Genomic DNA, 113,675 nt, shown 5'->3' on the forward strand with positions numbered 1-113,675 from the left:
GTGAAGGCGACCTTTCCAAAGAGCCTTTCCAGTTCATTTTTGGCCATGGATAACCGTTGGGGGGCTTCTTCATCGATTCGGACAATGGCTTCATTGAGTTCGTTAGTCTGTTTGTCCAGTTCTGAAAGCGCTCGATCAATATCGTCTTGCGTGTAATCTTTACGGCTTTTTTGCGCAATGACGCCCTGGGCTACTGCCCAGTCCAGTGTAGGAAGCAGTCTCGCCAGGCCGATTTGGCTCAATTGTTCCTGGGTCGCCCCCTCAGATAGCTGGATCGGCAGGTTGACCAGCTGCTCAAAGCGCAGTCTGCCTAACAGCCCAGGGTCGGTCGCATTGACGATGTTCACGCCGTTGACGAAATTTACCCAGACCACGGTACTTCGGTACGCAAGATCCACCGGAATACCCCGGACCCGAAACTCGGCTGGAAACAGGGGCAGAAACAATCGTGCAATAACGATCGCCTCTTTCTCCGACGATGCCTGTTTTGAAGTGAGTAGATGTGCTTCAAACTCGGCGCGAATCGCTTGATAACTCTTTCCCCAATTTGCACGGGCCTGCAAGGCGTATCCGGCAATCTGGTCAGGATTTTCACTGGTCCGTGAAGCCAGCCAAAGCTGCAGTGCGTTGGCAATCAGTTTGGTACGGATGTAGGGCGAGGTCTCTTCACCTATCTCACCCCCGTACCAATCCATCGCCGACAACAAGAGGATTCCCAGCGTCTCGGCTTTAGCGCTTTGCAGAATTTTTTGCAGATAAATCGTCGGCGTTGCCCTGACTTGTTCAACGGTTGCCCCGGCAAGAATGTCGTTGGCGAGGTAGGTCAGCGGTGATGTACTTCCCTCAGGCAGAAACTGGTTTACGGTTTCGATTATTTCCGCCCGGATGATGTCGGCATGCACTGTTTGCGTATCGACCTGTGAGGGATTGGGCGATCGCCGTCGGCTGGCTCGAAATGCCGCACGATCTTCGTCGGTGGGGCGTCGCCTCAGCTCGAGGATGTCGAAATCGTCCTCCAGCTTCAAATGATGACTGGCGATATTTTCTTGAAGGGCAAACTTCGCGGCGGCATGTTCATGCACATTTTGCCGTATCCACGGTGCAAGACCGTAAAACCAGCATATCCTTTCCATGCTGATAGTGCGGTTAGAGTTTATCGCTCCTCCCAGTGATGTGGCTGCCATTTCGATCCGGGGTTTAAGTGCTTGCCATTTTGCGTGTTCCGTCAAAGGCAACGTGACTCGATTCCCATCGATTCCCCAGGTTTGATAGATGTATTTGCCATCTTCCAAGCTGACGTAAAGGTCAAGTAGCTGCAATTCGAGGTTTGTGCACAAATCCATGAAATCTTGATCGCGCAGCAATTGCCACATTGCGCTGAATCCGTCTTCACTTACCCTATGCAGCGGTGAAAAAGGCCGTATCGGTATTGAATTATGCAGATTGATATCGCCCATGGCGGTCAGCATAAGTTCGTAATCTTCCAGCTGGCCTGTATGTAGTTGTGCGGCAGAGGGTATCGAGGGGGGCAACGCGGTCGCCGTTGCGCCTGAAGTAGTTGTTTGCATGAGAGATGTCTCTTGATAGTCGGTTGGTCTGTGCACCGCTTAAGGGCGATGAAGTCGTGGTCCGATTTCAAGCGAAAAAGAGAGGGGAGGAGCGGTATATAGATATAGGACGGAGGGTATTTTTTCGAAGAACTGTTTGTCGCTCTGGTTGCCAGCAGCGAACGGAAAAAGCAGATATTTACAGGGACTTGTTCACAGTAACGGGCTTCTCGCTTGCCGGGATCAAGAACGCACCCTAGTCTAGCTATAGCGATCACGTTGGATGATGATCTGGCAGTGCTATAACAAGGGATCTCATGAATCAAACACGGACTCTCGGAACGCCACGGTTGCTGGGCATCGTCTGGCCATTTATCGCCGTTGTGTTATTTCAGGCCCTGCTGGGCGGCGTTAGCTTGTACGTGCTCTCGGCGGTTCGTGGTTATGTCGCGGGTGAAAGCTTGTGGTCCAAGGGCCAGAAAGACGCCATCTATTACCTCAATCTCTATGCCGACAGTCGCGACGAAACGATTTTCCTCAAATATCAGAATGCAATTGCCGTGCCTCAAGGTGGCCACGAATTGCGCCTGGCGCTGGATCTTCATCCACCGAATATCGAGGCGGCACGACTGGCGATCCTCAAGGGTGGCAACCACCCGGATGACGTCCCCAGTTTGATCTGGCTGTACCTCAATTTCCGCCATTTCAGTTACCTCCAGAAAGCCATTGATCTGTGGACGGTAGGTGACGGGTACCTGGTGCGACTCAATGACGTCGCGCAGGAAATGCATCAGCACATCACCGCCACACAGACTACCGACGCCGACATCAAGCGTTGGAAGGAACAGATATTCGATATCAATGATGAGGTGACGCCGGCCGCGAAGGCCTTCAGCGATGCGCTGGGCGAGGGCTCACGGGTGATTCTGCGCCTGCTGCTGGTGACGAACCTCGCGACCGCGCTTGGCCTGATCGCGCTGGCCTTAATGCGCACCCACAAGCTGCTCAAACAACGCCATGCGTTCGCCGAGGCCCTTCAATTGGAGAAAGACCGGGCCCAGATCACCCTGCAATCGATTGGCGATGGGGTGATTACCACGGATGTCGAAGGGGCGATCGCCTACATGAACCCGGCCGCCGAAGCATTAACCCACTGGAAGGCCGAGCAGGCGACGGGTTTGCCATTGGCGGCGCTGTTCAATTTGCTGGACGAGAACGCTCAGGCCGATGGCTTTACGTTGATCGAGCACATTTTAAGCGGCCAGCTCAGTGGTGGCAGCGAACATTCCAAATTGATCCAGCGCCTGGATGGCAGCACGGTTTCAGTGACCCTGGTCGGTGCGCCGATCCGCAATGCCGGTAAAGTCAGCGGCACCGTGCTGGTGCTGCACGACATGACCCAGGAGCGGCAATACATCGCCAACTTGTCCTGGCAGGCGACTCACGATGCCTTGACCGGCCTCGCCAACCGCCGCGAATTCGAGTATCGCCTGGAACAGGCCCTGCATCAGCTGACGCGTCAGACGGGGCGCCATGCCCTGATGTTCCTCGATCTTGACCAGTTCAAGTTAGTCAACGATACCTGTGGTCACGCAGCAGGAGACGAGTTGCTGCGGCATATTTGCGCACTGTTGCAGTCAGGTCTGCGCGAAGGCGACACCCTGGCCCGGCTGGGCGGTGACGAGTTCGGCATCCTGCTGGAGAACTGTGCACCGGAAGCGGCGGAAAAGATCGCCGAGAACTTGCGCCAGACCGTGCAAAACCTGCATTTCGTCTGGAAGGGCCGGCCGTTTGTGACGACCGTAAGCGTCGGCCTGGTTCATATCAATCAGGCTCCGACGACCCTCGAAACCTCGCTGCGTGCAGCCGATATGGCGTGTTACATGGCTAAGGAAAAGGGCCGCAACCGCGTTCAGGTCTACCATGCCGACGATTCGGAGCTGTCACTGCGCTTCGGCGAGATGGCTTGGGTGCAACGCTTGCACATGGCGTTGGAAGAAGATCGTTTCTGCTTGTACTCGCAGGAAATTGCGCCTCTTGGTCATAGCGGGCAAGGCGGTGGGCATATAGAAATTCTGCTGCGCCTGCATGATGAGGCCGGGCGCATGATTTTGCCGGACAGTTTTATTCCGGCCGCCGAGCGTTACGGCCTGATGACTTCCCTGGATCGTTGGGTCGTGCAGAACGTTTTCAAGATCATCGCCCAATGCATCGCCGAGAAGCGCAAAGGGCCGTTGGCCATGTGTGCGATCAATCTGTCAGGCACGACCATCGGAGATGAGGCATTTCTGACCTTCCTGCGTGAACAGTTCGTTGCTTACGCCATACCGCCTGAAATGATTTGTTTTGAAATCACTGAAACCAGCGCAATTTCCAATCTCGGAAGCGCAATCAGATTTATCAATGAGCTCAAAGGCTTAGGTTGCCACTTTTCGCTGGACGACTTTTGTGCCGGTATGTCCTCATTCGCCTACCTGAAACATTTGCCTGTAGACTTCCTGAAGATTGACGGGAGTTTCGTAAAGGACATGCTGGACGACCCGATTAACCGCGCCATGGTTGAGGTGATCAACCACATCGGTCATGTCATGGGTAAGCGTACGATTGCAGAGTTTGTTGAAACACCGCAGATTGAGCAGGCACTCTTGGAAATCGGGGTGGATTACGCTCAAGGGTATGTCATTGAACGCCCGCATCTGTTTACCTGCGACAGTTTACAAAGTCGTCCTGCCAGGCCTCAGCCTTTGTTGTTCAAGGCACCAGGCACGTTCCGTTGAAATCTCTTGCTGATCCTAACAATCACAATCAAAAGGAGCTCGACAGTGATCGACACATTCAGCCGAACCGGACCCCTCATGGAAGCTGCAAGTTATCCCGCCTGGGCCCAGAAATTGATCCAGGATTGCAGCGAGAGTAAGCGCCGGGTTGTCGAACACGATCTGTATCAGCGCATGCGAGATAACAAACTCAGCGCCAAGACCATGCGTCAGTACCTTATTGGTGGCTGGCCGGTGGTCGAGCAGTTCGCGTTATACATGGCTCAGAACCTGACCAAGACCCGTTTTGCTCGCCATCCAGGCGAAGACATGGCGCGTCGCTGGTTGATGCGTAACATCCGCGTCGAATTGAACCACGCCGATTACTGGCTGCACTGGAGCCGCGCTCACGGTGTCAGCCTGGAAGATCTGCAAGCGCAACAGGTTGCCCCCGAGCTTCACGCGCTGAGCCATTGGTGCTGGCACACCTGTTCGGCGGACTCGCTGATCGTGGCCATTGCCGCCACCAATTACGCCATAGAGGGGGCGACGGGGGAGTGGTCGGCACTCGTCTGTTCCAGCGGCGTCTACGCAGCGGCATTTCTCGAGGAAGATCGCAAACGCGCCATGAAGTGGTTGAAGATGCACGCCCAGTACGACGATGCCCATCCGTGGGAAGCGCTGGAAATCATCTGCACGCTGGCGGGATTGAACCCGAGCCAGTCCCTGCAAACGGAATTGCGCCAGGCCATCTGCAAAAGCTACGACTACATGTACCTGTTCCTGGAACGCTGCATGCAGCTTGAGTATTCGGAAAAGGCTCCGGTGGCGCGTGAGCGCCTGGCGATGGCCGAAAGCTGATCCGTTAATCCGGAAAATGGCGTGTCCATGTAAAAAGCCCGTGTCCCGATCTGTATTGTCAGGGGCGCGGGCTTTTTTGCAGCCGTAAACAATTAAGCTAAGCGGTGATCTTCAATCCAGCCAGCCCGGCAATGACCAGCGCCACACTGGCCAGCCTGAACAGCGCCATGGACTCGCCAAACAGAATGATCCCGGCGATCACCGTTCCGACTGCGCCCACGCCCGTCCAGATCGCATAGGCGGTGCCCAGCGGCAGCTCTTTCATGGCAAGGCCCAGCAGGCCAAGGCTGATGGCCATGGCGGCAACGGTCAATGCCGTCGGGAGAGGGCGGCTGAAACCATCGGTGTATTTCAGGCCGACGGCCCAGCCCACTTCGAACAGGCCGGCGAAAAACAGAATGATCCAGGACATGAGAGACCTCCATCCATTGACGGGGTCGTCCCCAGATTAATGACTCGATTGAGCCGCGAGGTCGTCCTCGCGATGCGCATATAGAGTGCCCATCATTAATCCAGGGATCAAGTTTTCGGATCAGTCGGTGGCTTGTCTGGCCGCCAGTTCCCGATCTTCTTTCTCGCTCATCCGCCGGAAATACGTCGAGAGCAGCGCCCCGGAAATGTTGTGCCAAACACTGAACAGCGCACTCGGCACTGCCGCCAGCGGTGAGAAATGAGCACTGGCCAGCGCGGCGCCCAATCCGGAATTTTGCATGCCGACTTCCAGCGCCAGGGATTTGCGTTGAGCCAGCGGTAACTTGAACAGGCGGCCTGTGAAATAACCCAACAGGTAGCCAAAGCTGTTATGCAGCATCACCACGGCCATGATCAACAGACCGGACTCGGCGATTTTTGCCTGGCTGGCGGCAACGACGGCGGTGACAATGATCACGATGCTGACCACCGATACCAGTGGCAGAACGTCCACCGCGTGGCGAACCCGATCACCGAGCAAACGCTGGGCAACCACGCCGAGCACTATCGGCAGCAGCACCACTTGCAGGATCGACCAGAACAGCTCCATGAAGGAGACCGGTAACCAGGCCGATGCCAGCAACCAGATCAGCGCCGGCGTCAACAATGGCGCGAGGAGGGTGGTGACAGCGGCAATCGCCACCGACAGGGCGAGATCTCCGCGTGCCAGCCAGGTCATTACATTCGACGACGTGCCACTTGGGCAGCAGCCGACCAGGATAACGCCGACGGCGATCTCTGGCGGCAGGTGAAAAGCCTGGCAGAGCAACCACGCCATGCCGGGCATGATCACGAAATGGGCAACCACGCCCAGAGCCACGCGCCAAGGATGGCGAGCGACTTCGGCGAAGTCTTCGAGCTTGAGGGTCAGGCCCATGCCGAACATCACCAGCCCCAACAGCGGCACGATTGCGCCTTTCAGGCCGATGAACCACATCGGCTGGACAAACGCCACGATGGCGAAAATCAGCACCCAGTAAGCGAAGGTGTTTCCGACAAAGCGACTCAATACAGCCAGTGCACGCATGGCCTGATCCTTATTTTTCAGTAGCGCCACGACCCCTTGTAGGAGCGAGCTTGCTCGCGATGGAGTGTCAGTCGACACCCATTGGCCTGACACATCATCGCGAGCAAGCTCGCTCCTACAGTAGAGATCACAATCCTTTAGATCCCTTGCGGAGTCTCTTCGCCGCCCAACGCTTCAACCAGCGCCGGCAGGAAGTCGCCGAAGGTCAGCATCATCAGGGTGAAGCTGGCATCCAGTTGACCGAGTGCTTCTTCGCCGCCGTCCTGTTCCGCCTGGTCTTGCAGCAGATCTTCGAACTTCAGGCGCTTGACCACCATCTTGTCGTCGAGGACGAAAGACAGTTTGTCTTGCCAGGCCAGCGACAGTTGAGTGACCACTTTGCCGGTACTCAGGTGCAGCTGGATTTCGTCGCTGGTCAGGTCCTGACGCTTGCAGCGCACAATGCCGCCATCTTCGTGGGTATCACGCAGCTCGCACTCGTCCAGCACAAAGAAGTCGTCCGCGGCTTTTTGGGTGGTGACCCATTCAGTCATGGTCGCCGTCGGGGACATTTTCACGGTCAGTGGTCGTACCGGCAGCGTGCCGATCACTTCACGCAGGGTCGACAACAAGTCTTCTGCGCGTTTCGGACTGGCCGAGTTGACCAGGATCAGGCCCTGTTTCGGCGCGATGGCAGCGAAGGTCGACGAACGACGGATAAAGGCGCGCGGCAGGAAGGCCTGGATGATTTCATCCTTGATCTGGTCGCGTTCCTTTTTATAGACCTTGCGCATCTGTTCGGCTTCGATCTCTTCGACCTTTTCCTTCACCGCGTCACGCACGACGCTGCCCGGCAAGATGCGTTCTTCTTTGCGGGCGGAGATCAGCAGGAAGTCGCCGCTGACGTGCACCAGCGGTGCATCTTCGCCTTTGCCGAACGGCGCGACGAAACCGTAGGTGGTCAACTCCTGGCTTGCACACGGACGCGCCAGTTTGGTGGCCAGTGCAGTTTCCAACGCCTCGGCATCAAAAGGCAGATCTTGGGTCAGGCGATAGATAAGCAGGTTTTTGAACCACATGAGGCGAGTCTCTCCTTTATACAAAGGGGGGCATTATTCTCTTAGCGGCGCCATAGGCCAACCCTTCTCTAAGCCTTTGGAAGGCCTGAAAAAATTATTTAAAAAAGTGCTTGCCAGAGGTGGGGACGCTCCGTAGAATGCGCGCCACACCGAAAGTGAAGGGTGATTAGCTCAGCTGGGAGAGCGTCTGCCTTACAAGCAGAATGTCGGCGGTTCGATCCCGTCATCACCCACCATTCGCTTTAGTGTTACGCGCAGCGGTAGTTCAGTCGGTTAGAATACCGGCCTGTCACGCCGGGGGTCGCGGGTTCGAGTCCCGTCCGCTGCGCCATATTCGGTAACCTGGAACGCTGAACGCCAGGTCACCACGGAAAAGCCCGCTAACGCGGGTTTTTTTCTGTCCGTAGTTCCTGCAGGGATGTGTTGTTTTACTGGTTTCAGATTTTTTTGATTAATTTATCAATTAAATCAACACGTTATGAAAATCTGTGGCACAATGCGCCCCGCAACGAAGGTAAAGGGTGATTAGCTCAGCTGGGAGAGCGTCTGCCTTACAAGCAGAATGTCGGCGGTTCGATCCCGTCATCACCCACCATTACTTTCAATGTTACGCGCAGCGGTAGTTCAGTCGGTTAGAATACCGGCCTGTCACGCCGGGGGTCGCGGGTTCGAGTCCCGTCCGCTGCGCCATATTCGGTAATCTGGAACGCTGAACGCCAGGTCACCACGGAAAAAGCCCGCTTAATGCGGGCTTTTTGCTGTCTGGGATTTGGCTTTCGCATGCAAAGCGACCTGTTCAGGCGAAATACGCCCCTTGTAGCAGCTGTCGAGGTACGAGGCTGCGTTGGGCTGCGCAGCGGCCCTCGAGGGCGGTCCTGCGGACACGCAACGCAGCCTCGTACCTCGACAGCTGCTACAGGCGGACGCAGGCTTCGCCAGCGGCTACAGAACGTGTGTTTCCTGCTTATTGCTCGGCGTTGCGGCTGTGGCGGTAATCGCTGACCGCTTCGTATACCGCTTTGCGCAGGCGATTGATCCCGCCGATGGGTCGATGAGCCTCCAGGCCGAACCAGGGATTGAACGACTGGTTGTCGCATCGCACGTTCAGTGCCGGCGTATCGAAGTCCTGGGCCGGTACATTGATCCGCGCCACCGTCTCGAACGGCGCGTCGCTTTCTCTCCATTCGATGCTCGTGTCCTCGATCGGCATGTACTTGCCCGGATCCTGCCGTTGGATTTGCAAGACGAAACACGCCGGTATCCGATCTGTCGACAGCTGCTGGTTCAGGGCATTGCGCAGGAAATTCGGCAACTTCTGGTTTTGTGCCGGTAGGGTGTAGGTCGGGCAACTGTCAGGATCCGGCATTACCCGGAACTTGGCATTGGCTTGACCGAACTTGTAGGGCGAAACCGAAAAGTAGGTCGTCCGCGTCGGGCTTTCCGGGGCGGGGGAGAGGGTCGCCAGTGCGATAAGCAGGTGTCGAACCTGCCAGGTCCGCGGGTCCCAACCAGGGAAGAACGCCTTCAGCGTCTCGCCGTCAGCCTGGGCGGAAACGTTCTGACGATACTCCGTGACATCGCTGACGAAAAAATTCGGATGGCTAAACATCACGAAGTCTTGCTCTCCACGGTTTTTTTGATCGTCGAGCAGCTGTTTGCCAGGCACATCGAGTAACTTGATCGCCATTCCCCGAGCATCGCGGATGCTGTCGAACTGCGGGTAAGCATTGCCATTGGACAACCGCATCGTCGCTTGCCAGGTTTTGCCCGGCTCACTGAATACGCCCTGACGCAGTTCATCGGGCAGTTCCGGAAGTACCTGAACGTCGGCCTTCACACACCCATGTGCCTTGGCATGTGCATCGCGCAGGTAGCGCGTGCTTTCACGGTGCTGATCGACGATACGCACGGCGGTCTGAATGACATCCTGAGTCATCGCTGCTTCGCCGTCCGGAATCAGTTCTTCAGCCGACACCGGCCCTCGGTGCTGCCAGGCAAACCAGGCGGACGCCAGTGCCCAGCCGAGCACTCCAAGACTCAATAACAAGAGCAGGGTTTTGCCAAGGAAGGCGCCAAAACGCATCCACACTGAAGTCATGGCAATTGTGCCTCCAGCGGGCCACCCAATACTTTCAGGTATTCCAGAAGCGCCCAACGCTCCTCGGGTTGCAGCCAGCGACCGATCACGCCGTTGCCGAGCTTGCCGGCGCGAAACTCGTGGCCACTGTTGTGATTGCCGGTGATGCGCGTGTCGAATTCGAAACCGTTGGTAAAGGCCTCGGTTCGATAGCCCAAGTGCCTTGGGTCGTACTCGAACGTGCCTTTATAAAACGTGGTCGCGCGCTCATCCTGGGGCGAGAGCAGTTGATAGAGACTCGGCACTGAGCCGTTGTGCAGAAACGGCGGGGTCGCCCACACGCCCGCCAGCGGCCGGGCTTTGTAGGCGCGCAATTCCCGGACCCCGATGGGCAGGCCGAAGCCATCCATGGCCGGTCGCTCGGCGATGGGAATGTTCGCGTCACGGTAAGCGCGGTTCTCGACGAACGCGGTGATGTAAGCCAGCCCTTTGGCCGACGACAGCTTGCTCAAGTCCAGCGGCTCGGTGGGTGTCGGTTGCAACTGCACATCCAGTTGACCCAGTTCTGCCGGATCCCATTGCAAGGCAGTGAGGTCGAAGCGGTGGTCAGCGATATTGTCGGCGGCGCCGGGGTCCGTACCAATGAACGCCACAGGCAGCATTTTCAAAGGTTGCACCCAGCGTCCGTTGTTTTCGATTGATCGAGGGAGATGGCAGCCGGCGCAGTTCTCGGTGAACAGCGCGCGACCTTTGGCGGCCAAGGGTTTGTCCACTGTCCCCAGCAGTTCTTCTGGCCAGGCAGGTGGTTTGAGTCGTTGCAGGGTTTGTTCAATCAGGTGCAGGTCACGCACTCGGACGCTGGATGGGTAACGATTGTCGCCCTTGAGTGGCTGGCCGTCACTGTCGAAGAAATTCAGCGTGGCCCCTACGCCCAGGGCTTCACCGATGTTGCGGGCCATGGGTTGCTGCGCCGAGCCGTTCCATTGCACCCAGTCGAAGGTCCACATGTCCCACAACTGCGGATAATCAACCGGTGCATTGGCCACCCGGTAGTTAGCGGGGGAAATGGCATCGCCGAAACTGGCATTGGCAATACGCCCGAATGCATCGGTACGGCCGGGGCCTTCTTCGGTCGGGTAGAGACCGCGATGGGTGTCGTTCCAGGCCGCCTTCAAGAAAGTATCAAGAGACGCCTTGAAGTCTTTGCGCAGTTGCTGATGGCGGATGTCGTAGTCCTGGCCCAGTACGTTGCGTGCGAAACGTTCGAATTTCCACGGGTTGTAGTAAGTCGACGTCAGGCTGGCCACCAGCGCTTGCCCGAAACTGCCACCTCGCAGTGTAGGAATGCTGGATGGCAAGACATGCTGCGCCGAGCCGCCGTCGATGCGCACAGCCTGGCCGTTGAAACGCAGTTCTCCGGTGTGGCAAGCGGCACAGGTAATGTCCAGAAATACTTCCTGACTGTCCGGGTTCTGATGACGGGTAAACCCTACAGGCAGGTTGCCAGGGTTGTTCGGCGTGGGGCGCTGGCTGGGGTCAATCAGAAAACCGAAGCGGGCGAGGTATTCTGGAGTGGCGAATCGTTGTTGCGAGAAGGGCAGTTCGAGGGCGTTGAACCAGTCGTAATGCAAGCCTTTGACCTGAGTGCCCTGAGGCGTTAAATAGTAAGTCTGGCGGTCGGCAGCGCTCCATTGCTCCAGGTAGTGCACCTGTTGTGCGGGTGTCCAGGTTGGCAGTTTCGGGTTGGCGACGAAGTAAAGAACCACGCAAAGGCTGAGTCCAAGAAGCGCAGCGATCAGAGCTAACAGGCGGAATAAGAGGCGCAAGATAACCATCCTTGTCGAATTATCGCTCTCTTATGCCTCAGCCTCAGAGGTGCGGCAAGTGGCCATTACGCCAGATGCTGTGGGATACGGGATCGGTCTCTGTGAGGGGAAGCTGACAGAAGCTTCATCATCCGAATCCGGAAATGCGTTAAAACCCCTGAACTTATCAGATGTTTCCTGCTCTTATGCCGGTAGCCATTGGTCGTGGCCGCCTGATAAGCTCGCGGCTTTACTCGATTGCCCTTTAGGCGCATGAACAAGGAAATAGCATGAAACAGCATCGGTTGGCGGCGGCGGTAGCCCTGGTTAGCCTGGTACTTGCGGGTTGTGATTCGCAGACCAGCGTAGAGCTGAAAACTCCGGCGCAAAAAGCTTCCTACGGAATTGGCCTGAACATGGGCAAAAGCCTGGCTCAGGAAGGCATGGATGACCTGGATTCCAAGGCCGTAGCCCAAGGCATCGAAGATGCCGTCGGCAAGAAAGAGCAGAAACTGAAGGACGACGAACTGGTCGAAGCCTTCGCAGCACTGCAAAAGCGTGCTGAAGAGCGCATGGCCAAAATGAGCGAAGAGTCGGCAGCCGCCGGCAAGAAATTCCTCGAAGAAAACGCCAAGAAAGCCGGTGTAACCACCACCGCTTCCGGTTTGCAGTACGAAGTGGTCAAGAAGACCGATGGCGCACAGCCTAAGCCGACCGACGTCGTGACTGTTCATTACACCGGCAAACTGACCAACGGCACCGTTTTCGACAGCTCCGTCGAGCGCGGCAGCCCGATCGATCTGCCAGTCAGCGGTGTGATTCCGGGTTGGGTCGAAGGCCTGCAACTGATGCACGTTGGCGAGAAGTACAAACTGTACATTCCTAGCGAACTGGCCTACGGCGCCCAAAGCCCAAGCCCTGCGATTCCAGCCAACTCGGTACTGGTATTCGATCTGGAACTGTTGGGGATTAAAGATCCGACAAAACAAGACGATGCTGCCAAGTAATTTGCATCTGCTCTAAAAACAACGCCTCGCTTTATGCGGGGCGTTGTTGCATCTGGCGTTTGGCAAGAGGTAAACAAAGCGAACGGATGCTGTAGGCTGGAGTCATAGCCATTGAGGACCCTCGTGCTAGCGGCGCCAGAGCGCCAAGTCAATGAAATCTTGGGTTTTTTTTATGTGAGTAAAAAACGCCCGATCTGAGTTAAGCCCTTATGAAACGGGGCTTTCAGCCGTGAAATGCAGCTCTGTTCACAAGGTTATCCACAATTTGTGTGGATAACATTTCAGCGGGAGGAATGATGAAAGCACCGTGGAATTTCGCTCGTTTCCTGCCACTGGCCGGACGCCTGTTGGCTCGTGGACGATTGCCTGCCTTGCTGTTCGCGGTGGCCAGCAAAGGTGCCAGCCAGGGTAACCGATTGGGCAAGCTGAAGGACGACCTGCGCTTGTTGCAGGCGTTATGCCTTGCTTACTGGCGTGGTGAGTATCGGGCCATCAGCCCGAAGGCGCTGATATCAGTGGTCGCAGGCCTGATGTACTTCCTCAGTCCGGTGGATGCGATTCCGGATTTTATTCCGGTTTTCGGCATGCTCGATGACATCGCCGTATTGGCCTGGTTGATGAAAGTCTTCGAGGACGAACTCAACGCGTTCCGCGTCTGGCGCAATCGACAGCTGCCGGAGAAGCTCGCCGTGGTCGAACGCTTGCCCGATACCGTGCAGCAACTTCAGCTACAGGGCCCGAAAAAAACCTGATTCGCTTGAGGGACGTCCATATATTCATACCCCCCGCGACCTTGGCCGCTGTTAGGATTACACTTCTAAGGAAAAGTGCCGACTCGCTAAGTGTCGTTGTCCTACGGGGAAGTCATGGATATTCAGATAATCACACGCGAAGGCGAGCCCGAGTATGCGGTTCTACCATGGGCTCAGTATCAGGCTCTACTGAAAGCAGCAGGCATTAATGAGCAACCGCCGCGGGTCGCCCCAGAGCGACAAGCGGCAGCACCAGACCAGATTCTTCCTGGTCTGGATCAACTACGCAGTTTGCGCGAAGGGAAGGGCATCGCCATCGAGGCGCTGGCCCGCACGGTAGGCATCAGCCCGTCTTATCTGGCCTTGATCGAAAGTGGCGAGCGTCAACCCGACGCTGCGATTCGCCGAAGCCTGGCCTGGGAATTGACGGTGCCAGGGTGGAGGGATGAATCGTGAGCGTACGCATCAGTCGTCATCATTGGGATGGGTTACTGGGAGAACTGGATCAGGCGCGCCGCCAGCGCCATCTTCTGACTTACCGGGCATTGCTGGAGCGTTTGCAGTTGCCCACGCCAGCCATGCAAACCTTGACTGCTGCCCTTGAGCATCTGGCCGCACTGGACGCCAAAGCCGAACAGCCCTTGCGCAGTTCGCTGGTGATCAGCCAAGGCGCCAGCCGCTTGCCACGCACGGGGTTCTTCGAATGCGTCGAGCGCCTGGGGCGTTTCTCCGGGCCGTCCGATGGCGTTGCCGCAGCATCCTGGCATGCCTCGGAAGTGGTTCGGGTGTTCGAATACGAATACCCGGAATCGGCAGAGGCCTGAGTGTTTTTACGACTCAAGGCACAGGCCGGCTACTGGCTGGCCCGCCGGTTGTTTCATTGGTCATGGTTTGTGCGCCAGCCCCGAGGCTGGCACTGGCTCGAAGGCCAATTCGCGCGGATGGCAAACCTGGGCGATGTCGGCGCTCAGAGCTTCTATGGCCACATCCTGGCCTTTCGCGGCGTGGGTCTTGGGGCACGAGAGGAAGGTGTCCGATTGTTGCGCCTGGCGGCGTTGGCGGGCGATGGCAAAGCGGCGTATCAAATGGGCGTGATAAGCCTGGTCGGAACACCGGGCAAAGCGCCGGATCCGGCTGAAGCGGCACGGTTTTGGGAGATGGCGGCCAAGGCTGGACATCCGTTGGCAGAAATCAAACTTAAAGAACTGGCGGCTCGCGATTCGACGCGATAGCCCCATCGTTATCCGATAAACGAACGTGGCGTAAGGGAAACCTTTCGCCACGTTTACCTTTTTGCCTGCATGTCATTCGATGATCGTTATTTAGGGATTTACCCTACAGCCACATCCTACTTTCCTGATTTCTTTCTGGACTGATCCCCCGCAAAGTTTCGCGCGCTCAATTCGCGGGCAAGCCTCGCTCCAGGATTGGGGGCGTCCGCATTTTTGGTGGGCTGCCTCGACCCTGTAGGAGCGAGGCTTGCCCGCGAAGGCGGTCTTACAGGCAGCGAAATTTCTGGGCGAGGTCGTCGGACGTTTCCTTCAAGTTGTAGCGGTTTCCATGAACTGGTGTGAAATGTGTTCCATCGATAGTCTTTGGCGGTCACTGATAATTCAGTGGCGGGGGTGTAGGAACCCTTCAAGACCGATGGGATGTTCATAGCGTCAATGCTTGATTTGCGGCCGTTAACACGTGTCCGTAAGATCATCTGCGGCGGCTATGCGCGGGCACGCTTCGGCGTGGTCGAGTTTTCCCAAAGGTCTCGATATTCCTACCTCGCGTATAGCTGCCACCCTAGCCTGTAGGAAGGCTGATGGCGGCTCCTATTCTTCTTTGGGAGTCTCTAATGAAAACAATTACACCCGATCCACCCTACGAAAAACCAATCCCCCACCCCGAAAACCGCTTCATGGCGTTGACGAGCAACTGCAACGACATGCCCACCCTGTTCGTCGATACCCAAGCACCGCTCGATGTTTTGTATGACGCCGCCAGCTATCGAATTCGCGCTGTAACCCAAGTGCTTGAAAACCTGTCCATGCGGGGTTCGATTGAGTGTGAATCCTTTATTCTCAGCGACTTTGCGTTGCTTTGTGCCATTCCATTGCGTGATGGTTGTGATGTGCTGGATGTGGTTGGGCGACGCTTGAGGGCGCGGGCTTCGGAGTAGCGCCGGGACTTTCACGGATGTCCTTCAGTTAAGCATTTTTGGCTGAGACGCACGTTTTGTAGCAGCTGGCGCAGCCTGCGTCCGGCTGCGCAGCAGTCGTAAAATCAGCGCTCGCGGTGTTTCAGGTGCACCGTGCAGGTAGAGTTTACGACTGCTGCGCAGCCGAACGCAGGCTGCGCCAGCTGCTACCGGGCTGCTTTGAGCGGCAATCACCGGTGCCCGGCCATCAATGCCTCTTCGGAAGCGGGCACCGCCAAACTATCAATTACATGCACGCTAGCCCCCGGAACATTCTTCGCGTGATGCTTGGCCTGCGAGGCCATCTCCGCGAGCTGGCTCGCGTCGAGCTGTCCACAGGCTTGTGGATGCAAATGCACCACGCCAATCGACAGCGACAACAAGGGGAATTCCTGTCGCATTCCCTGGCGATTCGGCGCGATGAAGCAGCCAGCTTCCAGGTGTTCACTGCGATAAAAGCGTCGGCATTGGCTCTGGAAGTCGTCCAGCAACTGGTTCAAGCGTTTGTGCCAGTCTTCCGGGCCGAGCACCAGCAGGAAGTCATCGCCGCCGATATGGCCGACGAAGTCGCGGGACGGATCGACGCGGTCATTCAGACATTGCGCCAGACACAGCAGGACTTCATCCCCACGGCCGTAGCCGTAGATATCGTTGAAGGGTTTGAAACTGTCGATGTCCACGTAGCAGATCATCGATTCCCGTTGCTGTTGCAGCAGTCGTGTCAGGCATTGCTGGATCGGCACGTTACCGGGAAGCAGGGTCAGCGGGTTGGCGTAGCGGGCCTGCTGGATCTTCAATTCGGTAATCAGCTTGAGCACATCGATGACCCGACCCAATCCCAGATAACCGCCGTTGAGGGTGATGATGAAATCTTCCTCGATGCACTGTCGAGCGCGACTGGTGATGAGGCGGCTGACCTGTTGCAGCGATTGACTCAGTTCGACAGCAAGAAAGTCATCGTTCATCAACCGGCTGATGGGTTTGCGGGCGAACAAGTCGGTTGCAAATGGCTTCAGCAGGGCGTCAGAGAGCGAATGCCGATGGACGATGCCGCAAGGATGGCCTTGCTCGTCAAGCACCGCCAGTGAGTTCAGGCTGGCCTGACGGCGGAAGGCTTCCAGCACCGTGGCGGTCGGAGTCTCGCGAGGCATCGCCGGTTGGTCGTTGAGTAAAGCGCTCAGGTCGCTGCCTTCCTCGTTCAGCACCACGGCGGTGCTGTCGTGTTTGGGCATCAGGTTTCGGGCATCCCTTGGCGGATGTTCTTGAGGCCGACACAGCAAATAGCCCTGGACCAGATCGACGCCCATATCGGTCAGCACCGCGAGCTCTTCCGGCAACTCGATGCCCTCGGCGATTACTTGCGCCCGAGAGGCTTTGGCAATTTGCAGGATCGAGCCGACGAACTCACGCTTGAGGGCATCCTGGTGAATACCGTCGATGAAGTGCCGATCGATCTTCACATAATCCGGCCGCAATTCGGACCAGAGTCGCAGGCTCGAATAACCTGCGCCCAGGTCATCCAGTGCAATGGAAAACCCCATCGCTCGATAATGATGCAGTGCATTTTGCAGCAGCTGGAAATCATCGGTCGGGGTCTGTTCGGTGAGTTCAATGACCACCTGGCTAGGCGGTATGCCGAAATCCTGCAGCAGCTGCAGGGTGCGACCGGGTTGGTGACCGGCTTCAAGCAGCGATTCCGGCGAGACGTTCAGAAACAGCTTGCCGGGCAGTTGCTGCTCACTGAAGCGCCGGCAAGCACTCTCGCGACAGGCAATTTCCAGCTCACTGAGACGCCCCGCCTGGCGGGCTACAGCGAACAGCGCGATAGGGGAGTGCAGTGGACTGTTGGAGGGGCCGCGACTGAGGGCTTCGTAACCGACGATGCGTCTTTCAGAGAGGGAAATGATTGGCTGGAACAAGCTGTGCAAACCACTTTGAGCCAATATGGAACTCAAGGCACTCAGCTGTTCTGTCGTGGTCATGGCTTTCTCTGGCGATAAAAAAAGGACTGGGAGCAAAAAGCTCCCAGTCCCTTATTTCACGACAGAATGATGACTGTTTGATGACGCTCCGGGGAGCGTCAGCATTAAATTGCCATCACCTTAGTGCTTGGCTACCGCGGTGTTGAGTTTCAGGTAGTCCAACAGAATCCGGCCCGTTTCGCTCAGGTAGGCGTCGTCTTCTGGTTTGGTCTTGTCCGGCTCGGCCGCGAGGGCGTCTTCGTCTTCTTTCTTCAGCTCTTTGAGCGGTTCTTCACCCTTGGCCTTGCGACGGATGTTCTCCATGACCAACTGCTTGGCTTCGATATCGGCATGCTGCGCACGACGATCCGCTTCGTTGAGGCTGACGGTTTTTTCTTCCATCAGTTTCTGGGCAAGCGCCAGCTTGTCACGGATGAACACGAACTCGGCGTCTTTGGCTGAACGCGCGTCATGCTCTGACTTGAGTTGCGCGATATACGGCTTGAATGGATCGACCGCCGGCTTGATGGCCGCCTTGATCGTGTCCCACGGCATGGCTTCCGGAAGGGCGCTTTCGCCGATTTCCTTGGTGTCGATGATTGACGGGTAGTCGATGTCCGGCAGTACGCCCTGATGCTGGGTGCTCTGGCCGGAAACCCGGTAGAACTTGGCCAGGGTCAGTTTCAGTTCGCCGTGGTTCAGCGGCTGAATGGTCTGTACGGTGCCTTTACCGAAGGTCTGGCCGCCAATGATCAACGCACGATGGTAGTCCTGCATGGCGCCGGCAAAAATCTCCGAAGCCGAGGCGGACAAACGGTTGACCAGCAACGCCATCGGACCTTTATAGAATGCACCCGGGTTTTCATCTTCCAGTACATCGACGCGGCCATCGGCGTTACGCACGAGCACGGTCGGCCCTTTGTCGATGAACAGGCTGGTCAGCTCGGTGGCTTCCTGCAAGGAGCCGCCGCCGTTGTTGCGCAGGTCGATGACCACGCCGTCGACCTTGTCTTTCTGCAACTCTGTCAGCAGTTTCTTGACGTCGCGAGTGGTGCTCTTGTAGTCCGGATCGCCGGCACGGAAGGCCTTGAAGTCCAGGTAGAAGGCCGGGATCTCGATGATGCCGAGTTTGTAGTCCTTGCCGTCCTGTTTCAGGTTGAGGACCGACTTCTTCACCGCCTGATCTTCAAGTTTCACCGCTTCACGGGTGATCGGGACGATCTTGGTGGTCTGATCGTTCGGCGCATTGCTGGCCGGGATCACTTCCAGGCGCACCACGGTGCCTTTCGGACCACGGATCAGCTTGACCACTTCGTCCAGGCGCCAGCCGACCACGTCGACCATCTCTTTGTTGCCCTGGGCAACGCCGATGATCTTGTCGGCCGGTGCGACCTGCTTGGTCTTGTCGGCGGGGCCTGCCGGCACCAGACGCACGACTTTCACCTGGTCGTTATCGCTCTGCAACACGGCGCCGATGCCCTCGAGGGACAGGCTCATGTTGATGTCGAAGTTTTCCGCATTATCCGGAGACAGATAGTTGGTGTGCGGGTCGTAGGACATCGCGAAGGTGTTGATGTACGCCTGGAAGATGTCTTCCGGACGGGTCTGGTCCAGACGCGTCAGCTGATTTTTGTAACGCTTGGTCAGCGTTTCCTGAATCTGCTTGGAATCTTTGCCGGCGATTTTCATCCGCAGGACTTCGTCCTTGACGCGTTTGCGCCACAGGTCGTCCAGTTCGGCGGTGGACTTGAGCCAAGGAGCGTCCTTGCGATCGATCAGCAAGTTTTCCTTGGTGGTGAAGTCCATCTTGTCGACGCCCTTGTTCAGCTCCGCAAGGGCGAAGTCCAGACGCGCTTTGACGCGGTCCAGGTAGCGCTTGTAGATGGTGAACCCGGCGTTCAGGTCGCCGCTTTTGAGGAAGTCGTCGAACTGGGTTTTCCACTTGTCGAATTCGGCGATGTCGCTGGCCATGAAGTAACTGCGCGACGGATCCAGCAGCTTGAGGTAGCTGTCGTAGATGATCACCGAGCGCGCGTCATCAAGTGGCGGCTTGCTGTAGTGATGGCGCTTGAGCAACTCGACGACGTTCAGACTGGCGATCACTTCGTCACGATCAGGCTGAAGCTTGTCCCAGCTATTGGCTGCGAACGTATTGCTCGACATCGGCATCAGGCCGATACCAATGAAAAGGGCGAGTGCAGTGCTTGGGAACAGATGCTTCATGCTGATTCGACGCGGGGACAATTGATAACGCATATTAGGCCGTCTTTGAAGTCGCCGGTACCACAAGGGCCGGTCGCATAATGCAAAAAGCCCGGTGCTATAGCTTCGGGCTCAGTCCAGACTCACTATGGAGGCACTGTGAAAGCATTGCAAGGCGTTGACGGTCAAGTGGAGTGGGTTGAAGAGCCGAGTCCTGCGTGCGATGTAGGGCAAGTTCGTATCCGAGTGGCGGCAGCGGGACTCAATCGTGCCGATTTGTTACAGAGGACAGGACTTTATCCGCCACCGCCGGGGGCCAGTCAGGTGCTGGGTCTTGAGTGTTCCGGGGTGATCAGCGAGGTGGGGCCGGGCTCGTCCTGGCAGCTCGGTGATAGGGTCTGCGCCTTACTGGCCGGGGGCGGGATGGCCGAGGAAGTGGTTGTCGACGGACGGCATGTATTGCCGGTTCCCGACGAAATGTCATTGGCCGAGGCGGCAGCGCTTCCGGAAGTGTACGCAACCGTTTGGCTGAATTTGTTTCAACTGGCTGCGCTCAAACCGGGTGAAAAAGTGCTTCTGCACGCCGGAGCAAGTGGAATCGGTTCAGCTGCCATTCAGCTGTGCAAGGCGTTTGGTAACCCGTGCTGGGTCAGTGTCGGTTCCGCCGAGCGTTTGGCTTACTGCGAAGCGCTGGGAGCACAGGGCGGTGCAGTGCGCACAGGGGATCTGGAAAGCTTGAGCGACCTGGGGCCGTTCGATGTGATTCTGGATCCTGTCGGCGGCAACTATGCCACGCTGAATCTGAAAATGTTGGCCCCAGATGGTCGTTGGGTATTGATCGGCCTGATGGGGGGGCGTGAGGCGAAGCTGGACCTGGCGCAGGTGCTGGCCAAGCGCGTGCAATTGTTGGGTTCGACCCTGCGCAGCCGCGATGACCAGTTCAAGGCGGATTTATTCAGCGATCTCAGTCAGCATGTCTGGCCGCTGTTTGCCGAAGGGCGATTGAGCCCGCAACTGGCCAGGACTTTCCCGATCAAGGACGCGGAAGCGGCGTTCGCTGAATTGGCGAGCAATAAGGTGGCGGGGAAGTTGGTGTTGGTGATCGACGAAAGCCTGACTTGACTTGACCTTGTAGGAGCGAGGCTTGCCCGCGAAGGACGCGACACGGTCTGTCAGATACACCGCGTCGCCTCCTTCGCGGGCAAGCCTCGCTCCTACAAGTTCGTGGTTACTTCCAGGTATGGATTGGCCAGCCGGCCTTTTCAGCGTGCTCAAGCAACATCGCATCCGGATTCACCACGTGTGGGAAATCCACCTTCAGCAACAACGGCAAATCATTACGTGAATCGGAATAAAAACTCGCGCCTTCCAGATTTTCCTCTTCGGCATCCAGCCATTCCAGCAGGCGTGTGATCTTGCCTTCGCGGTAGGTCAGGGTGCCAACGGTCTGGCCGCTATAGACCCCGTGAGTCACTTCCAGCTCGATGCCGAGAATTTCATCAATGCCCAAGCGGTCGGCAATCGGCCGGACCAGGTGTGTGCCTGATGCCGATATCACCAGAATCCGGTCGCCCGCCTTGCGGTGGGCCGCGATGGCTTTGGTAGCATCGCTGAAGATGATCGGCTCGATGAAGTCTTCCACCCACGGCCCAACCAAGTGGTCGACCTCTTCCGGGGTGCGCCCGATCATCGGCTCCAGGCTGAAGGTCATGTAGTCCTCCATGCGCAACTTGCCGTGGCTGTAGGCGTCCATCAGTGCGTTGTTCTGCCGCATGAACGACTCGGGATCGACCCAGCCGAGCCGGCCCATCTGTTCGCTCCAGAGGGTGGCGCAGTCGCCGTGGATCAGGGTTTCGTCCAGATCAAAAATTGCCAGGGCCATCAGTGCAGTTCTCTCTTCAACATCAGCAAGGGCATCAGGCTACCTCACAGAGGGCCGATGGATCGATGGAAAGCGCCAGGCGCCGACCATCGGGATGCAGGTCGGCCGCCGAGCGGTTCAGCACATCCACCACCAACTCCACGCCACGGGTTTCGACCCGGTAGCGAATCACGTTGCCCAGCAGACTGTGACTGCGCACTTGGGCGTCGAGCTCGCCGTTGAGGCTCAGTTCGATGGCTTCCGGGCGAATCGCAATGCGATGGGTGATCGGCCGTTGCAGCAGCCTGGTCGCACTGTCGGCGTCCAGCAGGTTGTAGTTACCGATGAAGCCGGCGGCAAAAACATCCACTGGCGCGGTGTAAAGGGTTTCGGCATCGCCGCTCTGTACGATCTTTCCCTGATTCATCAGGAAAATCCGGTCAGACATGGTCAGTGCTTCTTCCTGATCGTGTGTGACGAAGATGGTGGTCAGGCCCAGTTCACGCTGGATCTGACGGATCTGGTCGCGCAGGTGCTTACGAATCCGCGCATCGAGGGCCGACAGCGGTTCATCCAGCAGTAAAAGCCGTGGCCGGGTCACCAAAGAGCGCGCGAGCGCGACACGCTGGCATTGGCCGCCGGACAGTTGATGCGGATAGCGGCCAGCAAAATCGTTGAGCTCCACCAGTTTCAGTACTTCGGCAACGCGCTTTTGACTGTCGTCGGCGTTGACCTTTTGCATGCGCAAACCGAAGGCGACGTTCTGTTCCACGGTCATGTTCGGGAACAGCGCGTAACTCTGGAAGACCATGCCGATCCCGCGTTTCTGCGGGCTCAGTGGAACGAGGTCGACACCGTCGAGCAGAATATGTCCGCCATCCACCGAGGTCAGGCCGGCGATGCAGCGCAGCAGTGTGGATTTACCGCAACCGGACGGGCCAAGGAGGGTGACGAACTCGCCCTTTTTGATCTCGCAGTTGATATCGCTGAATACGGTAGTGCCCGCGTAGTTTTTCTGTAGGTGTTGGACGCTGACATAGCTCATTCGCTTTTGTCCTTGTTCAAGATATTGGCCGCCCAGGTCAGAACCAGCACGAAGAAGAAGTAGGAAATCACCAGCGCACTGGTGAAGTGGCCGCTGCTGTTGCGCATGTTGTTGAGGTAGACCTGCAGGGTTTCGTAGCGTGTCCCGACAAGGATATTGGCGAATACAAACTCACCGAACAGGAACGAGAACGACAGCAGCAATGCCACCATCAAACCCTTGCGCAGGTTCGGCAGCACCACCAGGAACGCCGCTTGCCAGGTGCTGGCGCCAAGCAGTTGGGCGGCGTCCATCAGGTCGCGCAGATTGATCGCTTGCAGGTTATTAGTGATCGCCCGGTACATGAACGGCAGCGCCACGGTGAAGTAGCAACCGATCAGGATCCACGGCGTACCGACCATCGCGAACGGCCCCGAGCCGTAAAGTTGCAACAGGCCTACCGACGACACCACCGGTGGCACCGCGAAGGGCAGCAGAATCAGGATATTCATCAGCGCGTCGAGTTTCGGGAAGTGGTAATGCACCACAAACAGCAGCGGCAAAATCAGCACCACCGACAAAATTAACGAGCCGACGCAGACCAACAGCGACTGCCCGAACGCGTGGAGAAAACGCGGATCGCTCCACAGCAGGATGTACCACTTCAAGGTAAACCCGCTGGGCAGGATGGTTGCCGACCAGTTGCTGGCGATCGAGTAGATCAATGTCCCGGCCAACGGCAGCAACAGAATGGCAAACAGCAAATACACTACGACCCGGTGGTAGACACCGATGGGGCCCAGTTCAGCGCGCGACATGGTAGCTCCTCTTCAACAGCAGCTGGTGCACGATGGTCACCAGGGTCATCAACGCCACCAGCACCACGGCCAGGGCACTGGCGAGGTTCGGGTCCAGGGAAATGTCTCCGGACACCATGGCGGCGATGCGGATCGGCAGCACGTTGAAGTTCCCGGTGGTCAGCGCATAGACCGTGGCATAGGCGCCGAGGGCGTTGGCCAGCAGGATCACAAAGGTGCCGAGCAACGCCGGCGTCAGTACCGGCAAACCGATGTGCCGCCAGAACTGCCAGCCGTTGGCGCCGAGCAGTTCGGCGGACTCGCGCCAGTCCTCACGCAATGCATCGAAGGCGGGGTAGAGCAGCAGAACGCCAAGGGGAATCTGAAAGTAGGTGTAGAGAATGATCAGCCCGGTTTTCGAGTACAGGTTGAAATCCTGAATGACCCCGGCCTGCTTGAGCATGATGGTGAAGCTGCCGTTGAAGCCCAGCAGAATGATGAACGCGAACGCCAGGGGCACGCCGGCGAAGTTGCTGGTCATGTTGGCGAAGGCGTTGACGAAGTTGCGCAGTTTCGAGTCGACCCGGCGCAGGGAATAGGCGCCGAGTATCGCAATGATGATGCCGAACACGCTGGACCAGAAACTGATCTCGAGGCTGTACTGGATCGCCTGCAAATAGAACTTCGATTTGAATATTTTCGTGAAGTTTTCGATACCCCAGCCAAATTCCTCTGATTGCAGGCTGTTGATCATCACCCAGATCAGAGGGGCGATCTCGAATACGATAAAGAACAGCGCGAAAGGGGCCAGGCACAGCGCTGCCAGCCATTTGCTGCGTGTCATAGCGTTCACTTGAGCAGCTCCCGGCAGACAGGTTTGTCGTGGGCCACGCCCAGCAGTTCGCAGACGGTGCCGCAGATTTCGGTCTGTTTCGGTGCGGCACTGGCGTTGAAACTGAAGGCGTCGCCAAGGACAAACAGCGGTACTTCGCGTTCTTCGGGTAGCAGGCCGTTGTGGGAGCGGTCGTTGTTCATGCCATGGTCGGCAGTCACTAGCACCTGATAGCCGGCGTCGAGCCAGCCTTGCAGGTAGTCGGCGAGGATGATGTCGGCCGAGCGGGCACTGTTACGGTATTGCGGGGTGTCGAGGCCGTGCTTGTGCCCGGCGTCGTCGATGTTCATCGGATGCACCAGCAGGAAGTTCGGCACATGGCGCAGACGCAGGTTTTCGGCGTCGGCGAACAGGTGCGAATCCGGGTAGTGATCGTTCCAGTAAAAATGACCATGCTGGATCGGCAGGTCGGGGTTATCGGTATGACGGTCCCGGGCGGCCACGAAGGGCGAACGGTTATACAGTTCGCTGACCCAGTGATAGGCCGCGGCGGCGGTTTTCAGGCCGGCATCGCTCGCGTAGTGATAAATGCTGCGTTGGTTGGACAGGCGCGAGACATTGTTGTGAACGATGCCGCTGTCGATCGGCGTGACGCCGGTCAGGATGCATTCGTAAAGAGGACGGGACAGGGCTGGCAATTCGCACTCCAGTTTATAGAGCGCCGCGCGTCCTGCGCCGACGTAAGCCTGCAGGTGCCCCATGGCGTGGCGTGCGACTTCGTAATTGAGGCCGTCGAGCACGACAAGGATGACATTGTGCTTCATAGGGGCAAAGACTCCGCAAAACAATTAGTTCAAATGCGCCACCAATACCCTGTGGGAGCGAGCTTGCTCGCGATGAGGGACTTACATTCAACAGTGATGTTGACTGACCGCCCGCTATCGCGAGCAAGCTCGCTCCCACATTGGATCTCCATCAGATATCCAATGTGGGGATCTACAGCTTTTACTTCATCTCGACGATGACTTCTTCGTTCCACTTCTGCGGCAGGGCCTTGGACGTCTTCTCCCACGCATCAGCGTCCTTGATCGGGGTCACGTTTTTGTACTGCTCGTTAGGCAGCAGCTTGGCCTTGACCTCGGCTGGCAGGGTCAGGTGATCGGCACGAATCGGACGAGCGTTGCCGCGCGCCAGGTTGATTTGGCCGGCGTCACTGAAGATGTACTCGCGGCTCAGCTTGGCAGCGTTCGGGTTCTTCGCGTATTTGTTGATGATGGTGGTGTAGCCGGAAATCACCGAGCCATCGGACGGAATCAGCACGGTGTAATCGTCCGGATTCGCCATCTTGGCTTTGTAGCTCAGGCCGTTGAAGTCCCAAACCACACCGACTTCGATTTCACCCTTTTCCATGGTGGCAATTGTCGGGTTGGCCATCGACAAGCGGCCTTGTTTGGCGATTTCGGCGAACATCTTCAGAGCGGGGTCAAGGTTTTTCTCGTTGCCACCGTTGGCCAGCGCTGCGGCCAGAACACCATTGGCGGCCTGAGCGGCGGTGCTGACATCACCAATGGAGACTTTGTACTTGCCGTCTTTGAGGTCGGCCCATTTAGTCGGTGCTGCAGAACCGTGCAGCAACTTTTTGTTGACGATGAATGCGATGGTGCCGGTATAGGCCAGCGCCCAGTTACCGTCCTTGTCCTTGGCCCAATCCGGCACTTGTGCCCAGGTGGTTGGCTTGTAGGGTTGCACTACGCCTTGCTTGACAGCGATAGGGCCGAAGGCTGCACCGACGTCGCCGATGTCAGCGCTGGCGTTGTCTTTTTCAGCGGCAAACTTGGCGATTTCCTGTGCCGAGCTCATGTCGGTGTCAATGTGTTTCAGGCCGTAAGTCTTGGCCAGATCTTCCCAAGTGCCTTTCCAGTTGGCCCAGTCATCGGGCATGCCGACGCTGTTGACTGCGCCTTCCGCTTTCGCAGCGGCTTCCAGGGTTTTCAAATCATCAGCCGCCATGGCGGCGGTGCACATGGCAATGGTCGAGCCTAACAGTGATGCCAGGAAAAGCTGTTTCATCCGAAGCTCCTTTTGGGCGTTTTCAACGCTGCGATTGCGGTTGTGTTGGTCTAGGTCAGCAATACCTGAGCCAATCTAGGCGGCCTGGATGACATTTTGATGTCGACGACCGGTCTGCCTATATTTTTTGCATGGCAATGCTCAGGCTTCTGCGTAAGCGTAGACCATGGCTAAAAGGCTGATATAGAAGGACTTGGCCGTGATATTGCAGGTGCCTGGATCAACCGTTCGGCGGCTTTGTCATCTGCCAGTCATGTGCAATGCCTAGGCTTGCAGGCAGCTATAGGCGCCGCGTTGAACGGCGATTCCGCCCCGAAACAGTTCTGGCCTAGTCCAGATAGGTAACGTTGATGCGCATTGAGACAACCAAAGCAGTGACAGCCATCGGGCAGGTTCTTCAGGAACAGCTCGACCATGGCCTGTTGGAGCCTGGCAGCAAATTACCGGCCGAGCGCAAACTCAGTGAGTTGTTCGGTACCACACGGATCACCGTGCGTGAGGCGTTGTTACAGCTGGAGGCCCAAGGGCAGATTTATCGGGAAGAACGACGTGGCTGGTTCGTGTCGCCCCCACGCCTGGCTTACAACCTGATGCAGCGCAGTCACTTTCACGCGATGGTCAGTGCTCAGGGGCGAGTGCCGTCCACCGAGGTGATTTCGGCGCGTTTGCAACCTGCATCGGCGGCGGTCTGCGCCTGGCTGCAGTTGCCTGCGCTGTCGAGTGTGATTCAGATATGCCGCGCCAGGCGTATTGATGAGCGTCTGGTGTTGTATGTGGAGCACTATTTGAATCCGCAGTTTTTCCCGGGGATTCTGGAGTTTGACTTGAATCAATCGATCACCGAACTGTATGCACGGCACTATGATTTGCACTATGGACGGGTTCGTTTCGAGATTGTGCCGACGGCGTTGTCGGTGGATGCTGCAGCAGCATTGCGGGTGTCGGTGGGGAGTCCCGGGCTGCGCATTGCTCGGGTCAATTACGATCAGCATGAGCGGCTGATCGATTGCGATCTGGAGTTTTGGCGGCATGATGCGATTCATGTCGGAGTCGATGTGGTCTGAACCTGGCCGCCGCAGGTTCAGGGCTTACGTTAGCCGAAGCGGTAAATGTCCATGCCCAAGGCACCCAGGGTGAACCCTTGGTGGACCACGTTGAAGTGCCCTCCGGCACCGCGGGCAAAATACAAAGGCAACAAATGTTCATCGCTTGGATGATTGCGCGCTGCGTTCGGTGCTTGCTGACGATAGTCGTGCAACGCGGTTTCGTCGTTCGCGGCGAGTTTTTCGATCATCCAGTCACGAAACGCCTTGGCCCACGGTTCGACGCTCTCCGGGCCGGCATGCCAATCCAGTTCGCGCAAATTGTGGGTGATGCTACCGGAGCCGATTAATAGCACGCCGTGTTCGCGCAGGCTGGCCAGTGCATGACCGACGCGGGTTTGCAGGGCCGGGCCGCCACGGGTGGGTAGCGAGACTTGCACCACCGGAATATCAGCCAGCGGATACATCAACGACAGCGGTACCCACACACCATGGTCGAACGGACGATCGGCATCGATGCGCGCCGGCAGCCCGTCGATTTTCAACAGTTCGACAACCTCTGCAGCCAATTGTGGATGACCGGGTGCCGGATATTGCACCTCGAACAACGCCTTTGGGAAACCACCGAAGTCATGCCAGGTGTCAGGTTGCGGGTTGCCGCTGACCAGCAACTCATCGCTTTCCCAGTGCGCAGATACAATCACGATGGCTTTGGGCTTCGGCAACTCGGCGGCCAGGCGCGCGAGGGCGGGTCCACTGGCTCCGGGTTCCAGGGCAAGCATGGGAGAACCATGAGATATGTAAAGGCTGGGGAACATGAATAAGCTCCTGAGAGTAAGATGGCACCATCTTTAGCCAGATCATTGATCTAAATCTAATATAAGTTTTAGGGTCTTTTGATCGAATTATCAGGATTAATTATGCAGCCGGAGTTTTGGCACAAGCGATGGGCGTCGAATCAGATCGGCTTTCATCTGCCGGAAGTTAATCCCCATCTGCAACGGTTCTGGCCACAATTGGGCCTGGAAGAGGGCACTCGCGTGCTGGTACCGTTGTGTGGGAAGAGCCTGGATCTATTGTGGCTTGCACGCGTAGGCCATGAAGTGTTGGGTGTCGAGCTGTCGGAAAAGGCCATCGAGGATTTCTTCAACGAGCATCAGCTTGATCCTGACGTCAGCGAGCAAGGGCCATTCAAGGTCTATCGCGCGGGTTCGATCGAGTTGTGGTGCGGTGATTTCTTCGAATTGACCGCCGGCGATGTTGCCGATTGTTCAGCCCTGTACGACCGCGCCGCGCTGATTGCATTGCCGCCGTCGATGCGTGAGCGATATGCCGCGCACCTGAACCGGATTTTGCCGAAAGAGTCGCTGGGGTTGCTGATTACGCTGGATTACGACCAGGCGCAAATGGACGGGCCACCGTTTGCCGTGCTCGATGACGAAGTGCAGCGGTTGTTTGGGGCGTCGTGGACACTGAAGATTCTGGAAGATCAGGACGTTCTGGGCGAGAGTTGGAAGTTCCTGGAGGCGGGCGTCACTCGGCTGGAAGAGCGGGTGTATCGGGTTTCCAGCCGGTAAGGTGTGTTGAGTTTACTGGCCCCATCGCGAGCAAGCTCGCTCCCACAGTTGACCGAGTTAGCCGAATGTATATGGTCCAATGTGGGAGCGAGCTTGCTCGCGATGGGGCCAGAATGAGCACCACTACATTCAAACAGACAAAAAAAGGCCCGCATCGCTGCGGGCCTTTTCTTTTAATGCCGAGCAATCAACCCCGACGGCGCAGTGCGTCGATGCGCTCTTCCAGTGGCGGGTGGCTCATGAACATGCGGGCGAACCCTTGTTTGATGCCACCGTTGATGCCGAAGGCATTCAGGGTGTCGGGCATATGCACCGGCAGACCTTGTTCAGCCCGCAGGCGTTGCAGGGCGCCAATCATCGCGCTGGTACCGGCCAGGCGCGCACCGGCTTCGTCGGCACGGAATTCGCGTTTGCGCGAAAACCACATGACGATGGCGCTGGCCAGAATACCCAGCACCAGTTCGGCGAAGATAGTCGCGACGTAGTAGGCGATACCCTGGCCTTCTTCGTTCTTGAAGATCACCTTGTCGACAAAATTGCCGATGATCCGGGCGAAGAACATCACGAAGGTGTTCACCACGCCCTGGATCAGTGCCAGGGTCACCATGTCGCCATTGGCAACGTGGCCGATTTCGTGGGCCAGAACGGCTTTCACTTCATCGGGCGAAAAGCGCTCGAGCAAACCCTGGCTGACCGCGACCAGTGCATCGTTCTTGTTCCAGCCCGTGGCGAAGGCGTTCGCCTCGTAGGCCGGGAAGATCCCGACTTCGGGCATCTTGATCCCGGCTTCGCGGGACAGTTGCTCGACGGTTTGCAGCAGCCATTGCTCGTGACGCGTGCGCGGCTGGCTGATGATTTGGGTGCTGGTGCTCATCTTCGCCATCCACTTGGAGATGAACAGCGAGAACAGCGAACCGGCAAAACCAAAGACCGCACAGAAAATCAGCAGCTGATTGAGGTTGAGATCAACCCCGTTGGCCGCCATGAACCCGTTGAAGCCGAAAAGGCTCAGGGTGATGCTGGCAATCAGCACGACCGCCAGGTTAGTGGCCAAAAACAGCAGGATGCGCATCATGGTTGTAGAAATCTCCTTGTGCTAAAGATGTTGCGTACTGCGGGGTATATAAGGTGCTGCATCGTGCTATTCAACCGGGTGACTATTTCAAACTGTGTCCTACGGCAACAGTCTAGCTGCTTGCAGGGCATTTCCGACGGCGATGCGGGAAGCGTTTGTCAGCCAAATACCCTTGCAGGCCCCCATCGTTATTAGGCACGAGCACGCAATGTGCAATCAGTCAGCGATTGAAGCGGTAATGTTCGGCAGGGCGTAAAGATATGTTGCTGAATGGGTCACCGTGCGACTGCGCAAGCGTCGCACGGTGACGGGCCACTTACTGGCGATAGGACTTCAGGAAGTTACCGATGCGGCCGATGGCCATGTCCAGATCGTCCACGCGCGGCAGGGTCACGACACGGAAATGGTCCGGCCAAGGCCAATTGAAGGCCGTGCCTTGAACCACCAGCAGCTTTTCCGACAGCAGCAGGTCGAGTACGAACTTCTCGTCGTTGTGGATCGGGCAGACTTTCGGGTCGATCCGCGGGAATGCATACAGCGCGCCCATTGGCTTGACGCAACTCACGCCTGGGATGTCGTTGAGCAGCTCCCACGTGCGATTGCGCTGTTCCAGCAGACGACCCTGCGGCAAAACCAGGTCGTTGATGCTCTGGTAGCCGCCGAGCGCGGTCTGGATGGCGTGCTGGCTCGGCACGTTGGCACACAGGCGCATGTTCGCCAGCATGTCGATACCTTCGATGTAGCTCTGGGCGTGGTGTTTCGGACCTGAAATGGCGATCCAGCCAGAGCGGAAGCCGGCCACGCGATAAGACTTGGACAGGCCGTTGAAGGTCAGGCACAACAGGTCCGGCGCCAGGGAGGCGGTGCAAATGTGCACGGCATCGTCGTACAGAATCTTGTCGTAGATCTCGTCGGAAAAAACCACCAGATTGTGCTGGCGGGCCAGTTCCAGCATCCCCAGCAACACTTCTTTCGAATAGACGGCGCCCGTCGGGTTGTTCGGGTTGATGATCACCAGTGCCTTGGTGTTCGGGGTGATCTTGGCCTTGATATCGGCCAGGTCTGGCCACCAGTTGGCTTGCTCGTCACACAGGTAGTGTACCGGGTTGCCGCCCGACAGACTGACCGCGGCGGTCCATAGCGGGTAGTCGGGCGCCGGCACCAGCACTTCGTCGCCATTGTTGAGCAGGGCCTGCATCGACATCACGATCAGTTCGGAAACGCCGTTACCGAGGTAGATGTCTTCAATGCCGACGCCTTCCACCTGCTTTTGCTGGTAGTACTGCATGACGGCTTTGCGCGCACTGAACAGGCCCTTGGAATCGCTGTAGCCCTGGGCAGTCGGCAGATTGCGGATCACGTCCTGGAGGATTTCGTCCGGCGCTTCGAAACCAAAAGGTGCCGGGTTGCCGATGTTCAGCTTGAGGATGCGATGGCCTTCCTCTTCCAGGCGTTTGGCGTGCTTGAGCACCGGGCCGCGAATGTCATAGCAGACGTTGGCGAGCTTGTTCGATTTGCTGACCTGCATGGCGATGTGTTCCTGAAAATGAACGATCCAGGCGGCGTATGAACTACCGTACTGGGAATCCTGCGTATTCACACAGGCCTGACGCCTCGGTTTGCCGATCCAAAATCCGTTTGAATGCGCGTGGCGCGGCTGCCAGACTGGCGTTTGACGAGGCGCAATCATACGTGCCGTCCGATCCGTGGAAAAGGTACAGATCGGGCTTTTTCAGCTGCTGAGGTGTGACAATGGAAAAGTTGGAGAAAACCCTGGAGGAATGGCGGGCGATGCTCGACCCGGAGCAGTACAACGTTTGCCGCCTCAAGGGCACCGAGCGGCCGTTCTCTGGTAAATACAACGGCACCAGGACTGACGGTGTTTATCACTGCATCTGCTGCAACGAGGCGCTGTTCGACGCCAAGACCAAATTTGACTCCGGCTGCGGGTGGCCGAGTTTCTATGCGCCGATCGGCGACAGCGCCATGGTCGAGATACGAGACGTGAGCCACGGCATGATCCGCACCGAAGTGGTCTGCGCCAAATGCGATGCGCACCTGGGCCACGTGTTTCCGGACGGTCCGCCGCCGACCGGCCTGCGTTATTGCATCAACTCGGTATGCCTGGACCTGGTACCGCGCGAGTAATGCGAGCCCCGTAGGAGCGAAGCTTGCTCGCGAAGGCGTCGGATCAGCCAAAATCAGTGTTGAATGTTAATACGCCTTCGCGAGCAAGCTTCGCTCCTACAGAACAGTTGGCTCCCGACAATTTAAATTGCGCGCAATTCAATTGCTCGCTATGTTTACCTCATCTTCCGTCATTCAGAGTCCGAGCCATGAGCGACAACTTGTTGAGCATCCCTTGCACCACCATCAAGGGTGAGCAAAAGACCCTGGCCGATTACGCCGGCAAAGCCGTGCTGGTGGTCAATACCGCGAGCAAATGCGGCTTCACTCCACAGTACAAAGGCCTCGAAGAACTGTGGCAAACCTATAAGGATCAAGGCCTGGTGGTGCTTGGCTTTCCTTGCAATCAGTTTGGCAAGCAAGAGCCGGGCAACGAAGGGGCCATTTCCGAGTTCTGCGAACTGAACTTCGGCGTCAGTTTCCCGCTGTTCAAAAAGATCGAGGTCAATGGCGCCGGCGCTCATCCGCTGTTTGTGCAGCTGAAGAAGCGTGCACCAGGTGTGCTCGGTTCCCAGGGCATCAAGTGGAATTTCACCAAGTTCCTGATCGGCAAGGACGGCGAGCTGGTCAAGCGTTTCGCTCCGGCGACCAAGCCGCAGGACCTGAGCCGAGAGATTGAAGCCCTGCTCAAATGAACACATTGTCAGTCGATTCTCTGAAGCTCGACAGCCAGCTCTGCTTCAAGCTGTACGCCGCTTCCAGAGCCGTGATCCGCGCCTACAAACCGATGCTCGATCAGCTCGGCCTGACCTACCCGCAATACCTGGCGATGCTGGTGTTGTGGGAATGGCAGGAGGCCGCTCCGGAACAGCCGACGGTCAAGGCGTTGGGCGAACGCCTGGCGCTGGATTCGGGCACGTTGACACCGTTGCTCAAGCGTCTTGAACAACTGCAATTGGTTCAGCGCCAGCGCTCGGCGCGGGATGAACGAGAGGTGCACTTGAGCTTGTCGCCCGCCGGCAAGGCTTTGCGCGATCAGGTCGGGCCGCTCAAGGCTCGTCTGTTATGCGACAGCGGCGTGGATCTGGATCGTCTGAATGACCTGCGCGATGGCCTCGATCACCTGCTGGGGCAAATCAAGGCACTGTCGTAGCGCGAATCCACACATCGAGCAGCGCGGCGAGCTCTTCCCGACGGAAGGGTTTGGCCAGGTAATCGCTCATGCCCGCCGCAAGGCAGCGTTCCCGTTCTTCGGACATGGCGTTGGCGGTCAGCGCGACGATGGGCAACTGCGGCCAGCGCCCGCTACGACGGATTTGCCGACTGGCCTCATAGCCGTCCATTACCGGCATGTTGCAGTCCATCAGCACCAGATCGAATTCTTTTTGTTCAAGCTGATCCAGTGCCTCGCCACCGTGGCCGGCAACGATCACCTCGCAACCGAGTTTTCCGAGCATCCCCTTGGCCACCAATTGATTGACCGGATTGTCTTCCACCAGCAGCACGCGTGCGCGCCGTTGCGGTGAGAGGGTATCGAGGCGGGCATCGTTGAGGGTATTCAGCTCCGATTGGAGCACTCGCCGTAGCGTCTGGTACAGCGCATTGCGCGCCAGCGGCCGTGCTTGTTGTTGCAAGGGTGCGAGGGCACTGGCTTCTTCGCTGGGCAGGAAACTGCCGTAAGCAGTGACCAGCAAAATGGGTGAAGTACAGGTGGGGCGCAGGACAAACAGGCATTCGGGGCAATCAGTGATGACGATATCGGGATTCAGTCCGATCATCGAGTCATCGATCGAGCGCTGTTGATAGTCGAGCCCCCAACCAGGCAATAGGCTGTGCAACAGTTCCGCCAGACCGCTGTTGGCGGCGGTGATCGCGATCACCTTGCCCTGCAAAGATCCCGGGGGGAAAGCCTGGGTGTGACAAGGCAACGGCAGTTCGGCACAGAACTGGCTGCCGAAGCCCGCTTCCGAGCTGATGGTCAGTCGTCCTTGCATGGCTTCGCAGAGGTTATACGTCAGCGCCAGGCCCAACCCGGTGCCGCCGAACTGTCGAGTGATGCCGGCACCGGCCTGGGTAAAGGGCTGGAAAATTTTCACCTGCGCGTCCGGGGCAATTCCGATGCCGGTGTCGCAGACTTCGATTCTGACGCCGTCCCCGAATGTTGACAGACGCACATCGACCCGACCGAAACGGGTGAATTTGAGGGCGTTGGACAACAGGTTGCTGACGATCTGCCGGACCCGGGTTGGATCCCCGAGCACCAGTGCGGGGAAGTACGGGTCGATCAGGCAGGTCAGTTCGACGCTTGGCGCGGCGTTCTGCGACAGCAGATTGGCGGTGTCCTCGATCAGCGATCCGAGGTCGAATGGAATGTGTTCGAGCTCGAGCTGGCCGGCATCGAACTTTGACAGGTCGAGAATATCGTTGAGCAGCTCCACCAGGACTTTGCCAGAGTCGTGGGCGATGGACAGTTGTTGCTGTTGTTCGGCCGTGAGCGGGCCGTCCAGGGAGAGCGCGATCATACCCAACAGACCGTTGAGCGGCGTACGGATTTCGTGGCTCATATTGGCCAGGAACGTAGAGCGTGCTTCAGCCATGTCCAGGGCGGTGCTGCGGGCAACTTCCAGCTCCTGATTGGATTGGCTGAGCCTGGAATTGATGGCCTTGAGTTCTGTTGTGCGGGCCGAGACGATGTGTTCCAGTTGCCCGAGGTAGTCGGTCAGGCGGTTTTCAGCGTTACGGCGTTGCTGTATTTCGGTGGCGGTGTTTTCGAATTGCTGATTCGCAACCTTGACCAGAACACCGATTTCATCATTTCCATGGCCCGTCGGGCACTCCAGTGACGAGGGTTCCACGCTGCGCGGATCGCGGCCACTGAGTTCGCGGATGACCCGTACCAACGGTTTGGTCAGCATGAAGTAGAACAAGGTCAGCAAGATGCCGGTCAGCAGCAGACTGCGGGCGAAGCCGTTGATCAGCGTTACTTCGGCTCGACGCAGAAACCGGTTACCGAATGAGTAGGTGTCGACGTCCAGACGTAGAGTGCCGAGGGATTCGGCTGGCAAGTGGTCGAGGTAAAGACGGTCTTCGAACGGCCGGTTCGCACCGAACAGGAAGTCACTGATCGCCCGATACCGGCTTTGCGAGCCGGGGCGTTGTACGTTGGCTAATACGTTACCGTTGTTATCGGTCAATTGCGCGCCGATGACCACCGGCGAACGCAGCAGGCCGAGGGTCAACTCCTGAGCGAGTTCGGCGTCAATGTTGTAGGCGATGCGAGAGGCGGGGTTATGGCTGATTTCCAGTAAAGACCGGATTTCACGGTTGATAGAGGCGTCTTCACTGGCATAATCGATACCTATTTGCAGCAGACTGAGCAGCGTGCCCAGCATAAAACCGACCAGCACGGTAAGCCTGGCTTGCTTATATGACAGCCGGTTGGTGAACTTGATATCCATGGGGGATTGAACCACTTCCGTTTCCCTTCGCTGCTCAAGCATAGTCGATCATGCATGGATACCGAGGCTCCCGCGAGCCCTTGTGCTCTGGATGAACCGGTCACCGAACGCTGTGTTTTGTCGCTGTAACGCCATGATTACTGTGAATGAGCCCGAGGAGAAGACGTGGATTCCCGATTAAATGCTTTTCTTGAACGCGCCGATGCTGTTTTGGCCCGTATCGAGCCGCTGTTGCCCGCACCTCGGCAAGCCATCGATTGGAGCCACTGCCTGGCCGCGCGCTGGCAGCGCGAGGGACGCAGCGGTTTTCTGTTGCCGCTGCAAGTCAGCCTCGATATGCGCTTGTCCGACCTGATTGGCGTTGACCGGCAACTGGAACAATTGGGACGTAATACCCAGCAATTCATCGATGGTATGCCGGCCAACCACGCGCTGCTCTGGGGCTCGCGAGGCACCGGTAAATCGTCGCTGGTTCGCGCGTTGCTGGCCGAGCACGCCAAGGCCGGTTTGCGATTGATCGAGATCGAACGCGATCACCTGGCAGACTTGCCGCGCGTCGTCGAACACATTGCAAAATTACCCCAGCGTTTCGTGCTGTTCTGCGATGACCTGTCGTTCGAGTCGGGGGAGGGTGACTATCGCGTGCTCAAGAGTGTGCTCGACGGCTCTCTCGAACAGGCGCCAGACAACGTTTTGTTGTACGCCACTTCCAACCGCCGCCACCTGGTGCCGGAAAAGGAAAGCGATAACGAAAACTGGAAAAGAGTCGACGGCGAACTCCATCCCAGCGAGGCAGTGGAAGACAAAATCGCGTTATCGGACCGTTTCGGCCTGTGGCTGTCGTTCTATCCATTTACCCAGGAACACTACCTCAACGTCGTCGAACACTGGATTGGTCAACTGGCTGGCAAGGCCGGCCTGGCCTGGCAGCGTGACGAAGCACTGGACATCCTCGCCGTACGCTGGGCCACGGGCCGTGGCAATCGCAACGGGCGCTGCGCCTATCAATTTGCCCGCTATTGGGTCGGGCTCAAGCTGTTGGAGCACAAGGCATGATCGATTTACAGAAGAGTGGTCAGGGCCTCGAAGGCTACGGTATGTTGCAGGCGCAACTGGAGTCGTTGCTGGCGGATGAACGCGACTTCATCGCCAACGCCGCCCAGTTTTCGGCATTCCTGTACAACCAGCTCGATGATCTGAACTGGGCCGGTTTCTACCTCAATCGCAACGAAGAACTGGTGCTGGGCCCATTTCAAGGGCAGATCGCCTGCGTGCGAATTCCATTCGGTCGGGGCGTGTGTGGGGCTGCTGCGGCGACCTTGCAGACTCAGTTGGTCGAAGACGTGCACGCATTTCCCGGGCATATCGCTTGCGACAGCGCCTCGAACAGCGAACTGGTCGTGCCACTGGTCAAGGAGGGGCGACTGATCGGCGTGCTGGACCTGGACAGCCCGAAACTGGCGCGTTTTACCGCGCGCGATCAGGTCGGCATCGAGCAGCTGGCGGCCATATTCCTGCGTCTTACCGACTGCTGATCACGCGCTCAAGCCTGCCTTGGCCAGCAGGCTTGACGGATCTACTGCATCGATTTGTTGTGGGTCCAGAAACTGATCGGCGTACTGCAAATAGATTTGCGCATCGATGAAAAGCCCAAATAACTCCGGGTCGATGTGGGCGTCACGGCACATGGTGGCCATGATGCCCAGTGCTTCGCTCAGGGGCTTGGCTTTCTTGTAGGGGCGATCCGCGGCGGTCAGCGCTTCGAAAATATCGGCGATCGCCATCATCCGTGCCGGCAGGCTCATTTCTTCGCGCTTCAACTGTTTGGGATAACCGGTACCGTCCATTTTTTCGTGGTGGCCGCCGGCGATCTCGGCAACGTTGTTGAGGTGAGCGGGGAAGGGTAGATGGCTGAGCATCAGGATCGTCTGCACCATGTGGTGATTGATGATGTAACGCTCTTCGCGGGTCAGAGTGCCGCGGCCAATGCTCAAGTTATAGAGCTCGCCCCGGTTGTATTTGTAGCGCGGTACATCGAGCTTGAAACCCCAGGGGTTATCTTGCGGAATCAGTTCGTTCTCGGCGCGTTCGAACAGATGCTCGGGTTTGTCCGCCAGCAGCGGTTCGCTGACCGGTAACGTCGGCGCGGGTGTTCGGGCCTGTCGTCGGTTTTCTTCCCAGGAAACGCCTAATCGATCATCCAGCGTTCGGGTCCAGGTGCGTTGGGCCAGGTTGCGCAGGCGTTGCAGGTCCGTCTCGGCCATGGTCTCGCCCCCCAGATTGCAGCGGGCAACGAAGGCGAAGTCATCGTCGAGCCCCGCCAGACCGGCGTTGCGCAGCTCGGCCAGGTGCTGCTCGTCACCGCCCAGGGCAATGGCTTGCCAATAGTTGATCCAGACATCGCGTTTGAGCACTTCGAAACGGGTGCGGATTTCGTGGATACGGTCGTTCAGGGTTTCCAGCTTTGTGGCTTTATCGACAACATATTCCGGGGTGGTGACCTTGCCGCAATCGTGCAGCCAAGCGGCGATGTGCAGCGCCTCCCATTCATCTTCGGTGGGTTGATAGCCGCTGAAAGCCGGGGCCTGACTGGCGGCGGCGGCCTGGGCAAGCATCAACGTCAATGCGGGCACCCGTTGGCAGTGACCGCCGGTGTAAGGGCTTTTGGCGTCAATTGCGCCGGCCAGCAGTTGAATGAAGGCGTCCAGCAGTTGTTTTTGTTTGGCTTGCAGTCGCTGGCTTTCAATACTCACGGCGGCTGCACCGGAGACGGCCTGTAGAAACGCGATGCGGTCGGGGCAAAGTTTTTCCAGATCACTTGGGAGGCCGCTGTCGGCCAATAACAGGACCAGCAGGCCCACGGTTTCGTTGTGTCGGTTGTGCAGCCGAATACCGATCAGATGCACGCGGGGGCTTTCCATCGCGAGCAACACTTTGCGCAAATCCGCTGCCTGCTCGAAGCCGATACTGGTGACAACATTGTCGGCATTCGACAGCTGCTGCAGCCATGCCGGGCTCTGTGGACTCTGGAGTTCGTGTCCTTGAACATCGAATGCCGGCAATGCCCGGGACGTGCCATTGATGACCAGACCATGCGGCTCCATCCGATCGCTATCATTGTCGCGCAGGTAGATCAGACCGGCCTCGGCCTCGCCAATTTTCACGGTTTCAAACAACACCCGTTCCAGCAAAGGGACGAAACGGGTTTCGGCACTCAGGCTGTCGGTGATCTGGAAAAAGCTCGCCAGGGTGTCTTTCATACGTGCCATCGACACGCCCAGTTGGTCGACTTCCAGCACCGGGGAACGACGTGCGGCCGGAAAACTGAAATCGAAACTGCGAATCGCATCGGCTTCCTGAACCAGTGCACGCAGGGGTTTGACCAGAATTCTTGAAGTGAGCCAGCCCAACGGCAGGCACAGCAATAGGGTGGCCAAGGTAATCAGTGCGCCTTGCCAGCGCATGCGGTAGGCATCGACGAGCAATTCATCTTCCGGCACCAGCAGCGCCAGCTGCAGCCCCTTGGGACCGCCTTCCTGTAGATGGCTGCGGGCAACGATCCATTGACGCCCGGAGACTTCCAGTCGATTGCCTTCGGGCGGATGGTCAAGCAGCGCACCGATACTGGGGCTCAGATCAGCCGCGTTGATCAGGCGGGTAGTTCGGTCATCGATGATCAGCTTGCGACTATCGGGATAAGCAATGGCATCGTTTTTTGCATCGTACAGCACGATTTCGGTACTGGGGGTTACGACATGTCTGGCCAGGGTCGCGGAAAGCTCTGCCAGGGTCATGTCTGCCCCGATGACCGCTTGTACTCCACTGCGTCTGGCCAACGTGGTGCCGATCTGGTGAGTCGAGAAAAAAATGTAGGGTTCGGTGGTGATCTGATCCCTGACGCTGCTGGCGCTGGAGTACCAGGGGCGGGCTCGTGGATCGTAGGTTTCTTCGGGGTTGTCCTGTCGACTGATGAGGGCCAGGCCCTCATCGAAGAATAACGCTTGGGAATGGACCTGATTGCGACTGTCCTTCTCGATGCTCCACACCTGATAAGCCGCCGTTTGCGGAGCGTTGAGGAGGGATTTCAGGTCAGCGGTTCGCAAGGGGCGAACCATGAAAAAATCACCGTTGTCGTAACCCAGATACAGCGATGCCAGGTTGGGATTGTCCTTCAGCGATTGGCTGAAGGGTTTGAGCAGCGCCAGGCGTTGCTCCAGGTCGGGTGCCTGCGCCGCCGGCATGTCCGCCAACAGGCTCAACAGATGTCGAATCGGCTCATAAGTGGCGTTCAAGTCCTGTCGAACGTCCTGCTCGATGCGCTCGAAGAGCTTTTCACTGCTGGAAAGAATGATCTGTGTGGTATGCCGATAGTTGAAAATGCCCAGGACCATGCCAGTCAGCAACAACAGGCAGGTGAACATCACGCTGATGTGGACGTGCAGGGGAAACCGCCGCTGATCCGGGTGCAGTGGGCTGGGCATTGCCGTCTCTCCATGATGATTAACACACTGCTCAGCGACCAAGCATAGTTAAGGCTCGGTCATTCTGCGTTTGTCGTTTTGTCCAATTTGCTGCTGCAACGCTTGCTCGAGTTCCAGCATGGCGTGCTCCATGGCCTTGCTACGTTCAGTCACCTCATCGTGATGGACCGCTTCCTGGCAAGCCTTCTCCAACGCTTCGCAGCTGTCGATCAACCGGGAAGCCTGGACGATTCGGGCGGCACCCTTGATTTTGTGGGCGACGTCGAGAAATGACTGCAGACCCTCTGAGGGCGACAGCGCCATCAGCTCCTCTCGGTCCAGACGGTTGCTTTTCAGCAGTTCGGCCAATAAACGCTGGTCCAACGCCCGATTGCCCCCGGTCAAAACCTGTAGCCCTGCCAGACTGAACGCCGGATCGCGGACGGTCGGCTGGATCCCTTCAACCCATTGACCCAAGGCGGTCAGGGTCAGGGGCTTGAACAGGCAGTCGTCCATGCCTGCGTCTTTGCAGCGTTGTATTTCTTCCGGTTGGGCATTGGCCGTAAAACCCAGAATGGTGCAGCGCGGCCGGTGCGATAGTTGTTCATGTTGGCGAATGGCGCAGGCCAGTTCGTAGCCATTCATGAACGGCATGTTGCAATCGGCAATGACCAGGTCGTATGGCTCGACTTTCCAGGCTGCCAATCCTGCCGCTCCGTCCGGTGCAACGCTGAATCGGTGGCCCAGATACTCTAGCTGCTGGCACATGAGCAGGCGATTGGCCGGGTGATCGTCGACCACCAGAATATTCAACGGCGCTGTCGAGCGGCGTATTTGCGCTTCAGCGGGTTCCGGCAGCTGCTCGCGTGGCAATGTTGCCAAGTGCAGCGAAACCTGGACTTGGGTACCGATGCCCGGCTGGCTGCTCAATTGCAGGCTGCCGCCCATCGCCTCGCACAGGCTACGGCTGATCACCAGACCGAGCCCTGCGCCTCCCCGGACTGATTGCCCGGAGTTTTCGGCTTGTACGAAAGGCTCGAATAACTGCTGCCGGTCCTGCTCGCTGATGCCGATGCCACTGTCCTGAACCTGCACCAGCATCAGCACTTGCTCGGAGGAGACTGTCGGGTGCAGGTTGACGACAATCCTGACCTGACCTCGCTCAGTAAACTTGATGGCGTTGCTGACCAGATTGGACAGCACCTGCTTGAAGCGCATCGGGTCCAACAGGACATCGAACAATGGGGTGGCAGGATGGAACTCCACCAGCAGCGAGAGATTTTTCTGGTGAGCCAGTCCATCGAAGATCCGTACGACCGACGCGACGATATCAACCGGATTGACCCGTTCCGGGCTCAGACTCAGGCGCCCGGATTCGATCCGTGCGATGTCGAGTATGTCGCCGATCAGCTCCAGCAGGTCTTTCGCCGAGTTGTAGGCCACCTCGATGGCCGGGCGATCAGGGTGGTCGTGATTGATTCGCTTGAGCGTCAGTTCGAGCATGCCGATGACCGCATTCATAGGGGTGCGGATCTCATGACTCATGGTGGCCAAAAAAGTGCTTTTGGCTCGATTGGCCTCATCAGCGCGTTCTTTCGCGGCTCGTAGGTCATCGAACAGTTGCCGACGTTCGCTGATGTCGATCCAGCCGCCGATGATGCCTTGCACTTCTCCACTCGAATCACGGTAGGGCAGAATCCAGTGATAAATCGTCAGTCTGCGGCCGCCGATGTGCATTGCACGGTCAAGAATCAGCGGTATGCCCTCGGCCACGACACGTTGGTAGTCAGCCTGATATTCCTGGGCTTCGAACGCATTGCTCATGTTGCCCTGCATGACACTTTTGCCGATAACGTCTTCACGTTTCGCGCAGAAAACTTCGAGGTAACTGTCATTGCAGCTTTGCAACAAACCCTGACGATCGCGAACGTAGATCGGATGAGGCGTTCCGTTGACCAGTGATCGCATGAATTCCAGTTGATCATTCAACGCACGTTCTGCCGCCTGGCGCTGTTTGATCTGGCGACGCATGTAAGCGTTCCAGGCAACGGAAATCAACAGCAGCACGCCAGCACCCACTACGATCTGATAGAACAGTCGGTGGTAATTGCGCCAGGTACTTTGCGAGGACGCCGAATAGCCACGCCAACGGCTGTTGATGATGCCCAGTTCCTCCGGCGCGATGCTCAACAGTGCCTTGTCGAGGATGGAGTTCAGCTCCTTGGAATTCAGGCCTGTCGCCAGGGAGAACGCGGCCTGTCGGGTGCCAATGGTGGTGCTGATCTGAAGGGTGTGTTCGAAGAGCCGCGATGAAATGAAGTAGTTGGCAATCACCAATGAGTTGACCGAACCTTCTGCCTTGCCCTCCGCGAGCAACTCGACGGCGCTGAAGGTGTCCGGGGTTTCGATCAGCTTGATCCGCGGGTACTCGCGGCGCAGGTAATCCACCAGTGGATTGCCTTGGGCGATGGTCAGGCGTTTGTCCTGGAGTTGATCAAGGTTGGTCGGGCTGTCGGCGGCTTTTCGAGTCAGCAGGACAAAGGAGTTTTGCAGGTAGGGGCGGGTGAAATTTAACTTCGATTCACGTTGGGCGCTGGGGAGCAGGGCACCAATCAAGTCGGCTTGATTGCCCATGATCTGCTGGATCATCTCGCCATCGCTTCGGCTGCGATGGATGTCGAAGCGCAAACCGGTGCGCAATCTGATCAGTTCAAGCAGATCGGCGGTCACGCCACGAAAGTTGCCATCGCTGTCAAAAAACGTCAGCGGCGCATAGGCCTCATTGACCACCACGCGAACCACAGGGTGTTGTGCCAGCCAGCGTTCCTCGCTGTAACTGAGCTCCAGTTTTTGATCGGTGAGAAGAATGTCACTGCCAGCACTCCAGCGTTTGGCGATATTTTCTCGCTCGCTGATTGGAGTGAGCATGAGCATCGCATTGATGATCCCGAGCAATTCGGGGTTGTTCCTATGCACGGCGAAGCTGAAACCGTGGGCTTCGTGTTTGCCGAAGTTGGCCATGCGAATGTTATTCAGGTACCCCTTGTTGATCATGTAGTGGGTTGAAATGGTGTCGCCGAGGAACACGTCAGCCTGGTCAAAGGCCACCGCGTTGATCGCATTCTGGTAGGACGGATAGGACGTGATGATCGCCTTCGGATAGAGCGCCCGGACCTCCTCCAGTGGCAAGTAGTGATACACCATGCTCAGCCGCAGTCCAGCCAGGCCATCGGTCAGTGATCGGGCTTCGCCTTCGCGTGTTACCAGTACCGGCTGATCTACGGCGTAAGGTGTGGACAGCGCAATGTCCGCATTGTGAGCCTCGAATCCATTGGCGGTGCCAAGCAGGTCGACCTCGCCGTTTTCGAGTGCCTCGATCGCGGCTCCTCGGGATGCGAATCGCTGAACCCTGATTGGCAAACCGGTGGTTTTGCCGAGGATGCCCGCGTAATCGGCAGTGAAACCTTCATACTCATGACCGCTGATTGTCAGGTCGAAGGGCGGGTAATCCGGTGCCGACGTGCCAAGAATCAGCTCATGTTTGTTCTTGATCCATTGTTGCTGGGCATTATTCAGTTGGACTTCCAGGTGTCCGGTCGCTGAGCGACTGAGCAGGGCGTAGTTCTCGCTGGCAATCGGCGCAGCCGACACCGAGGTGCTCAGGCACCAACCGGTGGCAATAAGTATCAGATAATCCTTTATACGACTGGGCATCCTTTCTCTCACACTAACGCGTTACGTTTTGCCATCTCTATGAGTTCAACCAGGGATTTGGCTTTTAGTTTTTGCATCAGGCGTTTTTTATAAGTGCTGACAGTTTTGTTGCTCAGAAACATACCTTTGGCAATTTCCTTGTTGGTGCGGCCTTGGGCAAAAAGTTGTAATACCATCAGTTCTCGATCGTTGACCGATTTGAATAGCTCCAGGTCGGCATAACGCGCGTCATCACTGCGAACAGGATTCAAGGCTTGACTCGGAAAATAGTTGTAACCTGACAATACCGCTTTAATAGCACTCACCAGTTCACTCAGGTCTTCCTGTTTACATACATACCCTGAAGCGCCGGATTGCATACAGCGAATGCCAAAGAGTGTCGGACATTGTGCTGTCAGTACCAGTGTTTTCAAGGGCGTACTCATGGCGTTGAAACGGGCGAGAACTTCCAGGCCATCCAGTTTAGGAATGCTGATGTCGAGTATGACCAGGTCGGGCATGCATTCGCGAACCATCTGCATGGCGTCGACCCCATTATCAGTTTCGCCAACGACTTTGTAGCCCTCGTGTTCCAACAACATACGGACAGCAAGACGGATCACTGGGTGGTCGTCGACAATAAAAACGGAGTTCATAATCAAATCCCATACGAGCTCAAATAAAGCGCGCACCTTAGCTCAGATAGTTCAGGAGACGCATGAAGTGACGGACCTGTAGCAGCAATATAGGAAGATTCCTACATGCGAAGAAGAATAGGACTACGTACCAACTAGGTTTTTATGAGGGTGAGTGAAAGTTATTGGTGTTTGATTCGGTTGTTGAGGGTTTTAACTTGCAAGTTGAAAATTGTTTTGTTTGGTGTTTTTGCGAGTATTTTTATAGTGTGCTCAAGGTCAACAGATTTCTAAATTCCGATTGTTTCAATGGCTTTATTAAATACCCTAATAAGGGCAGTCCGTGTTCGCTGGCCAGTTTTTTAAGTGTGTCCAGTTCAGCAGAGGTAAGACTACTTAAGAGAATGGCTTGCCTGATCATTCCCTGGTGGCTGGCGAGTTGAACCAGGTCAAGTCCGGGAAGGTCAGGCAAGCATTGATCGCACAAAAGAATATCGAACGGTTTTACCGCCTTGAACATTTGTTGCAGGGCGCCTTCAGCACTGTCGGTGGTAGTCAGTTGGGTGAAGCCGTAACTTTCAAGCAGGTATTGAGTCGCCCTGAGCTGAAAAGGATGATCTTCCACCAACAGGATGCGCAGATCGTCTTTGAACATAGGATTATTCACGCTTCATCTGTCGATCAGAGGGAGATGACATTATTTCGTGAGACCACCGAGCAATCGGTCAGTTTACTCAGCACGAGGTGTAGGGCGATTCAGCGAGGTTTGAATGTAGTTGACTTCTTGGTGGGTGATTGGCCATTCCGTGTGTCGTAATGGCCAATCAGCCAGTTCTAATCAGTAACTTGAGCGACCGGTCATTTCCTGCGCCATTTGGCTCGCATAGCTGTCGGTCATGCCAGCGATGAAGTCAATCATCCGCAGAAACGAGCTGTGTAGAGGGCCGTGAGGATCGGGCGCATTGTTTCCCAAGAGGTCAAGAATACGTCGACTCTTGAAAGAGGGAGTTCGACCGTTGTGCTGTTCCAGTGCCGCGCTGCAGAAGGCGTTTAACAGGATTTCCAGTGTGGTGTAGGCACCGATTTCGTGCAGCGTCTTACGTTTGTCCTGGAAGATTTTTTTGCGCGCCATGTCCTTTGCATTCAATACGCATCGCTTGGCGGGGCCGTGCATATGCTCCACCAGATCGCCGGGCAGCGTACCGGCCAGTAGCGCGTCCTGCTGCTCGACAAAGGCGCGGGCGGCTGCATTGGTCAGGTGTTCGATGGCTTTGCCCCGCAGAATCGCCAGTTTGCGCCGACGCGAATCCTCAGGACCGAGCAGACGATAAGTCTGCGGAAGGTCGTCGCCCACAAGATCCAGCAACAGCGACTCGACTTCGGCGTACTCCAGCAACTCCATTTCCAGACCGTCTTCCAGGTCAATGAGCGCATAGCAGATATCGTCAGCCGCCTCCATCAGGTACACCAGCGGATGGCGTGCCCATCGCTGATCTTCAAGTTGCGGCAGGCCGAGTTTCAGGGCGATCTGTTCCAGCAGCGGCAGTTCGCTCTGATAACAACCGAATTTATGCTTCTTATAGCCCAGCGAATCGGCGTGTTTTGCCGTCCATGGGTATTTCAGGTAAGTCCCCAGCGTGGCATAGGTCAGCCGGGTGCCGCCGTCGAACTGGTGATATTCCAGCTGGGTGAGCACGCGGAAGCCTTGGGCATTGCCTTCGAAGTTCAGGAAGTCATTACGTTCGGTTTCGCTCATTGCATCCAGCCAGCCACGTCCGGCGGCTTGTTGGAACCAGTGACGAATCGCATCTTCGCCGGAATGGCCGAACGGCGGATTGCCGATGTCATGGGCCAGACATGCCGATTGCACCACCATTCCCAGATCGCTGGGGTCGCACCAGTCGGGCAGGGCGCTACGGATGGTTTCGCCGACCCGCATGCCGAGCGAACGGCCGACGCAACTGACTTCCAGCGAGTGGGTCAGGCGCGTGTGGATATGATCATTACTGGTGACCGGATGGACTTGGGTCTTGCGCCCGAGACGACGAAACGCTCCCGAGAAAATAATGCGGTCGTGATCTTTGTGGAAAGGGCTGCGGCCGAGTTCTTCCGGGCTGTGCAACGTCTTTCCGAGGCGTTCGCGGGTAAGCAGGGTTTGCCAATCCAAGGCTGATTCTCTCCGTCAGGTGACTGATGAGGCGCTAGCTTCCGGGTTCGCGTCGGGACCTGCAAGTGGTACTAAAGCCCGGCAGCGTCAATGTCGATGAGCAGCAGTCGCTCGCCATTGTCGAAAAATTGCCCGGCGGTCAGGCAATACTGGTTGCTGGTGGCATCGCGGTAGGTGTTGGAGAGCGTCAATCGACGCTCGTCCCAGCCCTCGGCCAACAGGTGATAGAAGTAGGGGCGCCATGACCAGTTGTGACCCAGGTAGCGGTTGTCGGCTTCCCAGCCGGTGTTGCGCCATTCAAGGTTAGGTGTCAGTTGCGTGCCGTGACGGTCGCACTGATAGAAGCGTAACAACCAAGGATAGGCATCCAGATGTGGCAAGGCGCTGAGCGGTGCGCGGGCCTGGGCCCAGGCTTGCAGGATCGACATCAGCGCACTGAGTTGCTGGCGCATGACCATCAGGCGGCCTCGTTCCGCCAGTTTATGTTCTACATAGCGCTGGCGCAGTTGCGCAAAGCGCTCGACAAACGCCTCGGTATCAAAGAAGTCCGCTTGTGCCCGGGCAAATAGGAAGCCCTGCACGTAGCGCGAGCCGCACTCCAGGGCAAAATTCAGCTGAGCGTCGGTCTCCACCCCTTCGGCAATGATCCAGCAACCGGTTTTTTCCGCCATTTGTGCCAGGGCCTTGACCACATCGCTGCTCGGCCCACCCAGCGCAGCGGCCTGAAACAGCCGCATGTCGAGCTTGAGAATGTCCGGTTGCAGGGCGAGTACACGGTCGAGCTGAGAGTAGCCGGCCCCGAAGTCATCGATGGCAATCCGCGCGCCGGCTTGCCGGTAACGCGTCACCACCTGGGCCAGGCGCTGGATATCGCCATCCAGTTCGGTGATTTCGAAGACGATTCGCTGCGGGTCGACCCCATGCCTGGCCAGTTGTTTGAGGCTCGGCAAGGCTTGGTCCGGGCGTAAGCGGCTGATCCAGCGTGGGGACATGTTCAGGCTTAGAAACCAGTCTGATGGCGCTTCATGCAGACGGCTCAGGGCGTCATCGCGGATTTGGCGATCCAGACGGCGCAGCGCAATCGCGGGTGTTCGCGGGTCGGCGAACAGCGGCCCCACCGAGGTCAGTGAACCGTCGGCCTGACGCAGTCGACCCAAAGCCTCGACGCCAGCGATACGGCCTGTGGCGGTATCGATGAATGGTTGAAAGCAGGCGAGCGGTTGCCCGTCGATCACGAGGCCTCCTTAGTAAGGTCTTGTTTTTGGATAAACCTGGCCATCGAGTAGGCACGCAGGAATGAACCTCTCGATAAAGAGGTTCATTCGGTGGTATTGCAAGAATGCAGCCAGACAGTGGCTCAGTGGTTGCGCGAAGAGCCTTGCAAGACCAGCTTGATCAGCGGCCCCAGCGTTGTGCCCAGGCGAACCAGTCGAGTCAGACCGCTGAGACTACCGTTCTTGGCGCCCTTGCCAGTCAGAAAGCCCAGCAAGGTGACGGCTGCCACGCCCCAAAGCGGAGCGTGCTTGATACCGAGCCCCTCCCGAAGGTTTTGCGTCATCCCGCGCACGTGCTGCAAAGGTTGCAGCAGTTGCGTGGTTTCGTGGCGGATTTCCTGGCGATGCATTTCCATGCGCAGGCGGATCAACGCTTTGCGCATTTCCGCGCGAGAGCTGTTGCGAGGCAGTTCGGGAATGTTCATGGCAGCAGGCGCTCCCTGTCATTGGCCAGTTCTTCCAGGGTGCCATGGAAGGGTGAAGACTCATCGAAAATCGCCGCTCTCAACCGCATCGCACAAAAGAGCGCGGCCAGTGCGTAGAACACACAAAGCCCGATGATGGCCGTCAGGCGATAGGTGTCCCAGAACACGATCAACACCAGTGTCGACAAGCCCACCAGCAACAGCAAGGCAAACACCAGCGCAAGGCCTGCAAACAGCAACAGGCTTACGGTGCGTGCTTTTTGTTCCTGCAATTCGATGCCGAAGAGTTCGACATGGCTGTGCAACAGTCCAAGAAACGCGGCGCCCAGGCGCCGCGATGAGGAGCTTGGGCCCGTCGCGGACGAGCCGGATTCGCCGATCCCCATAATCAGCGCCGGGTTGCCAGCAGACCAATGAGGAAGCCCACGCCGGCCGCGATTCCTACCGATTGCCATGGGTTGGCCTGAACATAGTCTTCCGTGGCAGTAACGGCTGCCTTGCTGCGATCGCGCAGGGAGTCTTCGGTCAGTTTCAAGGTTTCACGCGCACGCAGCAGACTGTCGTGAATTTGCTCGCGCAACTCGTCCGCCTGATCACCCGCCAACGCTGCGGTGTGTTCCAGCAACCGTTCAGTGTCGTTGACCAGGGTCTGAAAATCGTTCATCAGGATTTCTTGAGCAGTCTTTGCCTTGATGCTGGCCATTGGTGATCTCCGTAAGTGGCTTCTGTTGCGTTCGAGTATGAGCCTTGCGCGAAGGTTCAGTACAAATCACTGGTACAACTTTTGCTATGTCGTGGTGCGTCAGCTCGCGCTGTTGCGCTGTTGCTGGGCATGATTCAAGCAAAACCTTATCTCAAATAACGAAAATGCGCGCAAAGGTTCCAACCTTGTGCGCCAAAGCAGCTCATCGGGCTCAAGGTACTGATCCTGATAGGTTGCAATTTGGTGCATGAATTGTCTGCGCGAACTGCTTTGGTGCTTTTTTAGCCTTCAGGTCTGCCAACCCCATGGAAAATCTGCAAAGCGCTGTCGACAATCTGGTCCACAGCTCCAACACGTTGTTCATTCTGATCGGCGCGGTCATGGTACTGGCCATGCACGCCGGGTTTGCCTTTCTCGAAGTCGGCACGGTCCGACAAAAGAACCAGGTCAACGCCTTGTCGAAGATCCTCAGCGACTTCGCCATTTCGACCCTGGCCTACTTCTTTATAGGCTATTGGATTTCCTATGGGGTTACCTTTCTGCAGCCGGCAGCTGTAATCAATGCCGATCATGGCTACGGGTTGGTGAAGTTTTTCTTCCTGCTGACCTTCGCCGCGGCGATTCCGGCGATTATTTCCGGCGGTATCGCCGAACGCGCCCGGTTCGTTCCCCAGTTGTGCGCGACAGCCCTGATCGTGGCGTTCATCTATCCCTTCTTCGAAGGCATGATCTGGAACGGCAACTTTGGCGTGCAAGCCTGGTTGCTGGATCGCTTCGGCGCCAGCTTTCATGATTTCGCAGGTTCGGTAGTGGTCCACGCCATGGGTGGCTGGCTCGCACTGGCAGCGGTGTTGTTGCTCGGGCCTCGGCAAGGTCGCTATCGAGAAGGACGACTGGTGGCGTTCGCGCCGTCGAGCATTCCGTTTCTGGCATTGGGGTCGTGGATCCTGATCGTTGGCTGGTTCGGCTTCAACGTGATGAGCGCGCAGACATTGCAGGGAGTCAGCGGCCTGGTGGCGGTCAATTCGCTGATGGCCATGGTCGGCGGCACCATGGCGGCGTTGATCGTCGGACGCAATGACCCGGGCTTTCTGCATAACGGCCCGCTGGCCGGGCTGGTGGCGATCTGCGCCGGTTCCGATCTGATGCATCCGGTGGGTGCCCTGGTGACCGGTGCGATCGCCGGCGCGCTGTTTGTATGGTGCTTTACGGCTGCCCAAGGCAAATGGCATATCGATGATGTGCTGGGTGTCTGGCCATTACATGGTCTGTGCGGCGTGTGGGGCGGGGTCGCCTGCGGAATTTTTGGCCAAAGCGCATTGGGTGGTCTGGGCGGTGTGAGCCTGATCAGCCAGTTGATTGGCACTGCGCTCGGCGTGGTCGTGGCATTGGCCGGCGGGTTTGCAGTGTATGGCGTGATCAAGGCGTTCCATGGTTTGCGCCTGAGTCAGGAAGAAGAGTATTACGGTGCGGACCTGTCGGTGCACAAGATCGGTGCGGTGAGCCAGGACTAGTCGTGCAAGCGGCATTCAGGACCCATGGTTGGCGTCAGGGTATTAGCGAAATACCGGGAAATCGGCCAGGGTTCAGGTGCAGGGGATTGGCTCGACGGCTTTTGATCGCGCGCCTAGAATGAACCTCTCCTTTGCCTGGTCTGGTGCTCATGCCTCCTGAATGTCAGCTGTTCGGCACCCTTGGTTGCCATCTCTGTGAACTCGCCGAAGCAGAACTGATGCCTATGGTTGAGCACGGTTTATTGGTGGAACTGGTCGACATCGCGGAAAACGAAGTGTGGTTCGAAGACTACGGTCTGCGTATTCCCGTACTTCGGCGCGTAGATACCGGTGCTGAGCTCGATTGGCCGTTCAATCCCGAGCAGGTCGTGGCGTTCTTGCGCTGACCCGATGCTACTGGCGACGCTCCCACCTGTCGCAGTCCTTGATTCATCCATTGGCGGAAAACAGGTTATTCGGTTACTGTATGGGTATACAGCTATTCCGATTGCCTGCCATGCTTTGTCCTTTTCGGATTGGGGCAGGCGATCCCAGAAGTCAGAGGGACGAACCTTGGTCAATGTCGAACAATTGAAGAACAGCGTGAACCGTATGTCGGCGGACGTGGTCCGCGAGGCTGTCGTCGAATTGCGTCTGGATGGCCTGGTGACGGAAGGAAAAACTCCGTTCAACAAACTGCATTTCAATACCTGTTTTGCTGAAATCGAAGCCTTGTTTCAGCGTGCGGGCTATCACCGACAGCTGGATGTCGTGGGTTATCAAGGGTTGTTGTATGCGCTTTATGATCCGGGCCGCTGGGAGGCTGTTGACGTGCTGCGCTGGCTCAAGGAGTTTACCGACGCAGCAGCGCAGACGCAGTCGATACGGGCTTGAAGATTCTCTTCTAGGTTCGTTCCGGCCGCTGTTGGATAATGCCGCCCTGTATTGAGGGTTAGAGCTTTCGTATGTCCAGTTCATCTTTTTCTGCTGCACACAACCAGGCCAGCACGCTCTACTTGCCGCCTGGCCAGTGGCAGACCGTGCTCGATTGCCTATGCGAACACTTCAGCGCAATCGGCCGTGAACAATGGCTGGACAGAATTGCACGGGGTCGTGTTCTCGACGGTCAAGGCACTCCAATCGCCCGCGACCTGCCTTATAAGGAAGGCCTGCGGATTCACTATTTTCGGGAAGTGCCAGACGAAAAGCCGATTCCGGTCGTCGAGTCGATTCTGTACGCGGACGAACATTTAGTCGTAGCGGACAAACCGCATTTTCTACCCGTGACTCCAGCGGGTGAATACGTAGAGCAGACCCTGTTACGGCGGTTGATCCGTCGGCTGGATAACCCGCATCTGGTGCCTTTGCACCGCATTGACCGTCATACGGCAGGACTGGTGCTGTTCTCCGCCAACCCTCAGAGTCGTTCGGCATATCAGTCATTGTTTCCTACACGGCAGATTGAAAAGCGCTACGAGGCAATAGCCCCAGCGTTGCCTGAGCTGACCTTTCCATTGGTCCACAAAAGTCGGCTCATCGATGGCGAGCCTTTCTTCCGGATGCAGGAAGGCCCGGGTGTCAGCAATACCGAAACGGCTGTCGAGGTCAGGGAAAAGAATGGAGATCTCTGGCGTTATGCGCTTTACCCGGTGACGGGCAAGAAACATCAGTTGCGGGTGCACATGACCGCGCTGGGCGCGAGCATCTGCAATGACCCGTTCTATCCGCAGGTGCTCAAGAATGTTGAAGATGACTACACCAATCCCTTGAAGCTGCTCGCTCAGGGACTACGGTTTGTGGACCCGGTCACTGGTCAGGAAAGAGCATTCGAAAGCGCCATCACCCTGCAGTGGTGACGGCCGTTTTTCAGCCATGAAAAAACCCGCCAAAAGCGGGTTTTTCTATATCCGGTTGTTGCCGCAAAAATTACAACTCTTTAACGGTACGTACCTGATCCTTGTTGATGCGGGTGCGTTTGCCATCCAGTTGTTCGAATTCGTAGAAACCCGAATCCTTATCGTACTTGGGCGCGTCGACAGCCTGGATTTCTCGACCATCATTCAAGGTAATCACTGTAGGCGATGCGCAACCGGCGAGGGTGGCGAGGCCCAACGCGAGCATGAAAGTGCCGAGGGTCCGATGTGTCATGAGTGTGTCTCCGAATATGAATTCTTGTGGTTGCTGAGCTTGAGACGTGTGCAGCGCGTGCAAGTTCCTTCTTGTGTCAGTCTGACACAGTGCTGTGAGTACTTAATAGTTCTGGCGTATTGAGGTTGGCCAGGCGAGGGTCGTCGTCAGGACATTGCAAAGCAGTAGCACCCAATTTACGCATGAGGCGACCCGGGCTACGCTCACCGTTGTCCCAGGCTCGTTCGAAATCTGCCAGGAGTGCCACGGGGATCATACACAGCAGGGGTTCCCAATGTTCGCCATGGCGCAGCATCAACGGTTTATCCGGATGCTGGTTGGCAGTTTCGCGCATGCTATGCAGAAGAGCGGCATCGATACGCGGGACGTCACACGGCAAAACCAGCAAATGGGTATGGCGAGCAGCCCTCAAACCCGCACGAATACCGGCCAAGGGGCCCGGGAAGTCGCCTTCGTCGTCGTGCACCAACTGATCGGCATAAGGCGCGTACTTTTCCAGGTTTCTATTGCAGGAGATGATCAGGTTATCGCTCAGCAACCGGGTTTTGCGATGCAGGTGCGCAATCAGCGGCTCGCCGTGCCATTCCAGCAACCCTTTGTCCTGACCGCCCATGCGTTGGCCTCGGCCACCTGCCAGGAGCAGAATGGAGCAGGGCGGTAAATTCATATTCGAGGTCATGCCAGGTCTCCATGGGGGCGGCGAAAAAATGGGGCGCTGTGATATAACACCGGGCTGTTTCTCCTACAACTGGACGAGCCTATGAAAGCCAAGGCTGATGTACCTTTCGCCCCGCTGAACATTGCGGTGTTGACTGTCAGCGATACCCGTACCCTGGAAACCGACACGTCAGGCCAGGTCTTTGTCGACCGCTTGAGCGCCGCCGGTCATAACCTGGCTGCCCGGATATTGCTCAAAGATGACCTCTACAAAATTCGTGCGCAAGTTGCAAACTGGATTGCCGACGATGTCGTGCAGGTGGTGCTGATTACAGGAGGCACCGGGTTCACCGGACGCGACAGCACACCTGAAGCGGTGAGCTGCCTGCTGGACAAGCAGGTCGATGGTTTTGGTGAGCTGTTCCGGCAAATATCGGTGGCGGATATCGGCACTTCTACTGTCCAGTCCCGCGCCCTGGCCGGTCTGGCCAATGGCACCCTGGTCTGTTGCTTGCCGGGCTCGACCAATGCCGTGCGCACCGGTTGGGATGGCATCCTTGCCGAGCAGCTGGATTCGCGGCACCGACCGTGCAACTTCGTTCCTCATCTGAAACAGGCAGAGCCTTGTGAATCCCGTGGGTAAGCCAGGCAAGACTGGCAGCCTGATGCCCGTCGAGGTGGCACTGGCACGCCTGCTCGAAATGGCCGAGGCGTCACCGATCCGTGAACGTGAGTGCTTGCCATTGGCCCAGGTTGAGGGCCGTGTGCTGGCCGATGACCTGGTCTCGACGCTTGATCTGCCGCCTTGGTCGAACAGTGCCATGGACGGTTATGCCTTGCGCATGGCCGACTGGACGGGAGAACCGTTGGTGGTCAGTCAGAAGATTTTTGCAGGCCAGGCACCCGAGCCGCTGAAGCCAGGCACCTGTGCACGAATCTTCACCGGTGCGCCTGTTCCCGCGGGTGCCGATTGTGTCGAGATGCAAGAAAACGCCGAGGTCCAGGCGGATGACCGCGTTCGTTTCACTGAAACCATGGCCTGCGGACAAAACATCCGTCCACAAGGCCAGGAAACCACTGTCGGTGAACTGGTCCTTCCGGCCGGTACCCGCCTGGGGCCGATAGAACAGGGCCTGGCTGCATCGCTTGGGCGCGCAGAGCTGGAGGTGATTCGCAAGGTTCGCGTTGCGGTTCTGTCCACCGGCGACGAGTTGATCGAACCCGGTCAGGCGCTAGGGCCGGGCCAGATCTACAACAGTAATCGCGTGCTGCTCTGCAGCTGGTTGCAGCGCTTGGGTTGTGAAGTCATCGACGCCGGTATTCTTCCGGACAATCTGGATACCACGCGCGCTCGTCTTGACGAATTGAAGGGGGTCGATCTGATCCTCTCGACGGGTGGCGTATCGGTGGGCGAGGCTGACTTCCTGGGCCTTGCCTTGCGGGAAGAGGGCGAGCTGACATTGTGGAAGCTCGCCATCAAACCCGGTAAACCGCTGACGGTCGGGCACTTTCGCGGTGTACCCGTGATTGGTTTACCCGGCAACCCGGCGTCGACTCTGGTGACCTTTGCACTATTGGCGCGGGCCTACCTATTGCGCCGTCAGGGCGTAAAGGAGGTTGAGCCCTTGAAATTTCAGGTACTGGCCGGGTTTGCCTGGCCGAAAGCTGGCAATCGACGCGAGTATTTACGCGGGCGCCTGGAGAATGGTCGGGCAATCATCTACAAGAATCAGAGTTCTGGTGTGTTGCGCAGCGCCGCCTGGGCCGATGGCCTGGTGGAGGTGTTGGAGGATCGAACGCTGATCGAAGGCGACACCGTAAGCTTCATACCACTAAGCGAAGTTCTTGGCTGATCACGCAAACCCGGTTGAACCGGGTTTTGCGTTTATGGCTCACGCCTAATGAGCCAGCAGTGTCACGACCTGGTCGAAACGGCTATTGGCGATCCAGGCCAGAAGCCCGAGGACCACGGCTGTTCCACCCGCTGAATAGGCGAGCCGGTGCTTGATGGATTTGACGTCACCGCGGACCTCATCCATGTCTCGTCGGATGTATTCGAGGTGTGTCTCCAGCTCAACGACGCGAGGTTCCATATCAACTTCTCCAGTGGGGTTTGCGCTGCTTTTGAATTCGGTTTGATGCTGGGTGCGCTTTTCTGCGAACGATGCCACCGGAATGACCGGCGACCTGACGGTATGGCTTTGCATTTCACGTCCCTGTGTATGTCCTGCTAATGATTGATAACCAAGGTGTACCAATCACAGGGGGGCGGTCAATTGAGCCGATTCCTCACGTTTTGTAAGAAAAGTCCTGTTTTGTCGGACAGCAGACTGATCGACTTGAAGTAAATCAATTTCTTGCGACTTTTAGGGTGTGCATCGAGGTCAATATCTCCCGGCGGCGGTGATGGCACCTTGCGTGATATCGCCGATGCCATGGCTGAGCATTCGGCGCAGGCCAGCCTGGTGCTCTTGTCCCTGGGGACCGCCAACGATTTTTCCCGTGCCGCCGGCGTGCCTTTCGAACCTGCACAGGCATTGGAACTTCTCGACGTTTCGCCGAGCGCCATTGACTTGGGCGAGGTTCGCCGCTGCTGAGTGCGTTCGAAGCGGCTAATCGTCCAGGCTGATGATTTGCTCACGCACGGCGAACAGCACCAGGCCGGCCACGTCGTAGATCTGCAAACGCTTCATGATCTGCGAGCGATGGGTTTCGACAGTTTTGATGCTCAGGCCCAGGCCGTTAGCGATCTCCCGGGTGGATTTTCCGCGGACAATCAGTCGCAGGATTTCCAGCTGACGTGCCGTCAGATTGTGCGAGTCGGTTAGTTCCGCCTGGTTTTTCTGGGTTCGGGTCAGCGCCTGATTGATGACGGTGTGGGCGATAGCCGGGCTCAGGTAGCGCTCATTATTGCGCAAGGCATCCAGGGCGTGTTCGAGCTCGGTGGCCGTGGTGTCCTTGAGCAGATAGCCATGAGCACCGGATTCCAATGCCTGCATGATGAGTGCAGGATCGGTGTGCATTGACAGGATCAGCACCTTGCTCTGCGGACGTATCCGCTTCAGCCGCTGCAGTGCTTCAAGACCGCTGGTTTCCTTCATGGAAATATCCAGCAGTACGATGTCTGGAGACAGTTGCTCGACCATTTCAAGCAGCTGCGAGCCGTCGTTGGCCTCACCGATTACCGCGTAACCGGGAATATCCAGCACCAGAGCGCGCACGCCTGCCCTGATAAGCGAGTGGTCATCCACCAGAAGTAAGTTACAAGTCAATGCATAACCTTATTCGTACTGGCCCGTTCGAGGGCACGAGGCGCCCAAGGGAAAAGAGCTTCGATTTGAGTGCCTTTGCCGGGCTCGCTGGTAACACTCAGGGTACCACCCAGTTGACCGATTCGTTCCGCCATCCCGGCCATTCCGCGTTGCCCCTCACGACCGGGGTCGCTCGCCGGCGCGAACCCCAGCCCGTCGTCGCTGATCAACAGCATCAGGCCTTGAGGCAGACGTTGCAGGCGGACCAGCAGGTTATTCGCTTCGGCATGGCGCAGGATATTGGTCACCGCTTCCTGGGTGATTCGAAAGGCGGCCACCGCCATTTCTTCTGGAATACCGGTCAATCGTTGATGGCATTCCAGGCTCCAGTGCACCGGGGTATTGGCCAGTGTCTTGAGTAAATGCGCACGCAGACTGGCTTCCAATCCAAGGCTGGTCAGCTGCCTGGGATTGAGAATGGCTGATACATCACGCACTTTGGCCAGGGTTTCTTCCAGGGTGTCGCAGAGCACTGAACACTGCTCTTGAAGCTCTTCTGGCATTCGGCGTTTGAGCCAGTCACTTTGAAGTTTTGCCGCGGTGAGTAACTGGCCAATGTCGTCATGCAGCTCTCTGCTGAGGCGGTGACGTTCGTTTTCCTGAACCTCCAGCAGCCGGTCGGCCAGCTCTTGGGGCTGAAACTTTATCGATTTTCGTGACAGGCAATGCTTCGCCCAGACACACGTCAGTGCCGCAACGTTGAGCGCCAGCAGGCTCAATGGCAGGTGAATGGACAGGCTATAAACCAGCAGGCTTCCCAGCGCCGAGCCGGTACACAGCAGCAACGTAATCCGGCTCGCGTTTGCTCGGGAGGGTGGCCATAGGGTGATTGACTTGAGGCTGGCGTACATAGCAGATGGAGCCAATGGATGTTCGCTGCGGGCAGACCGGTCATGCTGGCTGACGGATCTCTGTCTTGTTGTTTGAGGCGGATTTCAGGGTGGGCGTATTTCAGTGCGCGAACCCGAGGGTTGAACGTACCGTACTGCATGACCTGGGATCACTTTGCCATTACTTGACGTCAACTAATGGTCGGCATAATAGCACTTAAGATACCGTTGGTCGCGTTTGGTATAAGCCTGCACTATCGAGAAATATGGCGTTCTGGAAGACGGTTCCATAATGGAAAAAAAGGCGGGTTGTTATCGTTGGAAGATGTCGATATTTATTGGGATTCAGTTTTCTGCTACCAGGCAAAACCCTAGTGACGAAAGAAATTCAGCGGTCGACAGGATTGGTTAATTATTCAGGGTTGTCGTCATTGGGTATGAAATATTCAATTGCGACATGAGGATGCATAAGTTGCAGCGCCTCATGGCAATAAAAATTCCGCGCACGGCATAGTTCTCCGTTGAACTTAAGCTTGCCTGCCTGAATAGGAAACCAGCGTGAACGGTTTGGAGTTAACCGTCGGCTGGAAATGACTTTGCCCGACCTGAAAGGCGAAGGCTTCGATCAAAGTGGTCTGCTCACTGTCATCAAGGCTGAGCTGGCCCGTGGTCTGATCAATGAGCTCAAGTTGCCAGGCGATCAGCGTCAAACAGTCTTTGAGCGCGTCCAGGGCTTGATCGTGAAGGTCCATGTGGTTCTGGGCATGGTTCAGCAAACCATGAATGTGCAATGAAAACTCCGACACAGCCGCCAGAGCCAGGGCATCCGCCTTGCTGGCCAGTTTGAGGAGGGTGCTCAGCATGCAGTCGATGGCGTCTTTGTCATTGCTGATCAGTTTCAAATGACTCAGGCATTCTTCGGTTTTGGCCAGGAGTGTTTCAGCCTCGACGAGAAATTCAGGGAGCCGTTGAGCCCACTCTTTACGGTCGTTCGGCATGCTTATTTCCACCACGTCATGTCAAATGAGGGAATGCCATGTGTGTCGCCAAGGACGAGAATTGTCCTGGTGTTACATCGCCCTGGGATCGCGCGTCGGTTGGCCTGTGTAAAGGCTGAGGAACACGAGAGGGTGGATGACCACTTACCTGCGATCGCACACAAAAGCCTGACTCCGTTCATGCAATGAGAATAGCGTCACATTAATGGCTATCGGATATTGCGAATATCAGGTTGTGCCTGACTGTTGCTAGGGGAATCCCTTACACAGGGGAACCAAACGATCGAACGGAGGTCGCGTCGCTGGGAATGAAGCAGATGAAATCACAGGGCCAGTAAAGCATGATGTTAATGTGACATCAATGATTGGTCGTGACATTTTGTACGGGGTCAAGGTCCGGCAAACACAGCCGATAACCTTCTTTAATGAAATCACCAGAACAAGACCAGGAGTCATAGATGGCCGGCATTCTCGACGCGGTAGACCAACGCACGCAACTAGTGGGTGAGAATCGCCTGGAAATACTGATGTTCCGGCTGGCCGGACGGCAGTTGTTCGCAATCAACGTCTTTAAAGTGCAAGAAGTCCTGCAACTGCCAAAGTTGACCCTGATGCCCCAGCGTCACCCGTTTGTTTGCGGCGTGGTCAACCTGCGTGGCCAGACCCTGCCGGTGATCGACTTGTCCCAGGCGATCGGCATGCGTCCATTGGTGCCAAGCGCCACCAGTACGATCATCGTCACCGAATACAACCGCTCGGTGCAGGCGTTTCTGGTCGGTGGTGTCGATCGCATCGTCAACATGAACTGGGAGGCCATTCTGCCGCCGCCGACCAGCGCCGGCCGCCAGCATTACTTGACCGCCATCAGCAAGGTCGACGACCAGTTGGTGGAAATCATCGACGTCGAAAAAGTCCTGGCCGAAATCGTGCCGTATAACGCCAAGGTCTCTCGCGAAAAACTCGCAGACCCGGTACTGGAGCGCGCCCGTGGCCGTGAGGTGTTGCTGGTCGATGACTCAAACGTAGCCCTGGCGCAATTGCGCGAAACGCTGGGTCAGTTGGGTGTGAAGATGCACATCGCCAGCGATGGCTTAAAGGCGCTGAACATGCTCAAGGCGTGGGCCGATAGCGGCATATCCATGACCGACAAACTGCTGATGGTCTTCACCGACGCTGAAATGCCGGAAATGGATGGTTATCGCCTGACCACCGAAATCCGTAACGATCCGCGTCTGCGCGGCCTTTATGTGGTGTTGCACACGTCATTGTCCGGCAGCTTCAACGATTCGATGGTCAAGAAGGTCGGCTGCGACAACTTTCTCTCGAAATTCCAGCCGGACAAACTCGTCGACGTGGTGCGCCAACGCCTGATGCTCGACGAAGTGCCCGCCTGAGCATGATGCAGTCCTTGTGGGATCGCTTCCTGTAGCAGCTGGCGAAGCCTGCGTTCGGCGGCGCAGCCGTCGTGAGACCTGTGCCCGAGGTGTTTCTGATGCACCGCGTCGGGTGATTTCACGACGGCTGCGCCGCCGAACGCAGGCTTCGCCAGCTGCTACAAATCGCGTGCCGTATGGTATTCACCGCCATGAAAAACCAGAGCGAATACCAACCAATCTCCCACCGTTTTTTTTGCCTTTGATTCAATGATCTAGCTCGTATAGGGTGGCGTTTTCACCTACCAGGGAGTTGGCCATGTTGCGTCTGAGCGCGCTTTATCGTTATCCGTTGAAATCCGGCAAGGGCGAGACCTTGCAACAGGTCGGCCTCGACAAACTGGGGCTCGACGGTGACCGACGCTGGATGCTGGTGGACGAGGCCAGCGGGCGTTTTCTGACTCAGCGTGCGGTGGCGCAGATGAGCCAGTTGTCGGCACTGTGGAATGCCAGCGGCGGCTTGACCCTCACGGCTCCGGGCCATTCACCCATCGATGTCGCGTTGCCTGCACGCGAAGCTGAACTGCGTGGCGTGACCATCTGGCGCGATACCTTGCGCGTGCCCGATGCTGGCGACGAGGCGGCGGCCTGGGTCAGTGAGTTCATCGGTAAACCGACACGCTTGGTGCAAGTGCCGCTGGACCGCGCGCGGATGACACAGTCCGGTTATGGCAAGGACGACGATCAGGTGGCATTCGCCGATGGTTTCCCGCTGCTGCTGATCGGACAGGCGTCGCTGGAAGATTTGTCGCAGAAGGTTGGCCGTTCGCTGGAAATGTTGCGCTTCCGGCCGAATCTGGTGATCGAGGGCAGCGAAGCCTTTGCAGAGGATGGCTGGAGGCGTATCCGCATCGGCGATATCGAGTTCCGTGTGGTCAAGCCGTGTTCGCGCTGCATTCTGACCACCATCGACCCGCAGACCGGTTTACGCAGCGAAGATAAAGAACCGCTGGCGACCTTGCAGAAGTACCGCGCCGAGGCTGATGGCGCGATGTTTGGCCAGAATCTGGTCAACGACGGTAATGGCCGGCTCGAAGTCGGGATGCCGGTGACAATCCTCGAGTAAAAGCCCTCACATGAAAAATGCCCGTGTCGTTGGACACGGGCATTTTTTTTGTCGCTGTGAAAACCCGGGGTTTTAGCCGCGGTATTCGCACAGGTAAGCGGTGTCTACGGCCACTTTCAGCTGGAACTTGCTGTTGGCAGGCACGTTGAACTGGCTGCCAGCGGCGAAGGTTTCCCAATCGCTGCTATCGGGCAGTTTGACGGTCAGGGCGCCGCTCACCACGTGCATGATTTCGCGCTGGCTGGTACCGAATTCGTATTCGCCCGGTGCCATGACGCCGATGGTTGCCGGACCTTCAGCGGTGCCAAAGGCGATCGACTTGACGGTGCCGTCGAAGTACTCGTTGACTTTAAACATGGGCGATTCCTCGAAAAGGGCTTAAAAGGGCCGGCCAGTATGCACAAGGCCCTCGGTGCCGTCACCACTCTAGACGGGGAGAATCAACGGTAATAACCGAGCGGTATTGCGCGCGTCTTCCAGTGCCCGGTGTTGCTGGCCAGTGAACTGCAGGCCCGCCAGTTGCAGAGCAGCGTTGAGTCCCAGTGGGCGTTCAAGGCGACGGGCCTTGGCAAATCGCTGCTTGAGGTTCATGTGCGGCACCCGGCTCAGGGCGCTATCCAGTTGCAGGCGTTGCCATTCCTGAAGCAGCTGCTTGCGATCGTAATCGCCCCAGCTGGCCCAGCCTTGCAGACGCGAGTGATGGTGGTCGAGCCAGCGCTCGAACGCGGGCCAGACCTCGCTCAGAGACTGTGCCGCGTCGATATTGGCCTGGGTGATGTGCGTCAGCTCCCGACAAAATGGAGTCAGCAGCGGCCGACGCAGTGGGCGGACGAAACGCTGGAAATGATCCAGTTCCCGACCTTTGCGGTCCACCAGGGTGGCGCCGATTTCGATGATTTCCATTTCCGTTACTGGCCAGCCACCCTCATCGGTGGTGGCTTCCAGATCAATGACCAACCAATGAGGCATCGCAGGGTTCCTGGTATCCGCGTCCTGATAGGGCTTGAGCGTAGCCAAACCCGACGGATCCGCCTAGCGGCTTATTCGACCTCCAGCAAAATCTGACGGTTTTTCACCTGGTCGCCGACACTGACCTGCAGGCGTTTGAGCACGCCGTCGATGCCAGCCTTGAGCGGGTGTTCCATTTTCATGGCTTCCAGCACCACCAGCAGCTGGCCTTTGCTGACCGTGCTGCCCTCACTGACCAGCACGTCGACGATCGCCCCGTCCATCGGCGCTTTGAGGGTGCCGGAGCTGACGCTGACCTGACTGCTGACCACGGCGTGCGTGCGATCCACCAGCCGCAGGCTGCCAGGGCGGGTGAACAACCAGAGTTGCCCTGCTTCCAGGCGATAGGCATGGCATCGGCGGATGCCGTCGATCATCAGGGTTGCCCGGTGCCCATCGCTCTGAATGACCTGCAATTGCAGCGTGCGCGCGCCGACTTGAATCCGATACGGTGCGCCCGGCACAGCGTTCAGTTCCACCGGCCAATCCTGATCGTCCAGGCCGATGCGATAGTTCAACGGCACGCTGGCATTGTTACGCCAGCCCGCCAGGGGGGCGCGGTGATGTTGCGCCGAGACCTGATAGAACAGTGCCGCAGCGATGGCCAGTTCTTCGGCGCTCGGCACGACCGGATGCAGGCAGGGATGGTCAGCGAAACAGGCCGGGATGAATCCGGTACTGAACTCACCGCTGATGAACTGTGGGTGCTCCAGTAAACCGGCAAGCAAGCGCTGATTGCTCTGGATGCCCAGTAATACGCTGTCCTGAACCGCCCGTAGCAGCTTGCGTCGGGCTTCTTCGCGGGTAGCGCCATGCGCGATGAGCTTGCCCAGCATCGGGTCATAAAACGGGCTGACGTGTTGGCCTTCGATCAGGCCGTGGTCGATCCGTACGCCAGCCTGCAACGCGGGTTCCCATGCGCTGATACGTCCGGTCTGAGGCAGAAAACCCCGGGCCGGGTCTTCGGCGTACAGGCGCACTTCCATCGCATGCCCGTTCAGCTGCACCTGCTCCTGTCGCAACGGCAACGGCAGTCCTTCGGCGACGTGCAGCTGCCATGCCACCAGATCGAGTCCGGTGATCAGTTCGGTCACCGGGTGTTCCACCTGCAGCCGGGTATTCATCTCAAGAAAGTAAAATTGCCCGCACGCATCCAGCAGAAACTCCACGGTGCCGGCACCGACATAATTCACCGCCCGACCCGCCTTGAGCGCGGCTTCACCCATCGCCTGACGCAATTCGACCGTCATGATCGGGCAGGGCGCTTCTTCGATGATTTTTTGGTGACGACGCTGGATCGAGCAATCGCGCTCGCCCAGATAAATCAGATTGCCCTGCTGGTCGCCGAACACCTGCACCTCGACATGCCGCGGATCGATCAACGCCTGTTCGAGGATCAGTTCGGCGCTGCCAAACCCGTGCAGCGCTTCGGAGCGTGCGGTGCGCAGCTGTTCCAGCAAATCGCTCGCGTGGTGCACCAGACGCATGCCGCGCCCGCCACCGCCGGCACTGGCCTTGATCATCAGCGGATAGCCGATGCGTTCGGCTTCGCCGCTCAGGGTCGCGTCGTCCTGCTCGGTACCTTGATAACCTTTGATGCACGGCACGCCTGCATTGATCATGGCGAGTTTCGACAGGCGTTTGCTGCCCATCAGCGTGATGGCTTCGGCGCTGGGGCCAATGAAGGTGATGCCGGCATGTTCGCAGGCGAGGGCGAATTCAGCGTTTTCCGAGAGGAAGCCGTAGCCGGGATGAATCGCGTCGGCCCCTGTGCGCCGGGCAGCGTCGAGGATGGCGGGGATGTTCAGATACGACTGCTGCACCGGGGCCAGGCCGATGTTGACGGCTTCGTCGGCCATCTGAACATGCAGGGCGTCGGTGTCGGCTTCGCTGAAGATTGCGACGGTGCGGTAGCCCAACGCCTGGGCGGTGCGCTGGATGCGGCAGGCGATTTCACCGCGGTTGGCGATCAGGATCTTTTTGAGGGCGGGCATGGGGTCTTCCCTTAAATTTTGCGGTGAAGGTGATGGCCTCATCGCGAGCAAGCTCGCTCCCACAGTTGAAACGGATTCCATTGTGGGGGAGCCTGCTCGCGAAGCTTTTAAAGGGCCCACCCCGGTTTACGCTTTTGCACAAAGGCCTGGGTTCCCTCAATGCCTTCCTCCCCGGTCACCGCCTCGCTGAACCATTCGGCCGCTTCATCCAATAGTCCTCCCGAAGGCTGTCCGGCACTCGCCAGCAAAAGTTTTTTAGTCACCGCATTCGCCCCCGGTGCGCAGCACAGTACATGGGCCAGGATTTCATCGAGACGCTCGGCCAACGCTTGCGCGTCATGCTCGACAAAATGCACCAGCCCCATACGCCGCGCCTGGGTGCCATCGAACCGCGCCGCTGTCAGGGCCAATCGCCGAGCCTGGGTCAGACCGATGCGCTGAACCACGAACGGCACGATCTGCGCGGGCAGCAAACCGAGGCTGGTTTCCGGCAGACCGAATTGCGCCTGATGATCAGCCAATGCGACATCGCTGACGCAGGCCAGGCCCAGACCACCGCCGAGCACCGCGCCTTGCAGCACCGTGATCACCACTTGCGGTGCGTGTTGCACCTCTTGCAGCAGCGCGCCGAACGCTCGATTCAAATCGCGGTACGCCGACGGACCTTGAGCACGGGCGTTGGCCATGTCCTTGATGTCGCCACCGGCGCAAAAATGCCCGCCGGCGCCGCCAATCACCAACGCACGAATCTCACGGTCGTCGCGCACGGCCAACAACACCGCACGCAGTTCGGCGACCATCAGCAGGCTCATGGCGTTGCGGCTTTGCGGGCGATTGAGGGTGATGTGCAGAACGCCGTTATGCGGTTCGAGCAGCAAGGTCTGGCAATCGGGCAAGGTATTCATTTGTTTTTCCCCGGCAGGATGCCCATGAGTTTGCAGATGATCCCCAGCATGATTTCGTCAGCGCCACCACCGATCGACACCAGCCGCACATCGCGATAGGCCCGGGCCACCGGGTTGTCCCACATGAAGCCCATGCCACCCCAATATTGCAGGCAACTGTCGCTGACTTCGCGGCCCAGCCGCCCGGCCTTGAGTTTGGCCATGGAGGCCAGACGCGTGACGTCCTGGCCTTTGATGTATTGCTCGGTGGCCTGATAGACCAATGCACGCAGGCATTCAATTTCGGTTTGCAGTTCGGCCAGGCGAAAATGGATCACCTGGTTGTCGATCAGCGCATTGCCGAAGGTTTTGCGCTCCTTGCAGTACTCGATGGTGCTGTCGACGCAATATTCCAGGCCCTTGATCATGTTCGCTGCGCCGAACAGACGTTCTTCCTGAAACTGCAGCATCTGCATCATGAAACCCGCGCCTTCATGGCCGATGCGGTTGCGTTGCGGAACGCGCACGTTGTCGAAAAACACCTGGGCGGTTTCCGAACTGCGCATGCCGAGCTTGTCGAGGTGCGAGCTGAGGCTGATCCCGGGCGTGTTCATCGGCACCATGATCAGCGACTTGTTGATGTGCGGTTTGTCGTCCGAGGTATTGGCCAACAGACACATGAAATCGGCATTTGGCGAGTTGGTGATCCACATCTTGCTGCCGTTGATCACGTAGTCATCGCCGTCCTTGCGGGCAGTGGTTTTCAACCCGGCCACGTCGGATCCGGCACCGACTTCGGAGACGCCGATGCAGCCGATCTGTTCGCCGGTGATCGCCGGACGCAGAAACTCGTCGCGTAATTCATCGGAGCCAAAACGCGCCAGCGCCGGGGTGCACATATCGGTTTGCACGCCGATGGACATCGGAATGCCGCCGCAATGAATGGTGCCGAACTCTTCAGCCGCGACGATGGAGTAGCTGTAGTCGAGCCCCATGCCACCGAATTTTTCCGGTTTGGAAATCCCCAGCAGGCCAAGCTCGCCGGCCTTGCGAAAGATGTCATGGATCGGAAAACGCCCGGCTTTTTCCCATTCATCGACGTGCGGATTGATCTCCTGATCGACGAATTGGCGGACGGTGCGACGCAGCGCTTCGTGTTCCTGGGTGAAGATCATTTTTATTATTCCCCTCTGATCCCTATGGTTCCCGCACTTATTAAAAACGCGCGACACCAAAACTGTTGGCTTGCAGCGGCCGCACTTGGGCCTCGTGGCAGATATCCAGCAAGTAGCCAAGCAAGGTCCGGGTATCCCGCGGATCAATCAACCCGTCGTCCCACAGATTGGCGCTGCTGTAGAGCGCCGTGGACTGGCTGTCGAGTTTTTGTGCGGTGACCTGTTCCAGCATGTCGAGCATTTTCGGGTCGGGTACCAGCCCGTCTTTGGCCTGTTTCGCCTCGGTGACAATTCGCAATACCATGCCCGCTTGGGCGCCACCCATCACTGCTGTGCGGCTGTTGGGCCAGGCGAAGATGAAACGCGGGTCGAGGCCGCGACCGCACATCGCATAGTTGCCGGCGCCATAGGAGCCACCGACGACGACGGTCAGTTTGGGTACGCGGGCGTTGGCCACCGCTTGAATCATCTTGGCGCCGTGCTTGATCACGCCTTGCTGTTCCGACTCGGTGCCGACCATGAAACCGGTGGTGTTGTGGAAAAACAGCAGCGGCGTCTGACTCTGGTCGCAGAGCTGAATGAACTGCGCCGCCTTGCTCGCCCCCTTGGGCGTGATCGGTCCATTGTTGCCGATCAAACCACAGGCGCGGCCCTGAATCTGCAGATGACCGCAAATGGTGTGCTGATCGAACTCGCTTTTGAATTCGAGGAAGTTCGACGCATCGGCAATCCGCGCGATGATCTCGCGCACGTCGTAGGGTTTTTTTGCGTCGTCGGGAATCAGCCCGAGCAACTCGTCGATGGGGTAGAGCGGTTCTTCCCAGCGCCGCTCGGGCAAACGGGGCAATTGATCGTTCCACGGCAGCAGGCTGACAATCTCACGTACCTGGCGCACGCCATCGGCGTCGTTCTCGGCCAGGTATTCAGCCGTGCCAGCGGTTTGCGCGTGCATCTGGGCACCGCCCAGTTCTTCGTCGGTGGCGACTTCGCCTGTCGCCGCTTTCAGCAGGGGCGGGCCGGCCAGGAACAGCTTGGCCTTGCCACGTACCACCACCACGTAATCCGACAAGCCAGGTTGATAAGCACCGCCCGCCGTGGCGGAGCCATGGACCACCGTGATTTGCGGTAACCCCATGGCCGACATCCGTGCCTGATTGGCAAAGCTGCGTGCGCCTTCGACAAAAATCTCCGCGGCGTAATTGAGGTTGGCACCACCGCTTTCAGCGAGGGTGATCACCGGTAGTTTGTTTTCCATGGCGATCTGTTGCAGGCGCAACGATTTTTTCAGGCCGCTGGGGGAAATGGTCCCGCCCTTGATGGCGCTGTTGTTCGCCACCACCAGCACCCGTACGCCGGACACGTAACCGATACCGGCGATCAAACCGCCACCGGCCGCGCTGCCGTCCTTGTCGTCATACAGTTTGTAGCCGGCCAGGCTCGCCAGTTCGAGGAACGGCGCACCCGGGTCGAGCAATAGATTTAGCCGTTCACGAGGCAGTAGCTGCCCGCGCTTGTCGAACTTGGGTTTGGACTCAAAAGCCTTGTTCAGCAGATTTTGTTCGAGCTCGCGGACTTGCTCGATCCCTACCAGCATCGCCGCGCGATTGCGGGCGAACTGCTCGCTGAAGGGGTCCACTTGCGACTGGATGACCGGCATGGGCTATTCCTTGTCCTTGAGCACATCCGGAAGGTAAGCGCGGTGAAAGCCGTTATAGGATTCGCTGTTCTGCGCCTGATGGATCGGCCACGCCCGCCCGCCGAGGCTGGCGGCACCGTCGATGCGCAAGGTGCTGCCGCTGATAAATGCCGCGGCCGGACTGAGCAGGAAAACGATCGCCGCGCTGACCTCCGATTCGGTGCCAATGCGTTTGAGCGGCACATGTTCGCGCAAGGTCGGAATCACCGCTTTGAATGCGCCTTCGTAGGTGTCCATGCCGCTGGACGCGATCCAGCCTGGCGCCACTGCATTGACCCGCACCCCGGCGTAACCCCATTCAAACGCAGCCGTTTTGGTCAGGTTATCCATGCCCGAGCGTGCCGCGCCCGAGTGCCCCATCCCGGGCATGCCGCCCCACATGTCGGCGAGCATGTTAACGATCGCGCCGCCATGCTTGCTCATGGATTGGTTGAACACTTCCCGGGCCATCAGGAAGCCGCCCACCAGGTTGGTGCGCATCACGGTTTCGAAACCCTTCTGATTGATCGAGGCCAATGGGGACGGGAACTGTCCGCCGGCATTGTTGACCAGCCCGTGGATCTGCCCGTGCTTGCGGATCAGTTCGCTGACCAGATGCGTGACGGCGTCTTCATCGCGAATATCACAGGTCTTCCAGTCAGCCGTGCCGCCGTCCTCGGCAATCTCGGCGGCGACGGTTTTCAGTTTGTCGGCATTACGTCCCACCAGCAGCACATGGGCCCCGAGTGCCGCCAGCTCATGGGCGGTGCAACGGCCGATGCCGCTGCCGCCACCGGTGACGATGATGGTTCGGCCAGCAAACAAATCGGCTCTGAATATCGAATCGTAAGTCACGGCGGCAGCCCTCTAGTTGACCTGGTCGGCGATGCGCTGAGGCACCGGAATCTGGATTTCCAGCAGTTGCTGGGCGAAGGCTTTGCCTTGCGGATCGATCCGCAGGCTGGCCATTCCACCGCCACCAAGGGCGTTTTCCAGCAGAAAATTCAGGCTGTGGGTGGCTGGTAAGTACCAGCGTTCGACACGTCCGTGGACCGGGTCAAGGACATGACTCATCCAGTCGACGATCACCTCCGGCCTCAGTGCTTCGGCGATCCACGGCAAGTACTCGGGATCGCGGGCCATGATGCCGATGTTGCTGTGATTACCTTTGTCGCCGGAGCGCGCCACAGCGAGTTTTATCAGGGCCACGCTGGCGTCTGCCAGACCGCTGGGCCCGGGTGGCTCGAACGGCACTGGCAAGTCGGCAGTGTCGAGCACATCGAGGGCAGGCAAGGCGCACGAGTGGCGCTGACCCATGAGATCAATTTCCAGCGTGCAGGCCGTTTTGTCGATCAGGAACGAGAACAGTCGGATCAGCGGATACACCGTTGGCCGTCCGCCGACAATGCCGGTCAGCCCAGGTGCCATGCCGGTGGCGGCCTGGGCGATTTCCCGGGAGAACACCATCAGTACCTGTTTGACCGGATGGCGCACGGCGAGTTTGATCACCACTTCACGGCTGTCCCGGCGCTGACCGTGGGGGCCGTAGGTGGCCTCGCTGCCCAGCAACTCGATGTTCACCTCGCTATAGGGCGCCCAGCCGCGCTGGCTGAAGATTTCCGACGTCTTGTTGATGATTGCTTCGCTGACTCGCCGGGCCTTGTCGACCGCATCGATCCCGGCGATCAGGCAACTGGCGGTGCAGCGGAAACCGTCGGGCCAGGTCGCGCTGACCTTGTACTGATCCGTCGGTGGCAAACCTTTTGCGCCGTGCACCTGAACCGAATTTTTGCCTTGTTGCTGGAGTTTGACCTGCGTGAAATCGCAGACCACGTCGGGCAGCAGATAGGCCTGTGGATTGCCGATTTCATAAAGCATCTGCTCACCCACCGTCAGTGGCGTGACCAGCCCGCCGGAGCCTTCAGGTTTGCTGACGATGAACTGGCTGTCGGCGCTGACTTCGACGATGGGGAAGCCGATGTGCTCGTAGTCGGGCACGTCGCGCCAATCGGTGAAGTTGCCGCCTGTGCACTGGGCACCGCATTCGATGATGTGGCCGGCGAGTGCGGCTTGGGCGAGTTTGTCGTAGTCGCGCCATGACCAGCCGAACTCATGCACCAGTGCAGCGCTGACCACGGCACTGTCGACCACGCGCCCGGTAATCACAATGTCCGCCCCCAGACGCAGGGCTTCGACGATGCCCGGTGCGCCGAGGTAGGCGTTGGTCGAGACGCACATCGGCGGGAGTGGCGCGCCAGTGAACATTTCTTGAATGCCGCTGCTGCTCAACTGTTTGAGCTGCGGTTGCAGGTCATCACCCAGCAACACCGCGATTTTGAGCTGCACCCCGGCCTTGTCGCAGGCTGCTTGCAGGGCGGCGGCGCAGGCCTGCGGGTTGACTCCGCCGGCGTTGCTGATCACCCGGATTTTTTGTTCGGCGAGTTGCCCCAGTAACGGGCTGAGGACTTCGATGAAGTCATTGGCGTAGCCTGCCTGGGGATCTTTGATCCGCGCGCCGGCCATGATCGACATCGTGATTTCGGCCAGATAATCGAACACCAGATAGTCCAGACGCCCGCCTTCCACCAGTTGCGCGGCGGCGGTCGAGGTGTCGCCCCAAAACGCGCTGGCGCACCCGATGCGGATTGTTTCAGGCACAGTCAACTGCATAGCCACCTCCGTCAGAAGTGTTTCGAGACTACCAAGCAAGCGCTTGGTTTGTAAATGACTGAGCTATCTTCTTCCCGAGCGCTTGCTTGGTGGCCGTCGCGAGCTTAAATTGCCCGCGCTACCCCATACAATTGTAGGAGCGAGCTTGCTCCTGCATGAGTGGCGCATTTGATTGATCGACTGTAGGAGAGAACGGGTGGACGAGCAAAAAGCCCTGAAGGTCATGCGCGAATTGGTCGACAATGGCCAATTGACCGACCCGGACAGCGCCCGTGGCAAACTGCTTCAAGTGGCGGCTCACCTGTTTCGCAATAAAGGTTTCGAGCGCACCACCGTACGCGACCTGGCCGGCGCAGTTGGCATTCAGTCGGGTAGCATTTTTCATCACTTCAAAAGCAAGGACGAGATCCTGCGGGCGGTGATGGAAGAGACCATTCGCTACAACACTGCATTGATGCGCGCGGCCCTGGCCGAGTCAACCAACGTGCGCGAGCGGGTATTGGCCCTGATCCGCTGCGAGTTGCAGTCGATCATGGGCGGCAGCGGCGAGGCCATGGCGGTGTTGGTCTATGAGTGGCGTTCGCTGTCCGAAGACGGACAGGCGCAGGTACTGGCGCTGCGCGACATTTATGAAGACATCTGGTTGCAGGTGTTGGGCGAGGCCAAGAGCGCCGGTTTTATCCGCGGCGATGTGTTCATCACCCGCCGTTTTCTGACCGGCGCATTGTCCTGGACCACCACCTGGTTTCGCGCCGGTGGCAGCATGAGCCTCGATCAATTGGCCGATGAGGCATTGATTCTGGTGCTGGAAGAGAGGTATTAAGGTTGTGCAGCCCGGCGGGAAACTGGCGAGTGGGCAGAACCGCCTGGTTTGAATGGCATTGATGCGTATTTTCGGGGAGTAAATAGTATTGATGTCTTCGCCAATTCGGACGGTTTCCCAGCTTTTACTGGCGACACTCGCGGCGTTATGGGTATTGCCCTCCCAAGCAGCACAAACCGTGCGCATCGGCGCCGCACATTTCCCGCCTTACACGGTGCGGCCGGAATCCGGTGTCGACACGGGGTTGCTGCCGCAGCTGGTCGAGGCACTCAACGCCTCGCAAACCAATTATAATTTCGTGTTGGTCCCCACTTCGATTCCCCGGCGCTTTGGTGACTTCAAGCAGGGCCGGGTGGACATGGCGATTTTCGAAAACCCGGACTGGGGCTGGAAGGACATCCCCCACACCAGCGTCGACATGGGCCTGGAAGACGCCGAAATTTTTGTCGCGCAACGCCAGCCGGATCGCCAGCAGAGCTATTTTACCGACCTCGCTGGCAAGCGCCTGGCGCTGTTCAGTGGCTATCACTACGAATTCGCCAACTTCAACGCCGATCCAAAGTTCCTCGCGCAAAATTACAATGCCACGCTGACTTACTCCCATGACAGTAACCTGCTGATGGTGCTGCGCGGGCGTGCAGACATTGCCTTGGTGACGCGCTCCTACTTGAGCGATTACTTCTTGCGCAACGAAAAAGTCGCCGATCAGTTACTGGTGTCCGAGCGCATCGATCAGGTCTATCACCACTACGCCATCCTCAGCCCGGCCGCACCGATCAGCGGCGAGGCATTCGGCCAGTTGCTCAAAGGGTTACGCGACAACGGTCAGATGCTGAAGATTTTCGAACCGTACAAAATCGCCTTGGTGCCGGTCCCGGATCGCTGAGGGGCCATGGAATTCCTAATCGTCCGAAAGCTGTTCGAGCCTCCGGACGATTTATGAGTTAGCGGTCCTGCGCTTCCTTGGCGTCCATTTCCGCATTGCGTTCGGCGACGCGTTTACGTTGCTCCTCGGTCAGATCGACCTTGGTGGCGGTGTCACGCAACAGCATCAAACCGCCAACGATCGAGCCGATTGCAACGACCAGAATCAACCAGGCATACCAGGGCATAGGGCTCTCCTTGAGGGCAGGCGATTGGCGAGGGTTTCGCCAATCGATGGTGCATACCACTTTGAGCGAAAGGACTTCGCAGTGGTTCCATTCTATGCCTGATAGGACGGCGCGATGTGCGCTGTTTACAACACTGTCAATATCGCCTCGGCCTATCGCGAGCAGGCTCGCTTCCACATAAGTATGCATTCCCCTGTGGGAGCGAACCGGCTCACGAAAGCGGTCGCCCGGACGCCGCTGTAACCCCCGCGTAAACCCACTCTTTACGCTTTCTTTATGTCCAGCCAACGCCCTCGATCTCGCTCCTTTACAGCCTTCCTTCCGACAATGACTCCACACGCGGCAATACGCCGTAACACGGAGAACTTCCATGAGCGTTCTGGATGGGGTGTCACTGCTGCTGGCAGTGGGGCTGTTCATTTATCTGTTGGTTGCGCTGTTGCGCGCGGACCGGAACTAGGAGCGGCTATGCACAGTTATGACTATTGGCTGATCCTCGCCTTCTTCGCCGCGGTGCTGATCCCGGCACCGTTTCTGGGGCGGTTCTACTACAAGGTGATGGAAGGCCAGCGTACCTGGCTGACACCGATCCTCGGGCCGGTTGAACGTGGGTGTTACAAAGTGGCCGGCGTTGATCCGCAGGCCGAACAAAGCTGGCAGAAATATGCCCTGGCCTTGCTCGCCTTTAACCTCGCGGGCTTTTTGCTGTTGTTCGCGATTCTGTTGTTCCAGGACCACTTGCCACTGAACCCGCAAAACCTGCCGGGTCAGGAGTGGACACTGGCGTTCAACACCGCCGTCAGCTTCATGACCAACACCAACTGGCAGTCCTACAGCGGTGAAGCCTCGCTGAGTTACCTCAGTCAGATGGTCGGCCTCACCGTGCAGAACTTCGTCAGCGCCGCCACCGGCCTGGCCGTGTTGGTTGCGCTGTGTCGTGGCATCGGTCGTAAATCGACCAAGACCCTTGGCAACTTCTGGGTCGACATGACCCGCGCCACCCTCTACGGCTTGCTGCCGCTGTGCCTGTTGTTGGCGCTGTATCTGGTTTGGCAGGGCGTACCGCAAACCTTCGCGCAGTATGTGAATGCCGTGACGATGCAAGGCGTCGATCAGGTCATTCCGCTCGGCCCGGCCGCGAGCCAGATTGCGATCAAGCAATTGGGCACCAACGGTGGTGGCTTTTTCGGCGTCAACTCGGCGCACCCGTTCGAGAACCCGAGCGCATGGAGCAACCTGTTCGAGTTGGCCTCGATCATCCTGATCCCGGTGGCACTGGTGTTCACCTTCGGCCACTACGTCAAGGACCTGCGTCAGAGCCGGGCGATTGTGGCCTGCATGCTGACGCTGTTCCTGATTGGCGGCGCCACTTCGCTGTGGGCTGAATACCAACCGAACCCGACGCTGAACAATGTCGCCGTCGAACAGACCGCGCCGCTGGAAGGTAAGGAGGCGCGCTTTGGCACCACCGCGTCCGTGTTGTGGTCGGTGACCACGACCTCAGCATCCAACGGTTCGGTCAACGCCATGCACGACAGCCTCAACCCACTGACCGGCATGGTCGCGCTGGTCAACATGATGGTCGGCGAAGTGATCTTCGGCGGCGTCGGTGCCGGGCTCTACGGCATGTTGCTCAACGTGTTGATCGCGGTGTTCCTCGCCGGCCTGATGATCGGCCGCACGCCGGAATACCTCGGCAAGAAACTGCAAGCCAAGGAAGTACAGTTGTTGGTGGTGACCCTGATGGTCATGCCGATTGGCGTGCTGGTGCTCGGTGCAATTGCCGCGAGCCTGCCTGGCCCGGTTGCGGCGGTGAGTAACCCTGGCGCACACGGTTTCAGTCAATTGCTCTACGCCTACACCTCGGCCAGTGCCAACAACGGCTCGGCATTCGGTGGCTTCGGGGCCAACACCGCGTTTCACAACTTGATGCTCGGCCTGGGCATGTTGATCGGGCGCTTCGGTTACATCCTCCCGGTACTGGCCCTGGCCGGCAGCCTGGCGATGAAGAAAACCGCACCGATCGGCCAAAACAGCTTCCCGACCCACGGCCCACTGTTCGTGACTTTGCTGACCGTGACCATTTTGCTCGTGGGTGGCCTGACCTTCCTGCCGACGCTGGCGCTGGGTCCTATCGCTGAACACTTGAGCATGGGCTTCTGAGGACTATTTGATGAATATGCCCGTAATTAAACCGGTGGTCGTCAAGGCACCGGAACAACCGAAGACCGCGATCTCGGCCCTGTGGCGTCCAGCACTGGTGCAAGCCTTCGTCAAGCTCGACCCACGGCAATTGCAGCGTGCGCCGGTCATGCTGGTGGTGGAGTTGACCGCGATCCTGACCACCGTGCTCTGCTTCATTCCTGACAGTAGCGTGCCGACCTTCGTCGCGGCGCAAATTGCCGTGTGGCTGTGGTTCACCGTGCTGTTCGCCAACTTCGCCGAAGCCTTGGCCGAAGGTCGCGGCAAAGCCCGCGCTGACAGCCTCAAGGCCGGCAGCGAAGGCTTGAGTGCGCGCCGTAAAACCACAAACGGCACCTTTCAAGTGGTGCCGGCCACCAGCCTGCGCAACGGTGATGTGGTACGCGTCGAAGCGGGGGAAATGATCCCGGGTGACGGCGAGGTGATCGAAGGCATCGCGGCCGTCAACGAAGCGGCGATTACCGGTGAATCCGCGCCGGTGATTCGTGAGTCCGGTGGCGACCGTTCGGCCGTCACCGGCAACACCCGACTGGTCTCCGACTGGCTGCTGGTGCGCATTACCGCTAACCCTGGCGAGTCGACACTGGACCGCATGATCGCATTGGTTGAAGGCGCCAAACGCCAGAAAACCCCGAATGAAGTCGCGCTCGACATCCTGCTGATCGGCCTCACCCTGATCTTCCTGCTGGTGGTCGTGACCCTGCAGCCGTTCGCCCACTTCGCTAACGGCAATTTGCCGCTGGTGTTCCTGGTGGCGTTATTGGTCACGCTGATTCCGACCACCATTGGCGGTTTGTTGTCCGCCATCGGTATCGCCGGGATGGACCGTCTGGTACGGCTGAACGTAATCGCCAAGTCCGGTCGTGCCGTAGAAGCGGCCGGGGACGTGCACGTCCTGCTGCTGGACAAGACCGGCACCATCACCTTCGGCAACCGCCGCTGCACCGCGGTCTATGCCGCACCAGGCGTCAATGCCAAGGAACTGGCCGAGGGCGCGTTGTTCGCCTCGCTGGGCGATGACACGGCAGAAGGCAAGTCCATCGTCGAGTACCTGCGCGGGCTTCATCCACAGTCTGAGCCGTCCGCCGACATGCTCACGGTGGTGCCGTTCAGCGCCGAGACACGCCTGTCCGGTGTCGACTATCAAGGTCGTGTGTATCGCAAAGGCGCGGTGGATTCGTTGCTGGCCTTCGTCGGCCTGAAGCGCGCCGATCTCGCACCGGCCCTGTCCCGTGAAATCGACAAGATCGCCCAGAGCGGCGGCACGCCATTGCTGGTCTGTGCCGACGGCAAATTGCTCGGCGCGATCCACCTCAAGGACGTGGTCAAGCCCGGCATCCGCGAGCGCTTCGCCGAGTTGCGCAAACTGGGGATTCGCACGGTCATGGTGACCGGTGACAACCCGTTGACCGCTGCGGCGATTGCGGCCGAGGCGGGTGTCGATGACGTGCTGGCCGAAGCCACGCCGGAGAAAAAACTGGCGCGCATTCGTCACGAGCAGAACGACGGTCGGCTGGTCGCCATGTGCGGCGACGGCGCCAACGACGCCCCTGCATTGGCGCAGGCAGACGTCGGCATGGCAATGAACGACGGGACGCAAGCGGCACGCGAGGCGGCGAACATGGTCGACCTCGACAGCGACCCGACCAAGTTGCTGGACGTGGTGCAGATCGGCAAGGAATTGTTGGTGACTCGCGGTGCGCTGACGACCTTTTCCATCGCCAACGACGTGGCCAAATACTTCGCGATCCTGCCGGCGCTGTTCGCCTCGATCTACCCGCAACTGGGCGTGCTCAACGTCATGCACCTGAGCAGTCCCCAAAGCGCGATTCTCTCGGCGATTGTGTTTAACGCCTTGATCATCGTGGTGCTGATTCCGTTGGCATTGCGCGGTGTGCGCGTACAGGCCGCAAGTGCGGCGGCGTTGTTGCGGCGCAATCTGCTGATCTATGGATTGGGCGGGATAGTGGTGCCGTTTGTGGGGATCAAGGCAATTGACATGCTGTTGACGGCGTTACACCTGGTTTGACCGTTATGGGGCAGGGTGGTGGCTTTTTGTGGCGAGGGAGCTTGCTCCCGCTGGGCTGCGAAGTAGCCCCACCCCAAGCGCCTGCCTATGTTCAGGCACACCGCATTCGCCGGGTTGACGACTGCTTCGCAGCCGAACGGGAGCAAGCTCCCTCGCCACAGGTGACGTGTGTACCTCTCACTGAATTCGAGGATTTTGAAATGTCCGCAATAATACGCCCGGCCTTGAGCCTGCTGGTCCTGATGACACTGATCACCGGCGTCGCCTACCCATTGGTCGTCACTGGCGTCGCCCAGGTCGCCTTCCCCGATCAAGCCAACGGCAGTCTGGTACGCGACGCCGACGGCAAGGTGCGTGGCTCGTCGTTGATTGCCCAGGATTTCGTCGGTGACGCCTGGTTTCATCCACGCCCCTCGGCCGGTGCTTTTGCCACCGTGTCGAGCAGTGCCAGCAACCTGTCGCCGAGCAACCCGACCCTGGCCACTCGGGTGATCGACGATGCCAACAAGTTGCTGGTTCCCGGTCAGGGGCCCGTGCCATTGGCGTTGCTGACCACCTCCGGCAGCGGCCTTGATCCACACTTGCCACCGGCCGCGATTGCCTATCAACTGGCACGTGTTGCCCAAGCGCGTAATCTGCCGGTGTCTACGCTTGAGCAACTGCTGAATGCGCACACCGAGCAGCCGCTGGTGGGGCCGCCGGTGGTCAATGTGCTGGCGTTGAACATCGCGCTGGAAAACCTGTAGATCGGTGGCGCCGCCAATCGCGAGCAAGCTCGCTCCCACATTGGAATGCATTCTTTTGTGGGAGCGAGCTTGCTCCGGGCGGCGTTCCGACGATGGCGATTCAACAAACACCACATCACTACCTGAATAAAGAGAGTTTCAAGCATGAGCGACTCCGGCCGCGCCGACGCGCTGTTAGCAGACCTGTCCCGCGATGGCCGTGGCCGGCTCAAGGTCTTTCTCGGTGCCGCGCCCGGTGTCGGCAAGACCTACGCCATGCTGCAAGCGGCCCACACCCAACTGCGTCAGGGCGTGAAAGTCATCGCCGGCGTGGTCGAGACCCATGGCCGCGCCGAGACCGAGGCGCTGCTCGGCGGCTTGCCGCAACAGCCTTTGGTGCGCTCGGAATACCGTGGCGTGATGCTCGAAGAGATGGACCTCGACAGCTTGCTCGCGGCTAAACCGAAACTGGTGCTGGTGGACGAACTGGCCCATACCAATGCCCCTGGCAGCCGCCACCTGAAACGCTGGCAGGACATCCAGGAATTGCTCGCCGCCGGCATTGACGTGTTCACCACAGTCAACGTCCAGCACCTGGAAAGCCTCAACGATAAAGTGCGCGGGATTACCGGCGTCCAGGTTCGTGAAACCCTGCCGGACTGGGTGCTGCAAGAAGCCTACGAACTGCTGCTGATCGACCTGCCGCCGCGTGAACTGCTGGAGCGCCTGCGCGACGGTAAGGTGTATGTGCCGGAGCAGGCGAGGGCGGCCATCGACGCGTTTTTCACCCAGACCAACCTCACCGCGCTACGCGAACTGGCGATGCAAACGGCCGCTGCGCAGGTCGACAATGATCTGGCCCAAGGGTACCGGCAGCTCGGCCAGGCTGCACCGGCGGTGCGTGGTCGCTTGCTGGTCGGGGTCGATGGCGATGCTCAGGCCGAACGTCTGGTGCGTCACGCCAGTCGTGTCGCCCAGCACCGCCATTTGCCGTGGAGTCTGGTGCACGTGGACAACGGCAGCGTGCGCGACGAGCAGTCCCGCCTGCGCCTGCAAAGTGCCCAGCAACTGGCCGAACGCCTCGGTGGCGAAGTGGTGTTGCTGCGCGCTGGCGAAGTCGCGAAAACCCTGATTCAACACGCCGCCGAGCGCCGCGCCAGCCTGGTGTTGGTCGGTCAGTCGCGACAGCGTCTACGTCGGCGGTTGTTCGGCGGCGGACTGGCGTCGCGCTTGCTGCGCGATGCCCGCGGGCTGGAAATCAACGTCCTCGACAGCGATCACGAACAACATCCGCCGCGTCAGCGTTCGGTGCACTCGCTGGTATGGTTCGACTACGCCCTGGCCATTGTGGCGACGGTGTTGGCCAGTGCGTTGGCCTGGGTCGTGGCCAGTGTCTTGCCGCTACCGAACATTTCCCTGGTGTTCCTCGCCGCCGTGTTGCTGGTGGCGGTGCGCAGTAGCCTCGGCCCGTCGCTGGTTTGTGCGGCGCTGTCGTTTTTAACCTATGACTTTCTGTTCATCCCGCCGAGTTTCTCCTTCCGCATCCAGCGCGAAGAAGACGTGCTGACCTTGTTGTTCTTCCTGCTGATGGCGGCGCTTACCGGTAACCTCGCGGCACGTCAACGGCGGCAATTAGAGGCGTTGCGCGACACTCAGCAAGAGACCACCGAACTGCTCGACCTGTCGCGCAAACTCACCGCCGCCACCGACCGTCAGGCGGTGATCAGCGCCGCGGCCCAACACTTGAACGACTGGAGCGATCTGCAACTGTGCCTGCTCAATCGCGACGGACCGTCCGGCTGGAAAGTCGAAACCGGCGGCCCGCTGGAATTGACCGAAGCCGAACGCGCCGCCGCCGATTGGGCCTGGCAACACGATCAGCCCGCAGGCGCAGGTACCGGCACGCTGCCGTTCGGGCGTTGGTGGTGGTGGCCGCTGTCGATGGAAGACGGGCCGCTGGCGTTGCTCGGCGTGTGTGCCAAAGAAGGCCAGACCTTGAGTGGCCAGCGTCGGCGCTTACTCACAGCGTTGAGTCAGCCACTGGCGCAAGCGCTGGCCCGTGCACAACTGGCCGAGGACCTCGAAGCGGCGCGGCTGCACGGCGAGACCGAGCAATTGCGCAGTGCCTTGCTAGCATCGGTGTCTCATGATTTGCGTACGCCGCTGACCTCGATGCGCGGCAGCATTGACAGTCTGTTGGCCCTCGGCGAAGCGATCCCACTGGAAGATCGCCGCGAACTGCTCGAAGGCACTCGCGATGAAGCCGAGCGCCTCGACCGCTACATTCAAAACCTGCTGGACATGACCCGCCTGGGTCACGGTGCGCTGAAACTGGCGCGGGACTGGGTGTCGCCGGCCGATATCGTCGGCAGTTCGCTCAATCGCCTGCGTGCGGTGCTCGCGCCGTTGCAGGTGAGCACCGAAGTGCCGCCCGAGTTGCCGTTGCTCTTCGTTCACGCCGCACTGATCGAACAGGCGCTGGTCAATGTGCTGGAAAATGCCGCGCGGTTTTCACCGCCCCACGGGCGTCTGCAACTGTGCGCCGGGGTCGATGACACCGGACTGTTTTTCTCGGTGAGCGATGAGGGACCGGGGATTCCGGAGGAGGAGCGGGCGAAGATTTTCGACATGTTCTACACCGCCGCGCGGGGTGATCGTGGCGGGCAGGGCACCGGGTTGGGGTTGGCGATTTGTCAGGGCATGGTCGGTGCTCATGGCGGGCGGATCAGCGTTGCCGACGGCATCGACGGGCGCGGCACTTGCATCACGCTGCACTTGCCATTGCAGGAGCAGCCCGCCTTTGAAATTTGAAAGCTGAAGGCGAGCGCTGAAAGTGAAGCCTGATACCCTTCTCATATCTCCATGCAGCGATCAGACACCATGAGCCAGACCGCGACCATTTTAGTCATTGACGACGAACCACAAATCCGCAAATTCCTGCGCATCAGCCTCGTCTCCCAAGGTTACAAAGTGCTGGAGGCTGGCACCGGCAGCGAAGGCTTGGCGCAGGCTGCGCTGAATAAACCGGACCTGCTGGTGCTCGACCTCGGCCTGCCGGACATGGACGGCCAACACGTGCTGCGCGAGTTTCGCGAATGGTCGACGGTGCCGGTGCTGGTGCTGTCGGTGCGCGCCAGCGAAGGGCAGAAAGTCGAAGCGCTCGATGGCGGCGCCAATGATTACGTGACCAAACCGTTCGGCATCCAGGAGTTCCTCGCCAGGGTACGTGCCTTGCTACGTCAGGCCCCGGTTGGCGAGGCTCAGCAAGCAGCGCTGACGTTCGGCCCGTTGACCGTGGACCTGGCGTATCGCCGGGTGCTGCTCGACGGCCTTGAAGTGGGATTGACCCGCAAGGAATATGCGGTGCTGGCGCAACTGGCACGGCATCCGGGGCGAGTCATTACCCAGCAGCAATTGCTCAAGGATATTTGGGGGCCGACCCATACCGAAGACAGCCACTACTTGCGGATTGTGGTGGGGCATTTGCGGCAGAAACTGGCAGATGATCCGACTCAACCAAGGTTTATCGTGACCGAGGCTGGGGTTGGGTATCGGTTGTTGAGTGAAGGCAGCCTTTAGTTCAGTGGTGGCTGATCTGGCCTCTTCGCGGGCAAGCCTCGCTCCTACAGGGGGGGCGATTATTCCAAATCCCTGTAGGAGCGAGGCTTGCCCGCGAAGAGGCCCGATCATTCACTCAAGCACTTCAGGATTCCCGATCATTCTCATACCGGTCCAGGGTATCGCGCGCAATCTCTCGCCCCAGCGCGATCAGCTCCGGCGCCTTGTAGAACTCGAAAAACCGGCACACCCGCTTTGGCACGTTGATCAAGACATCCGGCGGATAGCCGGCGATCTTGTACTGCGCCAGTGAGGTCTGCATCACCTCGAAACTCTGGTTGATCAGGTCCAGCAAAGAGGCCGGCCCGACGTTATCGATGATGAACGAGCCCGTGGCGGACTTCGGCGCGCCGTCGCGTTCAGGGGCGGCCGCGGGTTGCTGGGCTTCGGGTTCGGCGGATTCGATCCAGGGGTTTATCTCGGCCGCTTCTGCCATCAACGCTTCTTTTTCCAGCCGCAGCAATTGTTCCGCCTGTTTGCGGCGGAAGGGCATTTTCGAGCCCAGCGAGCTGATCAGGTTGTCGAAGCGACTCTTGAACGCCGCCGGGCGCTGGATCACCGGCAGTTGATAGTGGCGCTGGTTGGTGGAGTTGAGGTTGACCGCAATGATCAGATCGCAATGACTCGACACCACCGGCACGATCGGTAGCGGGTTGAGAATACCGCCGTCCACCAGCATCCGATTACCCTGCATCACCGGCGTGAACAGGCTGGGAATCGCCGCCGAGGCGCGCATGGCCTGGTGCAGGCAACCTTCCTGGAACCAGATTTCCTGTTGGTTGGTCAGGTCAGTGGCCACCGCCGTATAAGGGATGCGCAGGTCTTCGATATTGATCTCGCCGACGATCTTGCGAATCTGCCCGAACACTTTCTCGCCGCGAATCGCACCCAGGCGAAAGCTGACGTCCACTAGCCGCAAGACGTCGAGGTAGTCCAGGCTCTCGATCCAGTCGCGATATTCCTTGAGTCTGCCCGCGGCGTAGATCCCGCCGACCACCGCGCCCATGGAGCAACCGGCAATGCAGGCGATGTCGTAGCCCCGTCGTTCGATCTCTTCAATGACACCGATATGGGCGTAGCCCCGGGCTCCACCTGAGCCCAGCACCAGTGCGACGCGCTTTTTCATGAGTCGCCCTCATCTGACAAGGTTCAACAATGCACCCATCAAGGGGCGGGCTTCAATCGTTAAGGTGATTCGGTGGGGCGAGGGCGTCGTTTTTTCGACATTCCATGGCGGCAAGTGATTATTCTCAAGGGCGCTATAGTTTCCTCTGGCGATCAAAGGCACTTTTCACGCGCCGGATCGTCTTACCTGCACTATTGTTGACCTGACTTGAGGTGTTATTGATGAAAGCCTGGATCTGTGTGCCTTTGATGGCCTTGGTACTCGCCGGTTGTGCCGGCAAAACCGCATACCGCGACAGCTGCGGTAGCCAGATTGATGCCGCGTGGCATGAGCTGGACCTGGCCAAGGCCGAGGGCTTCGCCGGGACAGTCAGTTACTCCAAAGCCCTGTCGCTACTGACTGGCGCCAAGACCCAGCAGCAATTCGAAGCCTACGAGGGCTGCACCACTAAGGCCGAAAAGGCACGTTTCTACATTCGTGAGTCACGCGCAGGCCGTTGAGGCATGATGTCAGGCCTCAAGGGATTCGATTCAGGGAGCAAGCGATGTCTGCCTTGGTTGATCGATTAGTGGCTCGTGTTCTGAGCCTTGAAGTCCGTTTATTGGCCTGTCAGGCACGTTTGAGTGCCCGCACCGACCCTGAAGCATTACATGAGTTGCGCACCACGGTTCGCCGTTTGCGTAGCCTGTTGCGACCCTTGCGCGGCTTGCCTGGCGTCGAACAGCTGGAAGCAGCGGCGTCCGGGATCGGCCAACTGACCACCCCATTGCGTGATCGCGAAGTGCTGGCGGCGTATTTGCTCCAGCACGAGCAACCGGCGGCAGCGCAACGGCGCATGGCGCAGATGGCCGAGGCTTATCCGGCCGTAGCCGCAAGCCCGGAGCTTGCACAGTTGCTGATGATCCTCGACGCCTTTCCGCGTTTTTTGCGGGCATCCCAGCGACAGGGGTTGCTTAAGGGATTACGTCGACGCATCGAAAAACGCCTGGCCAGGCAATGGAAGAAACTCGATAAGGCCTTGCACGATCCTGCCCATGATCGTCATCGCTTGCGCCTGTTGATCAAGCGCGTGCGCTACGGCATCGAAGCCTATCCCGAACTTGATAGGCTGCCGAAACCAGCGATGCCCAGACTCAAATCCGCCCAGGGGGCTTTGGGCGATTGGCACGATTGCTGGCAATGGCTGGCCAGGGCCGAGCATGAAGCCGATTTGCAACCCTGTATCGCCGTCTGGAACACCACCATGACCAAGGCCGAAGTCCGCGCCGACCGGGTTCTCGACAAACTCAGCGCCGCCTGTTTCAAATCTTGAAACCACTGCAAGACGATTTTATGTAGCAGCTGCCGAAGGCTGCGTTCGGCTGCGCAGCAGTCGTAAAACAGGTCACCGAGGTATCACTGTTACACCGAGACAATTGGACTGACGACTGCTGCGCAGCCGAACGCAGCCTTCGGCAGCTGCTACAGAGTTGGCAGTGTTATCCGGCCTTTCTGTCAGTCAATTTGGCCGAATCAGGCACTGTGCTGTCATTACAGGCTGGTTAAGATCCCTTCATCCTTTTCCTGCCTTTGAGGTTTGCATGCGCTTTTCCGATCTGCTCGACGCCGTCCGCAGCCAGCCGCTGGCGCTGTCTATTCCGGCCGAATGGGCGCAGGGGCGTGCCAGTTTCGGTGGCCTGGTGGCCGCCTTGCAATACGAAGCCATGCGCGCAAAAGTCCCGGAGGATCGTGCGGTGCGCTCGCTGGCGATCACCTTTGTCGGCCCGGTCGAGCCTGAAGTGCCGGTCAGCTTTGAAGTCGAAGTGTTGCGTGAAGGCAAGGCCGTCAGCCAGGTGCTGGGCCGCGCGATGCAAAAGGGCCAGGTGGTGACGTTGATTCAAGGCAGTTTTGGTGCCTCGCGGCCGTCCGAAGTGGCGGTGGGCGCCCTCCCGGCACCCGAGATGAAGCACTGGGACGACTGCCAGGAACTGCCTTACATCAAAGGCGTGACCCCGGAGTTCATGCGGCACCTGGCGATGCGCTGGAGCGTCGGTGGCCTGCCGTTCACGGGCAACAAATCCCGTGAGATGGGCGGCTGGGTGCGCTTGCGTGGGGATGTGAAGGAAGAATCGGTCAGCGAATCACACATCCTCGCACTCGTGGACGCCTGGCCACCGGCCCTGTTGCCGCACCTGAAACAGCCGGCGATGGGCAGCACGCTGACCTGGACCATCGAGTTCGTCCAGCCGTTGCTGGAATTGAGCACGCTGGACTGGTGCAAATACCTGGTTGAAATCGAGTATGCCGCCGACGGCTATGGTCATGCGGCCGCCAAGCTGTGGAGCGCGCAAGGTCAGTTGATTGCCATGAGCCGGCAGACGGTGACGATTTTCGCCTGATCAGTGACGACGGTGGCGCTCACGCCAGGCGCGCCACCAGCCACCGCTCAGGAAAAACCGTGGAAAGGTCAGAAATTGCTCGACCAGCAGGCGCGACACCGCGTCTTTGCGATCGCTGAAAGGCTCGGCGGCTTGCGCCTCCAGGCTGTGACCGTGGCGTTGGAGGCCCAAAGCAGCCAGCAGGCCGATAACGCCAATCGCGATGTCCACAAAGCTCAAGCTGAACACCCCGGAAACAAGCAGAAGAAACGCCACGATGAACAGCGGCACCGCAATCAGGTGCAGCACCAGATTGGTCGGGTGCTGGTGATTGTTCGGGTACGCTCGCCATTGCCAGGCGGGAAGGTTGGGGTGACGTTTGCCCATGATGCCAATCCTCGATCCATGTTGAACACATGATTGAAGAATAGGCCCGGCGGATGGGGGCGGCGAATCGAGGTTGGCTATTGGAGTGATAGATGGTCGTGTTCGGAATTCATGTTGATTGAGCTGACGCCTTCGCGGGCAAGCCTCGCTCCTACACGTTTGAGTCGTTCACAAAACCCGCGAACGACTCAAACGTGTAGGAGCGAGGCTTGCCCGCGAAGGGGCCCTTAAAGTTTCAACTGCCCGATCGCCTTGCTCAATTCCCCCGCCAGCGCCGCCAACTCATTACTGGTGGTCGCCGAATTCACGGTCTGCTGCACGGTGTTCTCGGTCACGTCGCGAATACTCACCACCGCCCGATTCATCTCTTCCGCCACCTGGCTCTGCTGCTCGGCCGCCACCGCAATCTGCGTGTTGCTTTCGCGCATCTGCGCCACCGCGCTGGTGATTTCCGCCAGCGCCATCCCGGCCTCTAGTGCCTGCTGTACGCAATCGTCAGCCTTGAACGAGCTTTCCTGCATGAAGTCCACCGCATCGCGCGTCCCGGCCTGCAACGCGGAAACCATCAGGGTGATCTCGTCCGTGGAGGTCTGCACACGCTTGGCCAGGTTGCGTACTTCATCGGCCACGACGGCAAAACCACGCCCCATTTCACCCGCACGGGCGGCCTCGATGGCAGCGTTCAGGGCCAGCAGATTGGTCTGTTCAGCGATGCTGTGAATCACATTGACCACCCCGTTGATCTTCTGACTGTCCTCGGCCAGCCGCTGAATCATCTCGGCGGTCTGCTGAACGCCTGTGGATAACCCGGCAATCGACTGCTGCACCCGACTCACCACTGCCTGCCCGCTGCCGGCCAGGGTGTCGGCGGTTTGCGAGAGGTCGCGGGTGGCGCCGGCGTGTTGGGCAATGTGATAAACAGTTGCGGTCATTTCGTTGATCGCCGTGGCGGCCTGATCGGTTTCGCTTTGCTGGCCGAGCATGCCGTGACGCACTTCGTTCATGCTTGATGCGAGCTGCGCGGCACCGACATCCAGTTGCCGGGCCGTGCTGGCAACGGTGTTGACCACACGCTGATAACCGGCCTGCATGGCGTTGAAAGCGTTGGCCATCTGCCCGACTTCGTCTGTGCAGGCCAGCGGCACACGCGCCGCCAGATCGCCGGTTTTCTCGACGTGCAGCATCACGTCTTTCAGGGTGTTCAGCTGGCTAAGCAGGAAGCGGATCAACAGTTGCGAAGCGCCGAGCATCGCCAGCATCAGAATGAATACCGCCACCGCGTAGTTGGCGAAACGCTCGCCGAACACTTGGGTCAGGCTTGGGCCATAGGCAATCACCGCCAGCAGTTGGCCGTCGGCGCGTGCGAACACCTCAGCGCCCATCAACGGATTTTCGCCGAACAGCGGCATCGCGTTGATATCGACCCAGCCATTGGTATCGGTCAGTTCCAGTACCGGCTGCCCGTTCAGCAACGGTGCCTGCCCTCGACTGAACGTCAGCAGGTTATCGGCCTTCGGCAGCGGTTGTCCGGCGGGCCAGGTGCTGAGCAATCGCGCCTGAGCCTGGGCCGACACCTGGGAGGCGTGGCTGCGGGCTTGTTGTTCGAGTTGTACGGCGTACAACACCAGCAGCAGGGTCGTGACGAAGGCGACGGCGTTGACCGCCCAGAATTTGTATTTCAGCGAGATGTTGCTAAGCCAGGCACCCATGGAGGTCTTCTCTGATAGCGGAAACAGTTTTGGCAAGGTGCCAGCATTGTGCCGCTATTCAGCGCATCGGTTCTTGATGTGGATCAACGTCCTCGGCCTCTCGCCCGCGCAGCAATTGCAGGGCGGAATGCGCTATCCTTCGCGCCTTCAAAATTCCCTCGCTACAGGATTACGCCCCATGAAAGCCGCACTCGTCGAACTCATCAGCAAAATCAGCTCCGGGTGCATGAGCGAGGACGAAATCCTGAAAGTCGCTGACGAAGCGGCCCAGGCCTACGCCGATCAAGGGGCTTTTCTGACGGCCAATCCGGACATCAACTACGACGACACATTCCCGATGCCGCTGGGCGAGTGGGTCGTCGTCGGCAGTCTGCCGGAAACCGTGTTGTTCCAGGCCGACACCTACATGGACCTGTTTGCCCAGATCGTCGCCTCGTTCGGGCCTGGTGTGGACTTCAATATCAAGCCCAAACAACTGGCCAAGACCGAAGCCCTGACCGCGCTTAATCGCATTCAGGTGCAGATGAGCAGCATGAACAAGGAAAACGGCGGCTATGTGCTGATGAACTTCAGCCAGTTGCTCGACGATGAACTGCAAGTGGTGCTGGTGTACGGCAACGACGTGCCTCGCGTGCTCCAATTGTGCGCCGAAGTCGGCATCGCTGCCGCGCCATCCCTGGAAGCCCTGAAAGTGGCCATCCACGTCTGAAGCCTCAAGGACGCTAATAAAACGGAACCCTCGCAACGGCCGGCTATCCTAAGAGGGCATACCACTCTTAGGGAGCGTCACCATGGGTTCCACGTTCAACGGCCTGGTTGGCCTGATTATTCTTGTCCTGGACATCTGGGCAATCATCAACGTGCTGAAAAGTGGCGCCGATACCGGGATGAAAATCATCTGGGTGCTGCTGATCCTGTTGCTGCCGGTTCTGGGCCTGATCATCTGGGCCATCGCCGGACCTCGCGGCAACGTCAGACTCTGAGCCGTGTCCCGACAACAACACCGAACCTGTAGGAGCGAGGCTTGCCCGCGAAAGGATCGCCGCGGTCTGTCAGACTTACCGCGGCGATCCCTTCGCGGGCAAGCCTCGCTCCTACAGGATTTGTGTCGAGCCTTTAACTGAGGTTCGACCTGTCATCTTCCGCGACGTAGAATGCGCGCCTTTCCCGGTCAATCGCACAGATCGATTGGCCATCATGGGCGGGTAACCGTCCGTTGCCACCCGCATTCATCGGAGCACTTCCCATGAGCAACACTCACAACAGCGAATACCTGGAAACCCTCTACGAAGGCTACGGCCAGCGTTTTCGCATGGAAAAACTGCTGCACGAAGTGCGCACCGAACACCAGCACCTGGTGATCTTCGAAAACCCGCGCATGGGCCGGGTGATGGCACTGGACGGTGTGATCCAGACCACCGAAGCCGACGAGTTCATCTACCACGAAATGCTCACCCACGTGCCGATCCTGGCGCACGGCACCGCCAAGCGCGTGCTGATCATCGGTGGCGGCGACGGCGGTATGCTGCGTGAAGTGGCCAAGCACCGCAGCATCGAGCACATCACCATGGTCGAAATCGACGGCACCGTGGTCGACATGTGCAAGGAGTTCCTGCCGAACCACTCCAAAGGCGCGTTTGAAGACCCACGGCTGAACCTGGTGATCGACGACGGCATGCGTTTCGTCGCCACCACCACTGAAAAGTTCGACGTGATCATTTCCGACTCCACCGACCCGATCGGTCCGGGCGAAGTACTGTTCTCCGAGAACTTCTACCAGGCCTGCCGTCGCTGCCTGAACGAAGGCGGCATTCTGGTGACCCAGAACGGCACGCCGTTCATGCAAATAGAAGAAGTCAAAACCACCGCCGGCCGCCTGCGCAGCCTGTTCCCGGACTGGCACTTCTATCAGGCAGCCGTGCCGACTTACATCGGTGGTGCGATGACCTTTGCCTGGGGCGCAACCAATACCGCCTATCGCAAATTGTCCCGTGAAACCTTGCAACAGCGCTTTACCGGCAGCGGCATCATCACCCGCTACTACAATCCGGAAATTCACATTGGCGCGTTCGCCCTACCGCAATACGTCCTGCAGGCTGTGAACAAGCCAAGCAACGACTAAAGATTTACGCAGAACCCCCATGTAGGAGCGAGCTTGCTCGCGATGGGCGTGAACGATAACGCTTGCTGTCTGGATACGCGTCGCCTTCACGTTCATCGCGAGCAAGCTCGCTCCTACAGTTTTGTAAACCGTTGAACGATCAGTCAGGGCAAAAGTCCAGATAGATATAGGCCCATTTGCGGGTTTGATCGAGGAGGCACTGATGCAAAAGTGGAAAATCACTTTCGTGGATGATCACGGTGAAACAGTCGACGAGGTCTTTGAGTGCGACGAGTGCCCGGATAACGAGCACGCCGCCAAACTCATCAAGGCCCGGCTCCTTCCTGTCGCCGCTGAACTGGATCTGAATGATCTGGAAGGGCGAACCGCGGATGCGAGCGTCAAAAGTCTTAAAGCCCAGAACAGCATCCAGATCCTCGGCATCACGCCAATCTGAACTTCCCCTGTCACATTCTCAACCAGACCTTGGCAGCGCCTCTGACTTGAGGCTACTCTGCAAGCGAGATCAGCGAACGGATCGCTAAGGTCTGGTCTTGTCAGCTACATGCTTGTTTCCCATTGGCAACGTGTTTGTCACATAGCCTTCACCATTCGGTTGCGGGCGCCGGGAGTACGGAAAGTCTATCCATCAGTTTGAGGAGGACGTTTCATGAGCACAGCCTATCAAGAAGACATCAGCAGCTCGGTATTGCGCCGCATGAAGGAAGGCGGTTTCGACTTTTCACGGTTCCATCCCATCGAGTTCTACGCCATTTTCCCGGACGAGGAGCGGGCACGCAGGGCGGCAGGGCATTACTGTGGTGAATCCTTGAATGCACAAATCAGCGTGCGCGACGACGGTGCGTGGTACCTGGAACTGAGCAAAGTGATGTACGCGACCTATGACGGCATCGGTGACTTTGAGCAGGGCTTCGAGGCAGTGGTTGAGCCTTTGGGCGGCATTATCGAAGGATGGGGCGTCAAGCAGGAGGTACGAGGGCGACTCGCATAACACTATGAACAGCGACAACACTCAGCAACGGCTGACCTCAGGGTTGGCCGTTTTCGTTTGCGGGAATGGAATAAAGATCAAGAGATCGCAGCCTCGTTTCACTCGACAGCTCCTACAGTGAAACGAGGCTGCGATCTTTTGATCCTGTTTTTGATTCACGACATTTCCAGAAAACAAAAAAAAGCCGCCTGGGCAGGCGGCTAAAAGGGAAGTTCGATCAGCCATTACAGCGGATGTGCGGATTATCCGCCTCGACAACCGGGCAGTGAAATCAACTCTGACTATGCTGTTGATAGGCGACAACTTCGCCTTGCAATGAAGCGGGGGCGATCAGGTTGGGGCGTTTGCTGCACAGGGTTGGTGCAGTGTTAGCGGCTTGATAATCCAACTGATTGATATCAAAGCGTTTCTGCCGATGGCACGGGCCTTGCGAAGGCCTGGATGTCCGGGTGACAAGGAGTACGGCATGATCCGCACCTATTTTGATGAGATGTACGATGCCGGCGGCCAGGTCCGCCCGCATTATCGGGAGTTTGCCCGTTGGCTGGCCGAAACGCCTGACGAGTTGTTGGCACAACGGCGACGTGAAGCCGATCTGCTATTTCATCGCGCCGGGATTACTTTCACGCTTTACGGTGATGAGCAGGGGACAGAGCGCCTGATTCCCTTCGACACCATTCCTCGCAGCATCCCCGCCAGTGAATGGCGAATCGTTGAACGTGGCTGCATCCAGCGGGTCAAGGCGTTGAATATGTTCCTCGCCGACCTGTATCACGAGCAACGCATCATCAAAGCCGGCATCATCCCGGCCGAACAAGTGCTGGCCAACGAGCAATACCAGTTGGCGATGCAAGGGCTGGACTTGCACCGGGATATCTATTCCCACATCTCCGGTGTCGATTTGGTACGCGATGGCGACGGCACGTACTACGTGCTTGAAGATAATCTTCGTACACCCAGTGGCGTGAGCTACATGCTCGAAGACCGCAAGATGATGATGCGACTGTTCCCCGAATTGTTCGCGGCCCAGCGCATCGCGCCCATCGATCACTATCCGAACCTGTTGCTCGACACGCTGAAAAGCTCCAGCCCGATCGATAACCCGAGCGTGGTGGTACTGACACCTGGGCGTTTCAACAGCGCGTTTTTCGAGCATGCGTTTCTGGCCCGGGAAATGGGCGTTGAACTGGTGGAGGGCGCGGACCTGTTCGTGCGTGACGATAGGGTGTTCATGCGCACCACGGACGGGCCTAAAGCCGTCGACGTGATCTACCGTCGCCTTGACGATGCCTTCCTCGATCCGCTGGCGTTCAACCCCGACTCGATGCTTGGCGTACCAGGGCTGTTGTCGTCCTATCGCTCCGGCAACGTGGTGCTGGCGAATGCCATCGGCACCGGGGTCGCTGACGACAAGTCGGTGTATCCGTTCGTCACGGACATGATCCGTTTCTATCTGGACGAAGAACCGATCCTGAAGAACGTGCCGACGTTTCAGTGTCGCAACCCGTCTGAACTGTCCCACGTGCTGGCCAATCTTCCAGACCTGGTGGTCAAGGAAACCCAAGGCTCCGGCGGGTACGGAATGCTGGTCGGGCCGGCCGCGACGGCGGCGGAAATCGAGTCGTTCCGTGCCCGCATCAAGGCCAAGCCTCACGCGTACATCGCACAACCGACGTTGTCCCTGTCGACCTGTCCGACCTTTGTCGAAAACGGCATCGCTCCACGCCACATCGACCTGCGTCCGTTTGTTTTGTCTGGCCGTGAAACCCGGGTTGTGCCCGGCGGTTTGACCCGTGTTGCCCTGCGCGAAGGCTCCCTGGTGGTGAATTCCTCCCAGGGCGGCGGAACCAAGGACACCTGGGTGGTCGAGGATTGAAGGAAGCTTGCCATGTTAAGTAGAACTGCCTCGGATTTGTATTGGATGTCGCGTTACCTGGAGCGGGCGGAAAACCTCGCCCGGATGCTCGATATCAGTTATTCGCTGTCGCTGATGCCACAGGATGGTCGCGGTGACGGTTTGCATGAACTGGCCATGCCGTTGTTGATCACCGGCACGCTGGACGATTACCTGGAGCGCCACGGCGAACTGCACGCCGAACGGCTACTGCACTTTTTTGCGTTGGACGCGGCCAACCCGGCGAGCATCTACAGTTGCCTTGGTGCGGCGCGGGCCAGCGCCCATGCCGTGCGTGGGCGAATCACCGCCGACATGTGGGAAAACATCAACGCCACCTGGCTGGAAATTCGCGGGATTGCCGACCAGGGCTTGAGTCGCTACGGCATGAGCCGTTTCTGCGAGTGGATCAAGGAGCGTTCCCACCTGTTCCGTGGCGCGTCCTACGGCACCATCATGCGCAACGACGCGTTCCGTTTCATTCGGTTGGGGACGTTTATCGAACGGGCTGACAACACCTTGCGCCTGCTCGATGCGCGTTACGAAATGGCCGGTGATCAGGCCGAAGCGGTCAGCGACGGCACGGCTCACGCCTATTACCAGTGGAGCGCTTTGTTGCGGGCCCTGTCGTCGTTCGAGGCCTACACCGAGATCTACCGCGATGCGCCCGGCGCCCGGCATGTGGCCGAACTGTTGCTGTTGCGCGCTGATGTTCCGCGCTCCTTGCGCGCCTGCACCGAAGAAATCGACCAAATCCTTGCCCAGCTGCCGGGCGCCAACGGACGTCCCGCGCAACGTCTGGCAGCGGAGATGGACGCGCGCCTGCGTTACACCGGTATCACTGAAATTCTCGATGAAGGCCTGCATGCCTGGCTGACCGAGTTCATCCCGCTGGTGCGCCAGTTGGGCAACGCCATTCACAGTTCCTACCTGGAGGCTGCATGAGACTTTCCATTAGCCACGAGACCACCTATCACTACGAAGATCAGGTGCGGGCGAGCATCCAGTACCTGCGACTGACCCCCCACGACAGCGAGCGCCAGCACGTGCTCAGTTGGCAGCTCGACCTGCCGCGCCCGGTGCGTGCGCAACTCGATCCGTTCGGCAATATTCTGCACGTGCTGACCATGGACGAGCCCCACGAGGCGATCATCATCGGCGCCCGTGGCCAGGTGGATATCGACGAACTGCGTGAAGCCGAGCATGAAAGCCAGTCGGCGCTGCCGTTCCTGCGTTTCACCCGGTTGACCGAAGCCGACGAAGCGCTGCGCGCGTTCGCGCAAAAGGAATGCAAAAAGCGCCGGGATCGCACGGCGCTGATCGACTTGATGCATGGCCTGAACCAGCACATGACCTACACGCCGGGTTCCACCGAAGTGGACACCAGCGCCGCCCAGGCTTTCGCCGGGCGTGCAGGCGTCTGCCAGGACCACGCCCATGCATTTCTGGCCTGTACCCGCAGCCTGGGCATTCCGGCGCGTTACGTGTCGGGGTATTTGTACAGCGAAAACAGCGAACACCTGGCCAGTCACGCCTGGGCCGAAGCCTGGCTCGATGATGCCTGGTACAGTTTTGACGTCACTAATGAACTGGCCCGGCCCGAGCGGCATTTGAAACTGGCGGTGGGCCTGGATTACCTGGATGCCTGCCCGGTGCGCGGCATGCGCCGGGGCGGTGGTTGCGAGCAGATGCATGCGAAGGTGTTGGTGTCGCCGACGCCGATGCCAGTGATCTCGGTGCAACAGCAATAATGTAGGAGCGAGCTTGCTCGCGAAGGTGTGTCAGCAACATCGATGTCGACTGACACACCATCGCGAGCAAGCTCGCTCCTACAGACAGAGTGTGGCTATCAGGGTTTAACCTTGCGCCCTGCCATATGCTTCAAATACCCCACCAACCTGTCCAGATCCGCCTCCGGTAACACCGTCGCCTCGAATCCCGGCATCTTCGCCTGCGGCCACTGCCGCAAACTCTGCGGATCACGTATGTAGCGCTTGAGGAAGTCCGCGCCAAAGTACTCGGTTGGACTAAACGGAATGTTCAGGTCCGGCCCAAACTGCGCATCCCCCGCGCCATTGAGTCGATGGCACGCCAGGCAATTTTTCTGAAACAGTGCAAACCCCTGATTGACCGGGTCGTCAGCCTTTAACGCTGGATCGGGCAACAGAGCAGGGAAGCGCTCTGCCACTGGCGCCAGGCGCTTGATACTGGCGACCTGAAACGGCCATTGCTCGGGGCTGATATTGCCCGCCTGCGGATCTGTCCAGACCAGATAGAACGGCCCGGCACTCGGCTTGCCTTCAGACAGTGCGGGCCACGGCTTGGCCGGGTCTTCAATGGCAATCCAGGCCCGTGAACCCTTGGCGTTGAGCAACGGTGCAGCTGCCATTTCAGCGGCAAAGCCGTCCAGCGCCACCGCTTGCAGATGGTCCCCGGGCTTGATGCCGGTCAACAACGCCGCCACGGGAACGGCGCGATAGCTCATGTCCCGTTTGTACGAAACGTCGTTGTTAATCGTGATGGTCTGAACCTGAGGATGCTTGAGCAGCTCCTCGGTCTGCCAGGTGCGACTGCTCGCGCCCAGCTCCAGATTCAGCTGTGCGGCATAGAGGGGCGTGCTGAGCAGCAAGGCCCCCAACAAAATTAGCGTTTTCAAATGATCGCCGTCCATGTCGTGGAAGTGCCATAGAGGTTGGCACACCCACGCTGGCCCGGGTAGCGAGCCAGTCACATTTTTAATCAGGCGATTGTTAAAACCCTGGCGCCGTATTTTTAATAACCGACTAGCCGATCACCTTGGTCAGGTTCGGCAAAATCAACAACAGGGTAGTGGCGAATAGAATGAGCCCGGCTTGACGTACTTTCGAATGTTTAAACATGGCTTGACCGCCTTTTTTGTTATTTCCCGATGCCTGCCTGCATTTCTCCATGACGGCAGAGCGTTGCACTTCCTGTTGCACGAGCGCCTCGGCAAAACCCGACGACAACTTCGTACAACTTCACCTTAGAGCCCGCGTCACTCGTGGTTTAGATCCATTTCGTATGGTGTTGCGCTTAATTACTCTTAAAAAGGCATGAGGCCTATTGCCAGCTTCTTTGGCGCCCGTTTACTAGACAGCTTGCTGTAGGGAAACGGTTAATCCGGGAGCTTACGACCGTTCGTCTGAGCGTGAGCGTCAACGCACGTGAGCGCTGCGGTCATTGAATCCATGGCGGCTCGGCCTAAGAGTGGGAGTGGTGAATTTGCTCACCGCCCAGGTTCGAGGACGTCATGACCCAAGCTTTGATTTTCGATGCGATACGCACGCCCCGCGGCAAAGGCAAGGCCGATGGCGCCTTGCACAGCGTCAAACCGGTCAATCTGGTGGCCGGGTTGCTCAAGGCGTTGCAGCAGCGCACCTCACTGGACACCCGTCAGGTTGACGATGTGGTGCTTGGTTGTGTGACGCCGATTGGCGATCAGGGCTCCGACATCGCCAAGACCGCGACCCAGGTAGCGGATTGGGACGTCAGTGTGGCGGGTGTCCAGATCAATCGCTTCTGTGCTTCGGGTCTGGAGGCGGTAAACCTTGGGGCGATGAAAGTGCGTTCCGGCTTCGAAGACCTGGTGGTGGTCGGCGGTGTCGAGTCCATGTCCCGGGTGCCGATGGGCAGCGACGGTGGGGCTTGGGCACTGGACCCGGAAACCAATTTGCACAGTCATTTTACCCCGCAGGGCGTGGGGGCCGATCTGATCGCCACGCTCGAAGGCTTCAGCCGTCAGGACGTCGATGCCTATGCGCTGCACTCCCAGCAAAAGGCCGCGCAAGCGCGGTCAAATGGTTCGTTCAACAAGTCACTGGTGCCGGTGCAGGACCAGAACGGCATCATCCTGCTCGATCACGATGAGTTCATTCGCGCCGAGTCGACCCTCGAAGGCCTGGGCAAGCTCAAGCCAAGTTTCGAAATGATCGGGCAAATGGGCTTCGACGCCACTGCGCTACGGGTCTACAGCCATGTGGAGCGGATCAACCATGTCCACACACCGGGCAACAGCTCGGGCATCGTCGATGGCGCGGCGTTGATGCTGATAGGTTCCGAGGCCAAGGGTCGCGAACTGGGCTTGCAGCCACGGGCGCGAATCGTGGCCACCGCGGTGACCAGCACCGATCCGACCATCATGCTCACCGGCCCCGCGCCGGCCACCCGCAAAGCGCTGGCCAAGGCCGGGCTGCGGGTCGAAGACATCGACCTGTTCGAGGTCAACGAAGCCTTCGCGTCCGTGGTGCTGAAATTCATCAAGGACATGGGCATCGACCCGGACAAGGTCAACGTCAATGGCGGTTCCATCGCCCTGGGTCACCCGCTGGGCGCCACCGGCTGCGCGATTCTCGGCACGCTGCTCGATGAACTGGAAACCCGACGCCTGCGCTATGGCCTCGCGACGCTGTGCGTCGGTGGCGGCATGGGCATTGCCACCATCATCGAACGCCTCTGAGCCCCGACTTCAAGGAAGTATCTTATGACCGACGCCATTCGTTACGAAAAAGGTCAGGACCAGATTGTCGTCCTGACCATGGACCTGCCGGGCCAGAGCGCCAACACCATGAACGCGGTGTATCGCGAGGCCATGGCTGACTGTGTCGCCCGCCTGGTGGCCGACAAGGACGCCATCGCCGGCGTCATCATTACTTCGGCAAAAAAGACCTTCTTCGCCGGTGGCGACCTCAATGAATTGATCAAGGTCGGCAAACCTGAAGCCGAGGCCTTTTATGAGATGGTGCTGAGATTGAAGGGCCAGTTGCGCACCCTGGAAACCCTCGGCAAACCGGTGGTCGCGGCGATCAACGGCGCGGCATTGGGCGGTGGCTGGGAGATCTGCCTGGCCTGCCATCACCGGGTGGCTCTGGACAACCCGTCGGTGCAACTTGGCCTGCCGGAAGTGACACTCGGCTTGCTGCCGGGTGGCGGTGGGGTGGTGCGCATGGTCCGCCTGCTGGGCATCGAAAAAGCCTTGCCGTACCTGCTCGAAGGCAAAAAGGTTGGTCCGCAACAAGCGTTGCAGGCCGGTTTGATCGACGCGCTGGCGAATGATCACGATGAACTGATGAGTCAGGCGCGGGCCTGGATTGTTGCCCATCCGACGGCGGTGCAGCGTTGGGATGTGAAGGGCTATGCGATTCCAGGCGGCACGCCGTCGAATCCAAAAGTCGCGCAGATGCTGGCCATTGCGCCCTCGATTCTGCGCAGCAAAACCCAAGGCTGCCTGCCGGCGCCGGAGAAGATTCTCTGCGCGGCGGTGGAAGGCGCTCAGGTGGATTTCGACACGGCGCATCTGATTGAAACCCGGTACTTCACCGAGCTGACCACCGGCCAGATTTCGAAAAACCTGATTGGCACGTTCTGGTTCCAGCTTAACGAAATCAACGCTGGTGGCTCGCGGCCTCAGGGCTTTGCGCCCTACGTTACGCGTCGGGTGGGCGTGCTCGGCGCCGGAATGATGGGTGCCGGTATCGCATTTGTCAGCGCCTCGGCAGGCATCGAGGTGGTGCTCAAAGACATCAACCTCGCGGCGGCGGAAAAGGGCAAGGCGCACTCGGCCGCGCTGCTGGACAAGAAAGTCACTCGTGGGCAGATGCTCCCGGAGCAGCGCGAGGCGATCCTGGCGCGGATCCGCACCACCGAAAGCGATGCCGACCTGGCCGGTTGCGATCTGATCATTGAGGCGGTGTTTGAAGATCGCGAGCTCAAGGCCAAGGTCTCATCGGCTGCGCAAAAAGTCGTCGGTCCGGGCGCCGTCATTGCTTCTAACACCTCGACCCTGCCGATCAGCGGCCTGGCTACTGCCGTGCCTGATCAGACAACGTTCATCGGTCTGCATTTTTTCAGCCCCGTGGAGAAAATGCCGCTGGTGGAAATCATCAAAGGCCGCCACACCAGCGACGAAACCCTGGCTCGCGGGTTCGATTTCGTACTGCAAATCAAGAAAACCCCGATTGTGGTCAACGATAGTCGCGGCTTCTTCACTTCGCGGGTGTTCGGCACCTTCACCAACGAAGGCATCGCCATGCTCGGCGAAGGCGTGAGCGCGCCGATGATTGAGACCGAAGCCCGCAAGGCCGGGATGCCCATCGGGCCTCTGGCGATCTCCGACGAAGTTTCCCTCAGCCTCATGAGCCATATCCGCCAGCAAACCGCCAAAGACCTGCAAGCGGAAGGGAAACCGCTGATTGAGCACCCGGCATTCGCCGTGATTGACTTGCTGCTGAACCAATACAAGCGTCCGGGCAAGGCCGCTGGAGGGGGATTCTACGATTACCCGGCCGGGGGCCAGAAGCATCTATGGCCTGAGCTGAAAACCCGCTTTGAGAAGGCCGACGGGCAGATTTCACCGAAGGACGTGCGTGATCGCCTGCTGTTCGTACAAGCCATCGAAACCGTGCGTTGTGTGGAGGAGGGCGTGTTGACTTCGACGGCGGATGCCAACGTCGGCTCGATCTTTGGCATTGGCTTCGCAGCCTGGACCGGTGGCGCGCTGCAATTCATCAACCAGTATGGCGTGAAGGATTTTGTCGCTCGCGCCCAGTATCTCGCCGAGCAATACGGCGAGCGGTTCTCACCGCCTGCACTGCTGCTGGAAAAAGCGGCTAAAGGGGAGATGTTTTAGGGACCGGTGACGTGTTCCGGGGCTTGCCTTGCCACGGTGTTTCAAGGCAGGCTCTGGGGTGTGCATTATTCCCATCACGTGTCAGGTATTTTTTATGTCGTTACGCATCTGCATTCTGGAAACCGACATCCTGCGTCCGGAACTGGTCGATCAATATCAGGGTTATGGGCAGATGTTCCAGCGTCTGTTTTCACAGCAACCCATCGCGGCCGAGTTCACCGTCTACAACGTGATGCAGGGCGAATACCCTAGCGATGACCTGGCGTTTGACGCCTACCTGGTCACCGGCAGCAAGGCCGACTCCTTCGGCACCGACCCGTGGATTGAAACCCTCAAGACTTACCTGCTGACCCGCTACAAGCGCGGCGACAAGCTGCTGGGCGTGTGCTTCGGCCATCAGTTGCTGGCGCTGTTGCTGGGCGGCAAGAGTGAGCGTGCGACCCAAGGCTGGGGCGTCGGCACCCATAACTACAAACTCGCGGCCAGGGCGCCGTGGATGAGCCCGGTGCGCGAGGAGTTGACCTTGTTGATCAGCCACCAGGATCAGGTCACGGCGTTACCGGAAAACGCCACGGTCATCGCCTCCAGCGATTTCTGCCCGTTTGCCGCGTACCACATCAACGATCAGGTGCTGTGCTTCCAGGGGCATCCGGAGTTTATCCACGATTATTCGCGGGCATTGCTGGACATTCGCCAGCAAGCGCTGGGCGAACAGGTTTACTCCAAAGGTGTGGCCAGCCTTGAACATGAGCATCACGGCACTACCGTTGCGGAGTGGATGATGCGATTTGTGGCGCATAAGCCAGAAGCTGTTTAAAGCTAAGCGCTTCGCGAGCAGGCTCGCTCCCACATTAGATCTTTGATGTTGCTGAGATCAGTGTGGGAGCGAGCCTGCTCGCGAATTTCACAGGCGACTCGGTATTGACTACAACCACCCCGACTTCTTGAAGCTCGCCCACAACCCCGCGCAACCCACTGTAATAAATCCCAACACCGCAAAGTACCCGTAATGCCAGCTCAACTCTGGCATGTTCTGGAAGTTCATCCCGTAAATCCCGGCCACCGCCGTCGGGAACGCCAGAATCCCCGCCCATGCCGCGAACTTGCGTTGCACCACACTTTGACGTGCCGCCTCCAGCAATACCCCAACCTCGATCGTCTGGCTGGCGATGTCCGCCAGTGTTGTCAGGTCTTCCATCTGTCGCGTCACATGAATCTGCACATCACGGAAGTACGGGCGCATGTTCTTGTCGATGAACGGAAAGCTCAGCTTCTGCAGCTCTTCACCGATCTCCACCATCGGTGCCGCATAGCGGCGTAAACGCAACACATCACGGCGCAGGCTGTGGAGTTTCTGGATGTCGTGTTCGCTCAACGAGCTGCCCAGCACATTGCGTTCCAGCTCATCGATCTCGGCGTGGATCGCTTCGCCCATCGGCTGGTAGTTTTCGATCACGAAGTCGAGGATGGCGTAGAGCACGAAATCTTCCCCGTGATCGAGCAACAGCGGACGCGCCTCACACCGTTGTCGGACATGGGCGTAGGACGCCGAGTGACCGTTACGAGCGGTAATGATGTAGCCATTACCGGCGAAGATGTGGGTCTCGATAAACTGAAGCTTGCCTTCATGGCGGATTGGCGAATAGATGACGATAAACAGCGCATCGCCGAAGGTTTCGAGCTTCGGTCGACTGTGTTTTTCCAGGGCGTCTTCGATGGCCAGTTCGTGCAGGTGGAACTGACGTTGCAGATTGGCCAGCTCATCGGCGTTCGGCTCTTCAAGCCCGATCCATACAAAGTGATCAGGCTTGGCAGCCCACGCGGCGCCTTCGTCGAGGGTGATATTGGTGACTTTTTTACCGGCGCTGTAAACCGCAGCAGCAACAACTCTACCCATGATGGTGGTTCACTTCTTATTTAGGCGCTTAACGAAAAGCAGTGGCAGGCAATGTTTAGCTTAGCCCTGTCTGCTGCTTCAGAGTCAGCAAAATCTGCTGTAGGAGCGAGCTTGCTCGCGATGGTCTTTAACGATGACGCGGGCCGGCTGGTGCAACCATGCGCTCTCCGGTTTTTCGCGAGCGAGCTCGCTCCTGCAATGTCCTCAACTGCGCATGGGGCGGGTTTCTTTATCAGGCGGCTTGCAGTTGCCGATCCATCGACGCAATGCACTCGCGCATCTGCTCGCGACACTGCGCAATCAGCAGCGGCATGTCATCCAGGCTCAAGCCAGCCGTAGGAATCGCCGGCAAGGAGCGGATCAGAATTTTCCCACTGCGCCAGCGGTTCAATCGCATGTGTTTGACGTAGCTGCTGACACACACCGGCACGATCGGGACACCGGCGGCAATCGCCATCTGGAAAGCGCCTTTCTTGAACGGCAGCAAGTCTTCACCGAGATTGCGCGTGCCTTCCGGGAAGACCCAGATCGAGGTGTCTTCATTTTGCAGGGTGTGGGTGGTGGTCAGCATCGACTGACGCGCCTTGTGCGCATTGCCGCGGTCGATCAACACATTGCCCGCCAGCCAGAATAACTGACCAAACAGTGGCACCCATTTCAGGCTTTTCTTGCCAATGCAGACGGTACGGCGGGGCACCACGTTGCCGAATACAAACAGATCGTAGTTGGACTGGTGGTTGGCGATGATGACGCAGCTGTGCGGTTTATCCATCAATGGGCCGACTTCAGCCTTCACCCGCAGACGCAAAATACACATCGCCGGCAACGCATACAGGCGCGCGCACAAGCGGCTGTTGTCCGGGTTGAACGGTCGGCACAGACCGAGTATCACCCCAAGCACACCGGCCACAATAAAGTGCAGGCTCATCAATAACATACGGAACACAAACAGCATTTACAGGCCCCACCGGGACAAAAGGTGGCGCAGTGTACGGTTGTGCACTGTCTTCGGCAATTGCCCCTATAGAGGTAGGAGATAGCCGATGTTTGAGCGCATGTTTCCGACTTAATGGTCAGACGCCTTCTAGAGCGGTTGTAGGAATTTAAACGGGGCGCATACGAAAAAGCCCGACGATACGGTCGGGCTTTTTCTTACAGCGCGCTGGGCTTAACCCATGTGCTCCTGATCCAGGATGATCGCGTTGTCCAGCGTCTCCAGCAACGCTTTGCGTACTTTCAGCTTGGTGTTCTTGTGGGCTGTCATGTTGATCTTTTTCAACTGACGGGCCGCCGCCAGTGCGGCGCCTTGCAGCTCTTCGGCCGACACCACCACGTCGAGGAAACCTGCATCCACGGCGCTCTGCGGATTGAACATCTCGCCATTGATCACCGAACGATGGAATGCCGACTTGCGCAGACGATCACGAGCGAGCTCGATACCGGCGTGGTGCATGGTCATGCCTATCTGCACTTCGTTCAGACCAATACTGAACGGGCCGTCGACACCAATGCGGTAATCCGCCGACAGCAGCAGGAACGCACCCTTGGCCACCGCATGCCCAGGGCACGCCATAATCACCGGGAAGGGGTGCGCCAACAGGCGACGGGCCAGGGTCGAACCGGCCGTCACCAACGACACCGCTTCCTTGGGGCCGGATGTCATCACCTTCAAATCATAACCGCCCGACAAAATCCCGGGCTGACCCGTAACGATCACCACCGCACGATCAGTCACCGCCTGATCCAGCGCAGCGTTAAACGCAGCAATCACGTCCGGGGAGATGGCATTGACCTTGCCATTGCTCAAGGTCAGGGTCGCGATACCGTCTTCGAGATGGTAGGAAATCAACTCACTCATGACGCTATTCCTTTCAGTAAAGTAGGGCAGACGTTACCCACCGCCGTAGGCCAGGTAAAGCGCCGTGACTGACCCATCAGTCACCCTTTTACCGCTCGTAAGGCATAGCCCGCCATGCCAGCCGCGCATTCCCCTCTATATAGAAGGGAGCGCGAAGCCAGAGATTGGCAGGTTTGCCATGGCCCGGAATCCGCCGGAACGACTAAATCGCTAACCGCATGAAAATTCTGAAAAAAAAGTTTGCCATCAGAAAAGCTTTCGACTACATTAGCGCGCCTCGACAGACTGAATATGTTTGACGAGATACGGTGAAGTGTCCGAGTGGCTTAAGGAGCACGCCTGGAAAGTGTGTATACAAGAAATTGTATCGAGAGTTCGAATCTCTCCTTCACCGCCACATTTATACGAAAAAGCCCTGATTATTCAGGGCTTTTTCGTTTCTGCGTTTCTGAAAAAAATCCCAACCCATACTTTGGCCCATACCCTGGATGGCTCAGTGTTTTTCGACCAAGGGTTGATGCGTGTCAGCGGCGCGAGCATGGAGCAATCGGCGTTCATCGGCGCGCTGTTTCAGTTCGGCGGCAGTTGGACAGGTCGGAAAACCTTAGTGCGATTTTTCCGAATTCTGCGGGCTCCGCTCGAGGAATCCCAGAGTGGAAGGGTGATGAGTTTCACAGGGTAGGTGGAAAATCTACAGGATCGGCTTCAACATTGATTTGAGGCAATAAAATGACACGGACAGCATTGTAAACAGCGCATCAACTTTGTACGGATGAAGTTTTATGCGCGAGTCCAACCAGCCAGCCAGAATTATTTGCAATGATCGTGAACTAGCCGATCAGTTGCGCCATCTGTTGGTTCACATAGCACTGGATTGCGAGGTACTGAGCGTGCCGGGTAATTGCAGTGCCGCGCCGTTTTGCCGCTGGCTCGGTGAGGCGCAGTTAGGGCTGGCCGGGCGGGTACAGGTCGCTTTAGTCGAGGCCACCGAGGTTCTGGAGCAGACTCGCCACGCCTTCAAGTCCCGCGAACTCGGGCTGCTACGGCGGCGCCTGGTCGCATTGCTGGATGAGTTGTCAGATAATCCAGAATGATGTAAATATGCCATCAGTAGGTTCCGCTCGATGCGGGAGCCGGCTTTGCCGAGCAGGACATAGGGCCTGAAAGACGAAGCGCCGTGATACCAGTTCTTGACCAGAACTCGTTGTCACGGCGTTTTTTTTTGTCAGCAATAAGGCATCTGTACAAGCACAGGGGTGTGAGAGTGAAGGTGACAAAAGATCTGACGGAGTTGCTCAGACGTATCCGTCTCGATCAGGAGGAGATCGTCGAGCGTTTTCGCTTTCTCGACTGGAGTGCCGAAGATGCCGAGCGACTCGGCGCAGCAGCTCAGCGCATGGCCCCAGCTCAGCAGGCTTTCGTCGATCACCTATACCGTCACCTGGCGAAATTTCCCACGCCGTCTGCGCTACTTCGCGCGCCGGACGTCACCGTCCGACTGAAGCACAGCCAGGCCGAGTATTACCATAGTCTGTGGGGCGGCTCCTACGATGACGATTACGTCAACGGCCGTCTGCGCATCGGTGTGATCCACCAACAGGTCGGCCTGGAATTGAAGTGGTACCTTGGCAGCTACCGTCTATACCTCGACGACATGCTTGCCAGCGTGTTTGGTGACAGTCACAACGCCACTCTCTACTCAAGTCTGTTGAAAGCGGTGTTCTTCGACATGACCTTGGCCATCGACACCTACAGTGCGGCCCAGTACAAGGCTCTGGAGGACAGTGAGGCTCGCTTCGCCCGTGCTCTACGCGGCGCTAACGACGGCATCTGGGACTGGCACGTCGATCAGGATCGACTGTACGTTTCAGAACGCTGGGCCAGCATGCTCGGCCTCAGCCGCGATAGCATCGGCGAGACCAGTGCCAGTTGGTTCGGCCGCGTGCATCCGGACGACCTGCCGAATTTTCGTCAGGCCATCGATGCCCACTTACAAGGTCAGACATCGTCTGTCCACCATGAGTACCGCATCCGCCAAAACAACGGTGGCTACATTTGGGTCCTCGCGCGAGGGGTCGCCGAAGTGACGACACCAGGCCAGCTGCGCATGGCCGGCTCACAGTCCGATATCAGTGCACGCAAGGACGCCGAGCAGAGCCTCAAACATGCTGCCCACCATGACCCGCTGACCGGTCTGGCCAACCGTATGCGGCTGGATGAGCAAATGCAAAAAACCTTCATGGAACAGCGCAAGGGAGGTGCCCGCGAGGCGCTGCTGTTCATCGACCTCGACCGCTTCAAGTTGATCAACGATAGCCTCGGCCACAACGTTGGTGATCGCGTGCTGGTAGAAGTGGCGCAGCGCTTGAGAGACGCTCTGCGCCCCAGTGATCAGCTATTCCGCTTCGGCGGAGACGAATTCATCGTATTGCTTCATGAACTCACCTGCGACCGCGACGCCGAGCAAGTATCCCAACGCATTCTAGACAGTCTGCATCATCCGCTGCACATGGACGGTCGTACCCTGGTGGTCAGTGCCAGCATCGGTATCGCACCACTGCACGTTAACGGTAAAGCGCTGGATGTCTTGCGGGCCGCCGACCTTGCCCTCTACAGAGCCAAGTCTGCCGGCAAGGCGCGGTTCGCCCACTACAGCGAAGCGTTGCAAGACACCGCACAGCACCATCTGGAACTGGAGTCCGCTCTGGGCCAGGCGCTGCAACACAATGAATTCGAACTGCATTACCAACCGATCTATCGTCTTGACCAGGGGGCGCCCCTCATGTCCGGGGTCGAAGCGCTGTTACGGTGGCGCCATGGCGAACGCTTGATCTCACCACTGGAGTTCATCCCGTCGCTGGAAGAGTCGGGAGAAATCATCCGCGTCGGCGAATGGGTATTACGCCAAGCCTGCCAGCAGACCCGCCTCTGGCAACTGGCCGGACATGACCATTTGCGCTGTTCGGTGAACATCTCCAGCCTGCAGTTGCAACAAGCCGATTTCACCCTCCAGCTGATCGACATCCTGCAGGAAAGCGGCCTGCCACCCGCCAGCCTGATCCTGGAGATTACTGAAAGCCAACTGATGCATGACGACCTGGACACGTTGGTCTGTCTGAACGAATTGGCCAGCCTTGGCGTTTTGTTGGCGCTGGACGATTTTGGCACCGGTTACTCCTCGCTTGGTTATCTCACACGCTTTCCACTGCACATCCTCAAGCTGGATAAAAGTTTCATCGGCGGCATCCCGTACGACAATAAACAGAGCGCGATCAGCCAGGCGATCATCGGCCTCGGCCGTAGCCTTGGCCTGGAAGTCGTGGCCGAGGGCATCGAGAGCCAGGCACAACTCGACTTTGTGGTCAGTGAAGGCTGCCACTACGCCCAAGGCTACTGGTTTAGCCGACCACGACCTGCTGCGCAGTTGCAACGGTTGCTCAGCGGAGAAGACTGTTTCGAGGGACTTGGGTGCACGTTGCTGTAAGCACGGTAGGCACCCAGCGGTTATCCATCAGCTCAGGAGGCAAACAATGAAAATCAATCTTCCGGTCAGTGGTCGTGCTCTCGAGTTCAGCGTCAATGCGAACATTCTTTCAACTACCAACCCCAAGGGCGCCATCACGTACGTCAATCCTGATTTCATCAACATCAGCGGTTTCAGTGAGGCCGAGTTGCTCGGCGTCAATCACAACATCGTGCGTCACCCGGATATGCCGCCAGAAGCCTTCGCACACCTGTGGCAGACCCTCAAGGCCGGACGCTCGTGGATGGGCCTTGTAAAAAATCGCTGTAAGAATGGTGACCACTATTGGGTCAGCGCCTACGCCACGCCGATGCAGCGCAATGGTGAAATAGTGGAATGTCAATCGGTCCGCACGTGCCCACCGAAAGCACTGGTAGACGCCGCCGAACATCTCTATGCACAGTTGCGTAGCGGTAAAAAAACACACTGCCTGCGTCCGTCACGACTGTCCGTCGGCATGCGCTTGGCACTTGCTGGCACCGGGCTGAACCTACTTGGCTTTACTGCCTTAGGCTTGGTGGGCGCCCTCTCCTGGAACCATGTGGCCATCGCTGCGCCGCTATTCAGCCTGTTGCTCGGCGGCCTGCTGTGCTACAGCCTGCGCCCCCTCGACGCCCTTGCCCGAAAAGCGAAAAATATTGCCGATAACCCGCTAAGCCAAATGCTATACAGCGGCCGCCGCGACCAATTTGGACAGATCGATTTCACCCTGCAAATGCTCGAAGCCGAGACACGGGCAGTCGTCGGCCGCATTGCCGACTCGGCCCGTCAGTTGAACAAAGAAGCCGAAGAGCTCGTCGCCGCAGTGGACAACAACAACTGCGCGACCCTGCAACAGCAAGGGGAAACTGCCCAGGTGGCCAGCGCCATAACCCAGATGGCCAGCAGTGTGCAGGAAGTGGCGCGCAACGCTCAGCTCACCGCCAGCGCCGCGAGCTTGGCCAATCAAGAAACCGACCGAGGTCGACAACTGGTCGAGCAAACCCGCCAGCACATCGACGGCCTCGCCAGCGAGGTGCAACAGACCGGCGCGGTGATTTACCAATTGGAACAACATAGCCAGGAAATCAACCGCGTACTCGAGGTAATCCAAAGCATCGCCGAACAGACAAACCTGCTCGCCCTCAACGCTGCTATCGAGGCCGCTCGCGCCGGCGAGGCTGGGCGCGGTTTCGCCGTGGTCGCCGACGAGGTGCGCGGGCTGGCTTCGCGCACCCAGCAATCCACTGCAGAAATCCAGGGAACCATCGATACCTTACGGCGCTCCACTGGCGACGCCGTGGTCGCGATGCAACGCAGCCACAGCAAGGCCGAATCCAGTGTTGAACAGGCACTGTTTGCCGCCCGGGCGCTGGATGGAATCACCCAGCGAGTCGGTGAAATCAGCGACATGAGTGTACAAATAGCCGCCGCCGTGGAAGAGCAGAGCGCGGTGGGTGACAGTATCCAGTGCAACCTGATAGGTATCAGTCAAGCCACCCAAAGTAACGTGCTTGCCAGTAGCCAGAACCGCGCGACTGCTGCCCATGTCGCCAAACTGGCCGAGCGCCTGCAACTGCTGGCGGCGCAATTCTGGGGACGTTAACGTAATGAATGACGGGTTCGAATTGGCTGATAAACACCCACGGCAAAGACAGCCAGGACTGGATAGCCAGGTCTTGAAGTTTTCCCGACACTGGCATCTAAGTGGCGTCTATCTGCGCTGTACGGCCTGTGGCAGCGGACAAAAAGCCAGCGAAGCCAACTTGCCGTTCCTCCATGAGGCCAGCTGTCTTCGTGCGGATCCCCAGCACTACCCGTGGCATGATCTTGCCTGCATCCTGCAGTGGGTACCGAGCGAAGATGTCGTTTATATCTAAGGCTTACCCCGAGGGAGCCAGCGTGTCATCACGGCGTTGCCAATCCTGCCCTGTGTTCCACGAGCACCTGTTACCAATCGACTGCGTAACTCACGCTCAAAGTACGACCTTCAGCATTCGGGTAGGGCGCGCGGGCGTTAGCTTGGGCGAACATGTTCTGATAGTTGCGATTGGATAGATTGTAGATACCCCCCTCCAGGCGACCGACAGGCAACGCCACTGAACCCAGTAGATCGACCAGCGTATAACCCTCGATATCGCGGCCGTTGTTATCCTTAAACGCTGCGTCATAGTCGGACAGGCGCATGCCTTGCAAACGCACGTTGTAGCTGCCCCGCTCGTAGCCTACGAAGGCAGTTGTCTTGGCGGGGGAAATACGTGTGGCGGGCAAGTCGATCCATTTGCCGTTTTGATTGGTCTCGCCCTTGGCGTAAGCATAAGTGCCGCCTACAGACCATCGATCAGTGACGTTATACGTCAGGCTGGATTCCACGCCGCGCACGCGTTCTTTTTGGTTGATCAGGCGTAGTACGCGGTCGTTGGCATCATAGAACTGGGTGACATCCGAGGTGTTTTCATACGCCGTGACATTGGCTTGCCACTTGTCCCAGTCACCACGCCAGCCCAACTCATAACTGTTGACCTTGAGGGCTTGGGCGTTGAGTTTCTGGATGTCGAAGGTGCTGTTGACGTCACGCAGGAAGCGCTGAATATCCGGCAGGGAAAAGCCCTGGCTGAAGTTCACGAACACATCCTGGTTTTCGCTCAGGTGATACACCACCCCGAGGTTGTACAGGGTGTCATCGTATTTCAACGTGCCGCCGGGCAGCGTCGCGCGATTACCCGTCTGGACGATTTCGCCGTAGGCAATGCTGTCGGAAATTTCGCTGTCGATCCACTCGCGGCGTACACCGCCCAGCACGGTCCAGTCATTTATGTCGTAGGACAGCTGACCAAAAATCGCTTTGGTAGTGGTCGCGATGTCTGGACCCAATTCAAAGGTGGTGCCGGTCTTGGTGTAGGTCAGCCCATTGACGTTGTACTGGTCACCGCGCTGACGCGACGTTTCGTGACTATAGTCGGTGCCCCAGACCAGGTTGCCGGTCGCTGGGCCGATTTGTGGCATTGCACTGTCGATCGCCGCCCGCAGGCCGTAGACATTTTGCACGCTGTTGTTGTCGGAAACCCCGGCCCGGCCTCGTGACAAGTCCGGAAAGAACAGGGCATCGGCACGCCGCCAGTAGCTTTCGACCTGCAGGCCCTGGCCATGGAAATCCCTGTCGCTGTAGTTGAGGTTGACGGCCTGGTTGTGGGTGTACGGTTGATCGCTCAGCTCCAGGCCTTTTACCGCGACGGCCGTGTTGGATATCTGTGGGTTCTTGGTGTAGTCGGTGTCCTGTTCGTCCTTATAGTCCTGCAGTGACAGGCTGATTTTTTTGTCGTCATCGAGCTGATAGCCGAAGCGACCTTGCAGGTCGTAGGTGTCGGTGTCCATGTTGCTCCCCTGGGACGTGTCCTGGGGAATGCGGTTGCCGTTGCCGTCGAATTGGTCGTTGCGTTGCACGGTGTTGGCCGACACGTACCAGTCCAGCGCATCCTGGCGTCCCGTCGCACTTTGGAACGCGTCGTAGGAGAACCCTTTTTGATTGAGGTTATTGCCGGTGGTCATTCCGATCTTGCTGCTGAACGCCAGGTCTTCACCCTTGTTGCGTTTGGTGATGATGTTAATGATGCCGCCCGACGCGCCGGCACCATAAACGCTGCTGGCGCCAGAAATCACTTCGATGCGCTCGATACTTTCCGGTGTGATGCTGTTGAGCTGACGAAAGTTGTCCCGCGTTGCGTTCTGGGATACGCCGTCAATCAGCACCAGCGTATTACGTCCGCGTAGCGTCTGGCCGAAGTTGCTCATGCCGCCGCTGGAGGGGGCAAGGCCGGGAACCAATTGCCCGAGGATATCCGCGACCCGTCGCCCGGCACCTGTCTGCTGGCTGATCTGATCGGCGCTGATCACCTGGACTGAGGCAGGGATCGAGGCGATGCTCGTTTCACTGCGCGTAGCGGAAACCACCATTTCCTGCAATTGCAGGGGGGCGGGTGCCGTTTGCGTGTCCTCGGTCTGATCGGCCCAGGTTGGCGTGCTTAGCGACCCAATGAAGGGCAACAGGATTGAAATTCGTAGTGGTTTCATTACTTGGTCTTTTTTTAGTTGTGAGAAGTGTGAGTCGATAAAGCGGTTGTTTCCGGTGCTCGGGCAAACGAGCGGATTGCGCGAATCCCAAGCGCCGCAACGGCATACGTCAGTGCCACCAGCCAGAAGCTATGAGCCAATCCCACCACCCCCATGCCGATACCCCCCATCAAGACCCCGCACAGCGCACCTGCTTTGGCGGCGCTGTTGCCCAGGCCAAGCGCGAAACCTTGCTGGCTGGGTGAAACGGTATTGGCGATCAGGGTGTAAGCGACGGGTAGCAGTGCTCCCTGCCAACCCCCCCAGAGCAATCGACTGGCAAGAAACCCCACCCATTCGCTGGCGACGGCGGTGAAGGCGAGCGTCAAGAAACAGGACCAGGCGACCCATTCGACGACCCGCAAAATGTGTGCGGGCTGATGACGGTCGAACAAACGACCCCATAGCGGCGCAGACAGCGCCAAGGTGGCCGCACTGGCGGCATAGCTGGCGCCAATCAGCCAGGCTGGCGCGTGTAAAACATCCGCCACGTACAAGGCATAAAAGGGCTGGGGCATCATCTTGGCGGCCTGAATCAACACGATGACCCCCAGCATTGCGCCCAGCCAGCCCTTGGGCAGGGCGGTGGATGCCGACTTGTTTTTGCGCTGCACGCTAGGCGTATCGCTGGGCAAAAACAGACTGGCCATTGCACACAGCAAGCAAATCACCGTGGCGCTGTAGCACAGCAACGCGAACCCTGAGATATCCATCAGCCAGCCGCCCAGCACCGGCCCGGCCAGTGAGCCCACGGCGGTGGCCGATTGCAGCCGGGCGAGAATCTGCCCGCGCCCGCCTTCTACGCAGCAGGCCAGTGCATACGCCTGGGCAGCGGCGATGAAGCCCGCGAGCGCACCTTGCACCACTCGGATGCCCACCAGCAGCCAGGGATCAAAGGTGATTGCGGCCAGTGCCTGACACACCGCCAGCGCCAGCAGCGCCCGAATGATCATCGGTTTATGGCCGGTGCGGTCACCCAATCGCCCCCACAGGGGGGTGAGGGCCATCGCCGCCATCATCGGTCCGGCGTACACCAGCGAAGACAGCAGGCCGGTGTACTGGGCATTGGCGGTGCCGAGCAGCTTCTGGATCTGCAACGGCCAAAAGGGACCGCTCATTTCCATGGCCCCCATGGACACCAGTTGAATCGCGACCAGTAGCCGCAGCGCAGTGCCGTTAGCCGCCATGAACGTCGCCGCTCAGCGGGTTAGCCAGTCGCCCGACGATATCGGCGTGGCTGTCCAGCAAGCGCATTCGCATGAACGACTTGGCCGGCCAGTCCTGTTGCAGCAATGCCTCACGTTCGGTTGCCCAACGCTGCGGATCGACTTGACTGCGCAAGTCATCGAAGCACTGGCTTACCTGTGCTGCCAGTTCATCCCACAGAGGCGCCGGGGGGACATCGAAGTGGCGTGCGCCGAGCAATACCAGCTCACCCAGATGGCACATGAAAACCGTGTGCAGCAGCTTGTCGCGCACAAAGCTTGCGTCGTCGTAAAGGGTCATCTTTGGATCGTGAAGTTCGATGTCCAGACCCTGGGCATGCAAGGTCTTGCGGTCGATACGGATGTCGCCGAAGTCACGTAACAGCAGGCGGCTCAACTGTCCGTCCGTGGTCATGATCATGAAACTGTTCTGTTGATGAGCCTCGAACGCCACGCCGTAGCGCAAGTACATGCCGAGCAGTCCTGGCACGGCGATCGATAAGTAGTCTCGAAAGAACGCCTGAAGGGCGTCGCCATCGTCCTTGCCCTTGCTCAGACGGACCAATTGCCTCAGTAGCGGCTGGCCATGCTGATCGATGGCAAACAGACTGCCGACCGGGATTGCCATCTCGCCCGGTTGCAACTGGCTCAAGGGGTTGTCCCGGTACAGCACGGCCAGATGGCGGGAGCGTTCATCGTCTGCAGGTTGAGGCTTGAAATGCACGCCGATACGTTCTGGAACGATGCCAAGCACCTTCTGAATCGTGGGTTCACGTTTCAGAATTGTTTGCAGCAAGTGGCTAATGCGCGGCCCCATGCGCGCCGATCGTGGCGAAACGGTGCGCTCCACACTGGTCAGGCGCAGTGAAACAGGCAACTTGACCATCGGCGCGTCACGCTGGCCTTCAGGCAGGACGGTCCTGAACGACATGGTGGGGTGGGCGGTGAACGCAACGATGTCAGTCAGGATGAGCAGCCGGTCACTGATTTCATTTGCGAACATCTGAGGCAACGCCTCGCGTGCCTGCCATGAATGGGATGGCAGCGGCAGATAGTCGCTGGGCTCAAGGCCCTGATGAGTCAGCTCGGCGTTCAACTTCTGTGCTGCCTGTGGGAAGTGGCCTCGCCACCACTGCCAGTAATCTGCGGTGTCGGCCAACCTTTCGACATGGGCAAACTGGCGGTGCAAAGCGCACAGGATCACCGGAAAGCGGGCTTCGAATTCGGGTGAGAAATCGATGACCTGATCGGTACTCAAGCCAAGCTTGGTCTTGTAGTTGGGGTGCCACGGATGGCCTAGCGTGCCCCACTGTTCAAGCAGGGAGGTTGGATTGGTAACGCCAGGCTCATCCTTGAGCCAGCTCAGCAGATTATCGCGATGCACCGCGTCCATGGACGCGTGCAGTTGTAGGGTCCATTGCTCGTGGAAGGCGAGGCACAAGGTGTCGTTGACGAAGCTGTCGTCGAGCTCCTCGTTGAGGCGGTGCAACACCGCTGCGTCGGCAGATGACTCAAGGCTGTTGTTGAGCAAGGTCATCAGTTCGGACGGAAACTGTATCTTGCGCGGTGGATGATTATCGCCATAGGCCGTGATGTCACCCCGCAGGTCCCAACTGCTCATGCGTCCAGGGAGCAGGTGATCGAAGCACAGGCGGGTTCGGTCAGGAAGTGTCAGCCAGCAGCGGCAGTGCTCGTCGTATGTACGTGTGCTGGCATCCAGTAGACCTTCACGCAGCAGTGCCTGGATCAAACGCTGAAAGCTGCGTTCGGCGGCGGGGATGAGGGTGCTGATCAGGGAATCGAGGGTGATGTGCCTGGCCCGGAACTGAGGAGTCCCGAGCGCTTCGCTCCATCTGCCGAGCAATGCTTGTGGCTTCCTGCTGTCGTCATTCGTCAAGTCGGACTCCTTGTGTGGGGCTTGAGTGAAGACGCTAATCGTATCGAGAATCGTTTACATTTGTCTAGTTTTTGATACAGCCCGGGTCGACGCTTATCTGTGAGGGGGGCGGATTTCGATAGAAGTCAGGGTTTTTGTGGTTTCTGGCGTCTGAAAAAGAGCCATGTGAGAACACGGGCTTTGTGTTGCTATCTCGGTGCTCAGGGGAGGGATGAGGTTTATAGGCTTGACGTTTATTTGCGCTGCCCTAGACTTCCGCGAATTCGTCATGGAGTTACGGATATGCGGTGTTCTCGTGGATGGGTGTATGGATTGTCCTTTCTGGCATGCTCGGTACAAGCACAAACATCCGCAGAGGTTGACCCGCTATTAGGAAGTGCGGGTGCACAAACACCTGCTATCAGCGAGGCTCGAGGCGTATTGCGCGCCCGCGATCAGGCGGTGCTTGCCAGTGAGCTGCCCGGCAGAATTGTCGAGTTGCCATTCAGTGAAGGCGAGTCCTTCAAAAAAGGCGACACCCTGGCGCGTTTCGACTGCTCGGCCTTTCAGGCGCAGCTCAATGCCGCGCAAGCTGCCAGTCGTGGTGCCGGTGAAGAGTTGGCCCACAACAAGCAACTCGCTTCGTTGAACTCGGTCGGACGTTTCGAAGTCGCGCGAGCCGAAGCCAAGCTCAGCGAAACCCAGGCGCAATCCCAGGTTTATCAGGTTCAGGTCAAACGCTGCAGCGTGGTTGCGCCGTTTGACGGTCAGGTCGTCGAACGCAAGGTCCAGCGCTATGAAAGCGTCGCCGCCGGTGCGCCGCTGCTGGACATCGTTGACAACCGCAGCCTGGAAATCCATCTGCTGGTGCCTTCGCGCTGGATGGGCAAACTCAAGCCCGGGCAGACCTTCAGCTTCGTTCCCGATGAAACCGGTCAGCCGCTCGATGCCACGGTCAAACGCCTCGGTGCGCGGATCGATGAAGGCAGTCAGACTCTGCTGCTGGTCGCAACGCTGCCCAATGCCGCCGGTTTGCTGGCCGGGATGAGCGGCACGGCGCACTTCGCGGAGCTCAAGTGAACGCGCCCGTCACTGGCGGTGCCGAGCAGGTCTTCGCACGCTTTCTGGAACTGGAGCGCCAGACGCGCGCCGCGCGCACAACCGAACAGCTGGCCTACAGCCTGACCAACGACGGCCAGGCCTTGTTCGGT

The 113,675-nt window shown here is 58.3% G+C and carries 103 protein-coding genes, 5 tRNA genes and 3 pseudogenes (2 of these 111 cut by a window edge); 59 read left to right on the plus strand and 52 right to left on the minus strand.

Annotation, left to right across the window (positions count from 1 at the left end):
- Positions 1-1,568, minus strand: the 5' end (the start) of a protein-coding gene (locus tag ACM6IR_RS21005) for a hypothetical protein (RefSeq protein ID WP_414909473.1). Its footprint begins 3,163 nt before the window's first position; only the first 1,568 of its 4,731 coding nucleotides appear in the window; it begins with the start codon at positions 1,566-1,568; the stop codon falls past the left edge of the window.
- Positions 1,569-1,864: 296 nt separating this feature from the next.
- Here ACM6IR_RS21005 and ACM6IR_RS21010 point away from each other — a divergent pair, with 296 nt between their 5' ends.
- Together ACM6IR_RS21010 and ACM6IR_RS21015 are read left to right on the plus strand one after the other, a co-directional pair.
- Entirely contained in the window at positions 1,865-4,324 is a 2,460-nt protein-coding gene (locus tag ACM6IR_RS21010) for an EAL domain-containing protein (RefSeq protein WP_414909474.1), read from the plus strand.
- Between the two features lie 78 nt (positions 4,325-4,402).
- Complete coding sequence (locus ACM6IR_RS21015; RefSeq protein ID WP_414909475.1) at positions 4,403-5,164, plus strand: TenA family transcriptional regulator; 762 nt, start codon at positions 4,403-4,405, stop codon at positions 5,162-5,164.
- A gap of 97 nt (positions 5,165-5,261) precedes the next feature.
- On the opposite strand, the gene sugE is transcribed toward ACM6IR_RS21015, so the two are convergent.
- The 3 genes from sugE to rdgC form a co-directional block, all read right to left on the minus strand.
- Positions 5,262-5,576, minus strand: a complete 315-nt coding sequence (gene sugE, locus ACM6IR_RS21020) for a quaternary ammonium compound efflux SMR transporter SugE (protein WP_414909476.1) — start codon at positions 5,574-5,576, stop codon at positions 5,262-5,264.
- A gap of 120 nt (positions 5,577-5,696) precedes the next feature.
- Complete coding sequence (locus ACM6IR_RS21025) at positions 5,697-6,662, minus strand: bile acid:sodium symporter family protein (RefSeq protein WP_414909477.1); 966 nt, start codon at positions 6,660-6,662, stop codon at positions 5,697-5,699.
- Positions 6,663-6,799: 137 nt separating this feature from the next.
- Complete coding sequence (gene rdgC, locus ACM6IR_RS21030; protein WP_414909478.1) at positions 6,800-7,720, minus strand: recombination-associated protein RdgC; 921 nt, start codon at positions 7,718-7,720, stop codon at positions 6,800-6,802.
- Positions 7,721-7,880: 160 nt separating this feature from the next.
- Here rdgC and ACM6IR_RS21035 point away from each other — a divergent pair.
- The 4 genes from ACM6IR_RS21035 to ACM6IR_RS21050 all read left to right on the plus strand — a co-directional run bounded on the left by ACM6IR_RS21035 (position 7,881) and on the right by ACM6IR_RS21050 (position 8,410).
- A tRNA-Val gene (locus ACM6IR_RS21035) sits at positions 7,881-7,956 on the plus strand.
- A gap of 18 nt (positions 7,957-7,974) precedes the next feature.
- Positions 7,975-8,051: transfer RNA gene (locus ACM6IR_RS21040), tRNA-Asp, on the plus strand.
- Positions 8,052-8,239: 188 nt separating this feature from the next.
- A tRNA-Val gene (locus ACM6IR_RS21045) sits at positions 8,240-8,315 on the plus strand.
- Between the two features lie 18 nt (positions 8,316-8,333).
- Positions 8,334-8,410, plus strand: a tRNA-Asp gene (locus tag ACM6IR_RS21050).
- 274 nt (positions 8,411-8,684) lie between these two features.
- On the opposite strand, the gene ACM6IR_RS21055 is transcribed toward ACM6IR_RS21050, so the two are convergent.
- A complete protein-coding gene (locus tag ACM6IR_RS21055) occupies positions 8,685-9,818 on the minus strand; it encodes a catalase family protein (protein ID WP_414909479.1) in 1,134 nt (377 codons plus the stop codon).
- A complete protein-coding gene (locus ACM6IR_RS21060) occupies positions 9,815-11,623 on the minus strand; it encodes a di-heme-cytochrome C peroxidase (RefSeq protein ID WP_414909480.1) in 1,809 nt (602 codons plus the stop codon). The genes ACM6IR_RS21055 and ACM6IR_RS21060 overlap by 4 nt, the downstream gene beginning before the upstream one ends.
- Positions 11,624-11,892: 269 nt before the next feature.
- Here ACM6IR_RS21060 and ACM6IR_RS21065 point away from each other — a divergent pair, with 269 nt between their 5' ends.
- From ACM6IR_RS21065 to ACM6IR_RS21090, 6 genes are all read left to right on the plus strand, one after another.
- Positions 11,893-12,609 carry an FKBP-type peptidyl-prolyl cis-trans isomerase gene (locus tag ACM6IR_RS21065; protein ID WP_414909481.1) on the plus strand — a complete coding sequence of 239 codons (717 nt, stop codon included), beginning with the start codon at positions 11,893-11,895 and terminating at the stop codon, positions 12,607-12,609.
- 296 nt (positions 12,610-12,905) lie between these two features.
- Positions 12,906-13,361: a YkvA family protein gene (locus ACM6IR_RS21070; protein WP_414909482.1), complete on the plus strand. Its 456-nt coding sequence runs from the start codon at positions 12,906-12,908 to the stop codon at positions 13,359-13,361.
- 114 nt (positions 13,362-13,475) lie between these two features.
- Positions 13,476-13,817 (plus strand): helix-turn-helix domain-containing protein, encoded by a 342-nt coding sequence (locus tag ACM6IR_RS21075; protein WP_201113644.1) that lies wholly within the window; start codon positions 13,476-13,478, stop codon positions 13,815-13,817.
- Complete coding sequence (locus tag ACM6IR_RS21080) at positions 13,814-14,185, plus strand: hypothetical protein (RefSeq protein ID WP_007945207.1); 372 nt, start codon at positions 13,814-13,816, stop codon at positions 14,183-14,185. The genes ACM6IR_RS21075 and ACM6IR_RS21080 overlap by 4 nt, the downstream gene beginning before the upstream one ends.
- The gene (locus ACM6IR_RS21085; RefSeq protein ID WP_414909483.1) at positions 14,186-14,593 is read left to right on the plus strand and encodes a sel1 repeat family protein; all 408 of its coding nucleotides are present in this window, start codon (positions 14,186-14,188) and stop codon (positions 14,591-14,593) included.
- Positions 14,594-15,207: 614 nt separating this feature from the next.
- Positions 15,208-15,531 (plus strand): hypothetical protein, encoded by a 324-nt coding sequence (locus tag ACM6IR_RS21090; RefSeq protein ID WP_414909637.1) that lies wholly within the window; start codon positions 15,208-15,210, stop codon positions 15,529-15,531.
- A gap of 209 nt (positions 15,532-15,740) precedes the next feature.
- On the opposite strand, the gene ACM6IR_RS21095 is transcribed toward ACM6IR_RS21090, so the two are convergent.
- Positions 15,741-17,531, minus strand: a complete 1,791-nt coding sequence (locus ACM6IR_RS21095) for a bifunctional diguanylate cyclase/phosphodiesterase (protein ID WP_414909484.1) — start codon at positions 17,529-17,531, stop codon at positions 15,741-15,743.
- A 120-nt stretch (positions 17,532-17,651) separates the two neighbouring features.
- Positions 17,652-19,733, minus strand: a complete 2,082-nt coding sequence (locus ACM6IR_RS21100) for a carboxy terminal-processing peptidase (RefSeq protein WP_414909485.1) — start codon at positions 19,731-19,733, stop codon at positions 17,652-17,654.
- A gap of 138 nt (positions 19,734-19,871) precedes the next feature.
- On the opposite strand from ACM6IR_RS21100, the gene ACM6IR_RS21105 reads away from it, so the two are divergent.
- Positions 19,872-20,834 carry an NAD(P)H-quinone oxidoreductase gene (locus ACM6IR_RS21105; protein ID WP_414909486.1) on the plus strand — a complete coding sequence of 321 codons (963 nt, stop codon included), beginning with the start codon at positions 19,872-19,874 and terminating at the stop codon, positions 20,832-20,834.
- Between the two features lie 106 nt (positions 20,835-20,940).
- Here ACM6IR_RS21105 and ACM6IR_RS21110 read toward each other — a convergent pair whose 3' ends face one another.
- The 6 genes from ACM6IR_RS21110 to ACM6IR_RS21135 form a co-directional block, all read right to left on the minus strand.
- Positions 20,941-21,594: an HAD family hydrolase gene (locus ACM6IR_RS21110; RefSeq protein ID WP_414909487.1), complete on the minus strand. Its 654-nt coding sequence runs from the start codon at positions 21,592-21,594 to the stop codon at positions 20,941-20,943.
- Positions 21,595-21,628: 34 nt separating this feature from the next.
- Positions 21,629-22,618, minus strand: a complete 990-nt coding sequence (locus ACM6IR_RS21115; protein WP_414909488.1) for an ABC transporter ATP-binding protein — start codon at positions 22,616-22,618, stop codon at positions 21,629-21,631.
- Entirely contained in the window at positions 22,615-23,415 is an 801-nt protein-coding gene (locus tag ACM6IR_RS21120; protein WP_414909489.1) for an ABC transporter permease, read from the minus strand. Before ACM6IR_RS21120 ends, ACM6IR_RS21115 begins: the two co-directional genes overlap by 4 nt.
- Positions 23,402-24,238, minus strand: coding sequence for an ABC transporter permease (locus ACM6IR_RS21125; RefSeq protein WP_414909638.1), 837 nt, complete (start codon positions 24,236-24,238; stop codon positions 23,402-23,404). The genes ACM6IR_RS21120 and ACM6IR_RS21125 overlap by 14 nt, the downstream gene beginning before the upstream one ends.
- Positions 24,239-24,243: 5 nt before the next feature.
- Positions 24,244-25,050 (minus strand): alkaline phosphatase family protein, encoded by an 807-nt coding sequence (locus tag ACM6IR_RS21130; protein WP_414909490.1) that lies wholly within the window; start codon positions 25,048-25,050, stop codon positions 24,244-24,246.
- 181 nt (positions 25,051-25,231) lie between these two features.
- Entirely contained in the window at positions 25,232-26,296 is a 1,065-nt protein-coding gene (locus ACM6IR_RS21135; protein WP_414909491.1) for an ABC transporter substrate-binding protein, read from the minus strand.
- A gap of 350 nt (positions 26,297-26,646) precedes the next feature.
- Between ACM6IR_RS21135 and ACM6IR_RS21140 the strand changes: the two genes are divergently transcribed.
- A complete protein-coding gene (locus ACM6IR_RS21140; protein ID WP_414909492.1) occupies positions 26,647-27,360 on the plus strand; it encodes a UTRA domain-containing protein in 714 nt (237 codons plus the stop codon).
- Positions 27,361-27,389: 29 nt separating this feature from the next.
- On the opposite strand, the gene ACM6IR_RS21145 is transcribed toward ACM6IR_RS21140, so the two are convergent.
- A complete protein-coding gene (locus ACM6IR_RS21145; RefSeq protein WP_414909493.1) occupies positions 27,390-28,157 on the minus strand; it encodes a DODA-type extradiol aromatic ring-opening family dioxygenase in 768 nt (255 codons plus the stop codon).
- A 102-nt stretch (positions 28,158-28,259) separates the two neighbouring features.
- Here ACM6IR_RS21145 and ACM6IR_RS21150 point away from each other — a divergent pair, with 102 nt between their 5' ends.
- Positions 28,260-28,916, plus strand: coding sequence for a thiopurine S-methyltransferase (locus tag ACM6IR_RS21150; RefSeq protein WP_414909494.1), 657 nt, complete (start codon positions 28,260-28,262; stop codon positions 28,914-28,916).
- Positions 28,917-29,103: 187 nt separating this feature from the next.
- On the opposite strand, the gene htpX is transcribed toward ACM6IR_RS21150, so the two are convergent.
- Positions 29,104-29,991 carry a protease HtpX gene (gene htpX, locus ACM6IR_RS21155; protein WP_157711433.1) on the minus strand — a complete coding sequence of 296 codons (888 nt, stop codon included), beginning with the start codon at positions 29,989-29,991 and terminating at the stop codon, positions 29,104-29,106.
- Positions 29,992-30,307: 316 nt separating this feature from the next.
- A complete protein-coding gene (locus ACM6IR_RS21160) occupies positions 30,308-31,519 on the minus strand; it encodes a pyridoxal phosphate-dependent aminotransferase (protein ID WP_008030363.1) in 1,212 nt (403 codons plus the stop codon).
- Positions 31,520-31,743: 224 nt separating this feature from the next.
- Between ACM6IR_RS21160 and msrB the strand changes: the two genes are divergently transcribed.
- The 3 genes from msrB to ACM6IR_RS21175 all read left to right on the plus strand — a co-directional run bounded on the left by msrB (position 31,744) and on the right by ACM6IR_RS21175 (position 33,271).
- Positions 31,744-32,139, plus strand: coding sequence for a peptide-methionine (R)-S-oxide reductase MsrB (msrB, locus tag ACM6IR_RS21165; protein WP_414909495.1), 396 nt, complete (start codon positions 31,744-31,746; stop codon positions 32,137-32,139).
- A 188-nt stretch (positions 32,140-32,327) separates the two neighbouring features.
- On the plus strand, positions 32,328-32,813 hold the full coding sequence (locus tag ACM6IR_RS21170) for a glutathione peroxidase (RefSeq protein WP_414909496.1): 486 nt from the start codon (positions 32,328-32,330) through the stop codon (positions 32,811-32,813).
- Positions 32,810-33,271, plus strand: a complete 462-nt coding sequence (locus tag ACM6IR_RS21175; RefSeq protein WP_038982224.1) for a MarR family winged helix-turn-helix transcriptional regulator — start codon at positions 32,810-32,812, stop codon at positions 33,269-33,271. The genes ACM6IR_RS21170 and ACM6IR_RS21175 overlap by 4 nt, the downstream gene beginning before the upstream one ends.
- Here ACM6IR_RS21175 and ACM6IR_RS21180 read toward each other — a convergent pair.
- Positions 33,255-35,618, minus strand: a complete 2,364-nt coding sequence (locus tag ACM6IR_RS21180) for a response regulator (protein WP_414909497.1) — start codon at positions 35,616-35,618, stop codon at positions 33,255-33,257. The genes ACM6IR_RS21175 and ACM6IR_RS21180 overlap by 17 nt on opposite strands.
- Positions 35,619-35,741: 123 nt before the next feature.
- On the opposite strand from ACM6IR_RS21180, the gene ACM6IR_RS21185 reads away from it, so the two are divergent.
- Complete coding sequence (locus ACM6IR_RS21185; protein ID WP_414909498.1) at positions 35,742-36,632, plus strand: ATP-binding protein; 891 nt, start codon at positions 35,742-35,744, stop codon at positions 36,630-36,632.
- Entirely contained in the window at positions 36,629-37,111 is a 483-nt protein-coding gene (locus ACM6IR_RS21190; RefSeq protein WP_414909499.1) for a GAF domain-containing protein, read from the plus strand. Before ACM6IR_RS21185 ends, ACM6IR_RS21190 begins: the two co-directional genes overlap by 4 nt.
- Here the strand turns inward: ACM6IR_RS21190 and ACM6IR_RS21195 are convergent, their stop codons facing one another.
- From ACM6IR_RS21195 to ACM6IR_RS21235, 9 genes are all read right to left on the minus strand, one after another.
- On the minus strand, positions 37,112-40,057 hold the full coding sequence (locus ACM6IR_RS21195; protein ID WP_414909500.1) for an HD domain-containing phosphohydrolase: 2,946 nt from the start codon (positions 40,055-40,057) through the stop codon (positions 37,112-37,114).
- 48 nt (positions 40,058-40,105) lie between these two features.
- Positions 40,106-43,750, minus strand: a complete 3,645-nt coding sequence (locus ACM6IR_RS21200; RefSeq protein ID WP_414909501.1) for a transporter substrate-binding domain-containing protein — start codon at positions 43,748-43,750, stop codon at positions 40,106-40,108.
- Positions 43,751-43,758: 8 nt separating this feature from the next.
- A complete protein-coding gene (locus ACM6IR_RS21205; protein ID WP_201113597.1) occupies positions 43,759-44,385 on the minus strand; it encodes a response regulator transcription factor in 627 nt (208 codons plus the stop codon).
- Positions 44,386-44,626: 241 nt separating this feature from the next.
- Complete coding sequence (locus ACM6IR_RS21210) at positions 44,627-45,019, minus strand: response regulator (protein ID WP_414909502.1); 393 nt, start codon at positions 45,017-45,019, stop codon at positions 44,627-44,629.
- A 183-nt stretch (positions 45,020-45,202) separates the two neighbouring features.
- Positions 45,203-46,531: a deoxyguanosinetriphosphate triphosphohydrolase gene (locus tag ACM6IR_RS21215; protein ID WP_414909503.1), complete on the minus strand. Its 1,329-nt coding sequence runs from the start codon at positions 46,529-46,531 to the stop codon at positions 45,203-45,205.
- A gap of 71 nt (positions 46,532-46,602) precedes the next feature.
- Entirely contained in the window at positions 46,603-47,766 is a 1,164-nt protein-coding gene (locus ACM6IR_RS21220; protein ID WP_414909504.1) for an EAL domain-containing protein, read from the minus strand.
- Positions 47,767-47,888: 122 nt separating this feature from the next.
- Positions 47,889-48,230 carry a hypothetical protein gene (locus ACM6IR_RS21225; RefSeq protein ID WP_414909505.1) on the minus strand — a complete coding sequence of 114 codons (342 nt, stop codon included), beginning with the start codon at positions 48,228-48,230 and terminating at the stop codon, positions 47,889-47,891.
- Positions 48,227-48,616, minus strand: coding sequence for a phage holin family protein (locus ACM6IR_RS21230; RefSeq protein WP_414909506.1), 390 nt, complete (start codon positions 48,614-48,616; stop codon positions 48,227-48,229). Before ACM6IR_RS21230 ends, ACM6IR_RS21225 begins: the two co-directional genes overlap by 4 nt.
- 2 nt (positions 48,617-48,618) lie before the next feature.
- On the minus strand, positions 48,619-48,933 hold the full coding sequence (locus ACM6IR_RS21235; RefSeq protein WP_414909507.1) for a DUF883 family protein: 315 nt from the start codon (positions 48,931-48,933) through the stop codon (positions 48,619-48,621).
- 305 nt (positions 48,934-49,238) lie between these two features.
- Here ACM6IR_RS21235 and ACM6IR_RS21240 point away from each other — a divergent pair, with 305 nt between their 5' ends.
- From ACM6IR_RS21240 to ACM6IR_RS21255, 4 genes are all read left to right on the plus strand, one after another.
- The gene (locus ACM6IR_RS21240; RefSeq protein WP_414909508.1) at positions 49,239-50,447 is read left to right on the plus strand and encodes an ammonium transporter; all 1,209 of its coding nucleotides are present in this window, start codon (positions 49,239-49,241) and stop codon (positions 50,445-50,447) included.
- Between the two features lie 149 nt (positions 50,448-50,596).
- Positions 50,597-50,833, plus strand: a complete 237-nt coding sequence (locus tag ACM6IR_RS21245; RefSeq protein ID WP_414909509.1) for a glutaredoxin family protein — start codon at positions 50,597-50,599, stop codon at positions 50,831-50,833.
- A gap of 166 nt (positions 50,834-50,999) precedes the next feature.
- Positions 51,000-51,320, plus strand: coding sequence for a transcriptional regulator (locus ACM6IR_RS21250; RefSeq protein WP_414909510.1), 321 nt, complete (start codon positions 51,000-51,002; stop codon positions 51,318-51,320).
- 71 nt (positions 51,321-51,391) lie between these two features.
- Entirely contained in the window at positions 51,392-52,282 is an 891-nt protein-coding gene (locus ACM6IR_RS21255) for a pseudouridine synthase (protein WP_414909511.1), read from the plus strand.
- 70 nt (positions 52,283-52,352) lie between these two features.
- Here ACM6IR_RS21255 and ACM6IR_RS21260 read toward each other — a convergent pair whose 3' ends face one another.
- Positions 52,353-52,574: a YgdI/YgdR family lipoprotein gene (locus ACM6IR_RS21260; protein ID WP_414909512.1), complete on the minus strand. Its 222-nt coding sequence runs from the start codon at positions 52,572-52,574 to the stop codon at positions 52,353-52,355.
- Between the two features lie 76 nt (positions 52,575-52,650).
- Positions 52,651-53,253, minus strand: coding sequence for a molybdenum cofactor guanylyltransferase MobA (mobA, locus tag ACM6IR_RS21265; protein ID WP_414909513.1), 603 nt, complete (start codon positions 53,251-53,253; stop codon positions 52,651-52,653).
- 81 nt (positions 53,254-53,334) lie between these two features.
- On the opposite strand from mobA, the gene moaB reads away from it, so the two are divergent.
- Entirely contained in the window at positions 53,335-53,874 is a 540-nt protein-coding gene (moaB, locus tag ACM6IR_RS21270) for a molybdenum cofactor biosynthesis protein B (protein ID WP_414909514.1), read from the plus strand.
- A 22-nt stretch (positions 53,875-53,896) separates the two neighbouring features.
- A complete protein-coding gene (gene glp / locus ACM6IR_RS21275) occupies positions 53,897-55,084 on the plus strand; it encodes a gephyrin-like molybdotransferase Glp (RefSeq protein WP_414909639.1) in 1,188 nt (395 codons plus the stop codon).
- A gap of 45 nt (positions 55,085-55,129) precedes the next feature.
- On the opposite strand, the gene ACM6IR_RS21280 is transcribed toward glp, so the two are convergent.
- Complete coding sequence (locus tag ACM6IR_RS21280) at positions 55,130-55,438, minus strand: hypothetical protein (RefSeq protein ID WP_414909515.1); 309 nt, start codon at positions 55,436-55,438, stop codon at positions 55,130-55,132.
- 180 nt (positions 55,439-55,618) lie between these two features.
- On the opposite strand from ACM6IR_RS21280, the pseudogene ACM6IR_RS21285 reads away from it, so the two are divergent.
- Positions 55,619-55,816 (plus strand): annotated as a pseudogene (locus tag ACM6IR_RS21285) (diacylglycerol kinase family protein); the annotation flags it as partial.
- A gap of 27 nt (positions 55,817-55,843) precedes the next feature.
- Here the strand turns inward: ACM6IR_RS21285 and ACM6IR_RS21290 are convergent.
- From ACM6IR_RS21290 to ACM6IR_RS21300, 3 genes are all read right to left on the minus strand, one after another.
- The gene (locus ACM6IR_RS21290; protein ID WP_414909516.1) at positions 55,844-56,503 is read right to left on the minus strand and encodes a response regulator; all 660 of its coding nucleotides are present in this window, start codon (positions 56,501-56,503) and stop codon (positions 55,844-55,846) included.
- A complete protein-coding gene (locus ACM6IR_RS21295) occupies positions 56,500-57,393 on the minus strand; it encodes a sensor histidine kinase (protein WP_414909640.1) in 894 nt (297 codons plus the stop codon). Before ACM6IR_RS21295 ends, ACM6IR_RS21290 begins: the two co-directional genes overlap by 4 nt.
- Before the next feature lie 506 nt (positions 57,394-57,899).
- Positions 57,900-58,370, minus strand: coding sequence for a hypothetical protein (locus ACM6IR_RS21300; protein ID WP_414909517.1), 471 nt, complete (start codon positions 58,368-58,370; stop codon positions 57,900-57,902).
- 458 nt (positions 58,371-58,828) lie between these two features.
- On the opposite strand from ACM6IR_RS21300, the gene ACM6IR_RS21305 reads away from it, so the two are divergent.
- Complete coding sequence (locus tag ACM6IR_RS21305; RefSeq protein WP_414909518.1) at positions 58,829-59,764, plus strand: chemotaxis protein CheV; 936 nt, start codon at positions 58,829-58,831, stop codon at positions 59,762-59,764.
- Between the two features lie 298 nt (positions 59,765-60,062).
- Positions 60,063-60,869, plus strand: coding sequence for an MOSC domain-containing protein (locus ACM6IR_RS21310; RefSeq protein ID WP_414909519.1), 807 nt, complete (start codon positions 60,063-60,065; stop codon positions 60,867-60,869).
- 72 nt (positions 60,870-60,941) lie between these two features.
- On the opposite strand, the gene ACM6IR_RS21315 is transcribed toward ACM6IR_RS21310, so the two are convergent.
- The 8 genes from ACM6IR_RS21315 to ACM6IR_RS21350 form a co-directional block, all read right to left on the minus strand.
- Entirely contained in the window at positions 60,942-61,226 is a 285-nt protein-coding gene (locus ACM6IR_RS21315; protein ID WP_007940055.1) for a pyrimidine/purine nucleoside phosphorylase, read from the minus strand.
- A 69-nt stretch (positions 61,227-61,295) separates the two neighbouring features.
- On the minus strand, positions 61,296-61,838 hold the full coding sequence (locus tag ACM6IR_RS21320; protein ID WP_414909520.1) for an exonuclease domain-containing protein: 543 nt from the start codon (positions 61,836-61,838) through the stop codon (positions 61,296-61,298).
- A gap of 71 nt (positions 61,839-61,909) precedes the next feature.
- On the minus strand, positions 61,910-63,871 hold the full coding sequence (locus ACM6IR_RS21325) for an acetyl/propionyl/methylcrotonyl-CoA carboxylase subunit alpha (RefSeq protein ID WP_414909521.1): 1,962 nt from the start codon (positions 63,869-63,871) through the stop codon (positions 61,910-61,912).
- A 107-nt stretch (positions 63,872-63,978) separates the two neighbouring features.
- A complete protein-coding gene (locus ACM6IR_RS21330; protein ID WP_414909522.1) occupies positions 63,979-64,776 on the minus strand; it encodes an enoyl-CoA hydratase/isomerase family protein in 798 nt (265 codons plus the stop codon).
- A complete protein-coding gene (gene atuD / locus ACM6IR_RS21335) occupies positions 64,773-65,930 on the minus strand; it encodes a citronellyl-CoA dehydrogenase (protein WP_414909523.1) in 1,158 nt (385 codons plus the stop codon). Before atuD ends, ACM6IR_RS21330 begins: the two co-directional genes overlap by 4 nt.
- A 40-nt stretch (positions 65,931-65,970) precedes the next feature.
- Positions 65,971-67,587 (minus strand): geranyl-CoA carboxylase subunit beta, encoded by a 1,617-nt coding sequence (atuC, locus tag ACM6IR_RS21340; protein WP_414909524.1) that lies wholly within the window; start codon positions 67,585-67,587, stop codon positions 65,971-65,973.
- 3 nt (positions 67,588-67,590) lie between these two features.
- The gene (locus ACM6IR_RS21345) at positions 67,591-68,460 is read right to left on the minus strand and encodes an SDR family oxidoreductase (protein WP_414909525.1); all 870 of its coding nucleotides are present in this window, start codon (positions 68,458-68,460) and stop codon (positions 67,591-67,593) included.
- Positions 68,461-68,472: 12 nt separating this feature from the next.
- Positions 68,473-70,263, minus strand: a complete 1,791-nt coding sequence (locus tag ACM6IR_RS21350; protein ID WP_414909641.1) for an acyclic terpene utilization AtuA family protein — start codon at positions 70,261-70,263, stop codon at positions 68,473-68,475.
- A gap of 208 nt (positions 70,264-70,471) precedes the next feature.
- Here ACM6IR_RS21350 and ACM6IR_RS21355 point away from each other — a divergent pair, with 208 nt between their 5' ends.
- Positions 70,472-71,098, plus strand: a complete 627-nt coding sequence (locus ACM6IR_RS21355) for a TetR/AcrR family transcriptional regulator (protein ID WP_414909526.1) — start codon at positions 70,472-70,474, stop codon at positions 71,096-71,098.
- 91 nt (positions 71,099-71,189) lie between these two features.
- Entirely contained in the window at positions 71,190-71,984 is a 795-nt protein-coding gene (locus tag ACM6IR_RS21360; RefSeq protein WP_414909527.1) for a substrate-binding periplasmic protein, read from the plus strand.
- 58 nt (positions 71,985-72,042) lie between these two features.
- On the opposite strand, the gene ACM6IR_RS21365 is transcribed toward ACM6IR_RS21360, so the two are convergent.
- Positions 72,043-72,210 carry a DUF2897 family protein gene (locus tag ACM6IR_RS21365; RefSeq protein ID WP_414909528.1) on the minus strand — a complete coding sequence of 56 codons (168 nt, stop codon included), beginning with the start codon at positions 72,208-72,210 and terminating at the stop codon, positions 72,043-72,045.
- Positions 72,211-72,580: 370 nt separating this feature from the next.
- Between ACM6IR_RS21365 and kdpF the strand changes: the two genes are divergently transcribed.
- The 6 genes from kdpF to ACM6IR_RS21395 all read left to right on the plus strand — a co-directional run bounded on the left by kdpF (position 72,581) and on the right by ACM6IR_RS21395 (position 80,745).
- On the plus strand, positions 72,581-72,670 hold the full coding sequence (gene kdpF, locus ACM6IR_RS21370; RefSeq protein WP_007899818.1) for a K(+)-transporting ATPase subunit F: 90 nt from the start codon (positions 72,581-72,583) through the stop codon (positions 72,668-72,670).
- A gap of 8 nt (positions 72,671-72,678) precedes the next feature.
- The gene (kdpA, locus tag ACM6IR_RS21375; RefSeq protein ID WP_414909529.1) at positions 72,679-74,373 is read left to right on the plus strand and encodes a potassium-transporting ATPase subunit KdpA; all 1,695 of its coding nucleotides are present in this window, start codon (positions 72,679-72,681) and stop codon (positions 74,371-74,373) included.
- Positions 74,374-74,383: 10 nt separating this feature from the next.
- The gene (gene kdpB, locus ACM6IR_RS21380) at positions 74,384-76,441 is read left to right on the plus strand and encodes a potassium-transporting ATPase subunit KdpB (protein ID WP_414909530.1); all 2,058 of its coding nucleotides are present in this window, start codon (positions 74,384-74,386) and stop codon (positions 76,439-76,441) included.
- A gap of 200 nt (positions 76,442-76,641) precedes the next feature.
- Positions 76,642-77,187, plus strand: a complete 546-nt coding sequence (gene kdpC / locus ACM6IR_RS21385; RefSeq protein ID WP_414909531.1) for a potassium-transporting ATPase subunit KdpC — start codon at positions 76,642-76,644, stop codon at positions 77,185-77,187.
- A 144-nt stretch (positions 77,188-77,331) separates the two neighbouring features.
- Positions 77,332-79,977: a DUF4118 domain-containing protein gene (locus ACM6IR_RS21390; RefSeq protein WP_414909532.1), complete on the plus strand. Its 2,646-nt coding sequence runs from the start codon at positions 77,332-77,334 to the stop codon at positions 79,975-79,977.
- Positions 79,978-80,046: 69 nt separating this feature from the next.
- Positions 80,047-80,745 (plus strand): response regulator, encoded by a 699-nt coding sequence (locus ACM6IR_RS21395; protein WP_414909533.1) that lies wholly within the window; start codon positions 80,047-80,049, stop codon positions 80,743-80,745.
- Between the two features lie 124 nt (positions 80,746-80,869).
- Here ACM6IR_RS21395 and ACM6IR_RS21400 read toward each other — a convergent pair whose 3' ends face one another.
- Positions 80,870-81,910 carry a patatin-like phospholipase family protein gene (locus ACM6IR_RS21400; RefSeq protein WP_414909534.1) on the minus strand — a complete coding sequence of 347 codons (1,041 nt, stop codon included), beginning with the start codon at positions 81,908-81,910 and terminating at the stop codon, positions 80,870-80,872.
- 221 nt (positions 81,911-82,131) lie between these two features.
- On the opposite strand from ACM6IR_RS21400, the gene ACM6IR_RS21405 reads away from it, so the two are divergent.
- The 3 genes from ACM6IR_RS21405 (at position 82,132) to ACM6IR_RS21415 (ending at position 84,288) form a co-directional block, all read left to right on the plus strand.
- A complete protein-coding gene (locus ACM6IR_RS21405) occupies positions 82,132-82,410 on the plus strand; it encodes a hypothetical protein (protein WP_414909535.1) in 279 nt (92 codons plus the stop codon).
- 44 nt (positions 82,411-82,454) lie between these two features.
- Positions 82,455-83,222 (plus strand): CHAD domain-containing protein, encoded by a 768-nt coding sequence (locus ACM6IR_RS21410; RefSeq protein WP_414909536.1) that lies wholly within the window; start codon positions 82,455-82,457, stop codon positions 83,220-83,222.
- Between the two features lie 268 nt (positions 83,223-83,490).
- Entirely contained in the window at positions 83,491-84,288 is a 798-nt protein-coding gene (locus ACM6IR_RS21415; RefSeq protein ID WP_414909537.1) for an acyl-CoA thioesterase, read from the plus strand.
- Here ACM6IR_RS21415 and ACM6IR_RS21420 read toward each other — a convergent pair whose 3' ends face one another.
- Together ACM6IR_RS21420 and ACM6IR_RS21425 are read right to left on the minus strand one after the other, a co-directional pair.
- The gene (locus ACM6IR_RS21420; RefSeq protein WP_414909538.1) at positions 84,289-84,654 is read right to left on the minus strand and encodes a terminase; all 366 of its coding nucleotides are present in this window, start codon (positions 84,652-84,654) and stop codon (positions 84,289-84,291) included.
- 227 nt (positions 84,655-84,881) lie between these two features.
- Positions 84,882-86,363, minus strand: coding sequence for a methyl-accepting chemotaxis protein (locus ACM6IR_RS21425; protein ID WP_414909539.1), 1,482 nt, complete (start codon positions 86,361-86,363; stop codon positions 84,882-84,884).
- A gap of 178 nt (positions 86,364-86,541) precedes the next feature.
- On the opposite strand from ACM6IR_RS21425, the gene ACM6IR_RS21430 reads away from it, so the two are divergent.
- The 8 genes from ACM6IR_RS21430 to ACM6IR_RS21465 all read left to right on the plus strand — a co-directional run bounded on the left by ACM6IR_RS21430 (position 86,542) and on the right by ACM6IR_RS21465 (position 93,121).
- Positions 86,542-87,072, plus strand: coding sequence for a hypothetical protein (locus ACM6IR_RS21430; protein ID WP_414909540.1), 531 nt, complete (start codon positions 86,542-86,544; stop codon positions 87,070-87,072).
- Positions 87,073-87,154: 82 nt separating this feature from the next.
- The gene (locus tag ACM6IR_RS21435; protein WP_414909541.1) at positions 87,155-87,346 is read left to right on the plus strand and encodes a PLDc N-terminal domain-containing protein; all 192 of its coding nucleotides are present in this window, start codon (positions 87,155-87,157) and stop codon (positions 87,344-87,346) included.
- A 263-nt stretch (positions 87,347-87,609) separates the two neighbouring features.
- Positions 87,610-88,485, plus strand: a complete 876-nt coding sequence (gene speE, locus ACM6IR_RS21440) for a polyamine aminopropyltransferase (RefSeq protein WP_414909542.1) — start codon at positions 87,610-87,612, stop codon at positions 88,483-88,485.
- Between the two features lie 202 nt (positions 88,486-88,687).
- On the plus strand, positions 88,688-88,921 hold the full coding sequence (locus tag ACM6IR_RS21445; RefSeq protein ID WP_201113511.1) for a hypothetical protein: 234 nt from the start codon (positions 88,688-88,690) through the stop codon (positions 88,919-88,921).
- Positions 88,922-89,134: 213 nt separating this feature from the next.
- Complete coding sequence (locus ACM6IR_RS21450) at positions 89,135-89,476, plus strand: ribonuclease E inhibitor RraB (protein ID WP_414909543.1); 342 nt, start codon at positions 89,135-89,137, stop codon at positions 89,474-89,476.
- A 466-nt stretch (positions 89,477-89,942) separates the two neighbouring features.
- Complete coding sequence (locus ACM6IR_RS21455) at positions 89,943-91,352, plus strand: circularly permuted type 2 ATP-grasp protein (protein ID WP_201113510.1); 1,410 nt, start codon at positions 89,943-89,945, stop codon at positions 91,350-91,352.
- Positions 91,353-91,364: 12 nt separating this feature from the next.
- Positions 91,365-92,315 (plus strand): alpha-E domain-containing protein, encoded by a 951-nt coding sequence (locus tag ACM6IR_RS21460; RefSeq protein WP_008148807.1) that lies wholly within the window; start codon positions 91,365-91,367, stop codon positions 92,313-92,315.
- Positions 92,312-93,121: a transglutaminase family protein gene (locus tag ACM6IR_RS21465; protein WP_414909544.1), complete on the plus strand. Its 810-nt coding sequence runs from the start codon at positions 92,312-92,314 to the stop codon at positions 93,119-93,121. The genes ACM6IR_RS21460 and ACM6IR_RS21465 overlap by 4 nt, the downstream gene beginning before the upstream one ends.
- A 98-nt stretch (positions 93,122-93,219) precedes the next feature.
- Here ACM6IR_RS21465 and ACM6IR_RS21470 read toward each other — a convergent pair whose 3' ends face one another.
- A complete protein-coding gene (locus tag ACM6IR_RS21470; RefSeq protein ID WP_414909642.1) occupies positions 93,220-94,041 on the minus strand; it encodes a c-type cytochrome in 822 nt (273 codons plus the stop codon).
- A 600-nt stretch (positions 94,042-94,641) separates the two neighbouring features.
- Here ACM6IR_RS21470 and ACM6IR_RS21475 point away from each other — a divergent pair.
- The 3 genes from ACM6IR_RS21475 (at position 94,642) to ACM6IR_RS21485 (ending at position 98,833) form a co-directional block, all read left to right on the plus strand.
- Complete coding sequence (locus tag ACM6IR_RS21475; protein WP_414909545.1) at positions 94,642-95,847, plus strand: acetyl-CoA C-acetyltransferase; 1,206 nt, start codon at positions 94,642-94,644, stop codon at positions 95,845-95,847.
- 24 nt (positions 95,848-95,871) lie between these two features.
- A complete protein-coding gene (locus ACM6IR_RS21480) occupies positions 95,872-98,016 on the plus strand; it encodes a 3-hydroxyacyl-CoA dehydrogenase NAD-binding domain-containing protein (protein WP_414909546.1) in 2,145 nt (714 codons plus the stop codon).
- Positions 98,017-98,110: 94 nt separating this feature from the next.
- Positions 98,111-98,833: an amidotransferase gene (locus ACM6IR_RS21485; protein ID WP_414909547.1), complete on the plus strand. Its 723-nt coding sequence runs from the start codon at positions 98,111-98,113 to the stop codon at positions 98,831-98,833.
- Positions 98,834-98,941: 108 nt separating this feature from the next.
- On the opposite strand, the gene ACM6IR_RS21490 is transcribed toward ACM6IR_RS21485, so the two are convergent.
- The 3 genes from ACM6IR_RS21490 to ACM6IR_RS21500 all read right to left on the minus strand — a co-directional run bounded on the left by ACM6IR_RS21490 (position 98,942) and on the right by ACM6IR_RS21500 (position 101,771).
- On the minus strand, positions 98,942-99,913 hold the full coding sequence (locus ACM6IR_RS21490) for a magnesium and cobalt transport protein CorA (RefSeq protein WP_414909548.1): 972 nt from the start codon (positions 99,911-99,913) through the stop codon (positions 98,942-98,944).
- A 232-nt stretch (positions 99,914-100,145) separates the two neighbouring features.
- Complete coding sequence (locus tag ACM6IR_RS21495) at positions 100,146-100,868, minus strand: 1-acylglycerol-3-phosphate O-acyltransferase (RefSeq protein WP_414909549.1); 723 nt, start codon at positions 100,866-100,868, stop codon at positions 100,146-100,148.
- A 213-nt stretch (positions 100,869-101,081) separates the two neighbouring features.
- A complete protein-coding gene (locus ACM6IR_RS21500; RefSeq protein ID WP_414909550.1) occupies positions 101,082-101,771 on the minus strand; it encodes a crotonase/enoyl-CoA hydratase family protein in 690 nt (229 codons plus the stop codon).
- 307 nt (positions 101,772-102,078) lie between these two features.
- Between ACM6IR_RS21500 and ACM6IR_RS21505 the strand changes: the two genes are divergently transcribed.
- The 6 genes and pseudogenes from ACM6IR_RS21505 (at position 102,079) to ACM6IR_RS21530 (ending at position 106,879) form a co-directional block, all read left to right on the plus strand.
- Positions 102,079-102,168: transfer RNA gene (locus tag ACM6IR_RS21505), tRNA-Ser, on the plus strand.
- Positions 102,169-102,285: 117 nt separating this feature from the next.
- Positions 102,286-102,354 (plus strand): annotated as a pseudogene (locus tag ACM6IR_RS21510) (hypothetical protein); the annotation flags it as partial.
- 199 nt (positions 102,355-102,553) lie between these two features.
- Positions 102,554-102,865, plus strand: a complete 312-nt coding sequence (locus tag ACM6IR_RS21515) for a hypothetical protein (RefSeq protein WP_414909551.1) — start codon at positions 102,554-102,556, stop codon at positions 102,863-102,865.
- Between the two features lie 170 nt (positions 102,866-103,035).
- Positions 103,036-105,255 carry a putative bifunctional diguanylate cyclase/phosphodiesterase gene (locus ACM6IR_RS21520; protein WP_414909552.1) on the plus strand — a complete coding sequence of 740 codons (2,220 nt, stop codon included), beginning with the start codon at positions 103,036-103,038 and terminating at the stop codon, positions 105,253-105,255.
- Positions 105,256-105,301: 46 nt separating this feature from the next.
- Positions 105,302-105,631: pseudogene (locus tag ACM6IR_RS21525) on the plus strand (PAS domain-containing protein); the annotation flags it as partial.
- Between the two features lie 120 nt (positions 105,632-105,751).
- Positions 105,752-106,879: a methyl-accepting chemotaxis protein gene (locus ACM6IR_RS21530; RefSeq protein ID WP_414909643.1), complete on the plus strand. Its 1,128-nt coding sequence runs from the start codon at positions 105,752-105,754 to the stop codon at positions 106,877-106,879.
- Positions 106,880-107,223: 344 nt separating this feature from the next.
- On the opposite strand, the gene ACM6IR_RS21535 is transcribed toward ACM6IR_RS21530, so the two are convergent.
- The 3 genes from ACM6IR_RS21535 to ACM6IR_RS21545 are packed head-to-tail and all read right to left on the minus strand — an operon-like array spanning position 107,224 to position 112,485.
- Entirely contained in the window at positions 107,224-109,344 is a 2,121-nt protein-coding gene (locus tag ACM6IR_RS21535) for a TonB-dependent receptor (protein ID WP_414909553.1), read from the minus strand.
- A 14-nt stretch (positions 109,345-109,358) separates the two neighbouring features.
- A complete protein-coding gene (locus ACM6IR_RS21540) occupies positions 109,359-110,570 on the minus strand; it encodes an MFS transporter (protein ID WP_414909554.1) in 1,212 nt (403 codons plus the stop codon).
- Positions 110,560-112,485: an IucA/IucC family protein gene (locus ACM6IR_RS21545; protein ID WP_414909555.1), complete on the minus strand. Its 1,926-nt coding sequence runs from the start codon at positions 112,483-112,485 to the stop codon at positions 110,560-110,562. The genes ACM6IR_RS21540 and ACM6IR_RS21545 overlap by 11 nt, the downstream gene beginning before the upstream one ends.
- A 282-nt stretch (positions 112,486-112,767) precedes the next feature.
- Here ACM6IR_RS21545 and ACM6IR_RS21550 point away from each other — a divergent pair, with 282 nt between their 5' ends.
- Positions 112,768-113,544 carry an efflux RND transporter periplasmic adaptor subunit gene (locus ACM6IR_RS21550; protein WP_414909556.1) on the plus strand — a complete coding sequence of 259 codons (777 nt, stop codon included), beginning with the start codon at positions 112,768-112,770 and terminating at the stop codon, positions 113,542-113,544.
- On the plus strand, positions 113,541-113,675 hold the 5' end (the start) of the coding sequence (locus tag ACM6IR_RS21555; protein ID WP_414909557.1) for an efflux RND transporter periplasmic adaptor subunit. 1,185 nt of this gene lie beyond the right edge of the window; 135 of the gene's 1,320 nt are visible here — the first part of the coding sequence; the start codon lies at positions 113,541-113,543; the stop codon falls past the right edge of the window. Before ACM6IR_RS21550 ends, ACM6IR_RS21555 begins: the two co-directional genes overlap by 4 nt.

This window comes from Pseudomonas sp. IT-P253 (genome assembly GCF_949768125.1).
In the GTDB taxonomy this organism is placed as follows: domain Bacteria; phylum Pseudomonadota; class Gammaproteobacteria; order Pseudomonadales; family Pseudomonadaceae; genus Aquipseudomonas.

What these genes read in the sequence shown, in the direction of transcription:
- ACM6IR_RS21455 (WP_201113510.1), top strand. Translation starts at nt 89,943, where the DNA reads ATGATCCGCACCTATTTTGATGAGATGTACGATGCCGGCGGCCAGGTC.
- ACM6IR_RS21320 (WP_414909520.1), bottom strand. Translation starts at nt 61,838, where the DNA reads ATGCCTCATTGGTTGGTCATTGATCTGGAAGCCACCACCGATGAGGGT.
- rdgC (WP_414909478.1), bottom strand. Translation starts at nt 7,720, where the DNA reads ATGTGGTTCAAAAACCTGCTTATCTATCGCCTGACCCAAGATCTGCCT.
- ACM6IR_RS21390 (WP_414909532.1), top strand. Translation starts at nt 77,332, where the DNA reads ATGAGCGACTCCGGCCGCGCCGACGCGCTGTTAGCAGACCTGTCCCGC.
- ACM6IR_RS21100 (WP_414909485.1), bottom strand. Translation starts at nt 19,733, where the DNA reads ATGAAGCATCTGTTCCCAAGCACTGCACTCGCCCTTTTCATTGGTATC.
- ACM6IR_RS21330 (WP_414909522.1), bottom strand. Translation starts at nt 64,776, where the DNA reads ATGAATACCTTGCCCGATTGCCAGACCTTGCTGCTCGAACCGCATAAC.
- msrB (WP_414909495.1), top strand. Translation starts at nt 31,744, where the DNA reads ATGGAAAAGTTGGAGAAAACCCTGGAGGAATGGCGGGCGATGCTCGAC.
- ACM6IR_RS21430 (WP_414909540.1), top strand. Translation starts at nt 86,542, where the DNA reads ATGAAAGCCGCACTCGTCGAACTCATCAGCAAAATCAGCTCCGGGTGC.
- ACM6IR_RS21540 (WP_414909554.1), bottom strand. Translation starts at nt 110,570, where the DNA reads ATGGCGGCTAACGGCACTGCGCTGCGGCTACTGGTCGCGATTCAACTG.
- ACM6IR_RS21110 (WP_414909487.1), bottom strand. Translation starts at nt 21,594, where the DNA reads ATGGCCCTGGCAATTTTTGATCTGGACGAAACCCTGATCCACGGCGAC.
- ACM6IR_RS21315 (WP_007940055.1), bottom strand. Translation starts at nt 61,226, where the DNA reads ATGTTTAAAGTCAACGAGTACTTCGACGGCACCGTCAAGTCGATCGCC.
- ACM6IR_RS21175 (WP_038982224.1), top strand. Translation starts at nt 32,810, where the DNA reads ATGAACACATTGTCAGTCGATTCTCTGAAGCTCGACAGCCAGCTCTGC.
- ACM6IR_RS21130 (WP_414909490.1), bottom strand. Translation starts at nt 25,050, where the DNA reads ATGAAGCACAATGTCATCCTTGTCGTGCTCGACGGCCTCAATTACGAA.
- kdpB (WP_414909530.1), top strand. Translation starts at nt 74,384, where the DNA reads ATGAATATGCCCGTAATTAAACCGGTGGTCGTCAAGGCACCGGAACAA.
- ACM6IR_RS21300 (WP_414909517.1), bottom strand. Translation starts at nt 58,370, where the DNA reads ATGCCGAACGACCGTAAAGAGTGGGCTCAACGGCTCCCTGAATTTCTC.
- ACM6IR_RS21465 (WP_414909544.1), top strand. Translation starts at nt 92,312, where the DNA reads ATGAGACTTTCCATTAGCCACGAGACCACCTATCACTACGAAGATCAG.
- sugE (WP_414909476.1), bottom strand. Translation starts at nt 5,576, where the DNA reads ATGTCCTGGATCATTCTGTTTTTCGCCGGCCTGTTCGAAGTGGGCTGG.
- htpX (WP_157711433.1), bottom strand. Translation starts at nt 29,991, where the DNA reads ATGATGCGCATCCTGCTGTTTTTGGCCACTAACCTGGCGGTCGTGCTG.
- ACM6IR_RS21200 (WP_414909501.1), bottom strand. Translation starts at nt 43,750, where the DNA reads ATGCCCAGTCGTATAAAGGATTATCTGATACTTATTGCCACCGGTTGG.
- ACM6IR_RS21115 (WP_414909488.1), bottom strand. Translation starts at nt 22,618, where the DNA reads ATGAGCTATGTCAGCGTCCAACACCTACAGAAAAACTACGCGGGCACT.
- ACM6IR_RS21395 (WP_414909533.1), top strand. Translation starts at nt 80,047, where the DNA reads ATGAGCCAGACCGCGACCATTTTAGTCATTGACGACGAACCACAAATC.
- ACM6IR_RS21420 (WP_414909538.1), bottom strand. Translation starts at nt 84,654, where the DNA reads ATGGGCAAACGTCACCCCAACCTTCCCGCCTGGCAATGGCGAGCGTAC.
- ACM6IR_RS21495 (WP_414909549.1), bottom strand. Translation starts at nt 100,868, where the DNA reads ATGCTGTTTGTGTTCCGTATGTTATTGATGAGCCTGCACTTTATTGTG.
- ACM6IR_RS21150 (WP_414909494.1), top strand. Translation starts at nt 28,260, where the DNA reads ATGCAGCCGGAGTTTTGGCACAAGCGATGGGCGTCGAATCAGATCGGC.
- ACM6IR_RS21135 (WP_414909491.1), bottom strand. Translation starts at nt 26,296, where the DNA reads ATGAAACAGCTTTTCCTGGCATCACTGTTAGGCTCGACCATTGCCATG.
- ACM6IR_RS21460 (WP_008148807.1), top strand. Translation starts at nt 91,365, where the DNA reads ATGTTAAGTAGAACTGCCTCGGATTTGTATTGGATGTCGCGTTACCTG.
- ACM6IR_RS21450 (WP_414909543.1), top strand. Translation starts at nt 89,135, where the DNA reads ATGAGCACAGCCTATCAAGAAGACATCAGCAGCTCGGTATTGCGCCGC.
- ACM6IR_RS21435 (WP_414909541.1), top strand. Translation starts at nt 87,155, where the DNA reads ATGGGTTCCACGTTCAACGGCCTGGTTGGCCTGATTATTCTTGTCCTG.
- ACM6IR_RS21065 (WP_414909481.1), top strand. Translation starts at nt 11,893, where the DNA reads ATGAAACAGCATCGGTTGGCGGCGGCGGTAGCCCTGGTTAGCCTGGTA.
- glp (WP_414909639.1), top strand. Translation starts at nt 53,897, where the DNA reads ATGCCCGTCGAGGTGGCACTGGCACGCCTGCTCGAAATGGCCGAGGCG.
- ACM6IR_RS21025 (WP_414909477.1), bottom strand. Translation starts at nt 6,662, where the DNA reads ATGCGTGCACTGGCTGTATTGAGTCGCTTTGTCGGAAACACCTTCGCT.
- ACM6IR_RS21070 (WP_414909482.1), top strand. Translation starts at nt 12,906, where the DNA reads ATGAAAGCACCGTGGAATTTCGCTCGTTTCCTGCCACTGGCCGGACGC.
- ACM6IR_RS21445 (WP_201113511.1), top strand. Translation starts at nt 88,688, where the DNA reads ATGCAAAAGTGGAAAATCACTTTCGTGGATGATCACGGTGAAACAGTC.
- ACM6IR_RS21210 (WP_414909502.1), bottom strand. Translation starts at nt 45,019, where the DNA reads ATGTTCAAAGACGATCTGCGCATCCTGTTGGTGGAAGATCATCCTTTT.
- ACM6IR_RS21160 (WP_008030363.1), bottom strand. Translation starts at nt 31,519, where the DNA reads ATGCAGGTCAGCAAATCGAACAAGCTCGCCAACGTCTGCTATGACATT.
- ACM6IR_RS21475 (WP_414909545.1), top strand. Translation starts at nt 94,642, where the DNA reads ATGACCCAAGCTTTGATTTTCGATGCGATACGCACGCCCCGCGGCAAA.
- ACM6IR_RS21235 (WP_414909507.1), bottom strand. Translation starts at nt 48,933, where the DNA reads ATGGCCAGCATCAAGGCAAAGACTGCTCAAGAAATCCTGATGAACGAT.
- ACM6IR_RS21405 (WP_414909535.1), top strand. Translation starts at nt 82,132, where the DNA reads ATGAAAGCCTGGATCTGTGTGCCTTTGATGGCCTTGGTACTCGCCGGT.
- ACM6IR_RS21400 (WP_414909534.1), bottom strand. Translation starts at nt 81,910, where the DNA reads ATGAAAAAGCGCGTCGCACTGGTGCTGGGCTCAGGTGGAGCCCGGGGC.
- ACM6IR_RS21325 (WP_414909521.1), bottom strand. Translation starts at nt 63,871, where the DNA reads ATGCCCGCCCTCAAAAAGATCCTGATCGCCAACCGCGGTGAAATCGCC.
- ACM6IR_RS21015 (WP_414909475.1), top strand. Translation starts at nt 4,403, where the DNA reads ATGGAAGCTGCAAGTTATCCCGCCTGGGCCCAGAAATTGATCCAGGAT.
- ACM6IR_RS21365 (WP_414909528.1), bottom strand. Translation starts at nt 72,210, where the DNA reads ATGCCCTGGTATGCCTGGTTGATTCTGGTCGTTGCAATCGGCTCGATC.
- ACM6IR_RS21415 (WP_414909537.1), top strand. Translation starts at nt 83,491, where the DNA reads ATGCGCTTTTCCGATCTGCTCGACGCCGTCCGCAGCCAGCCGCTGGCG.
- ACM6IR_RS21280 (WP_414909515.1), bottom strand. Translation starts at nt 55,438, where the DNA reads ATGCAAAGCCATACCGTCAGGTCGCCGGTCATTCCGGTGGCATCGTTC.
- ACM6IR_RS21120 (WP_414909489.1), bottom strand. Translation starts at nt 23,415, where the DNA reads ATGTCGCGCGCTGAACTGGGCCCCATCGGTGTCTACCACCGGGTCGTA.
- ACM6IR_RS21180 (WP_414909497.1), bottom strand. Translation starts at nt 35,618, where the DNA reads ATGCTTGAGCAGCGAAGGGAAACGGAAGTGGTTCAATCCCCCATGGAT.
- ACM6IR_RS21310 (WP_414909519.1), top strand. Translation starts at nt 60,063, where the DNA reads ATGTTGCGTCTGAGCGCGCTTTATCGTTATCCGTTGAAATCCGGCAAG.
- ACM6IR_RS21295 (WP_414909640.1), bottom strand. Translation starts at nt 57,393, where the DNA reads ATGTACGCCAGCCTCAAGTCAATCACCCTATGGCCACCCTCCCGAGCA.
- ACM6IR_RS21170 (WP_414909496.1), top strand. Translation starts at nt 32,328, where the DNA reads ATGAGCGACAACTTGTTGAGCATCCCTTGCACCACCATCAAGGGTGAG.
- ACM6IR_RS21305 (WP_414909518.1), top strand. Translation starts at nt 58,829, where the DNA reads ATGGCCGGCATTCTCGACGCGGTAGACCAACGCACGCAACTAGTGGGT.
- ACM6IR_RS21425 (WP_414909539.1), bottom strand. Translation starts at nt 86,363, where the DNA reads ATGGGTGCCTGGCTTAGCAACATCTCGCTGAAATACAAATTCTGGGCG.
- kdpA (WP_414909529.1), top strand. Translation starts at nt 72,679, where the DNA reads ATGCACAGTTATGACTATTGGCTGATCCTCGCCTTCTTCGCCGCGGTG.
- ACM6IR_RS21075 (WP_201113644.1), top strand. Translation starts at nt 13,476, where the DNA reads ATGGATATTCAGATAATCACACGCGAAGGCGAGCCCGAGTATGCGGTT.
- ACM6IR_RS21145 (WP_414909493.1), bottom strand. Translation starts at nt 28,157, where the DNA reads ATGTTCCCCAGCCTTTACATATCTCATGGTTCTCCCATGCTTGCCCTG.
- ACM6IR_RS21095 (WP_414909484.1), bottom strand. Translation starts at nt 17,531, where the DNA reads ATGACCACGACAGAACAGCTGAGTGCCTTGAGTTCCATATTGGCTCAA.
- ACM6IR_RS21225 (WP_414909505.1), bottom strand. Translation starts at nt 48,230, where the DNA reads ATGAACATTCCCGAACTGCCTCGCAACAGCTCTCGCGCGGAAATGCGC.
- ACM6IR_RS21010 (WP_414909474.1), top strand. Translation starts at nt 1,865, where the DNA reads ATGAATCAAACACGGACTCTCGGAACGCCACGGTTGCTGGGCATCGTC.
- ACM6IR_RS21360 (WP_414909527.1), top strand. Translation starts at nt 71,190, where the DNA reads ATGTCTTCGCCAATTCGGACGGTTTCCCAGCTTTTACTGGCGACACTC.
- moaB (WP_414909514.1), top strand. Translation starts at nt 53,335, where the DNA reads ATGAAAGCCAAGGCTGATGTACCTTTCGCCCCGCTGAACATTGCGGTG.
- ACM6IR_RS21515 (WP_414909551.1), top strand. Translation starts at nt 102,554, where the DNA reads ATGCGCGAGTCCAACCAGCCAGCCAGAATTATTTGCAATGATCGTGAA.
- ACM6IR_RS21530 (WP_414909643.1), top strand. Translation starts at nt 105,752, where the DNA reads ATGCGCTTGGCACTTGCTGGCACCGGGCTGAACCTACTTGGCTTTACT.
- ACM6IR_RS21255 (WP_414909511.1), top strand. Translation starts at nt 51,392, where the DNA reads ATGTCCAGTTCATCTTTTTCTGCTGCACACAACCAGGCCAGCACGCTC.
- ACM6IR_RS21245 (WP_414909509.1), top strand. Translation starts at nt 50,597, where the DNA reads ATGCCTCCTGAATGTCAGCTGTTCGGCACCCTTGGTTGCCATCTCTGT.
- ACM6IR_RS21535 (WP_414909553.1), bottom strand. Translation starts at nt 109,344, where the DNA reads ATGAAACCACTACGAATTTCAATCCTGTTGCCCTTCATTGGGTCGCTA.
- kdpC (WP_414909531.1), top strand. Translation starts at nt 76,642, where the DNA reads ATGTCCGCAATAATACGCCCGGCCTTGAGCCTGCTGGTCCTGATGACA.
- speE (WP_414909542.1), top strand. Translation starts at nt 87,610, where the DNA reads ATGAGCAACACTCACAACAGCGAATACCTGGAAACCCTCTACGAAGGC.
- ACM6IR_RS21485 (WP_414909547.1), top strand. Translation starts at nt 98,111, where the DNA reads ATGTCGTTACGCATCTGCATTCTGGAAACCGACATCCTGCGTCCGGAA.
- ACM6IR_RS21260 (WP_414909512.1), bottom strand. Translation starts at nt 52,574, where the DNA reads ATGACACATCGGACCCTCGGCACTTTCATGCTCGCGTTGGGCCTCGCC.
- ACM6IR_RS21195 (WP_414909500.1), bottom strand. Translation starts at nt 40,057, where the DNA reads ATGCCCAGCCCACTGCACCCGGATCAGCGGCGGTTTCCCCTGCACGTC.
- ACM6IR_RS21490 (WP_414909548.1), bottom strand. Translation starts at nt 99,913, where the DNA reads ATGGGTAGAGTTGTTGCTGCTGCGGTTTACAGCGCCGGTAAAAAAGTC.
- ACM6IR_RS21550 (WP_414909556.1), top strand. Translation starts at nt 112,768, where the DNA reads ATGCGGTGTTCTCGTGGATGGGTGTATGGATTGTCCTTTCTGGCATGC.
- ACM6IR_RS21470 (WP_414909642.1), bottom strand. Translation starts at nt 94,041, where the DNA reads ATGGACGGCGATCATTTGAAAACGCTAATTTTGTTGGGGGCCTTGCTG.
- kdpF (WP_007899818.1), top strand. Translation starts at nt 72,581, where the DNA reads ATGAGCGTTCTGGATGGGGTGTCACTGCTGCTGGCAGTGGGGCTGTTC.
- mobA (WP_414909513.1), bottom strand. Translation starts at nt 53,253, where the DNA reads ATGACCTCGAATATGAATTTACCGCCCTGCTCCATTCTGCTCCTGGCA.
- atuD (WP_414909523.1), bottom strand. Translation starts at nt 65,930, where the DNA reads ATGATCTTCACCCAGGAACACGAAGCGCTGCGTCGCACCGTCCGCCAA.
- ACM6IR_RS21500 (WP_414909550.1), bottom strand. Translation starts at nt 101,771, where the DNA reads ATGAGTGAGTTGATTTCCTACCATCTCGAAGACGGTATCGCGACCCTG.
- ACM6IR_RS21230 (WP_414909506.1), bottom strand. Translation starts at nt 48,616, where the DNA reads ATGGGGATCGGCGAATCCGGCTCGTCCGCGACGGGCCCAAGCTCCTCA.
- ACM6IR_RS21410 (WP_414909536.1), top strand. Translation starts at nt 82,455, where the DNA reads ATGTCTGCCTTGGTTGATCGATTAGTGGCTCGTGTTCTGAGCCTTGAA.
- ACM6IR_RS21480 (WP_414909546.1), top strand. Translation starts at nt 95,872, where the DNA reads ATGACCGACGCCATTCGTTACGAAAAAGGTCAGGACCAGATTGTCGTC.
- ACM6IR_RS21205 (WP_201113597.1), bottom strand. Translation starts at nt 44,385, where the DNA reads ATGAACTCCGTTTTTATTGTCGACGACCACCCAGTGATCCGTCTTGCT.
- ACM6IR_RS21090 (WP_414909637.1), top strand. Translation starts at nt 15,208, where the DNA reads ATGAAAACAATTACACCCGATCCACCCTACGAAAAACCAATCCCCCAC.
- ACM6IR_RS21140 (WP_414909492.1), top strand. Translation starts at nt 26,647, where the DNA reads ATGCGCATTGAGACAACCAAAGCAGTGACAGCCATCGGGCAGGTTCTT.
- ACM6IR_RS21125 (WP_414909638.1), bottom strand. Translation starts at nt 24,238, where the DNA reads ATGACACGCAGCAAATGGCTGGCAGCGCTGTGCCTGGCCCCTTTCGCG.
- ACM6IR_RS21190 (WP_414909499.1), top strand. Translation starts at nt 36,629, where the DNA reads ATGATCGATTTACAGAAGAGTGGTCAGGGCCTCGAAGGCTACGGTATG.
- ACM6IR_RS21055 (WP_414909479.1), bottom strand. Translation starts at nt 9,818, where the DNA reads ATGACTTCAGTGTGGATGCGTTTTGGCGCCTTCCTTGGCAAAACCCTG.
- ACM6IR_RS21240 (WP_414909508.1), top strand. Translation starts at nt 49,239, where the DNA reads ATGGAAAATCTGCAAAGCGCTGTCGACAATCTGGTCCACAGCTCCAAC.
- atuC (WP_414909524.1), bottom strand. Translation starts at nt 67,587, where the DNA reads ATGCCGGTCATCCAGTCGCAAGTGGACCCCTTCAGCGAGCAGTTCGCC.